We start from the raw sequence: 115,343 nt of genomic DNA on the forward strand, positions 1-115,343 counted from the left end.
GGCGGTGCTCGTAGCTCTGGCCGGTATGGCTGTCGATGCCGCACAAAAAGGAGCGGCGCACGCAGCGGGAAACCACATGATAGTAAGGCGTATCCTCGACGGCGATAAGGGCTTTGCGGGGTCTGGGCATATCGCACCTGCATAGCTGTTTAAATATACAGTGGTAAGGTTAGTTATTGATTACCCGGCTGTCAAGGTTTTGAAGATTGTCATTAAGGTGTGTTGTTGTGCCTGTCCATCGCTTTTTGCATTCGTTATCACCTGATAGGTGGCGCCGAGGTGGCTGCGCATATTTAGTAAACGTTTTAATTGGTTCATTTTGCACCAAATTGGAGCAGCTGTCTTTTTGTCATGCTGTTGTAACTTAAACTCCGCATTTTAGCGTTAATATCTTTCTGTTAGCGGCACTGCTGTGCAAAATCACCTACTTAAGTCTAATTTTGCCAGTTGCAACTCACTTTTCTGGTGCTTTATTTGCTAATGCTGCTATCGTGGTATCAGCTTTGCAGTACATTTTTATTATTACAAAGTAACTACAGGGAGTCTTTATGTCAGGTGTGTTAACCATGGTGCTTGCAGGGGGGGAAGGGACTCGTTTAGCGCCCCTTACCGGGATCCGTGCTAAACCGGCTGTGCCGTTTGGCGGCAACTACCGGATTATTGATTTTGTTTTAAATAACTTTGTAAACTCAGATTTGCTGCAGATTTTTGTCATTACGCAGTTTAAATCGCATTCGTTAATGAAGCATCTTGGCCGCGCCTGGCGGGTAAGTGGTTTAACTAACCGCTTTATTGACCCGATACCAGCACAAATGCAAACCGGTAAACACTGGTATTTAGGTACCGCCGATGCGATTTATCAGAACCTGCATTTAATTGAAGGACTGGACCCAGAGCACGTTTGTGTATTTGGTGGCGACCATATTTATAAAATGGACGTACGGCAAATGCTCGATTTTCATCGGCATAATAAAGCCAAGTTAACGGTAGCGGCGATTCCGGTACCGGTAAGTCAGGCGCATGAGTTCGGCGTGATAGAAGTAGACGAGCACGGTAAAATGATTGGTTTTGAAGAGAAACCCAAAGCCAATCCGAAAACCATTCCGGGCCGGCCTGACTATGTTCTGGCATCGATGGGCAACTATATTTTTGAAGCTAAATGTCTGGTGGATGTGCTGGTAACAGATGCAAGCCAGGCCGATTCCAAACACGACTTTGGCCATAATATTATTCCGGGCCTGTATCCACAGGGCGAAGTGTATGTGTACGACTTTTCCAGCAACCGGATTAGGGGCGAGTCAGAAAGCAGTGCCGGTTACTGGCGCGATGTCGGTACTATCGATTCTTACTATGAAGCCAATATGGACTTAATCTCAATTAACCCGCCGTTTGATGTTTATAACCGTTACTGGCCATTACGCAGTTACACGCCGCCAATGCCGCCGGCTAAATTTGTGCATGACGAAACAAACCGTACCGGGCAGGCGATAAGTTCAATGGTGGCCTCGGGTTGTATTGTCAGTGGTGCTATCGTTTATCAGTCTATTCTGGGATACAACGTGCATGTCCATAGCCATAGCTATATTGAAAAGTGCGTGCTGATGGGCAACAACGACATTGGCCGTGGCTGTCGCATTCGCCGTGCTATTATCGATAAAGACGTGAAAATTGCCCCTGGCACAATTATTGGTGAAGATCCGGTGCATGATAAAGCCCGCTTTCATATTTCGCCAGGCGGCGTGGTGGTGATCCCCAAAGGTGCAAGAATTGGCTTTGAAGAAGCCTGATTAATAGCTAAGGAACTTGTGTTGCGTATTCTGTTTATTTGCAGTGAATATGAAGGGTTAATTAAAACCGGTGGCCTGGCAGATGCCTGTCGCGGCCTGGCCAGCAGCTTGCTAGCTGAGGGCCATCAGGTAAGTGTTATTTTGCCCAGATACGGCGGTCTGTATCAAATAGAAACTGAGCATGAACAATCAGTGTTTGTCGAACTGGGAGGACGTGCTTTTGGCTGTGCTATTGGCCGTACTGAAGTTGCAGGGGTAACCGTATACTTACTGGAGCACCATGACTTTTTCGCCCGGGCCAGGCCCTATGACGATGGTCAGCAAGGTTACCCTGATAACCCGCTGCGTTTTGCCTTTTTCTGTAAAGCCGTACTGCAGTGGTGCACTGTGCAGCAACCTTTTGACGTATTACATGGCCACGACTGGCAAACTGCACCGGCGGCCTATTATTTAACGGAGTATTACCGTCAGCATGCCAGCCTGGCAAAAACGCCTTTACTGTTTACTGTGCACAATGGCGCATATCAGCAACAATGTGAGCCCTTCTGGGCGGCGCAACTGGATTTACCGTTGTACCACAGCAGCGTGAATTTTTTGCAGCTGGGTTTGCAGTACGCCACAAAAGTTAACACGGTAAGCAAAGGCTATCGCGATGAGCTATTATCCGAACCTGCGGCTAACGGTTTGGCCAGCTGCTATCAGCAGCGGCAGGCTGATTTCAGTGGCATTTTAAACGGCTGTGATTATCAGTTATGGGATCCGGCGACAGATAGCGCCTTGCCTGCAAATTATCATGCCGGCGATTTAACCGGCAAAGCCCTTTGTAAAAACAAGTTACAGCAGGATTATCAGCTAGCGGTCAGCGATGTACCATTACTGGTGGCGGTAAGCCGGGTAACGGGCCAGAAAGGTTACGATATTTTGATCCCGGCGCTGAAGCAATTACTGAGCAATTACCCGGTACAAGTGCTGATCGTCGGCAGTGGCGAAGCTCACTATTGTCAGCAATTGCATCAGTTAACCGTGATGTTTCCAGATAAATTCCGGTTTATTGAAGGCTTTAATGAACCGCTGTCTCATCAGGTAGAAGCGGCAGGCGACTTTTTCCTGATGCCTAGTTTGTTTGAACCCTGCGGTTTAAACCAGTTATACAGTTTGCGCTATGGCACCTTGCCACTGGTGCGATTAACCGGGGGTTTAAAAGACACCGTAGTGCCGTGGCCGGACTCTCAGGCAACGGGTATTGGCTTTACTGAGCCAACCGCGGCGGCATTATTGGCAGCGTTACGTCAGGCGTTGGCGCTATACCAGAAGCCGGCCGCGTATCGTCAGGTGCAACAAAACGCTATGGCTCAAAGCTTTAGCTGGGTTGAAGCCAGCATCCAGTATCTGGCATTGTATCGCCAGGCACAGCTGGCGTTGTAGCGGTCTGAAAAGCGGCAAATATCGTTATTATTTGTGCAAAATGGCCAGACACTGAGCAAACAACTGGCGTGATGACATTTTATCATGTGCTAACGGGTTAATCTTTGCTAGCCTGATAACGAAGAGGTTTACTGAGGTTACATTATGGATGCGTTGACACTACTGACGACCCGCTATTCCAGCCCGCGTTTAACTGAGCCGGCACCCTCTGGCGAAGCGCTGGAGCTGATTAAGCGCGCAGCACTCAAGGTACCCGACCATGGTGGTTTAAGACCCTGGCGCTTTGTTATTGTCACCGGTAAAGACGCCCTAAACCGGTTAGGCGATGTATTTGCCGAAGCCGCTATTGAAGATGCGCCCGCTATTTCTGCAGAAATGCACGAGCGGGCCAGGCAATTACCGCTGCGGGCGCCAATGGTTATTGTTTGTATTGCCAAGGTGACTGAGCACGCTAAAGTACCGGCGCAGGAGCAAGTGCAATCGGCCTGTTGTGCGGTAATGGCAATGCAACAAGCCGCGTTTGCCCAAGGTTTTGGTGGTATATGGCGAACAGGCAGTTACGCCCAGCAGGATTTCGTCAAGCAGTCGTTGGATGTCGGGGAAGACGATGAGATTGTTGGCTTCTTGTATCTCGGCACGGCGGCAGGCAACTCACCTATGCGTAATGATCCTGATCCTGAAGCGTTCTTTTCATACTTTTAACGACATTAATAAAGCGCATTAAGCTGGAGTGGGGTGCCACAGCAGCTGGTTTTTGCCCTGCTGCTTGGCCTGGTACAGCATATCGTCTGCGCGTTTGAGAATATCGCTTAATTCCGCGTCCTGAGCAGCTGGCCAACAGATACCTCCTGCGCTTAGGGTAATGTATTCACTTACCGGTGAATAACCGTGCTCCAGCTGTAATTGTTTTATCTCTGTTAAACAGTGTTCAATCAGCTGTTTACTGCCCGCTTCATCACTATCAGGCAGCAGAATGACAAATTCTTCGCCACCATAGCGGCCAATAAAATCATTGGGCCGTCGCAATGATTGTTTCAGGCTGCTGGCAACCTGAAACAATATTTTATCGCCAGCGGCGTGGCCATAGTGATCGTTATATTCTTTAAAATGGTCAATATCGAGCATGATGATGGCTAAATTGCTGTGCTGACGAATAGCGGTACGCCAGAGTTGCTGCAATACCTGATCATACTTGCGGCGATTGGCGATACCGGTTAAGGGGTCAATATGCGCCAGTTGCTCCAGTAATTTGCGCTGCCTCGCCAGTTGTAAATGTAATCTTACCCTAGCCTGGACGATAGAAGCATGGAACGGCTTATAAATGTAGTCACAGGCACCTAAACGCAAGCCTTGTTCTTCATGATTAGTATCACTTAGGGCGGTAATGAAAATAACCGGAATTGCACTGGTTTGGGCATGATGTTTCAGGCTTTTGATTAGTTCAAAACCATCAACTTCCGGCATAATTACATCCAGCAGGATTAAATCTGGCTGCAAGGTTATCGCCTTGCGCAAACCCTGCTCAGCTGATTGCGCCAGCATAATATCAACGTCCGGGCGCAGAATATCACCTAGGATTTTTAAATTGGTTTTCTGATCATCGATGATCAAAACCTGTTGGCGGGAAGGCGGGCTTGTCGTCATAGTCTTATCACTCCTGGCCAGCGTGCTGCGCGGCCAGTTTAGTCAGTAATTCAAGCAATTGTCCGGTTGCGGTTTCAAATTCAATCTGATTGACACTCTCATATAATGCCGCTATATCTGCAGCATAATCGCTATTTGCAGTCAGTTCTGTCAGGTGTTCAAGCTGGGTTTCAGCGTCGAAATCAGACTGCTGCAACATCGGCAATAACCGCTGCAGTTCTAAGTTTAGCTGTTGCTGGTTAAACGGTAGCAGCATTGCTGGCTTGTCGCTATCGGTTTGCTGCGAAAGCTGTTCAATTAACTTTCTCAGTGAATGGATTGCCAGCTCGATCTCGGCCTTATCTGGCCTGCCACAGCGCAAGTGGGTTTCTACCTGGCCACAATGCTCAGCAAATGCAAAAGCACCAACATAAGCCGCGGCGGCTTTTAGCGAATGCATTGCCCGGCTGATCGCATCAAAATCATGACTATGCAGTTGATTTTGCAGCTTATCGGCTAAGGCCTTGTGCTCGTTCAGGAAGATATGCCGTAAACTGGGATACAATGCGGCCTGAGCGCCCAGATTTGCGCGGGCTCTGGCTTCATCCAGCTGCAGCGGATCCTGTGATACCTCAGCCGTTAATACAGGCAACGTCTTATGAGGAAACAGTTTAACCGGTATCTGCAGCTGTTGTTGCAAGGTGGCATACAATTGTTCGGCAATAATCGGTTTGGTCAGATGGGCATTCATGCCGGCCAGCCGGCTTTTTTCAATGTCTTCAGCCATGGCATGAGCTGTCATGGCGATAATGGGCAATTCGGTTAATAGTAACTGTTGCCGGATCAACCTGCTGGCGGTTAAGCCATCCATTTCTGGCATCTGAATATCCATTAACACCAGGTCGTAATGCTGTTGTTGTAGCTTGCTAAGCGCGGCGGCACCGTTTTCTGCAATATCAACGTCGGCAGACGTTTCGTGCAGAAAACCAAGTGCTACCTGGCGATTTATTGCGTGATCCTCAACTAACAAGATCCGTTTGGTGCTAAGATCGGGCACAACATCCTGTGTGGCAACTTGTGCTATGCGCGGGCTGGTGGGCCTTACGTCAAACAATAATGGTCCAATGGCGTCCAGCAACATAGTGTAACTAACCGGCTTCTCCAGAAAATGCTCAATGTGAACCTGATTCAACGCTGCTCTGGCTACGGCGGTATCATAGGCTGACACCATCAAAATATTTGGCGAACGGCTACCAAGTTGTTGCTGAATTTGCCTTGCTGTTTCAATTCCATCCATTTGCGGCATGCGCCAGTCCATCAGAATAAAGTCGTAAGGTTGTTGATCCTGTTCCGCTTGTGCGACTTTGTTAATAGCGTCCTGGCCATTATCGGTTTGTTCCGCCTGAATACCCAGTTCATCCAGCTGCTTTAGTAATACCATTCTGGTAAGTGCCATATCATCAACAACCAGCGCTTTTACACGCGGTTTTGCTGTCAGGACTTGCTTGTCGGTCGGGTGGTAATACTCAGGAAGCTGCAGGCCAAGCGTAAAATAAAATGTTGAGCCATAGCCCGCTTCGCTTTCCAGCCAGATCTCGCCAGACATCAGTTCGCATAGTTGTTTACAAATGATCAGGCCTAAACCAGAGCCGCCATACTTGCGGGTAATAGAATCATCTGCCTGCTGAAATGACCTAAACAAACGTTTTTGTTGCTGTTCGCTCATACCAATGCCGGTATCGGTAACTGATCCATGCAGCTGATACTGCCGCCCGGTCGTTTTGTTGCCATGCAGCATTATACAAACAGACCCTTTTTCGGTGAATTTAACCGCATTATTTACCAGGTTTATCAGTAGCTGCTGGATCCGTAGCGGGTCGCCGACTAGTTGTTGTGGAATATCGGCCGACACATCAGCCACTAACTCCAAACCCTTGCTGTGTGCTTTTAAGGCCGTCATATTGATGGCCTGCTGCACCACTTGGTTAATGGCAAAGCTGGTTTGTTCCAGAGTCAGTTGACCCGCCTCGACTTTCGAGAAATCGAGAATATCGTTCACCAGACTTAACAGCATCTCCCCTGAACCCTTAATTTTACTGAGTAAATCTACCTGCTCGTGATCCGCGGCCCGTTTACTGGCTAGCTGGCTTAAACCGATAACAGCATTAATCGGGGTACGAATTTCATGACTCATTCTGGCCAGAAACGCAGACTTGGCTTCCGTTGCGGCTTCAGCTTTTAATTTGGCCTGCGCTAATTCTCTGGTGCGTGCCGTGATTTTCTGCTCAAGGTTTTTATTGGCTTCTGCCAGTTGCTGTGACAAGCGGGTATTTTCAAATAAAATGGCCGTTTGGTTGGCCAACAGCTGTAACACCTGGACCCGTTCCTGTGTAAAAGCGCCGGTCATATCGTTATGTTGTAAATGCAACACACCTCGGAATACGCCATTAATAGCAATAGGGATAGATAGCATCGACGCGGGCATTGAACCAGCGGCATAAGCACTGCTGAGCATCGGCTCCTGACGGGTATCGTTATAAAGTCTTGCTTTGCCGCTGCGTCGAACCAGATTTAACAGGGCGGCGGGCGGGGCCGCTAACGCCGCACTGGTGGTGGCCTGCAGTACTAAATCTTCTTGTTCAATCGAGAATAACAGGCAACCATGCTGCGCCCCGGCATTTTCTACCATGATGTGCAGCATGGTATTAAGAAAGGCTGTCAGATCAACCTTACCACTGAGTGTCTCAGACGCTTTAAAAATGGACACCAAATCAAGCTGGCGGTCTGCGGTAACCGTTGCAGAAGGCTGCACCAACAGTTGCAACTCCGGATATTTTGCTTGTAACTGTTCAACTTTAGTGTTGGCTTGCCATTGTTGATAATAGTGCATAGCGCTACGTCTATGTTCTGCGGCAAAAGCAGCATGGTCCATTTGTTGCCAGTAATCTGCCGCACGCTCATGGGCTATAGCAACATGATGACTAAAGCCCTGTTGCTCGGCATGGCTGATTGCGCGCTGATAGTATTGCCAGGCATCAGTCTGTTGCGCCAGCGCTGCCTGTTCTGCTCGCAGCAGCTCGACTTTATGCAGATGATTGGCGTGGCCTGAGGTTGCCCAAGCTTCAAACATCTGCAGGATTCTACTGAGTTGTTGCTGCCAGTGCTGCGCTTTGCTACTGGTTTTTTTAGTCTGGCGTTGTAGCAATCGGCTATAGGTCAGGCCTGCATAAAAAAAATATTCAGTCTGATGATACAACGCCAGAGCAACATTACTTAACGGCTCAGCTGCCTGAATATGCTGCAGTGCCAGCTCATCGTTATCCAGCAAAGAGGCCAGCATCAGTTTGATACTGTGGTAACAAAATAAAAGAGTATGGTTGTTGGTTTGCTGCAGCAAGGGCAGCTGGCGGCTTTCGGCGAATGCCTCGCCTTCCAGTAACAGGGCAGAGTCAGTTGGCCTGCAAAGGTTCAGGGTAAGTTGTTGCCAAATCTGGGTAAACTCAAGATTGTACGGAAATTGCTTTTCCGTCAGGAACTGAATAGCACGCTCACCATGTTTTGCTACCTGGGCTAATGGCTGGCCGCTGAGTACCCGGTAAAAACTGCCGAACAGCACAGAATGGGCTGCATATTCCAGGTTGCCATCACGTAATGCCTGAATAAAACTGTCATCCAGCGCCTGGATAGCATGTTGTAGTGGGCCGTTCCAGGGCAAAATAGCGGCAGCGCGCTGAAAGTGCAGTTGGCCCTGAAATTTGCCCTGATAATGCTGATTGACGCTAAGCGCAAGATCGGCAAATTGTAAGGCGGCCTGATACTGACCAAATGCCGCCACCAGATTCATGCCATGCCCCAGATAACCGAGCGCCGAAGATGCACTGTTACCGCGTTGCAAGCTAAGTTTAACCAGATGGTAGGTGACAGTCATGTAGTGCAGCGGGCTGACAATATAGGCCACGGTGAATAAGGTTCCCAATATTTCCATCGCCTGTAGTAACTGCACATCCTCAAGGGCGGGCTTGTCGACTAAGGCGGCAATATTATCTGTACTGTACATGGTCAGTATCTGCGGGTACTGACTGATGATTTGCTCACTAACACTAATGTCGATACCAATCTCTGCCAGCACGTCAGCTGCGGCTGTAAAGGCCGCGTCAAGTTGATTCTGTGCAAACAGGATCAGAATTTTCTGCTGACAGTTCTCCATTCGTTGCAGTAGGTTAAGGGGCAACTTATCCAGTTGCTGGCACCAGTACCACGCTTGCGTGGTGTCCTGGGTCAGGTAACTGCTTTGAGCCAGGCCGGCATAAACTGTCCGATAAGGCTCAGTATCAGCCGCCTGCGGCTGGTGTGTAAGCAGCAGCCGCGCCTGTTCAAAATAGCTGTGAGCGGTGTCGTAAGCATTGGTTGTCAGCGCTTTATGGGCGGCCATCAGGTTAAATTCAAGCCGTTTTTCTGGGCCGGGTTCAACTGGGTTAAGGGGGCCTGCGGCATTTAAATGGGTAATAAAACTGAAAATATGTTGCTGTTGCAATGCTGCTGTGGGTAGCTGTTCCAGATAGTAACTGGCTATGCTGGCGTGCAATTGTTGTTCGCTTTGGCTGGATGTCAGCTGAAAGGCTGCTTGTTGTAATTTATCATGACTAAAATGGACATAGCTAAGGTGTTGACCATCCGGGGTGGTAAAAGCAATTAGCAGGCCGGAATTAACAGGCCCGCTCAGTTGCTGCTCTAACTCAACTGCGCTGCACTGACAAATGCCGGCAAGAATATCAATAGTAGCTTCATCGCCAAGTAAGGCAATCAGTTTCAGCAACTGCTGCACTTGGGCGCTAAACTGCTGTAGCCGCTGTGCCACAACTTCAGCGTGATGTTCACTCATGCTTTGCCTGGCAATGTTATTGAGTTGCCAATGCCAGATGCCGTCTGCATCACTATACAGCAGTTTGTCATGATGCAGCTTAAGCAGAAATTGTTTCAGATAAAAAGGATTGCCACTGGTTTTCTGGATCAATATGTCAGCCAGGGGCTGTAATGCGTCAGCTTTGTGTTGCAAGGTGTCTGTCAGTAACTGCATTATTGCCTTATCTGACAAAGGGTTAATCGAAATATGTTGCAACGTCGCCGCACTTTGGCCGATGGCGTCCAACGTGTACTGTAAAGGATGAGAGGCGTGAATTTCATTATTGCGAAAGCTCAGCACCAGCATGATGCGCCCGCTGTTGCCCTGGGTTGCCAGCAGTTCGAGCCAGCGCAGGGTCGCCCGGTCGGCCCATTGCATATCATCCAGAAATAACACCAGTGTACGATTGTGTTCAGCAAATACCTGAAAAATACGCAGTAACAGTTGGTTAAACCGGCTCTGATTACCCGTCGCAGCAATAACAGAGCAGCTGGCAGCGGGGCAAAGGATGGGGTGCCATTCAAGCACCAGCGATGTCAGCAAATGGGCATCTTCTCCAGCGGCCAGTTGTAGTCGTTGTTGCCACTGTTTAAGCTCGGCTTCCGGTTCTTGTAAAACGGCCTCGGCCAATTGTTCCAGGGCACTTTTCAGCCCGGTGAATAATGCATTTTGTAAGTACTGATCGTGTTTTCCCTGTACAAAAAACGTATGGCCATTCAGGGTTAACGGGTGCAGTTGTTTGATAACACTGGTTTTGCCGGAACCAGAGTAGCCTTGTACAGCGACGACCTGCAGCTCACGGCCAAGATGGCTTTGCTCCAGAGTTCGTTCCAGCAACTGCAAGGTTGCCGCTCGCTCATATAGCTTATCTGCAAAAGGCAACTGGTTGACCCCGAGGTAAACCGATGGCAAGAAGGGGGTATTGTCGGTGGCAGCGGTATTGTTTATGCAATACTCAAGATCCCGCAAGGCACCTTTAATCGATTGATAGCGGTCGTTCGGGTCTTTGTTTAACAAGGTTTCAATGATTCTTGCAACCCGGGTATCGGTTGTGGCATCCAGTTCTGTCAGGGCTGTAGGCTTTTTGGCTATATGGGCATGCACTAAAGCCAGTGGTTGCTGTTCTTCAAAAGGAAAGCGGCCAGACAGCAGCGCGTAACTTAGTATCCCTAAAGCGTATAAATCGGCGCGCTGGTCCAGCGGACAGTTAACCCTGCCAGTAGCTTCTGGTGCCAGGGTGCGCAACATCGCTATATCCAGTTCATTTTTCACCTGCAGCGGATGTACTCTGCTGACATTAGACGCAAACCGGCAATCAAGTAAGCACACCTGATCACCGGTGGCTGACCAATACAGCGCTTCCGCTTTTAACTCGCCCAGAATATAGCCGGCCTGGTGAACTCGCTGCAGCAGTTGCATTAGGCTATGAAGTACAGTAAGCACACAGACCTGCTGCTGGCGAACGGCTGTTGTCATATCTGCAAAGCCGTGCGTGTAATGCTGCACAGGTATTACCCGATAATGATAACCACCTTGATCAAATACTGCACTGGCCTGCGCCAGCCAGGAAGACGTTGTGTGCTCAGGGTGACCATTGTCGTTATTGGATAGGCTGCTAAGAGGCTGCTGTTGAATATAAACTTTGCGCAGGTCCGGCGCCGTGGCGCTGAATAACCGGTGGGCAGGGCCCAGGGCAGGAAGCTCGGTTAACTCATTGAATTGCGACAACTTGAGCATCTTATCCTACCAGACTTATTAACTGCTGTGCTTAGCTTAGTAGGTTAGCTCGTAAGAATAAAGTCTTTTGAAGGCTGGTAGCTCAGCAGTTTGTACGTATATTCTGTTTGTACCGTAGCGTACTATCCGATACTATTTTGCCATTAACACGTTTATACGCCTGTACATTAGCCAAGCTGCACTGTCAGTAGCCGTATGAACAACTGTTCTGGATATCACAGCATGCAATATAGCAAAGCGCTTCCTGTTGGTTTGTACAGCATTATCATTGGCGCAAGCTTTGGTGTATTGGCGACAGCTGACGAAGAGTTAACAGTGATGCAACCGCTGGAAGTTATTGAAGTTCACGCCCAGCGCCGATTACAGGACATTTATGATGTAACTGTTGCTGTTACCATTGTTGATGGCGAGTATTTACAGCAGCGCCAGCTTAAAGACAGTGTAGAGCTGGCTGCCTTATCACCTAATTTTACCGCCAGTAACGCGGCGGCAGAAGGTACTACACCGGCATTGACAATGCGGGGTGTCGGTATGTTTGATTACAACACCTCTACCATATCACCCATTGCTATTTACAGCGACGACATAGTCAGCGGCGGAGCCAGCTTTTTAAGCAGCCAACTGTACGACCTGGCCCGGATTGAGATCCTGCGCGGGCCACAAGGTACACTATTCGGTCGTAATACCACAGGCGGGGCTGTGTTGCTGATGTCAGCTATGCCTGAAGCAGAGTTTGGTGGCTATATTCGCACCAGTGTTGCCCAGCAGCAACACTATCGGACCCAAGGGGCGATTAATACGCCGATAAACGATGATACCGCGCTGCGATTTGCCTTTAACTGGCAAGATTATCAGTACAGTATGAAGAATATAATGCCCGGTGCGCCAACTGCGGGTATGGAGCAAGCCAGTTTCCGCCTGCTGCTTAGCAGCCGCTGGCAGGATTGGGAACTGCTGTTCCGGCTATCGTCGGAGCACTGGCAGGGTGTACCTAAACCGGTATATAATGCAGGGGTGTTCAGTGATCTGGCAGCGGCTGAGTTATGCCCACCCGGCTTGGTGGGAAGCAGACAGTGTGTTGATGCGTTTGGTCTTAGCGTACCAAGCGATGACTATTGGACTACTGCCGCCAATACTTTTGACAAACGTAATCGCACCGATAGCTGGAGTGGCAGTATTCATGTCAGCCGTGAATTCAGCCCGCAATTCACAGTAAAATCTGTCAGTGCTTATAAATCTTTTAACCGAACCCACCTGTGGGATGCCGATGGCCCTGGTCAGTTTATTGAAGGGAGGCTTGGTTCCAACAGTGATTTTTTCAGTCAGGAGCTGACGTTTTACTGGGAGCAGGGCACACGATTCTGGACGGCTGGGCTGTTTTATTTGCAGGAAGAACTGATCCAGAACAATAGCCTGGATTTGTTCCGGGATTTTCGCGCAGTTCCTGAATTAGCCGCCGTGCCAGCCCAGTTTTTTTATGCCAATAGCCTGAAAAATAAATCAGTGGCCGGATACGGCCAGCTGGAGCAGCCATTAAGCTCCCGGCTTACGCTGACTGCCGGTTTGCGGCTGACCGATGAAAGCACCCGCTACCGGGCACGCAGTGATTTGGACACTGTGGCCTTTTATCTGCCACAATTATGGGATCTAAACGGGGAGGTTGCCGATACGCAATGGACAGGTAAGCTTGCCCTTAATCAGCGGCTAACCCAACAGCATATGCTCTATTACAGCTATTCGAGAGGGTATAAAAGCGGTGGTTACAATGGTGGCTTTGCCACGAGTCCTGAAGAAGCGGCAAACTCAGCCTATGGCCCGGAGTATCTGGATGCGTTTGAGGTTGGTAGTCGTTGGCGCTCTGCCAATGATCAGTTACGCTGGGATATGGCAGCCTTTTATTATGATTATCAGGATCAGCAAACCTTTGTTAATTTCAGTAGTGGTGTTGCACCTTACCATGTGCTGAAAAACGCCGGTGACGGCAAAATATTTGGTTTTGAATCGCAGTGGCGTTATCAGCCCAATCAGCAACTTGAGCTGCGCCTGGCGCTGGGCTATATACCTACTGCCAAATTAGGTGAATACCGCGAAGGTGAGATGTTTGTAGCCAACAGCCGCTTACCTTTTACACCAAAGTGGACGCTTGGCGCCGCCATGCAATATCAGCAATCATTAAGCCGGGGCCGCTTGTTGTGGCAACTGGGTGTGGATTATCAATCGTCGGTATTTTTTGATCAGTATGAATCGGACTATACCCGCCAGGCTGGTTATCGTTTATGGCATGGCCGGCTGGGTTGGCAGTTAACGGCAGATCTCGAATTAGCCATTTGGGGGAAAAACATTTTTAATCAGCAGTATACAGAACTGAAATTTGACTCTATTGCGGCGCTGGGGGCCATCACCCAATTACGGGGTGAAGCCCGTCAGCTTGGCATTGAACTTAGCTACCAGTTTTAACGATTGTCCGGCAAATTAAAAAAAGCGGCCTCAATTGAGGCCGCTTTTTATCAAACGTTTTGATCAGAAGTCGGCATTGCCTGGGGTACGAGGAAATGCGATAACATCGCGCACGTTGCCTACGCCGGTGACATAAGAAACCAGACGTTCAAAGCCCAGGCCAAAACCCGAGTGCGGCACAGTGCCATAACGGCGCAGGTCCCGATACCAGCTGTAGTCTTCTTTGTTCAGACCCATCTCGTCCAGCCGCTTGTCAAAATGCTCTAAGCGTTCTTCCCGCTGACTGCCGCCGATAATTTCACCAATACCGGGAGCCAGGACATCCATCGCGGCTACCGTTTTACCATCGTCATTTAAGCGCATATAAAAAGCTTTAATGTCTTTCGGGTAATTTTGCATAATAATAGGCGCGCCAACATGTTCTTCTGCCAGGTAGCGTTCGTGCTCAGACTGCAGATCAACACCCCATTCCACCGGGTACTGGAAAGTTTTGCCGCAGGTTTTTAAGATCTCGATAGCGTCGGTGTAGTCCATCCGAACAAAGGATGAGTCCACTAATTGTTGCAGCCGGGTGACCGCGGTCGGGTCAATCCGCTCGGCGAAAAAGGCCATATCATCGGCGCGTTCAGTCAGTACGGCCTTACACACATACTTCAGCATATCTTCTGCCAGCTGGGCAATATCTTTCAATTCAGCAAAGGCCACTTCCGGCTCTATCATCCAGAATTCTGCTAAATGACGACTGGTGTTAGAGTTTTCAGCCCGAAACGTGGGGCCAAAGGTATAAATCTTTGACATAGCACAGGCATAAGTTTCGCCATTTAACTGGCCAGAAACGGTCAGATAGGTTTCTTTGCCGAAGAAATCCTGGCTGTAATCAACCTTGCCCTGAGCGGTGCGCGGTAAGTTTTCCAAATCAAGGGTGCTGACCCGGAACATTTCACCGGCACCTTCGGTGTCAGAGCCGGTAATAATGGGCGTGCTGATCCAGTAATAACCTTGCTCGTGAAAGAAGCGGTGTACAGCTTGAGCCAAACAATGCCGAACCCGGGTAACGGCGCCCATAACGTTGGTACGGGCGCGCAAATGGGCCTGTTCGCGCAGGTATTCCATACTGTGGCGCTTCGGTGCCATCGGGTAAGTATCCGGATTTTCGACCCAGCCAACCACGGTCACGTCTTGTGCCTGAATTTCAAATGCCTGGCCTTGCCCTTCAGAGCGGGCAACGGTACCGGTAACAATAACCGAACAGGCTGTGGTTAAGCGTTTAATTTCATTTTCATAATTAGCCAGATCTGATGGTGCAACAGCCTGCACCGCATCAAAGCAGCTGCCATCGTGCACAGCTAAAAAAGAAATACCGGCTTTAGAATCGCGACGGGTGCGGATCCAGCCTTTTACAGTGATCTGTGAACCGGTGCTGTATTTACCGGCCAACACATCTTTAACTACGGCATGCGTCATGCAACAAACTCCAGATGGTGTTATAACTAGGCTATATTTATGAAAGCTGTAATCATACTTTGCCAGAAGCTGAACACAAGTAAAAAGTGGAAGGAAGCCAAAAATGACGGCACATCGCCAGGGAGGACCCGATTTTGAGCGCAGAGAAGGCCCTGATTTACTTTGTCGGGCATTTAAATACCTGGCAATTACCGCCTGGCTGCTTTTTTTTGTGGCGCTGGTGGTGAGCCATTATGCCCGGCCAGAAATGGACTCGGGCTTAGTTCGTTATCTGGGGCTGGATATTCGCGATTACTGGCGGCCCCGCTTAACTTTCTGGCTGGTTTATTTGCTATGGGGCTGCGTGTTAGTTAGTGTTGCCAGTTTGCTGTTAAACCGGCTGCGTTTAAAGCGCCGTGGCGATCACTTACATTTTAATATTATTTTGTTGCTGCTTAGTGCCAGTGGCATGCTGTTTTATATCGTACGTTAAGTTGTGCCAACAGCTTTTGCTACTTTAACCATAGCGGAGCTGAGTTTAGACAACTGTGTCTGGTTAATAATGAAGGGCGGCATAATATAAATAAGATTGTTAAATGGCCTGATCCAGACGCCCAGTTCAACAAACTGCTGCTGTAATTTTGCAACATTTACTTTTTGCTGCATTTCCAGCACGCCAATCGCACCCAGTACCCGGACGTCTTTTACTGCAGCTATTGTTTTGCATGGTGCCAGTTCCCGCTGCAATTGTTGTTCAATTGCACAGACCTGAGCCGGCCAGTTGTTTTGGCGGATAAGGTTGACACTGGCATTGGCCACCGCGCAGGCCAGTGGATTCGCCATAAAAGTCGGGCCATGCATTAAGCCTCCGGCCGCGCTCTGACTTATACCCCGGGCCACTTCATCGGTGCACAATGTTGCTGCCAGGGTAATATAGCCACCGCTGAGTGCTTTACCCAGACACATAATATCGGGGGTAATCCCGGCATGTTCACAAGCAAACAGTTTGCCGGTACGGCCAAAGCCGGTGGCTATTTCATCGGCAATCAGTAACACCTGGTACTGATCACACAAGGCGCGGGCCTGACGCAAATATTCCGGATGATAAAAGCGCATGCCACCATAGCCCTGCACAACCGGCTCCAGAATAAGGGCGGCAATCTGCTGATGCTGTTGCTCCAGCAGTGCGGCTAAAGGCGCCATATCAGCCAGGTTAAACTCGTCGTGAAAAGCACTTTGCGGGGCGGGCAAAAAGTAATGCTGCTGTAGCGTTGCCGCAAACATGTCGTGCATGCCGTCAACCGGATCGCATACCGCCATTGCCGCGAAGGTGTCGCCATGATAGCCCTTGCGCAAGCTTACCAGTTTGGCTTTTGCCGGTGTGTCGCTGGCCAGCCAGTATTGCAGCGCCATTTTAATAGCCACTTCTACTGCAACAGAGCCGCTGTCGGCCAGAAATACCTTAGTTAACGCTGCTGGCGTTATAGCAACTAATTGCTGGCATAAACTAACCGCTGGCTGGTGGGTAATACCACCAAACATCACATGAGCCATCTGCTGCAACTGCTCCGTTACTGCGGCATTTAATACCGGGTGATTATAGCCGTGTGCCGCGGCCCACCAGGACGAGGTGCCATCAATCAGCTGCTGGCCATTCTCCAGAATTAGCTCACAGCCTTCGGCCCGCACTACCGGATAAACCGGCAATGGATTTAGCATTGAGGTATAGGGATGCCAGATGTGGTCGCGATCAAACTGTAAATTTATGCTCATATAATAACCAGTAGTAAAGTTTATGGCGTGGTCAGCGTTGACAAGTGGCAACCGGCGGTTAGACTAGCCGAAAAACCGCATAACAACAATGGATACACCCTATGCAAGCTGCTGCTACCCAGGACGTTCGTCATAACTGGACCCTCGCTGAAGTTAACGCACTTTATGCGTTACCTTTTAACGATTTATTGTTCCAGGCGCAAAGTATTCATCGCCAGTTCTTCACGCCGAATGAAGTGCAAATCAGCACCTTGCTGTCGATTAAAACCGGCGCTTGTGCAGAAGACTGTAAATACTGCCCGCAAAGTGGCCATTATAATACAGGCCTGGAGCGGGAGCGGCTGCTGGAAGTAGAAAAAGTATTAACTCAGGCTGCGGCAGCTAAGGCGCAGGGCGCCAGCCGCTTTTGTATGGGCGCCGCCTGGAGCAACCCAAAACAGCGCGATATGCCATACATTATCGAAATGGTAAAAGGCGTAAAAGAGCTCGGGCTGGAAACCTGTATGACGCTTGGCATGCTCGATAACACTCAGGCGCAAATGCTGGCTGGAGCCGGGCTGGATTACTACAACCATAACCTGGATACCTCACCGGAATTTTATGGTGAAATTATTACCACCCGCAGCTATCAGGACCGGTTAGATACTCTTAGCCATGTGCGTGATGCCGGCATGAAGGTATGCTGCGGCGGTATTGTTGGCATGGGTGAAAGTGCCAATGACCGCTCGGCATTGTTAATGCAACTGGCTAATTTGCCGGAGCACCCGCAAAGTGTGCCAATTAATATGCTGGTGAAAGTAAAAGGTACGCCGCTGGAAAACGTGGATGATTTAGATGGCTTCGAGTTTATCCGTACCATAGCGGTCGCGCGGATCATGTTGCCACAAAGCCATGTTCGGCTATCCGCTGGCCGATCGCGGATGAATGAGCAAATGCAGGCCTTGTGTTTTTTTGCCGGTGCCAATTCAATTTTTTATGGCGATAAATTGCTGACCACTGATAACCCGGAGGCGAACGCTGATATGCAGCTGTTTGCCAAGCTGGGTATTAAACCTGAGCAACGTGCCGATGTGTCAGACGAAGCACATGAGCTGGCGTTAGCCGATGCCATAAACGAGCAGGTTAATCCTCCGCTGTATCATGCGGCGCAGTAACAATGGCGCAGGCTAAACTGACGCAGTTACAGCAAGCTCTTAACGAGCGTGCTACGCAGCAATTATTGCGCCATCCGGTTACATTAGATAGCTACAATGGCCGTGATATAACCGTTAACGGCCGGCACTACCTTAATTTTTCAGGTAACGATTATTTAGGGCTGGCGACTGCACCCGAAGTGCTGCAGGCTTTTGCTGACGGCGCAGCAAAATATGGTGCCGGTAGCAGTGGTTCACCGCTGCTGACTGGCCAGCATAAAGTGCATCAGCAATTATCCGATACCCTGTGTGACTGGTTGGAGGTAGAGCGCACCTTGCTATTTTCGTCCGGCTTTGCTGCCAATCAGGCGATGTTGTTAACCCTGGCAGATCAGCAGGATGTGCTGTTACTGGACAAGTTAAGCCATGCCTCGTTAATTGATGCTGCCCGGCACAGCAACGCCCATTTCAAACGCTTTGCCCATAACGATTTAAGCGCACTCAACAGTTTGCTGGCGCAACAAAGGGCGCTGGCTCAGCAGCCGCTGGTGGTCACCGAGGGCGTGTTTAGTATGGATGGTGACAGCCCGGATTTACCGGCGATGCTGGCTCTATGCCAGCAATACGATGCGCCCTTACTGCTGGACGACGCCCATGGCCTCGGAGTATCAGGGCCTGAGGGCCAGGGTAGCGCCGCAGCGCAAGGTATGGCGACAAGCGAGTTATTTTGCCTGATGGCTAATTTTGGCAAAGCGCTGGGGGTTGGTGGCGCCTTTATTGCCGGCAGTAAAACGGTGCTGGATTACCTGGAGCAATTTGGCCGTCATTATATTTACAGTACGGCCTTATCGCCGGCACTTTGCGCAGCGGTGTTGAAAAGTATTGAGTTATGTCGCAGCCAAAATTGGCGGCGTGAGCAACTGCAGCAAAATATCGGCTTATTCCGCAAGTTAGCGGCTGATCTGCCGCTGCTAAGCTCCCATACTGCTATACAGGGCATGCTGCTGGGTAGCAACGAGCGGGCAATTGCTGCCAGTGATCAGCTAAAACAGGCCGGAATCTGGCTCAGCGCTATCCGGCCACCGACAGTGCCGGCAGGCAGTGCCCGCTTAAGAATCACCCTCAGCAGCCAGCATACCGCGCATGATATTACGCTGTTAGTGCAGCAGCTAAGGCAGTTAGTATGATGGCCGCTGCCGAAATTGGCCAGGATATAACTACAGATGAAGGGCTGTGCGAAACCGATTTTTTAAAGCAGGTGGCGGCAAGTTTTGGTAAAGCCTGTGACAGCTACCAAGCTGCAGCGCGCTTACAGCAGCAGGTGGCACAGACTATCCTGGCCATGTTAGCCGCTGATCAACAAGGCCAACTGCTGGATCTGGGGTGTGGCCCGGGCTGGATCCACCCGCAATTCAGCCAATACTGTAACGCTTTTAGCGCAGTAGATTTAAGCGCCGGCATGTTAGCCAAGGCCAGTAGTCAGCAATTAGCCACGGCCTATATTCAGGCCGATGCGGCAGCTTTACCGTTAGCTGCCGGGCAGTTTGCTAAAGTGTTCTCCAGTTTAATGCTGCAGTGGTGCCCCAAACCTGCCGCTGTGTTAGCCGAGGCTGCCAGAGTGCTGGCCCCCAGGGGCCAGCTGGTGTTAAGCACTCTGGTGCAGGGCACCTTGCACGAATTGCAGGGGGCGTTTGCGACCTTGGATCAGCACTCGCATATCCACTCCTTTTTAGCTGAAGCCGAGCTTATTGGCGCAACGAAAAACCTGCCTGACATTAGCTGGCAATTTGAACGACGCTGCTATTCGCTGTATTACCCGGATGTGCAAAGCTTGGCCAGAGAGTTAAAAGCGCTGGGGGCGAATCAGCTGGCCAGACGCAGCCAAACCGGTTTAACCGGTAAAGGTTACTGGCAAAAGCTGGCTGCGGCTTATGAAAGGCACCGCAGCAGTGAGGGCTTGCCCGCAACTTATCAGGTACTGATTATTCGTGGAGAAAAACATGGCCGCTAACTCGCTGTTTATTACGGCCACTGATACCGATGCCGGTAAAACCTTTGTCAGCTGTTTGCTGCTGCAGGGCTATACACAGCTTGGCGTTGCGGCAGCGGGGGTAAAGCCAATAGCTGCGGGGGCTGACGAGCATGGGCAAAATAGTGACGCGTTACTTCTGCAGCGCCATTCCGGTATCGCGTTACCCTACGCGGTGGTGAATCCAATCTGTTATCAGGCCGCGGTGGCACCACATCTGGCCGCGCTAAGCGAACAGCGCCCGGTAGACGAGACCATGCTGAACAGGGCGCTGGCCAACTGGCAACAATTGCCGCTGCAACAGCTGTTAATTGAAGGCGCAGGTGGCTGGTTATTACCCATTGGCAAACAACGTTATCTGGCTGACTGGGTTGGTGCTCAGCAACTACCGGTACTGCTGGTTGTGGGGATGAAACTGGGCTGTTTAAACCATGCAATGTTAACGGTGCGGGAGATTGCACGCAGTGGCTGCACCCTGGTCGGTTGGGTAGCCAATTGTGTTGACCCGGCCATGGCATTGTTAGAACAGAATATTGCTGATTTACAACAACGGATCCCGGCACCGTGTTTGGGTGTAGTACCTTACAACCCAGCGCATCCACAGCAACTTGCCGCCACACTTGTCAAGGAGCTATTGAAGACTTCAGGTTGCAACACAGGCTAAGCTCGCCACAGCAACTCGCTACCGCTGGCGCGTCCGCTCAGACACTCTGTGGCGACTGAGCCTGTATTCCAACCTTCGTTTTATCAGCTACGATGTATATTCGCCGTATTAAACCAATAAATGCGATAAATCACTGTTTGCGGCAATTGCCGTTTTATCGCCGCCTTTAAACAGATAACCACCAGCATTGCCAAGCAACGTCAGAGTATCGCCTGAGCGCAACAGTGCAGTGCCTTCTGGCAGGGCAATAATTGGCGTGCTGGGGTTTAGCGCCATAAACTCGGCTAAGCGCATATCACGGGTTTCACCGTGAAAACCTTCTGGTTTAAAGTCGCTGTAATGCGGATTTAATTGCAGCGTTAACAGGTTCAACGCGGCAAATGAGGCCGGTTCTACTATGGGCATATCGTTGGTAGTGCGAATAGTGCTGCCTGCAATATTCGAGCCGGCGCTCCAGCCAATATAGGGCACCCCTGCGGTTACGCGTTCCTTAATCAACTGCACTATATCTTGTTGATATAGTTGATGAAGTAACTGAAAGGTATTGCCACCACCTACAGCAATGGCCTGGGCTGTAGTTATCGCCTTTTTCGGATCGGCGAACTGGTGCAAACTGCTCACTTTAATGGCCAGGGGCGCTAAGGCTGCAGCCACTTGCTGCAAGTAGTCGTCATAAGCAACAGTGACACCGGCATAGGGAATAAATAACAGCTCATCTATTCCTTGCAACTGGGTTTCCAGCCACGGCATATATGGCGCCAGATAAGCACTGTTGTGCGCCCGGGAACTACTTAATAACAAAAGCTGCATGTAAAACTCCTTGCTTGCGCTTATTTACAGCGCGATATAACAGGGCGCTAGTGTAATCAATTGAGCCATAACTGACATCTTTTCTTACAACTTTTGTCGCAACCTTTGATTGAATTCGGGGTCTTTGCCCATATATCAAGTGCAGACATTTTTTAGGGGTAAAGCAGTATGAAAAGAATAGTATTATTTTTAGCCACCAACCTGGCGGTGATTCTGGTACTAAGCATAGTGCTGAACATCGTGTTCAGCGTGTTGGGTATAGACCACGGCAGTATTGGCGGCTTGCTGGTATTTGCAGCTATTTTTGGTTTTGGTGGCTCATTTATCTCTTTAGCGTTGTCAAAATGGATGGCGAAACGCTCTACCGGGGCAGTGGTGATTACCCAGCCGCGCAACGCTACTGAGCAATGGCTGATGCGTACTGTAGAGCGCCAGGCAAAGCAGGCTGGTATTGGCATGCCTGAGGTAGCGGTATACGACTCTCCGGAAATGAATGCTTTTGCCACTGGCATGAACCGGAATAATGCCTTAGTAGCGGTGAGCACCGGTTTACTGCGTAATATGAAAGAAGACGAAGTAGAGGCCGTTTTGGCGCATGAAGTATCACATGTGGCTAATGGCGATATGGTAACTCTGACGCTAATTCAGGGGGTAGTAAATACCTTCGTTATTTTCTTCGCCCGCTTAATTGCCGGCATGATCCGTAACAACAACCAGCAAATGGGTACCATTGCCTACTTTGGCATCGTCATTGTGCTGGAGATAGTGTTTGGCTTCCTGGCCAGCATGATCGTAATGTGGTTCTCGCGTCAGCGTGAGTATCGGGCAGATGCCGGTGCGGCGCGATTAGCTGGCCCCAATAAAATGATTGCGGCGCTGGAGCGGCTAAAGAACAACCATGAAAGCCGGCTGGAAGGCAGCATGATGGCCTTTGGTATTGCCAGTAAAAAAGCCAAATCAGAGCTGTTGTTAACGCATCCGCCGTTGGAAAAACGGATAGAAGCACTGCGCAGCAGCCGGGAGTTTTAAAAAGCAGCACGGGTCAGTAAGACTAAAAAAAAGCCCCAAAGCGGGGCTTTTTTTATTAACGCGATATATTATTCCTGCACTTTTTTGACAAATTCTGACTTTAAACTCATGGCGCCAAAGCCGTCTATTTTACAGTCGATATCGTGATCCCCCTCAACCAACCTGATATTTTTGACTTTGGTGCCAATTTTAACCACTGATGAGCTGCCTTTAACTTTCAGATCTTTGATCACAGTGACAGTATCACCGTCTTGCAAAATATTACCGGCGCTATCGCGAATGTTTGCATTCTCTGTTGGGGTATTGTCATTGACTGTCCATTCATGGCCACATTCCGGGCAGATTAGCAGGGCACCATCTTGGTAAGTATAAGCAGAATGGCATTTAGGGCAGGCGGGTAAGGTTGTCATAGTGCGCTCCAACAGGGTATGTCGTGCCAAAAATGGCCATTATACTGCAAAGTTGTTACAAACAGGCACTATTAATCCTTTGAATAACGGCAATAGCCGAACAACACTGGCATCAAACGACAGTTTTGCTAAGGTATGCGTTAACGACGTTATTCGATTGGAGTGATCATGCTACAAGCGCCGCAATTTACCAGTTTTAATCCACCGCGCCGCATTCTGATGGGGCCTGGACCGTCAGATGTGTATCCACAGGTGCTGGCGGCGCAGGCCCGGCCAACAGTAGGGCATTTAGATCCGCTGTTTATCGGCATGATGGATGAACTAAAGCAATTATTGCAATATGCTTTTCAAACCACCAACCCGATGACTATAGCGGTGTCAGCCCCCGGTTCTGCTGGCATGGAAACCTGCTTTGTTAACCTGGTGGAACCCGGCGAGAAAGTCATTGTGTGTCGTAATGGTGTCTTTGGCGAGCGGATGCGCCAGAACGTTGAGCGCTGCGGTGGGGTGGCGGTTTGTGTCGATAACGCCTGGGGTGAGCCAGTTTGCCCAGAGCGGGTGGCAGAGGCGCTTCAACAGCACCCTGACGCCCGTTTTCTGGCTTTTGTGCATGCTGAAACCTCAACCGGAGCGTTAAGTGACGCCAAAACCCTCTGTGCACTGGCTAAACAGCATGATTGTATCTCGATTGTCGATGCGGTGACCTCGTTAGGCGGAGTAGAGCTGCGGGTTGACGACTGGGGTATTGATGCCATTTATGCCGGTAGCCAGAAGTGTCTGTCCTGCGTGCCAGGGTTATCACCTGTATCTTTTTCAGCAACGGCGGTGGCAAAAATTCAGCAGCGTAAGAGCCCGGTGCAAAGCTGGTTTTTAGATCAGAGCCTGGTCATGGCGTACTGGAGCGGCCAGGGTAAACGCAGCTATCACCATACGGCTCCGGTGAACAGTTTATATGCGCTGCACGAATCGCTGTGCCTACTGGCTGCGGAAGGGCTGGAGCATGCCTGGCAACGCCACCGCACTATGCACCAGCTACTGGCTGACGGGTTTAGCAAGCTGGGGCTGGAGTTTGTGGTGGCCGCACCTTACCGCTTGCCGCAATTAAACAGTGTTTATATTCCTGCCGGAGTAGATGACACTATGCTGCGCAGTACCTTACTGCATGAATATAATCTGGAAATTGGTGCCGGCCTTGGCGAGTTAGCAGGCAAAGCCTGGCGTATTGGTTTAATGGGCTACGGTGCAAGACGCGAAAACGTGGCACTTTGTATTCAGGCACTTAGCGAACAACTTAGCGCCGGCCGCTGATAGCCGGTTAACAGGCGCTGCTATCAGGCTGCTGGTCGTATCATTGCTGGCAGCCAGGCTCAGCTTCTGCTAGTTTCATCAGTCTTACGCAATACTGATAATAAGATAATGAGGCTTTGATGAACCCAGTTGCGCTTTGTACTATGCCAATCAAACGTCTGTCGCTGGCGACGCTGTTACTCACTACTTTGTTTAGTGGCAGCGTTTTGGCCAGTCAGGGCTACTACCGGTATCCTGCTCTGCATAATAACAGTGTGCTGTTTAGTGCCGAAGGCGACATCTGGCAACATACTAAGGGTGAGCGGCAGGCGCGGCGGCTAACCAGCCATCCGGATCTGGAAACCCAGCCGCTGTTATCTGCTGATGGCAGCCAGCTGGCTTTTGTTGCCAATTACGATGGTGCCGATGAAATTTACCTGATGCCAGTAACTGGCGGCCAGCCAAAACGCGTCAGCTTTGAAAACAGCCGGGTACGTGTTCAGCAGTGGCTGGCCGATGGCCGGATTTTATATGCCACCGACAGCGGGGTTGGGCCGGCAAACTATTGGCTGCTAAAGTTGCTCGACCCTATTACGCTTTCTACCGAGGTATTGCCACTGGCCGATGCGGCCAGTGGCGTAATCGATCCTGCCAGCAACAGTGTGTATTTTGTCCGTTTTGGTTTACAGCTGACCGGAGACAACAGCAAGGTTTATCGTGGTGGCGCCATGGGGCAGCTATGGCATTGGCAATTAGGCTCAAAGAGTGAAGCCAGGTTGTTAAGTGCGCAGCATCAGGGCTCGATTAGCCAGCCGATGTTCTGGCAGGGCAGAGTGTATTTTGTCAGTGATGCGGATGGTAATAGCAACATCTGGTCAATGGCCGCAGATGGCAGTGATCCAAAACAACATAGCCGGCACAGTGACTGGCGGATTGGTCAGGCCAGGCTGGATCAGGGGCGGATAATTTATCAGCTGGCTGCAGATTTATATCAGCTTGATTTAGGCAGCAATCAAAGCGAGCAACTGGATATCGCCTTAAGTTCTGACTTTGTGCAGCAACGTGAACGTTTTATCAACAAACCGCTGGAATATCTTACCAGCGCCAGTTTTAACGAAACCCAGCAGCAAGTAGTGTTAACAGCCCGCAGCCAGGTAGCCGTGGCCAGCACCGGAGCTAGGCGTTTAAGCCAGATCCATACGGCACAAGGCAGTCGCTCGCGTAATGCTATCAGCAGCCCGGATGGTAAATGGGTCTATGCGATAAACGATAGCAGTGGTGAAAATGAGATCTGGCGTTTTGCCAGTGACGGCGCTGCCAATGCCAAACAATTAACCCGGGATGGCACAGTATTTCGCTGGGGCTTGCATTTATCACCAGATGGCCGTTACCTGGTGCATGACGATAAAAATGGTGATCTCTGGTTATTTGACCTGGATAAAAATACCAATAAACGTATATACCAGCTGGGCCATGGTCACTCGCCCTATCAGGAGGTGGTTTGGTCTGCCGATAGCCAACTGCTGGCATTTACCCTGAATCATCAGCAAAGGCCGCGCAGCCAGGTGGTGCTGTATAGTCTGGCTGACGATAAATCTGCAGTGCTGACCAGTGACAAATACCCGTCTTATTCGCCGGCATTTAGTGCCGATAGCTTATGGCTGTATTTTCTATCTGACCGGCAGTTTACGGCCACGCCATCCAGCCCGTGGGGCGACCGCAACCTGGGTCCGATGTTTGATAAACGCGGTGAAATTTATGCCCTAAGCCTGCAGCCACAAGCCTGCTTTGCTTTTGCGCCACCGCAGGAGCTGAGTATTTGTGATGACAGCGCCGCCAAAGCAGCACGCAATGCTAAGCATGCCAAACCGGTAGACTGGTCTGGCTTAAGCAGCCGGTTGTGGCAAGTACCATTACCAGCAGACAACTACAGCAAACTTAGCCTGAACAAAGAGCGTTTATATGTGCTGAGCAGAGCCGCAGGCGGTCGCAGCGCTGAGCTTAAACAGGCTAAATTAAGTGCCGAGGGGGCTAAGCTGACAACCTTTAGCACTGATGTGGCTGATTATCAGTTAGGTACTGCGGGTGATAAGTTGTTTATCCGCAAACAGGGTGAGAATAATAGCGGCGATATGTTAATTGTCGCCGCTGGCGAAAAGATGCCAACCGATCTTAGCCTGGCTAAAATCAGTAGCACGGCCTGGCAGCTACAGGTGCAACCGCAACAGGAGTGGGCGCAGATGTTTCGCGATGCCTGGTTAATGCATCGTGATTTTTTGTTTGATAAAGGCATGCGCGGTTTAGACTGGCCTGCCAGCCGGGATAAATATCAACCGTTACTGGCCAGGGTAACCGATCGTTATGAACTGGACGATGTATTGGCACAAATGATGGGAGAATTAAACGCCCTGCATTCGCAGGTACGGGGTGGGGAATATCGCACCGCAGCGGCCAAACCGAATGCCGCCAGTTTGGGAGCCCGTTTTGCCAGTACCGGCCAGGGCGTAAAAATCACCCATATTTACCAGTCAGATAAAGAGTTACCCGCGCAGGCGTCGCCTTTGGCTAAGCCCGGCGTAAAGGTGGCGGTCAACGATTTGATCGTGGCAATAAATGGCAAAGCAATTACTAATGTTGCCGATTTGACGCACCACTTGCGTAATCAGGCCGGCAAGCAGGTGTTATTAACCCTGAGTCGCGGCAAGCAACAATGGCAAACAGTGGTGCAGCCGGTTGCGTTGCAGCAGGAAGCGATGCTGCGTTATCAAGACTGGGTGCAGCAGAATCAGCAACAGGTTAGCACGGCAAGTGATGGCCGTTTAGGCTATTTGCACTTGTATGCGATGGGCGGTAATGACATCGCCAGCTTTGCCCGTGAGTTCTATGCTCAGTATCAAAAAGAGGGCTTAATCATTGATGTCAGACGCAACCGCGGCGGTAATATCGACAGCTGGATCATCGAAAAACTGCTGCGCCGTGCCTGGTCATTCTGGCAACCCACTCATGGTGCAGCCTATACCAATATGCAGCAGGCCTTTCGTGGCCATTTAGTGGTACTGATTGATCCGTTAACCTACTCAGATGGTGAAACCTTTGCCGCCGGGGTTAAAGCTTTAGGTCTGGGGCCCGTTATCGGCAATCGAACCACTGGCGCCGGTGTATGGCTGTCAGGTCGCAATCAACTGGCAGACAAAGGACTGGCAAGAGTGGCCGAGACTCCTCAGTTTGCGATGGATGGTCGCTACATTATTGAGGGCTATGGCGTCACGCCGGATATTGAAGTGAGCAATTTGCCTTATGCCAGTTTCAATGGCAGTGACAACCAATTAACGGCAGGGGTTGAATATTTGCTGAAACAGTTAACGGAGCAACCGCTAAGACCAATTGACGCTATGTCGTTAAGCCCGGCGCTGGCGGAAGATATTTTGCCGGTTAATCGTTAATTTTCTGCAAAAAAGGCTGCCAATATTGCAGGATAACGGCTATCTTGAAGCTGCTAATAACAGAGGATGTATGCTATGCCGGTAACAGCTGAGCTTAACGCTGAGATAAAAATTTTAAATTTATACAATCTCGATTCACAGATGGAAGGTTTAAAAGTACATAAAGACGCAGACAGCGAAACCAGGGCTGCCATTGCCCGCTTGCATCAAAAAGGCCTGCTGACCCAAACTGACGGTGGCTATCTGACAGACTTGGGTGTGCATTGCGCAGAGCATATTCAAACCGCAATGCGCATTTTAGCTGCTCGCTAGGGCAGGATGTGCCAGACTGGCCTGTTTAGTCAGGCCAGTTTAACTTCGCCAGTGTTTTGCTATTTCGCTTTAACAACAACGTTAATTGCGCCAGTGCCTGTTGGTTGTCTGCAAACAGCGCACGTTGATACAAACCATCAAGTTCGTCCAGCAAGCTGGCCTGCGCCGGGTTGTGCCCCTTTAACACGGTAATAAACTGACTGAGATGTTGACCAGCGGGTTTATAGCTTATTACCCCGGCCAGATGGCGCTGCATTAATTGCACTGGTACAGCGTATTTTGCAGGTTGCCGCTGATACCGTTGCCAGTACCACAGTATTATCACAATGAGCAGCAGTGCGCCGAGCATAGCCAGTATTTTACTGGCTGCTTTAAGCTGCTGCCACAGGTTATATTGCTGGCTGTCGTCAAAGCCCAGCACCCAAACTGACCAGTAATAATCGAGATGCAGTAATTGTTGCCCAAGGTAGTTAAAGGCTGAGAATCGACGCCAGTTTGCTTGCAACTGATTTTGCTCGTCTGCCGATAATACGGCGTCCAGCCCTGCTATTACGCGTTCTGGCGCTATTACGGCAGTGGGGTCAAAATATTGCCAGCGGCCATCAGCAAAGTACTCTATCCAGGCATGTGCTTCTCGTTGCCGCACTTCCAGGTATTGTTGTTCCTCGTGCCAGACGCCGCCCTGATATCCGCCTACCACCCGGGCGGGTATGCCGGCTTCTCTTAACAATACCGCAGTGGCAGAGGCGTAGTGGCTACAAAAACCGGTGCGGGTGTCAAACAAAAAGGCATCTATACTGTTATTGCCGAGCCGGGGAGGATTTAAGCTGTAATAATATGGCTGCTGGCGAAACAGGGTACTGATTTGCTCAATTAATGCAGTGGCAGAATCTGCTGATGCTGCTAACTGCCTGGCCAGTGCTGCCGTTTTGGGGTTGGCACTGGCCGTACGTAAGTTAAGTCGTTGTTCTGTAGCATTATCTTCCGGGATTGCCGTTAGTACACTGGTTAGCTGGTAACTTAAACGCTGGCTTACCGGCCGCCTGGCTTCAACCAGGTAAGCCGCCGCGGGGCGCACGGTGTTGGCAAATTGTAACGGCTCGCCCAGCGAAAATAAGCTACGTTGATTGCTGACTTCAGCAATGATCTGATAACGAATAAGGGGATCTGTTTCGCTGTTGCCCGTTACCGGGCCTCGAGCCTGATTGCGCTCAAATCGCTGATTAACCGTCCAGCTACGGCCATCAAAATCTTCATACACTTTAGCGCGCCAGTATAGCTGTTGCCGTGAAGGCAATGGGCCGTTAAAAATAGCCCGAAACGCCAGGGTGTCACTTTGCACCAGCTTTTCAATACTGCCCGGGTCTAAGGTATCTGCCAGACCGGTAATGGCAGATTCTGCTGTTGGGATCCGCCACAAAGGTTGCAGACGGGGGAATAATAAGAATAATGCAAGCCATATAGGCAGGGTTAGCAATAACGCTTTGCCAAGCTGCAGCAACTGAACCCGGTGTTGCTTGCTGGCATAAAGCTGATAATGGTTGTACAAGGTGAACAGCAGTAACGCCAGAATAAACAAACTTATCACGATGCTTTGATAAAAAATAAAACAACAGGCCAGCAGGAAATACAGTACCCACAGCAATTGATGACTGTCATGGCGCTGGCGGATCAGTACCAGCCGGCTGACTGCCGAAAGCAGTAGTATTTGCAGCATAAAATGGAAAATACCGCTCTGCTTGAGGCTGATAAGTAGCAGCAACAGGATCAGGGCGGCAACAATATTAATACGTTTAAGTTTGTTTACTTTTGGGCTGCTTTGCTGCAATGGCCAGCGATATAACAACAGTAGCAGTAAGATGGCGCTGTACCATAGCGGTAAAGCCTGTTGCAGCAAGCCGATTATTGCCACAAGAATAAAGCAAAAAGATAGAATCACCTGGCGGCTTAACAGCACTAACATAATGCCAACTCGCGTAAGCAACGCTCAAGATGTTGCTGGCCACAGGATGGGTTAATATTTTTGCTATGTAATCGCAGGCCATAGGGTTTACTACGTTGCTCAAGCTGCAACATCAAGTAGCAGGCTTTTGACAGCGCGACCTCAAGCGCAGCACCCGAAACAGCCGGAATGACGATCCAGTCGGGTTCAGGTTGCGGGCTGCTTGGTGCATGTTTCACAACCGGGTTGGCAGGGTCGCGGGCGAGCCGTTTCCACAACATTAGTTTCAGACTGTCGCCGGCCTGATAACTGCGAATCGTATCGTAATCTTCCGCAGTTTTATTTTTAGTACCACTGTCGTCACCATTAATGTGCAGCGCATCGGTAACCAGAGGTTTCGGGAAAACCCAGTAATGGTAATCCAGGTTCAGCAAACTTTGGCAGTTAAACAAGCCAAATGGATAGTAGCTATGTAAGGTTAGGCGTGGCAACGGATAATAACCCCGTTGCCGGGTTGTTAGCGGTACCATTGCTTGCTGGCTATCATCGGCTAACAACGTCGGCTTATCACCTTTCAAAAAAAAGCATAGCAGCTGCTGACGCGGCGGTGCAGCTTGCATTGATACCGGCACCATTAAGTCTTCTTCAGCGTAAGCGCTCAGCACAGGGGCACAACTGACTGTAATACCGTATAAATTACGCCAGGCCATGGTCAGTGCCAGCAACAGTACCGATACCAGAATGTAACTCATTAACAAGATTAAATTGTTTTGATAGTTGGTACCCAGTAAATACAACAGCACCAGCAATAAAATGTACCAGAGACCGAACCGGCTTGGCAGAATGTAAATAATTTTCTGGCTCAAGGTAACCTGGCGGGCTTTTGGCTGACGATGATCCAACCAGCTATCAAACTTTTGCCTTAACTGACGCCTGACATTGTTCATAATGGACAAAGGGTTTGTTCGAGTATGATCTGACTAAGACTGTGGCTGGCTGCACTGGAGCGGGGATCCAGCCGGTGCTCGGCAACGGAGGGGAAAACCTGCTGCACGTCATCAGCAATTACAAAATCCCGGCCAGCTATTAAAGCGTGCGCTTTACTGGCGCGCAGTAGTGCTTTGGAAGCCCGCGGTGATAATGGCAGCATATCATTACGGCTGCGACTGGCATCAACCAGGCTGAGCAAATAATCAATGACGGCATCACTTACTTTGATGGCACTGACCTGCTGTTGTAAATTCTGCAACGTGTCGCTGTCCAACTGTTGGCTTAAAAACTGTAACCGTGAACCTTTACTGTCATCGAGCAGCAATTGATGCTCAGCAGCGCGGGCAGGGAAGCCCAATGATAAGCGCATTAAAAAGCGGTCCAGTTGTGATTCCGGCAACGCTGAAGTACCGGCGTGAAACAAGGGGTTTTGCGTAGCGATAACAAAAAAGGGGCTGGGAAGTGGCCTGGTTTCACCATCGGTACTAACCTGGCGTTCTTCCATTGCTTCGAGCAACGCGCTTTGAGTTTTTGGACTGGCCCGATTAATCTCATCTGCCAGTAGTACTTGCGAGAAGACCGGACCCGGTTGGAAATGAAATTGTTGCGACCGGGCATCGTAAATACTAATACCGGTTAAATCCGCCGGCAGCAAGTCACTGGTAAATTGCACCCGGCGATAGGTTAAACCCAGGCTGTTCGCTAGTGCGTGGGCCAAGGTGGTTTTGCCTAAGCCCGGCAGATCTTCCAGCAACAGATGCCCTTCGGCTAAAAGACAGCAAAGTGCCAACCTGATTTGCTGTGGCTTACCAAGAATAACCTGATTAAGGCTCTGTTCGATTTGATGTAATTGGGCTAACACGCCATTTCCTTACCGCTGTCTGATGCTCTCTATACTAGCGGCTCTGGCGAGGGGATCAATAAAAGAATAAGGCAGCCGAAGCTGCCTTATTACAGGGGGTCACAGATCGCTTAGAAATTAACAACCAATTCTGCTGAACATACGTTGGTGCCGGTTAAGCACAAGGTGTATGTTGCCGATGCCGCCGTGGTATTAAAGCGGTCACGGTGCTTGCCAGTATTGGCGATTGTTTCAATAAATTCGCCATCGCGATATAAATCCAGACTATCGGTCGCGCCAGTCCAGCGTAAATCAACAATGGTAGAGCCGGTGCGGGCCTGTATGGCACGCAGCAGGCTGATACTGATGTCGCTTTCAACCAGGGTGACAGACTTACTCGTGGTGTCTGACAAGCCTGTGCTATCGGTAACCGTCAGGCTGACAGTATAGCTGCCAGCTGCAGCATAACTATGGCTCGGGTTCTGCTGCGCAGATACTGCGCCATCACCAAAATCCCAGCTCCAGCTGCTGATATCGTTATCATCATCCGTTGAGTTATCACTGAAATTAACATTCAGGCCCGACGCAACAAAGCTGAAATCAGCCACTGGTGCTACCGGATCCGGGTCAACAATCTCGCCACCCAGCGCGGTAATAGTTAAGTTCCAGCTGTTGAGTATGCCAACATCTAAACCGGCATTATCTGAAACATTCAGCGTCCAGTCGCCTTGCATTGCTTCACCATTAAAGGTGGCGACGGTCCAGCTTTCGATTAAATCATCGGCGCTGCCACCCGTCCGGTTATGTAAGGTGTGTTCAGTACCTTCTGGTGAACGCAGTTTAACGATTAAATCACCGCGCCAGGTATGGGTAATATTTACGCCGACCTCAGTGCTGAATACCGTGCCTGCGTTTGGTACGTTGATGACGCTGTTAATACCTGGCGGGGTGTTATCAGGAATGGCAATTGGTGTGGTGTTTTCATAACTGAAATCCGCCAGGCCTTGTGGTAACACGTTTAAGTTGGCCGACACACTTTTAATCACCTCAGCATCGGCCATATCTACTCCAACCACCGACACCACATAGTTACCCCAGTCAGTCTGGGCATTTGTCGGCACTGTAACAGTTAAGGTATCACCCGGTTGAGCTGTATCGGCAGATAAACTGACACCTTCAATGCTTGGGTTAATGCTGACGCTTAAGGCAACATCGCCCATCCAATCGGCAATATTGCCGACTTGTAAGCTGTACTGAGCATTGTCACCAGCAACAATTTGTTGATTACCTGGTGATAACGACAAGCGGAAACTTGGCGTCGGATCGGCCTCAGCCAGCGCTCCAACCAGATTTAACCGCTTGCCTGATACTGTTTTGCCGGCCAGCGCTGGCAATTCGTCGCCGCTATTCATCAGAATAGCTTTCATTTCAAGCGGTGTAATTTCCGGGTTTATTGACCATAACAAGGCCGCTGCACCGGCAACCTGAGGGGAGGCCATTGAAGTGCCAGAGTAGGCTGCGTAACTGTTGCCTGGAATAGTAGATAATATTGCAGAGCCTGGCGCACCCAAATCAACTGACGTTGCACCATAGTTCGAGGCACCTGAAGTAAATACTGACAAGTTGTCGTTGCGATCAGTTGATGCCACAGAAACGATAACATCTAAATCGTAGGCGGCTGGATACATAGGGCTGATATCGGCATCGGCACCATTATTCCCTGCTGCGGCAATAAACAATATACCGGCATCACCGCTTGACTGGATGGCAGCTCTCAAGGTTTCAGAGAAACCACCGCCACCCCAGGAGTTATTAGTTGCTTTGATATTGACACCATAGTTGGTTTTTAAATTGGTATAGTAATCAATACATTCAATAGCGCCAGCGGTGCTGCCACCTGTTGGGCCGAGGAATTGACAAGGTAATAGGGTAACGTTCCAGCTCACACCGGTAATGCCGATACCATTATCACCACTGGCGCCTATGGTGCCGGCGACGTGGGTACCATGACTATCGCTATCCATCGGGTCATTATTCGCATTTAACGTTGAATAACCAAATTGGTGACCGGGGTAGCTGCCATCGTTTTCCCAACGGTTCGGTATTAAATCGGGATGGTTGTAATCCATACCGGAATCAATAACGCCAATGATTACATCCCGGCTGCCAGTAGTGGTATTCCAGGCTTCTATAGCGTTAATATCGGCGCCGACAGTACCGCCGTTCTGACCAGTATTATTCAATGCCCACATTTCGGTAAAGCGTGGATCATTTGGAACAGCAAGTGCTTTAACCAGATAGTTTGGCTCAGCAATTTCTACAGCAGGACTCATCATCAGTTGTTTAATTAAATTATCGCGATTTATCCCTTTTGGCACCCGAATTTTAGCAATCCTGCCGTCAGCGACATGACGCATTTTAATATCGCGGCCTTGATCATCCAACTGCCGCAAGTTGGCTCCTGTGCGTTGCACTGCTGAAACTCGCTCTTGCTTTGACGCACCAGGTTTAAACATCACCAGAATCGAATCGTCTGCTTCTGCTCCATGCTGTGTGGCAAAAACTGAACCGGAAGATAGCGCAGCAGCAATCGCGAGCACCAAAATTTTTTGCTTGGACATATTAGTTCCCATTTTAATTATTTGTTAAAATTATGCTTAATTTCAGCACCTATTAGCATTAGCATGCAAATTAACATTTTGCTCATAACTTGGCAAAAATAGTACTAATGGGCTAGGAGCTTAGGACTGGCGCTTGTTAAATAAATGCATGCAAATAGCTGTTTTTATAGGTGTTACTTTTTATATGTTAATGTAAAGGTAAAATAAAAATAAAACATTTGTCCTATTGTGGCTTTTGAATATGTCTTTAGTCTGAGACTTGTAATAAGAAATGAAGGAATATTTGTGCGCAATGTAAATGTAAAGATAGCCAGTATGATGCTTATGCTGGTATCTGGTGGTCAAGCGTTTGCGGATGTATCGGTGCAATTATCCTCGTTATTAGAACGTCATGCTCTGGCCAACGGGGTTGATATTACGCAACTGGGAGATTTAAACGTTGCTAACGTAACGCAAAATGGTGAAGCAAACTATGCGGTGCTAATTCAGCAAGGCGTATTAAATCACATTTTCCTGCAACAATATGGCAGTGGCAACCAGGCCAGTATTCGTCAGTTTGGCAACAATAATAGTGCTGATATTTTACAGCAAGGAGAGAGCAACCTAATTCAGTTGGAGCAATGGGGAAATCGTAGTTTCTCCATTGAACAAATTGGTAACGGTGCGGAAATCTCAATAATTCAATACTAATAAGAGAATCAGGGAGAAATACATGAAGCTTATTAAACCACGTAAACATATTTTAGGAATGGCTATAGCGCTTTGTTTTGCTGGCAATGTTATGGCTGAGAATGAAGCGATTATCATTCAGAGCTCTGCTATTGGTGCCATGGAAGGTAATACCGCAGAAGTGACACAAACTAACACAGGTGGTACCGCAAACCTTGCCCTGGTAAACCAGGATGGTCAACTCAATTACAGTAGTATCACCCAGAATGGCTTATGGCTGGAAGGATACAGCTTTAACACCGGTAACGATAACTCAGTGCGTCTGGAACAATTCGCTGACTGGCATATTGCCTATAGCGACATTGTTGGTGATGAAAATATTGTAAGTATTACCCAGGACGGCTTTTACAATGTGGCCGAAGTGACTATTAATGGTAATGTCAATGATGCTGTTGTGTTCCAGTCCGGTGACGTGAATGAAGCGTTTATTACTCTGAACGGTGATATGAACATTGCCGAAATTGAGCAAACAGGTAATGGCAACTGGGCCAATGCGGGTTTTACCGGCAACGACAACTACCTGTTCAGTATCCAGCAAGGCAATGACAACCAGGCGGGCATGTTTAACTTGTTTGGCAACAACAATGAATTTAATTCGGAACAATATGGTGACTCAAACGTTGGTGGCGTAATAGGCTTGTCTGGTAACAACAACGCTATTTATGTTCAGCAAGACGGTGTATTAAATGCCTTTATTGCGACTGATGTTAATGGTGATTTTAACCTGATAGATGTGAAACAAGACGGCTTTGACAATGTATTTTTGGTGCAACCTGTTACAGGAGACAACAACTGGATCCTGATAGATCAAACAGGCACCAGCAATCTGGTGGAAGCGCCTCTTGGCCTGGTAGGTGACAATAATCTGATAGATGTTCGACAGGACGGTACAGAAAACTATGCATTGGTTGCCACAGACGGTGACAATCATGATTTAACCATTTATCAGGATGGTGATATGAACACCGCTGAGATGGTATTGGGGCTGGACGGCAACAGTGCCGATATCTATAGTCGTGGCGACGCTAATTATGCAGGTGTAGCTCTGTTTGGTTTTGACAACAGCGCCGACATTATGCAACGTGGTGATGATAACTTTGCCCTGATTGACATTATTGGTATAGATAACGATATCAGTGTTGGACAAAACGGTAATATGAATGAAGTGCTGATTACCAGTGATGTTGTGGTGGTGGCAAATGACATTAGCGTGCAACAGAATGGCGATCTGAACTTAGTGGATATGCTGATTGCAGGCAGCGGCAATGTTGCTGATATTTTGCAGCAGGGTAATGGTAACTGGGTAGCGGGTAACAGTGGCTATTTTGCTCTTGCTGGCGAAAGTGGTACTGTAGCCATTACGCAAATCGGTAGTGACAATATGGTATTAGGTGAACAGTTTGGTAATGGTAATATTATGAATATTACCCAACTAGGCGATTTTAATACCGCGATAGTTACTCAAAACTAACTTAAGGGCGGTCGTAAGGCCGCCATTGATGTATGAAAACATTTCTTCTGTTAATGTTATTACTGCTGCCGTTAAAGGCGGCAGCTAATGATATCGAATTAAGCGGCTTAGTTATTGACCGCACCATCTCACGCTTTGGCAAAGACTTTATGTTTTATTATTCAGGCTACTGGCGCGATATGCCGGCAACTGAAGGCGTGTCTGTGGTAATTTATGAGCAAGTTTACCCGCAGGCGGGTACCTTCTTATGGGTAGAGTTAAACCAACAAAGGGTATATCAAACCTATTTTGGCCGGCGCCACAACAATGTAAAAGATATGGCGGAACAGGCGATTTTGCGCAGCATTAATGAATTGGCTAATATTCAGGCCAGTATGATGCTGGGTGAACAGGAACAAGACCTATTTTAAAAGGGAATAATAATGAAAAAATCTGCAGTACTGCTATTCCTGCTGACAATCGCCTCAGTTAATGCGACGGAACTAGTCTATACCCCGATTAACCCCAGCTTTGGTGGTAACCCGTTAAATGGTAATTTTTTGCTGCAAAAAGCGCAGAGCCAAAATGGCTATACTGCAGAACGGCCTACCTTATCTTTTATTGATAAATTTCAAGAAGCGCTTGAACGAAATATTATTAACTCACTTACGCGGCGTATTGCTGATGGTGATGTGGTAGATGGGGTTTATAACACCGGTGAGTATTTAGTTGAGATAACCACTGGCACTGATGGCAGTGTGGTTGTAAATATTACCAACCTTGATACGGGTGAGGTGACCATTATCACTATTCCTGTGATTGGAGGGCGTTAGTAATGAGAGTTGTTATTATCTCTGCCATATTACTGACTTTAGCGGCTTGTTCAGTGGTTCCAAAGCCTGAGCTAAATATTACTCCAGCCAGCGTTGATAGCGTTAGCAGCACTATGCGAGCCCTGCAGCAACAAGCTAAACCACGTCAGCAAATTCCTGTTTCGGTGTATGCGTTTCGTGATCAAACAGGTCAGTACAAACCTCAGGGCAACGTATCCAGTTTTTCTACAGCCGTCACGCAAGGTGCAACCTCAATTTTGACGCAGATCTTGCTGGACAGTGGCTGGTTTTCGCCGTTAGAGCGTGAAGGTTTACAAAATTTGCTAACCGAGCGAAAGATTCATGGCTCCAACAAAAAACTTAATGAATTGCCGCCCCTTAAAGAAGCCCGGCTGGTATTTGAAGGTGGCATTATAGGGTATGAAACCAATTTGACGACTGGTGGTATTGGTGCAGAGTATTTTGGTCTGGGATTATCTGAGTTGTATCGTGAAGACCAGGTAACGGTATATTTGCGGGCAATAGATGTGCATACCGGCCAGGTGTTGTTATCTGTGTCTACGACTAAAAAAGTATTTTCCCAGGAATTACGGGCAGGCTTGTTTCGCTATGTTGCATTAAACCGACTGGTAGAAATGGAAGGTGGTTACTCAACCAATGAGCCTGTGCAGTATTGCGTAAAACAAGCAATGGAAAGCGCTGTGGTTGAGCTGATTAATGTCGGTCTGGAACGTGGCTTTTGGCGTGTCGACGATCAGGCAAGCCTGGCAACGGCGGGTTGATAGTCGGTTACCAAACTGGATTGTTGCAGCCAACGCAGCAATTCAACCCGGTTTCGTGCCTGAGTCTTTCTGAAAATGGCTGATAAATGCGCCTTGACGGTATGGGCGCTGATATTTAACGTTTCAGCTATTTCCTTATTACGGGCACCCTCAGCTACCAGACCAATAATTCGTTTTTCTTGTTTGGTCAGCTGGGCGCTGGGCATAGCAGAAATATCAGAATTAAGCTTTTTAGGTTTATTTATCAGCATGTCTACTACGTCTGACATGACGGTTCTGGAGTAATACAGCTGACCTGACATTAACGATTTCAGCGCCGTTAACACCCGATCCAGTTGCTCATCACGATAAACCAAGCCTCTGATCCCAGATTGCAACGCTAAGACGGGGTCAATCAATGCGCGCTCAGCCTGAAATATAAATAATGGGCTGCGCTGCATTAACTGAGACAACTCGCTTGAGATGCCTTTTTTTGTCAAATCCTGACTGTTAAACTGACAACCAACCAGAACGCCCGGTTTTACTGGTTGTTGCATAAAATCGCTACGACTGCATTGCTGAACTTTTAAACCAACAGACTGAGCCAACATCGCAGTATTGTGCAATTGCTGGCGTTCTGTAAGAATAATCAACTTGGAAAACCGTTCCATTGTTTTCACCTCAAAACGACTTTAGTCTGAATCTTAGACTAAAACAACATTGGATATATTGTACCGCACTGCTTTCAATTGCAACTATTGTTAGTCGGTAAGTTAAAATTAAGCTGCGACACTGCTACTAAGTATAGAGTTTTAGAACAAGGATGAGGAATGCAGCCTATAAAAATTTTATTGGTTTGTTTGGGAAATATCTGTCGGTCGCCATCGGCACAAGCCGTACTTCAGCATAAAGCGACGTTGCTACAGCTGAAGTTAGACATTGACTCTGCTGGCACCAGTGCCTCGCATAAAGGAGAGCGGCCCGATAGCCGCAGTATCAGGGCCGGATTAAATAGAGGATACCATTTTGATGGCCTGCATTCACGGCCGGTGTTTGAACGGGATTTTATTGATTTTGATTTAATCCTGGCTATGGATAACGATAATCTGGCTGAGTTAGTCCGACGTTGTCCACCAGAATACCGCCATAAAATTCGATTGTTTCTGGAATACCATCCTGACTATCCACAGGTGACTGAGGTCCCTGATCCCTATTACAGTGGCAGTAAGGGCTTTGAATTGGTATTGGATTTAATAGAGCAGGCGAGTGAGCAGCTATTACAGCAACTTAAAAACTAGATAACGTTGGTATTTAGCGCTGCTTATAGCAATATCAGTTAAGGTAGAGTGAAAAACTCTGATTTTGGCATTGAATTTACGTCCAGAAGTCTATAACTTTGCTACAGCTTGAATATTTCATTTATATAGGAAAACCATTGTGACGACCTGGACGCCAGATAGCTGGCGAGCTCTGCCCATTCAACAACAACCGTCTTATCAGGACCAGGCTTTACTGAAGCAGGTTGAGCAACAATTGCATCGCTATCCACCCTTGGTGTTTGCGCAGGAAACCCGTGATCTGCATAGTCAGTTAGGCCAGGTTGCAAATGGTCAGGGTTTTTTATTACAGGGGGGCGACTGTGCTGAAAGTTTTAACGACTTTAATGCACCCAAAATTCGTGACACCTTTAAAGTGTTGCTACAAATGGCCGTGGTATTGACTTATGCCGGTGGTTTACCTGTGGTGAAAGTTGCCCGGATGGCTGGCCAATACGCGAAACCACGTTCCAGCGATCTGGAAACCATCAACGGTGTATCACTGCCCAGTTATCGTGGTGATATTGTTAATAGTTTTGAGTTTACTGAAGCTGCTCGCCAACCTGATCCTAACCGGCTGGTGACCGCTTATCATCATTCAGCGGCAACCCTTAATTTGTTACGGGCTTTTGCCCAGGGCGGTTTAGCTGATTTGCATCAGGTCAGTAAATGGAACATGGGCTTTGTTGAGTCTAATCCGCTTAAAGATCGTTATCAAAATGTCGCGCAGCGTATTCAGGAAGCATTACGATTTATGGAGATTTGTGGCATTACCGCCCAAAATTCGCCATCAATTCGCGAAACGCAACTTTATACGTCACATGAGGCGTTGTTGCTGAATTACGAGGAAGCACTGACCCGTCGCGATTCGCTTACCGGCGACTGGTATGATTGCTCAGCACATATGGTGTGGATTGGTGAGCGCACCCGCCAGTTAGATCATGCTCATCTGGAATTCTTCCGCGGCATCCACAACCCGGTCGGAGTAAAAATAGGGCCTGGTATGCAGCCTGATGATCTTATCAGACTGATTGATGCCCTTAACCCTGATAACACGGCGGGCCGGTTAACGCTGATCACCCGGATGGGCGCTGATAAACTGGCAGATAAATTACCCGCCTTAGTGCGCAGGGTAAAAGCGGAAGGGCGAACAGTGGTATGGAGTTCAGACCCGATGCACGGTAATACGGTTAAAGCCAGTAACGACTATAAAACCCGGGATTTTGAAGCTATCTTACGTGAAATCCGCAACTTTTTTGCGGTACATAAAGCAGAAGGTACGCATGCGGGTGGTATTCATCTGGAAATGACCGGTGAGCATGTCACTGAATGTACCGGCGGGGCTTATGGCTTAAGCGAACATGATTTAGGTAAACGCTACTTCACCCAGTGTGATCCCCGCTTAAATGCAGACCAGGTGTTGGAACTGGCATTTTTAATTGCCGATACCCTGAGTGCCAGTCGTAAATAGTTATTACATCACAAAGTAAAGGCCCGCCAGGGCCTTTACTTTAGTACTTATGCCGTTTTAAGCCCGTTTTGGCGATAATTTTGGCTGAAATTTCTTCAATCGATAAGTGGGTAGAATTTAAAAAGGGTATATGTTGCTGCTGGTACAACCGTTCTACTTCATTAAGTTCAGCACTGCATTGGCGGATTGAGGCATAGCGGCTGTCTGGCCGGCGTTGCTGGCGTATCTGACTCAGCCGTTCAGCGGTAATAGTTAAACCGAACAGCTTATCTTTGTTTCGTAGTAATTCAGGCGGCAGGCGTAATCGGTCCATATCTTCTTCTACAAAAGGGTAATTGGCGGCTTTAATGCCATATTGCAGTGCCAGATACAGGCTGGTGGGTGTTTTACCGGAGCGGCTAACGCCTACCAGAATAATATCAGCCTGATCAAAGTTTTTCATATTAGCGCCATCATCATTGGCTAGCGCATAGTTCACCGCGTCAATCCTGAAATCATAGGTTTTTTCATGCATGCTATGAGTACGATGGGTTTTCGGAACAGGTGCAATGCCCAGCTCACGTTGAATCGGTTCAACAAACGTATTCAGAAAGTCGTAACACACCCCGTTACTACTGTTAATAATGTTACGCAGGCTGTCATCAACAAAGGTTTGAAAAATCAGCGGCCGTACGCCCGTTGTTTTATACCGATCATTGATCCGCTGTTTGACCTGTAACGCCATGTCATCTGTTTCGACGAAAGGAATGGTAATATGCTCAAATTGTGCTGGGAAAAGAGTCAGTAAGGCATGTCCAAACACCTCTGCTGTTATCGCCGTACCATCAGATATATAGAAAGCTGTGCGCACCGTAAACCCCGATTTGTTGTTATTAAATTACATGAAAATTAAGGTTTTAATTAACCTCAGCCAGAGTGTAAAATCGCTGTGCTATGTAATACTTGCTGTAAGCTTACACGCCCTACAACAAAAAATGGAGACGAACTGTGCAAGAATTTGTGATTTGGTATGAAAAGCTGGGAATGCACGATGTGGATCGGGTAGGGGGCAAAAATGCGTCCTTAGGTGAGATGATCAGTAACCTGGCTAGTGCCGGGGTGCAGGTACCAGGCGGTTTTGCCACCACAGCTGATGCCTTTAATCAGTTTCTTGAACAAAGCGGGGTCAACGAGCGCATTTATCAGCTGCTCGACGGTCTCGATGTTGATGATATCACTGCTCTTAGCAAAGCTGGGGCACAAATCCGCCAGTGGGTTATTGATACGCCATTTCAACCAGAATTAGAACAGGCGATCCGCCAGGGTTACCAGCAATTGCATGCGGAACCAACGCACGATGTCTCTTTTGCCGTTCGCTCGTCCGCTACCGCTGAAGATATGCCAGATGCTTCGTTCGCAGGCCAGCAGGAAACCTTCTTAAATGTTCGTGGTTATGATGCCGTCATTATTGCCATAAAACATGTGTTTGCGTCGTTATTTAATGACCGGGCTATCTCTTATCGGGTGCATCAGGGATATGACCACCGCGGTGTTGCGCTATCAGCTGGTGTGCAGAAAATGGTTCGCTCTGATTTAGCGTCGTCTGGTGTCATGTTCAGTATTGATACTGAGTCGGGTTTTGAAGAGGTGGTCTTTATTACCTCTTCTTACGGCCTGGGCGAGATGGTTGTGCAGGGGGCAGTTAACCCTGATGAATTTTACGTCCATAAGCCAACCCTGGCGGCAGGTCGGCCGGCGGTGGTAAAGCGTAATTTAGGCAGTAAAAAAGTTGAAATGGTGTACTCCTCTGAACAAGGCCATGGTAAACAGGTAAAAATAGTAGATATTGCCATTGAGCGCAGTCAGCAGTTCTCTTTAACCGATGCCGAGGTTGAAGAGCTGGCGAAACAAGCGGTGATTATTGCTGAGCACTATGGCCGGGCAATGGATATCGAATGGGCAAAAGACGGTAATGACGGCAAGTTATACATCGTGCAGGCACGGCCCGAAACAGTAAAAAGCCGTGAAGATAGTAACAGCATGGAGCGTTTCCAGTTGCAAGGCAGCGCACCGGTGCTGGTGGAAGGCCGGGCAATTGGTCAGCGGATTGGTGCCGGCACTGTCAAAGTGCTGAAAGGTATCGAGCAGATGGACCAGATTGAGCCAGGTGATGTGCTGGTAACGGATATGACCGATCCGGACTGGGAACCGATAATGAAGCGGGCTTCTGCGATAGTAACGAATCGCGGCGGCCGCACCTGTCATGCTGCCATTATTGCCAGAGAGCTGGGTATTCCGGCAGTGGTCGGCTGTGGCGATGCAACCAGTAAGCTGAAAACCGGCCAGCAGGTTACCGTATCCTGCGCAGAAGGTGACACCGGTTTTATTTATGAAGGCAAACTGGAGTATAAAGTGGTGAGTAGCCGGGTTGACCAGATGCCGGCGCTGAACTTAAAAATCATGATGAATGTCGGTAATCCGGAACGGGCGTTTTCCTTTGCTAAATTGCCGCATGCCGGTATTGGCCTGGCCCGCCTGGAATTTATTATTAACAGGATGATAGGTGTTCATCCTAAAGCCTTACTTAATTTTGATGCGCAGACACCTGAGCTTAAAACCACGATCAACGAAATGATTGCCGGTTATGCCAATCCGGTGGAGTTTTATATCGCCAAACTGACGGAAGGTATTGCTACCTTAGCTTGTGCTTTCGCGCCGCAAAAAGTCATTGTCAGAATGTCTGATTTTAAATCAAACGAATATGCCAATCTGGTTGGCGGCCGTCAGTACGAGCCACATGAAGAAAACCCGATGATCGGCTTTCGTGGTGCCTCGCGTTATATATCCAAGGACTTCCGCGATTGCTTTGCCCTGGAAGTAGAAGCGTTGAAGCGGGTGCGCAACGTAATGGGCTTTACCAATGTTGAGGTAATGATCCCGTTTGTACGAACCCTGGAAGAAGCCGCAGCAGTGATTGAGCTGTTAGCCGAGCATGGTTTAAAACGCGGTGAAAATGGCCTGAGGGTTATTATGATGTGTGAACTGCCATCTAATGCGTTGCTCGCTGAAGAGTTTCTGGAATATTTCGATGGTTTTTCGATAGGTTCGAATGATTTAACCCAGTTAACCCTTGGTCTGGATCGGGACAGTGGTTTAATTGCCCACCTGTTTGATGAGCGTAACCCGGCTATTTATAAATTACTGGAAATGGCCATTAAAACCTGTAAAGCCAAAGGCAAGTACATTGGTATTTGCGGGCAGGGTCCCTCTGATCATGAAGACTTTGCCGGCTGGTTAATGCAGCAAGGTATCGATAGCGTTTCTTTAAACCCGGATACGGTGTTGGAAACCTGGCTATATCTGGCAGAGAAATACGGTAACACTTGATTAAATTTACCGGCCGTGGCCGTTAATTAAGCGCTAAGCCCCATTGTCTGGGGCTTTTTTATAGCTATTCTCAGGCGCTTATGGCAAATTATTGGCAAATAACAGCAATAACATAATGACTATAGGGGATCCACATGGAAGCTTTTGTTAATGCGCTTAATGGCATTATCTGGAGCCCGGCACTGATTTTTTTATGCCTTGGCGCCGGTTTGTTTTATTCAATTTTAACCCGTTTTGCTCAGGTTCGGCATTTTAAAGAAATGTGTAAGCTGCTGTTTAGCAGTAATGAATCAGAAAAAGGCATCTCGTCATTTCAAGCCTTAGCAGTATCACTATCAGGCCGGGTTGGGGTAGGTAATATTGCCGGTGTGGCAGCCGCCATTGGTTTTGGTGGCCCGGGTGCCATTTTCTGGATGTGGGTAGTGGCGTTTTTAGGCGCCAGTACCGCTTATGCAGAGTCGACACTGGGACAAATTTATAAAGTTGAAGAAGATGGTCAGTATCGTGGTGGCCCAGCCTATTATTTTGAGCGTTGTCTGGGCCAGAAATGGCTGGCCATTATGTTTGCTATTTCGGCAATTATTGCCTGTGGTGTGTTTTTACCCGGCGTGCAGGCCAATGCGGTGGGTAACGCTTTCACCCAGGTATTTGGCGACGGCAATATGGTAATTACCAGTTTTGGTGAAGTTGGTACTCATAAACTGGTGGCGCTGGCGATTATTTTAATTGTGCTGGCCTTTATTATCTTTGGTGGTATTAAACGTATCGCGCATTTCACCCAAATTGTGGTGCCGTTTATGGCTCTGGGTTATATCGTGATGGCATTAATTATTGTCTTTTTAAATCTGGATAAAGTGCCAGGGGTGTTCAGCCTGATCTTATCTGATGCCTTTACTGCTCAGGCAGGTTTTGGTGCGGCTATTGGCTGGGGCGTAAAGCGCGGTATTTATTCTAATGAAGCAGGACAGGGCACAGGCCCGCATGCTGCGGCTGCGGCTGAAGTCGACCACCCGGCTCAGCAGGGGTTAGTGCAGGCATTTTCTGTTTATGTTGATACGCTGTTTGTCTGTACCGCTACCGCCTTAATGATTTTAATTACCCAGCAGTATAACGTGGTAGGTGAGCTGACCGATGGCAGCTTTATCGTCCAGAACGTCGATGCCGCAACTGAAATTGGCTCGGCGGCCTTTACTCAGATGGCGTTGTTAAGTGTGTTTGGTGATTTTGGTCAGTGGTTTGTAGGCCTGGCACTGTTTTTCTTTGCCTTCACCACGATCCTGGCTTACTACTATATTGCAGAAACCAATGTTGCTTATTTAAACCGTTATTTTAAAGGTAATATTCCACTGGTACTGGTGAAAATTGTCATTATGGCAATGGTCGCTTACGGTATGGTCAATGCTGCCGGTTATGTCTGGGACATCGGTGATATTGGCGTGGGCTTAATGGCCTGGATTAATATCGTCGGTATTCTGGCGATTTTCTTTGTCGCCAAACCTGCCATGCTGTGTTTACGTGATTATGAACAGCAAAAGAAAGCGGGTGGCCCGATTAGTTTTGACCCGGTAAAGCTTGGCATTAAGAACGCCACCTTCTGGGAAAAACGGCTGGCAAAGCAACAAGCTGAACAAACTAAACAGCCGTAATAAAGCGGTCAGATAAAAAACCCGGTGCTTGCGCCGGGTTTTTTATTGGGCGAATGCTACAACAAGCAGGCTGGAAAGTTACTCCACGCCAATAAAACCACCGGTTTGATGCGCCCACAGCTGAGCATAAATGCCGCCACTGGCGATAAGCTCGCTGTGCGTGCCTTGTTCAACTATAGTGCCCTGGTCCAGCACAATCAGTCGGTCCATTTGCGCAATGGTCGACAAGCGGTGGGCGATAGCGATAACGGTTTTACCGTCCATCAGCTTATTTAAGCTGGCCTGAATGGCGGCTTCTACTTCTGAGTCGAGCGCTGAGGTGGCTTCATCCAGAATAAGAATAGGGGCGTTTTTCAGCAGCACCCGGGCAATCGCAATGCGCTGACGCTGACCTCCAGACAGTTTAACCCCACGTTCGCCCACCTGCGCATCAAAACCGCTGTTACCTTTAGGATCGGTTAAATCAGCAATAAAATCGCTTGCTTCAGCCTGCTCTGCTGCTAACGCCAGTTCTGCTTCAGTGGCATCAGGTTTGCCATAGACAATGTTCTCGCGTACTGAACGATGTAGTAACGATGTATCCTGAGTGACCATCGCAATATGCTGACGCAGGCTTTCCTGAGAAACCGTACTGATATCCTGGCCATCAATCAGAATTTTACCGCTTTCAATATCATAAAATCGCAGTAACAGGTTAACCAGGGTGGATTTGCCGGCGCCAGAGCGGCCGACTAAGCCTACTTTTTCACCCGGTTTTATCAGCAGGTTCAGCTGCTGCAGCACGGCCGCTTTGCCCCCTTCAACCGTAGTTTTACCGTAGTTAAAGCTGACCTGCTGAAACTCGATTTTGCCTTGTGGCACGGTCAATTTAGTGGCATTGGCATTATCTTTTACCTCAATGGGCCGGGACAGCGTAGCGATGCCATCTGCCACCGTGCCGATGTTTTCAAATAAGCTGCTCACCTCCCACATGATCCACTGCGCCATGCCATTTAAACGCAATGCCAGGCTGATAGCGATAGCAATAGCACCAACGGTAATGGCGCTACCTGCCCATAAATACAGCGATAACGCCGCTACGCTGAATACTAAAACATAATTAAGTGTTTGCACCGACACGCTCAGGCCGGTAGCCAGGCGCATTTGCTGATAAACCGGTTGCAGGAATACATCCATACTGTCTTTGGCGTAGCCTTCTTCGCGATTGGTATGCGAAAAAAGCTTAATGGTTGTAATGTTGGTATAGCTGTCGACGATGCGTCCGGTCATTTCCGAGCGGGCGTCGGCCTGGGCGGTAGACACCCGTTTTAGCCGGGGCACAAAATAAAACTGTAAGGCTATATACAGTACCAGCCAGACTAGCATCGGTACTATTAAGCGGACATCAGCATCGGCGACGAAAAACAACATGGCGCTGAAGTACACCAATACATACACCATCACATCCAGCAGCTTCATTACGGTTTCCCGCACTGACAAGGCCGTTTGCATTACCTTGGTGGCGATACGCCCGGCAAAGTCGTTCTGATAAAAGCTGACGCTCTGGCGTAGCAGATAACGGTGAGCCTGCCAGCGAATAGACATCGGATAATTACCGAGCAGGGTCTGATGGACAATAGCCGAGTGAATAAAGGTCATTAATGGTAATAGCACTAAGGTAACTAGTGCCATCCATATCAGCGTGCTCCGCTCATCGCTGAAGAAATTGTCAGGATCGTTGGCCACCAGCCAGTCAACTAATTGCCCCATAAAGCTGAAAAGTGACACTTCCAGAATAGCCAGAATAGCTGATGACAATGACATAAATAGTAACGAGCCTTCCATGCCTTTGGTGTAATGCCGGCAAAACGCCAGTAAGCCGCGTGGTGGCTGGCCGGGTTCTGCTGCCGGAAAAGGTTTGGTCAGTCGCTCAAAAAAACGCAGCATAAGATATCCTGAATGCATGAAGAGAGTTAAAAGGCGCAATATTGTACCTGAGTTTACCCGGTTGGATCAGGCAAATCTGAATATTGCTGCCAACCAGCGCAGCGTTGCATTAATTTAAGGTAGATTTTGTGATAGTATCACAAAATATTGCCGTGCCGGGGGTGAGCCAGGCTGTTATAATGCCCGTATGTTACGTGCTTGATTTTAGCTGGCTCTGGCCCAACTAATAGCCGGCAAAGTTCGCTTTTTTATGCTGAGAAGTATCAATGACTATTAAACTTGTCACCTCAACGGTGTTACCCACACCCTTTGCCGAATTTCGGCTACATGGTTTTGTCGCCGCTAATGGCAAAGAGCATGTTGCCCTGACACTGGGTGATATTACTACCGACGAGCCCGTGCTAGCCAGAGTGCATTCAGAGTGTCTGACCGGCGATGCGCTGTTTAGTCTGCGTTGTGACTGCGGCCCGCAATTAGAAGCGGCCATGCGTAAGATTGCTGATTTGGGGCGGGGTTGTATTTTGTATTTGCGCCAGGAAGGCCGTGGCATTGGCCTTATCAATAAAATTCGCGCCTATGCAGAGCAAGATAAGGGCTTGGATACGGTAGAAGCCAATGAGATTCTCGGTTTTTTACCCGATATGCGCGAATACGATATTGCCGCGAAAATGTTTGAACAGCTGGGTGTGCGGCAAATCCGCTTACTGACCAATAATCCGCGAAAGTTAAAAGCATTGACGGAAGCAGGAGTAAATATTCTGGAGCGGGTGCAGCATAGGGTAAAAACCACGGCTCATAGCCATCGTTATCTGGCAACCAAAGCGGCCAAGATGGGCCATATGGAGTGAAATACGGCTTATGATCCCAAAGCTTAACCCTGAATTGGCACTGGATGCCAGTATCGTTGCTTTTAGTAAAGCCCTGCTTGCCGCTGGCTTTAGCGGTGACATTGAAACCAGCTATGGCAGCCGCTTAGCAGTAGCAACGGACAACAGTGTATATCAGGCATTACCGCAGGCCGTGTTACTGCCTAAAACAACCGATGATTTGGTTATACTGACGTCGCTGGCGCAAACCTCCAGTTTTTCTCATATTAAATTCAGCCCGCGGGGCGGGGGTACCGGCACCAATGGTCAGGCATTAACTGAACACGTTGTGGTCGACTTGTCCCGGCATATGCGCAATATTTTAGAGATTAATGTCGAGCAGCGCTGGGTCAGGGTGCAGGCGGGGGTGATTAAAGATCAGCTTAATGCCTTTTTAAAACCTTATGGTTTTTTCTTCGCACCGGATTTATCTACCTCTAACCGCGCCACCATAGGTGGTATGATTAATACCGATGCATCGGGGCAGGGCTCATTGGTGTATGGTAAAACCAGCGATCATGTGCAGGCATTAAAAACCGTTTTGATCGATGGCAATGTGTTAAAAACGCATAAAATGGCTACTTTTGAAGCAGAACACCGCGCTGAAATGCCCAGTAGCATTGGCCGGATTTATCGCCAGGTGCTGGATAGCTGCCGCCAGTTCAGGCCACAAATTCTGCAAACCTTTCCGCGCTTAAACCGGTTTTTAACCGGTTATGATTTAGAGCATGTATTTAATGATGACTTAACCGAGTTTGATTTATCCCGCATTATAACCGGCTCTGAAGGCTCACTGGGTTTTGTTACTGAAGCAAAGTTAAATATTACCCCTATTGCCAAGTATAAATGTCTGCTTAACGTTAAGTATGACAGTTTTGAAAGCGCATTACGCAATGCGCCATTTCTGGTTGCGGCAGAGGCAACGTCGGTAGAAACCGTAGATAGTAAGGTACTGAATTTAGCCCGTAACGATATTATCTGGCATCAGGTTAAAGCATTGATTACTGATGTGCCCGGCATTGAGATGCAAGGCCTGAATATGGTCGAATACAATAGCGAAGACCAGCTGGACATAGAACAAAAAATTGCAACGTTAACGGCCAGATTAGATACTGCTATCGCTGATCAAACCGATGGCATTATTGGTTACCAGTTAACCTATGATACTGGCGCAATCAGTAATATTTACGCTATGCGCAAAAAGGCGGTCGGCCTGCTGGGTAATACTCAGGGTTCGCAAAAACCGATAGCCTTTGCTGAGGATACTGCCGTCCCGCCTGAGAACCTGGCCGACTTTATTATGGAGTTTCGGGCATTGCTTGACAGCTATGGCTTGCAATATGGCATGTTTGGCCATGTTGATGCCGGCGTATTGCATGTTCGTCCCGCGCTTGATTTATGCGACCCTGAGCAGGAAAAACTGCTGCGAACCATTTCTGATCAGGTGGTAGCACTTACCGCTAAATATGGCGGTTTAATGTGGGGCGAGCATGGTAAAGGTTACCGCAGTGAATATGGCCCGGCATTTTTTGGTGATGAGCTGTTTAACGAGCTGCGTAAAATTAAAGCCGCTTTCGACCCCCGCAACAGAGTAAACCCGGGGAAAATTTGTACGCCTTACCATAGTGCTGAACAACTGGTGTCTGTTGACGGCCAGAAGCGAGCCTGGTTTGACAGGCAAATCCCTGTTGCCGTAAAGGCCAGCTTTGACAGCAGCTTAAACTGCAATGGTAATGGCCTGTGTTTCAATTATGAAGAAAGCTCGCCAATGTGTCCGTCCAGTAAAGTGACTAAAGACCGACGCCATAGTCCGAAAGGCCGGGCCGGTTTAATGCGGGAATGGTTACGCTTAACCGAGCTGCAAGGTACAGATGTGCTGGCACAAGAGCAGCAGCTGCTTGAAAATTCTGAAGGTATCAAAGGTTTGTGGCAAAAAATCAGAAACTCGGTAGCGAAACGGCAGGGTGAGCAGGACTTTTCTCATGAAGTGATGGCCGCAATGGAAGGCTGCCTGGCTTGCAAAGCCTGCGCCAGTCAGTGTCCGGTAAAAGTAGATGTGCCCTCGTTCCGATCACGCTTTCTGCAGCTATATCACAGCCGTTATTTACGCCCGGCCAAAGATTATATTGTTGGTAATATTGAAAGGACGGCACCGTTACTGGCCAAGGCGCCGAAGTTGGTTAATTTTGTACTACGGCGAAAACTAACCGCCGCCATGCTTAAAAGTACCGTGGGTTATATTGATACGCCGCTATTATCTGTGCCGACTCTGGCGCAGCAATTAGGCGGCAAGTACCGGTTTGATCTGGCGGCGTTGCAACAACTGGCGCCGGGCGATAAAGCAAAAACCGTGTTGTTAGTGCAGGACCCTTTTACCAGTTTTTATGAAGCTGAACTGGCGGCGGATGCTTTGCGCTTAATTGAGAAACTGGGTTTTAACCCGGTGCTGTTACCCTTTTTACCCAATGGTAAGCCACAACATGTTAAAGGCTTCTTACGAGAGTTTGCCAAAACTGCGGCCAGTGCAGCCCAGTTTTTAAACCAATTACAACGGCTTGAATTACCCATGCTGGGATTGGACGCATCATTAGTACTAGTGTATCGCGATGAATATAATAAAGCGCTGGGCGATGAGCGTGGCAACTTTAAGGTGCAGCTGTTACATGAGTGGTTGGTACAGCAACCCTTGCCAAAAGCTAACGGCGTGGCCGAGTTTGCGCTACTTGCTCATTGCACAGAAAAAACTGCCTTACCGGCTACAGAAGCGGCCTGGCAGCAAATTTTTCAACGGGCCGGGCTTAATTTAACGCCGGTGTCCGTCGGCTGTTGTGGCATGGCCGGTACTTATGGCCATGAAGCGCAGAACTTTGATAACAGCAAAGCCTTGTTTGATATGAGCTGGCGCGCGCCAATCGAGCGCTTTGGGGTAACACAAATTCTGGTTACCGGTTTTTCCTGCCGCAGCCAGGTAAAGCGGCTGGTTGGAGATAAACCACGCCATCCGCTGCAGGCCTTGTTGCCATTATTTTAGCTATAAAAAAAGCCCGGGTTACCGGGCTTTTGCATTATGTTGTTTTAGCGTTAGAAACGATAAACGCCTTTTACGTAATAGTAGCCGCCATTAATCCCCATAGGCGAGGTTTCATAGTACTTAGCACCAAAAGCACCATTTGGTAAGCCAACTGCGCTCATATTAATGCGCTCAGGCTTGGTATCAAATAGATTTTGGGCACCAATGGCCACTGAGAAACTATCATTAATAAAATAGCTTAATTCAGCGTCAAAAGTGACTTTTGCTTTGGCATTAACCTCAGTGCCTGGATCGCCGGGCACACCCACCCAGTCAACATGCACGCCCTGATACTCACCATAGTAATTTGATCTTAAGAAGAACGACCAATCATCATAGCTCTGGCTCCAGGTTAAGGTAGCGCGGTGGTTTGGTAAGTCATTCTCAAGCCGGGAAACTTTATCCAGGCCAGTAATGGCTGTTGCGCTTTTAACCTTGGTATCGGTCCAGTTATAAGCAAAGTTAAAGCTGCTGCGGCCATCTAACAAGAAGGTTGAGTAACTGGCGACAAAGTCGACACCCTGAGTTTTGGTATCAAAATCATTGGTAAAGAAGCTGACTTGTTGAATAGAATCAACGTTCTTGACACCTGCGGCTCTTAACGCTTCGCGGTTGGCATCAGTAAGATTAATTTTACTGGATTGACTGATCCTGTCATCAACATCGATACGGAAGTAGTCAAGTGTCATAAAGACAGCTGCGCCTGAATAAACCACACCTAAAGCATAACTGGTGGATTCTTCAGGTTGCAGCTCTGAACCGCCCAGCTCTAACGATACCGGGTTGGTAGGTGGTAATAACGCTGAATCAACCAGTAAGCCTGACTCAAGGTTTGTCTGCACGTTACTGACGTTGGCCTGACCAACAGTGGGTGCCCGGAAACCCGTGCTGTGAGATGCCCGCACTGCCCAATCATCGGTTAACCGGAATTGTCCGGTAAGTTTGTAATTCAAGGTTGAACCAAAGGTATCATAATCTTCAAAACGTAACGCAAAGCCCAATAGCAATGCTTCCGTTACTTCAGCTTCTACGTCAGTATAAAGAGCGTAGTTTCTGCGCGATGACACGCCGGCATCTTCAGGTTTAAATCCAGGAAAACCATTGGAGCCAATACTGAAGCCCTGATCGACAAAGTCACCTACCTGAAACGAGGCAAAATCACCTGCAACTACCTCAAACGACTCTTCGGTCCACTGAGCACCAAAAGCCACGGTTAAGTCTTCATATATACCAACGGGCACGAACTTAACAAAGTCAGCCGTGAAGTTTTTTTCCAGTTGGATGTATTTGCCGGGGTTAAATTCAGTTGGAGAATCCAGCCCCAGCGAGGCATTGATGGTGTTGGTCATCATGTAACTTGACTCGTTCCGACCCACAGAGCCGCTAAAGTCATACATAATGCCTTCAAAATAGCCACTCTTAAACTCGCCTTTAGTCCCTGCAGTCAGTGATGTATCTGTTACGTTACCACCAAAGGTTGGGGTAAAACCGCCTGGAAACATGGAGAAGAATGAAAAGCAATTGGCGGGTAAGGCATTCACTGCCGAGTTAACCGCATTAAATGGCAAGTTATTGCCATTACCATCAGTCAGGCCAATAGTCGGGCAATTACCGGCTGAGAAGTCAGTGTTACCAATAAGCAGGGTTTCACCGCCATCGTTTGAGAACACACCACCTCGGTTGTACGGGTTACGGTAGTAAAAGCCCCCGGTCACATCACGTTCTGAGTAGTTACCAAAGAGATAAGCTTCTCGGTCATTGCCCAAATCTAAACCAGCATTGATGAAAATAGTGATGTCATCTTTTATTTTGGGCGATCCCCACACCTGGGTAATAGGGGCGATATGAGGGTTACCACCGTCGGCAAAAGCTTGCGCATCCGGGCGCTGCACACTGCGACTGGTCGGATCAACATTTTTGTACTGAAAACTGGCATTGACAAAACCGTTATCAGTTAAGGGCATACCTATGTTACCGGCAAATTCTGTACTGGTGCCGTCACCAGCATAATATTCGCCGTGTTTAACTTCAAAGCTGCCGCCACTGTCGGCATCTTTCAGCACGAAGTTAATTACTCCGGCAATTGCATCAGAGCCATACTGTGCAGCAGCACCGTCTCGTAAAATTTCTACTTGCTTAAGTGCAATGCCGGGAATAACCGATACGTCGGCACCTTGAGCACCGTCATTAATACCACCACCTAAAAAAGCAATAACCGACGATTTGTGTCGACGTTTGCCGTTGGTTAAGATCAAAGTGCTATCGGCTGACAGGCCACGTAAATTCATTGGCCTGACTAAGGTAGCGGCATCACTTATTGGATTAGAATGAACATTAAGTGAGGGGACTGTGGTTGTCATCAGGTTAAGCATATCAGTGCTGCCGTTTTTCATCAGCTCATCAGCACCTATGATATCGATTGGTACCGGTGAATCACCAATTGAGCGGGGGGCTGAACGACTACCCACCACCGCAATTTTTTCTACCGCTTGTTCTTTTGCCGCAGTCTCAGTGGCTTCCTGTGCGACAGCTGCGCCACTTGCTATACCTAACGCAAAAGTGGTTGCTATGGCATACTTAACCGCATGCGCAACCGGATGGTATTTATTGTTGTGTTTCATAGTGTTTTCCTGGATTATTTTTATAGATAACGCTGATTGTTCAAAAGCGCCAAATTAACCATATTTTAAAATTACGCTGTTGTCCATCGCAGTTTTATAGCCATTGGTCGAACAGTTGGTGTTGAATTGACGCAGCCATCCGCTGCAAGCCAGCTTTTACGGGGTTTTATGAAATCGATTGCAGAAATGTCAGCTAACTTTTTTCCACAAGTGATTAAATTAGCGAATCAGGTTCACGGTGATAATTACCTTAATCTTGCCCAGCTTACGGCGTTACACCAACGCGGCATTAAGGATGGTATTGATGCCAGTTATGTCGCTTTACTAGAGTCGAAAGTAGTGGGATACCGACTAAGTTTTGCCGCAGGCCAATGGCCGCTGGATCAGTGGTGTTCTGTAAATCTATGGCCTGTGCTTCCAGACAAGATGGCTTATTTTAAGTCGGTCGCCGTTGCTCCCGAATTGCAAGGACAGGGCCTGGGCTCAACCCTGCTAAAAGCGTCAATAGCGGCATTGACCCAGCAGGGTGCAACTGCCGGCTTAGCACATATCTGGCGGGAAAGCCCGGGCAATGGCGCTGAGCGTTACTTTAGTAAAGCCGGTGCAACACTGCTCAAGGTACATCCGGATCGCTGGTTGCACTTAAGTGAAACGGCGGGCTATATTTGCCCGATTTGTGGTAACCGCTGTCACTGTTCAGCAGCGGAAATGGCGTTGTTATTTCCTGGGAAGAACTGATGTACGATCCTTATATTGACAGTGAGCTAAACAGCAAGCAAACAGATGTCGCCAGCTACTGGCAGGCAGTAACCCCTGGCCAGATTCATTATCCGTCGTTGCAACAGGATCTCAGTTGCGACACTCTGGTTATCGGTGCCGGCTATACCGGTTTAAATTGCGGCCTTGAGCTCGCTGCAGCCGCACAGCGCGATGTGGTGGTGGTTGATGCATTGCAGCCGGGTTGGGGCTGCAGTGGCCGCAATGGTGGCTTTGTACTCAGAGGTACGGGCCGGCTGGGGCTGGCGCAACTGAAAAGTAAGTTTGGCCTGGATACCGCCAGACTATTTCATCAGGAATATGGTGAGGCAGTGGCCAGGGTTAATCAGCTAATTACAGCAGGTAATATTGACTGTCAGCCACAAGCGGCAGGTTATTACAAATTAGCGCATAAAGCGGCGATGGCAAAGGATCTGGCTGAGCAGGCTGAATTTTTGCAGCAACACTTTGGTTATCAGGCGAAATTCCTCACTAAATCACAAATACAGCAGAGCGTGGTTAAGCATCAGCAAGCTGATGCGGCAGTGCATTTCCCTGACTGTTATGGCCTGAACCCACTGGCCTTGGCGCGTGGCTATGCGCAACTGGCGGTTAAGGCCGGTGCCAAACTTTTCGGCCAAACCGCGGTGCGCAGTATTTTACGCCAGGGTGCGGGTTTTAAAGTGATCACTGCGCAAGCAGTGATCAACGCCAGCAATGTCGTGTTAGCAACCAACGCCTATACCGCAAAAGGTTTCTACCCGCAACTTAACAACAGCTGCCTGCCAGTGCTTAGCAGCGTTATTGTTACAGAGCCGCTTACTGACAACCAGTTGCAGCAGCTGAACTGGCAACAAAATAGCATTATGATGGATACCCGAACCCTGAAATATTACTATCGGCTGCTACCCGATAAGCGGATTTTATTTGGTGGTCGTGGTGCCATTACTGGCAAAGCTGCAGCCGACCCCATATATGCCAGTCGTTTGCTGGTGGCGTTAAAACGCTGCTTTGCTGGCCTGGAGCAACTGAACTATCAATATCAGTGGAGTGGTTGGGTAGGGGTATCCTTTGATGATCTACCACGAATTTACTCACCGGAGCCCGGGCTGTTTTATGCCGCGGGCTATTGTGGCAGTGGTTTATCTTTTAGTAGCTTAGCGGGTAAGCGTTTGGCGCAATTGGTCTGTGGGCAACGCCTGCCGGCTTTGCCCATTTACCAAAGTCAGCTGCCAACATTTCCGTTTAGCGCGTTTCGCCGCCAGGGCCAGCAATTATATTATCAGTGGGGACGCTTTAAAGATCATTTTTTATAATCGCTGGCTACTGTCACAGTGATTAAAGCGGTACCATGCTGATTGCATAGCATTTTATCTGTTGGGGAGTGTGGTAATGGCATTTTGGCCGGAGTTTTTACTGATTGCATCTGTGCATCTGCTGGCTGTCGCCAGCCCTGGGCCGGATTTTGCCATAGTACTGCGTTATGCCGTGCGCTATGGCCGCAGGGCCGCAATCTTTGCCAGTTTGGGGATAGGCGTCGCCATTCTGCTGCATGTAACGTATTCTCTGGTGGGTATAGGTGTATTAATTAAAACCACTCCCTGGTTATTTCAATTGCTGTCGGTGCTGGCGGCCTGTTACCTGCTTTATCTGGCGCAGGGAGCGTTACGCTCGAGGCCACCCGTTGGCCAGGAGGCGATAGCTATGGAGCACACCGCTACACCGGCCAGCACCAAAGCTTTTAGTGCAGGCTTTATTACCAATGGCCTGAACCCGAAAGCCACCTTGTTTTTTCTGTCACTGTTTGCCGTGGTGATATCGGCGCAAACACCGCTCAGCTATAAATTGATTTATGGGCTCTACATGGCTGTGGCAACGGCGACCTGGTTTATCTTTTTATCGCTGGTTTTAACCAATACCCGGGTTCGTGGATTTTTACTGTTAAAAGGCTATTGGTTTGACCGCCTGATGGGCTTGCTGTTGCTGGCGTTGGCCGTGCACTTGCTGTTCAGTAGTTTTCAAAGCCTCTGACTTGCCCCTGTTTTATATAAGGGTATAATGCGGGCCGTGATTAATTTGCTCTGGATTTACGATCCAGTATTGCAAGAGGAAACCCTATGTACGTTGTTGCTGCTTTATACCAATTTGTTCATCTGCCTGATTATGTAACTCTGCGCGATACCCTATACAACCTGCTGGTTGACAATAAAGTTAAAGGCACCTTATTGCTGGCTGAAGAAGGTATTAACGGCACTATTTGTGGCGAGCGAGCCGGGATAGATGCGGTTAAAGCCTGGCTTGACAACGAAGGCCGTTTTGATGGCTTAAGTTACAAAGAGTCGTTTGCCGATGAGTTGGCATTCTATCGCACCAAGGTCAAACTGAAGAATGAAATTGTCACCATGGGGGTACCCGGTATCGACCCTAAACATATCGTTGGTACCTATGTTAAAGGCGATGCCTGGAATCAGTTGATTAGCGATCCTGATACTCTGGTGATTGATACTCGTAATGATTATGAAGTTGCCATTGGCACCTTTGCACATGCGATTAATCCTAATACCACTAACTTTCGTGAGTTTCCAACGTGGGCCGCCGATAACCTGGATAAAGCCAAACATAAAAAAGTGGCAATGTTTTGTACCGGCGGTATTCGCTGTGAGAAATCCACTGCCTACTTGAAAGAGCAAGGCTTTGATGAGGTATATCACCTTGATGGCGGCATTTTAAAATATTTAGAGGAGGTGCCTGCTGAACAGAGTTTATGGCAAGGTGAGTGCTTTGTATTTGACCAGCGGGTCGCGGTGAAACACGGTCTGGAGCAGGGCAGCTATGACCAGTGCTATGCCTGCCGGATGCCATTGTCTGTGGCAGAAATGGCCTCTGAGCACTATGTGAAGGGGTTAAGTTGCCCGCATTGCTACAATAAAACCACCGATGAGCAAAAAGCGGCGTTTGCTGAACGGCAAAAACAGGTGCAACTGGCTAACGCCCGTGGTGAAAAGCATATTCGCGACGGTAAATTTGAATAGGCGTTAACCATTTACCGCTTCAGATATGGCCTGAGCTGAATAATCTCAGGCCAAAATCTTTCTAATTAATAGAATGTTAAGCGCGTTTTATTGTAATTTTCTTTCCATTAGTCTGCTGTATGCTGTTGGTATTCATATTTCGTTTAACCATATTGGCAAACTAACCGGAGTCTCAACCATGAAAAAACTTATCTTAGCCAGTGCCCTGGCTGCAGCAGTTGCCCTGCCAGCGCAGGCCGCTGATTATGTAATAGATACTGACGGCGCTCATGCTTTTATTCAATTTAAAATCAGTCATCTTGGTTACAGTTGGCTGTATGGCCGCTTCAATACTTTTAGTGGTGAGTTCAGTTATGATGCGAAAAAACTGACTGACTCAAATATTAATCTGGTGATAGACACTGCCAGCATAGATTCAAACCACACAGAACGCGATCAACATTTACGCAGCCCGGATTTTCTCAATGTGGCCGCCCATCCGCAAGCGACTTTTAGCAGCACCAAGCTGATAGCTAAAGCAGACAATAAGTTTGATTTACATGGTAAATTCACTTTGAATGGTATTAGCCGTGACATCGTAATTGCTGCAGAAAAGCTTGGTGAAGGCACGGATCCCTGGGGTGGCTATCGTGCCGGTTTTGCGGGGGCAACGTCATTTGAATTAAAGGATTTTGGTATTAACTATGATTTAGGTCCCGCCTCATCAACGGTTTATCTTGAACTGACGGTAGAGGGCATTCGGCAGTAACACTGTCAGTCCCGCCTCCTTGCAGTTAGTTACCGCCTTTTACTCTGGCGTGGCTAACTGCAGTTTAACCTGATCTTTTAAATTCATAAACTGCTCATCAGCACTGGTAGTATTGGCAATCTCTGCAAACAACAATTCTGCTCTGACGTTACTGCCTGCCAGCATAAATAACTGTACCAATCTGAGTTTTGCCCAGTTAAGCCGACTTTGCTCGCTATCGGCGTAATAGCCAATATATTCAGACAAGGCAGTGATCCCTTCAAGCACATTATTATTCGTCAGCACGGCCAAGCGGCCTATCTGATACAAGGCACTATAGCGTTGGGCTGGATCCGTGCTGTACTCGGCTGTTTTGCTGTACAACTGCAGCGCGACGATATGTGCATTTTGCCTGGCAAGAATGCTGGCTTTAATGGCCAGTAAGTCAGCTTGGTTCTGTTGCTGCTGCAAATGTTTATCTAACAGCGCAACGGCTTCACTTAACCGTTCTTCCAGAATTAACAGTTGTGCCTGAGCCAGCACGCCTTGTAGTGGATTCAGCTCTGCCAGCAACCTGGCGCGTTCAGCGGCTAACTCTTTGCTGCCGCCTGCCGCAGCGGGAGCTGATTGATAAAAGCTGATTAATGCTTGTTGCGCAGGATAATTGTGTGGATTAACGCTAATAGCCTGTAACAGTAATTGCAAACCATCGCTGGTGCGTTGGCGGGCATTTATCAGAGCGCCATCGGCGGCCAGTACTATTTTGTTAATGCCAGCCAGATAAAGTAATTCGCTATGCTCTGGAAACTCAATAATTAACTGATTTAATAATGTATTGGCTTGTTCTCGCTGCCGCAAATTAAACATTGCCTTGATATACAAAGCAATAAGATCAGGGTTGTGCTTAAACTCAGGTTGCTGGTCAAGCTCGGTGATAATTTTCCGATACTGAGCACGCTCAAACCAATTGCTGGCTTGGTCTAATTCGATTGCCAAAGTAGAAAAACTAAATAACAAACCTAACAAAGCAATCTTCATTAAAACCGGCCTCTGAACAAGATGAACACTGGCTAAGTGTGCGATATAACGCAAATAATTACCAGAGGGCTCAGGGTATTTCAATGTGAATATCAGTAAGCGGAACGCTACAGCAAGGCAAAAATTCGCCCTGACGGACAAATGCCAGCGGTTCATGTAAATACTGAATGCTGCCACTGAGCAGTTTACATCGACAAGCACCGCAATATCCCTCACGGCACTGGTAGCTGATATCTGGTAATTGCTGTTCAAGGCTATGCAGGATGCTGGGTTGGCTACCATCAAAGCTGATGGCAGCTTGTCCTGCTACTGTAATTTCAGGCATCTAAGGTGGAATTAAAGATCAAAATCGCCGAATTCATCACCATCAACCTCATTGTCGATCTGGCCAACCAGATAAGAGCTGATTTCAGATTCCTGCGGTGCGACCTGGACATTATCTGACACCAGCCAGGCGTTAATCCACGGAATAGGGTTTTGCGTGGTGCTAAAACGGGCTTTTAAACCAACGGCTTGCATTCTGCTGTTGGTAATATATTCAACATACTGACACAAAATATCTTTGTTCAGGCCAATCATCGAACCATCTTTAAACAAATACTGGGCCCAATCTTTCTCTTGCTCAGCGGCCTTTAGAAAAATGGCATAGGCTTGTTCTTCACATTCTTTGGCAATTTCTGCCATTTGCGGATCATCGTCACCTGCGGCCATAATGTTCAGTATATGCTGGGTACCAGTCAGATGCAGCGCCTCGTCGCGAGCGATCAACTTAATAATTTTGGCGTTACCTTCCATCAGTTCACGCTCAGCAAAGGCAAAACTACAGGCGAAGCTGACATAGAACCGGATAGCTTCCAGCACATTGACCGACAACATGCACAGATATAAACGTTTTTTCAGCTCGCGTAAGGTAATGCTAACTGTCTGACCATTGATCTGATGATCACCTTCACCGCAGCGCTGATACAGGTTGATACCTTCGATCAGGCTGTCATAGTAGCGGGTGACATCGACTGCACGCTCCAGAATCTTCTCATTGAGCATAATATCATCAAAGACTTTGTGCGGCTCTGCGGTGATATTACGTACAATATGGGTATAGCTACGGCTATGAATAGTTTCACTAAAGGCCCAGGTTTCAATCCAGGTTTCCAGCTCTGGTATCGAGACAATAGGTAAAAAGGCCACATTCGGTGAACGGCCCTGTACTGAATCCAGTAACGTCTGATACTTCAGGTTACTTAAAAAAATGTGTTTTTCGTGATCTGGCAGGTTCTGAAAATCAATCCGGTCTTTACTAACGTCAATTTCTTCCGGCCGCCAGAAAAAACTCAATTGTTTTTCAATCAGCTTTTCAAAGATAGGGTACTTTTGCTGATCATAACGTGACACGTTGACCGCATTACCGAAGAACATCGGCTCTTTCAGTTGATCATTCATTACGCGATTAAAAGTGGTATACGCCATTGCTGTAAATATCCTGATTAAAAACCTGTCGTTATTACGCTCCGGCTTAGCAGAGCGATGACTTTTCCGTGTTAAATTTTGCAGGCCCCGCCGGCACAGCCGTCGTCTTCCTGCTCAGGTTTAATATCTTCCTGCATATCAGCTGCACCGTCACGGGTATTGTGGTAATACATGGTTTTTACCCCCAGCTTGTATGCGGTAAGCAGGTCTTTTAACAACAACTTCATCGGTACCCGGCCACCGTCAAATTTATTCGGGTCATAATTGGTGTTGGCCGAAATGGTCTGGTCGACAAACTTCTGCATGATGGCTACCAGGCTCAGATAGCCATCGTTGGATGGAATATCCCATAGCAGTTCATACTGATCCTTTAAACGCTCATACTCCGGCACCACTTGTTTTAAAATGCCATCTTTACTGGCTTTAACACTGATATGGCCACGTGGTGGTTCGATGCCATTGGTCGCGTTAGAAATTTGCGAAGAGGTTTCTGACGGCATCAGGGCTGACAAGGTCGAGTTACGCAGACCAAATTGCAGAATATCTTTGCGTAGCTGCTCCCAGTTCAGTAGCAACGGCTCAGCACATACTTTGTCCAAATCTTTTTTGTAGCTGTCGATAGGCAGTATACCTTCGGCATAAGTGGTTTCATTAAATTTAGGGCAGGGGCCCTGCTCTTGCGCCAGCTTATTTGATGCTTTTAACAGGTAGTACTGAATAGCCTCAAAAGTACGGTGGGTGAGCCCATTGGCCGAACCATCTGAGTATTTCACGCCGTTCTTCGCCAGATAATATGCGTAGTTAATTACGCCAACACCCAAGGTACGGCGATTAATAGAGGCATGGTAAGCGGCCGGAATAGGGTAGTCCTGATAATCCAGTAAGCTATCGAGCGAGCGTACGGCTAACTCTGCCAGTTCGTCCAGCTCGCTCAGTTCTGTTATCGCGCCAAGGTTAAATGCCGACAAAGTACATAGTGCAATTTCACCGTTAGGATCATTCACATGTTCCAATGGCTTGGTTGGCAGGGCAATTTCCAGGCATAAGTTGCTTTGCCGTACCGGGGCCAGTTTCGGGTTAAACGGGCTGTGTGTATTACAGTGATCCACGTTCTGCAGATAAATGCGGCCGGTACTGGCCCGCTCCTGCATAAACAAGGTAAATAACTCTAACGCCTTGATCCGCTTTTTACGGATACTGCTATCGGCTTCATACTTAACATACAGCTTGTCAAATTGCTCCTGATCCTGGAAAAACGCATCGTATAAGCCCGGCACATCTGACGGGCTGAACAGGGTAATGTAGTCATCTTTAATTAAGCGGGTATACATCAGCCGGTTAAACTGCACACCGTAATCTAAATGGCGCACTCGGTTTTCTTCCACCCCGCGGTTGTTTTTCAATACCAGCAGCGATTCGACTTCTAAATGCCATAATGGGAAAAACAAGGTCGCCGCACCACCACGCACACCACCTTGTGAGCAACTCTTAACGGCGGTCTGGAAATGCTTGTAAAACGGTATACAACCGGTGTGGAAAGCTTCGCCGTTGCGAATAGGGCTGCCTAATGCCCGAATGCGGCCAGCGTTAATGCCAATGCCGGCGCGCTGCGACACGTACTTAACAATGGCGCTGGAAGTGGCGTTAATCGAATCCAGACTGTCACCGCACTCAATTAATACGCAAGAGCTGAACTGACGGGTTGGCGTACGCACACCTGACATAATCGGCGTAGGCAGCGATAACTTAAATAACGACGTAGCATCATAAAAGCGGCGAACAAAATCTAAACGGGTACTTTTAGGGTAATTAGCAAACAAACAGGCGGCCACCAGAATATATAAAAACTGGGCACTTTCATAAATTTCACCGCTAACCCGGTTTTGTACCAGATATTTACCTTCCAGCTGTTTAACGGCCGCATAACTAAAATTTAAGTCGCGACCATGATCAATAAAGCTATTGATCGTTTCCAGCTCTTCCCGGCTGTAGTCTGCCAGAATATGCTGATCATAACGCTTGGCTTCTACCATCTTAACTAAATGGTCGTACAGGTGTGGCGGTTCAAACTGACCATAAGCTTTTTTACGCAAATGGAACACCGCCAATCTGGCTGCCAGATACTGATAATCAGGGCTGTCTTTTGAAATCAGATCGGCCGCAGCTTTAATAATGGTTTCATGAATATCAGCCGACTTAATACCATCATAAAACTGAATATGAGATTTTAACTCAACCTGTGATACCGAGACGTTGTGCAGGCCTTCGGCAGCCCAGGTAATGACCCGGTGAATTTTATCTAAATCGAGAGGTTCACGGCGTCCGTCACGTTTGGTGACAAAGAGTTTTTGCGTCATCGCTGAAGAGTTCCGTTTCAATGTTATTATTAACTGACAGCCCGTTAGCGCACGGCCCATTACACGCACCTGATTGCTGGCGTTTTGCACAACATATAGGTGTAAATTAAAAACTGATCACAAGATAGTGTGGATTGAGGGTTTTTGCAAGGGCGCAAATTGCTGAAAAAAAAGTCGCTACTGCAGCCGGTTAGTAGCTACTAACCTGTAAGCGCTTATCGGAGAAATGGCATAAATGAAGCAAGCTTTTTCTTCGCCATAAAATTATTTGTTCTAAGCAGCAGCTTTTAAGTGTAACTGGCTATTTGATGGCCGTTAGTCTGAGCTCTAACGCCATCAGACAACTGATTCAGCTATTAGCCGGCTTACGAGCCACCACAAAATAGTTTACATCCAGGCCAGGCCCGATTTTAAAGCTGTTATTGAACGGATTAAAATGCAGGCCGGTGGCATCGACCAGTTCCAGACCCGCCTGTTCGATATCACGCATCAGTTGCGATGGCCGGATAAACTTACTGAACTGATGGGTACCTTTGGGCACCAGTTGCAGAATATATTCTGCACCAACGATCGCCATAGCATAGGCTTTTAGCGTTTTGTTAATAGTGGAAAAAAACAGTAAACCACCCGGTTTGGCTAAATCAGCGCAGGCCTGTACCACTGACGCTGGCGCCGGCACATGTTCCAGCATCTCCATACAGGTAACAATATCAAAGGCAGCTGGCTGGCTGGCTGCAAAAGCCTCAGCCGTACTTTGCTGATAACTGAGGTTAACACCGGTTTCCAGTGCATGCAGTCGCGCCACTGCCAGCGCATCGTCGGCCATATCAATGCCGGTAACTTCAGCACCGCTGCGGGCGAGGCTTTCTGCTAAAATACCACCGCCACAACCAACATCAACAATGCTTTTACCAAAAACACCGCCCGCGATGTCGCTGATATAGCCCAGTCGGGTAGGGTTTAACAGATGCAGTGGTTTAAATTCACCTTCCAGATCCCACCAACGGGCGGCAATATCATTAAATTTTGCAATTTCAGCTGGATCAACATTTGTATTTTGTGTCATGGTTCAGACCTTAAAATTTTTGCCATTATAAAGCCTTGATCTGTTTCAGCAAATAGCAGACGGGCTTTGGCATGTATAACAGGCATGGCAACTGCCATTTTATGTGGTAGAATCCTGCGTTGTCTCGCGCTTTAAAACATCGAAAAAAGCGAGTTATCTATCTGATTTAAGGGAAATTAGCGTTATATGACAGATCTGGCCAAAGAAATAGTTCCGATTAATATCGAAGAGGAATTAAAAAACTCCTACCTCGATTACGCCATGAGTGTAATTGTTGGCCGGGCTTTACCTGATGTACGGGACGGTTTAAAGCCTGTTCACCGTCGCGTGCTGTTTGCCATGAAAGAATTAGGCAACGACTGGAACAAAGCCTATAAAAAGTCTGCCCGGGTAGTGGGTGACGTTATCGGTAAATATCACCCGCATGGTGACAGCGCTGTATACGACACCATAGTACGGATGGCTCAGCCATTCTCGCTACGTTATATGCTGGTAGATGGTCAGGGCAACTTCGGTTCTATCGATGGCGACTCCGCGGCAGCAATGCGTTATACCGAAGTCAGAATGGCCCGGATTGCTCATGAACTATTGGCCGATTTAGATAAAGAAACGGTTGATTTTGTGCCTAACTATGATGGCACAGAGCAAATCCCGGCAGTATTGCCAACTAAAATCCCTAACTTATTAATTAATGGCTCCTCCGGTATTGCGGTAGGTATGGCCACCAATATTCCACCGCATAACTTAAATGAAGTTATCGATGGTTGTCTGGCATTAATCGCTAACCCGGATATTGAACTACATGAATTAATGCAGTTTATTCCAGGGCCAGATTTCCCGACGGCCGCTATTATCAATGGCCGTAAAGGCATTGAAGAAGCCTACCGTACCGGCCGTGGCAAGGTGTACATTCGCAGTAAAACCTTTATTGAGACCGATGAGAAAACCGGCCGTGAAACGATTATTGTTCACGAACTGCCGTACCAGGTTAATAAAGCCCGCTTAATTGAAAAAATAGCTGAGCTGGTAAAAGAAAAACGGATTGAGGGCATTTCAGCACTACGTGATGAGTCTGACAAAGACGGCATGCGGATTGTTATTGAGCTGAAACGCGGCGAATCGTCCGATGTAATGCTGAACCAGCTGTATTCCAATACTCAGATGCAAACGGTGTTTGGCATTAACATGGTGGCACTGGACGATGGCCAGCCCAAGCTGCTTAGTTTAAAGCAAATGCTGGAATGCTTTGTGCTGCACCGGCGTGAAGTAGTAACACGCCGCACTGTGTACGACTTACGTAAAGCGCGCGACCGGGCACATATTCTGGAAGGTCTGGCGATTGCCCTGGCCAACATTGACGAAATTATCGAGTTGATTAAAACCTCTGCCAACTCGGCTGAAGCCAAAGCAGGCTTAATTGCCCGAGGCTGGCAGTTGGGTGATGTCAGCGCGATGTTAGAGCGGGCCGGTGAAAATGCTGCTCGCCCAGAATGGCTGGAAGAGCACTTTGGTATTCGCGATAACCTGTATTTCCTGACTGAACAACAAGCTCAGGCTATTCTGGATTTACGTTTGCATAAGCTGACCGGCTTAGAGCATGAAAAAATTCTGGATGAATATAAGCAGCTGTTAGAGCTGATTGCTGAATTACTGCATATTCTGGCCAGCCCAGAACGGTTAATGGAAGTTATTTGCGAAGAACTGGAAGCCGCCAAAGCGCAGTATGGCGATGCCCGTCGCACCGATATTCAGGATAATATGCTGGATATCAATATGGAAGATTTGATTACCGAAGAAGATGTGGTAGTAACCCTGTCGCATCTGGGCTATGCCAAGTATCAGCCATTGTCTGATTACGAAGCGCAGCGCCGCGGCGGTAAAGGTAAAGCCGCGACCACGGTAAAAGACGAAGATTTTGTCGATAAGCTGCTGGTTGCCAGTACCCACGACACCATTTTATGCTTCTCGAACCGCGGCCGTCTGTATTGGATGAAGGTTTATCAGTTACCGCTGGCCAGCCGCACAGCACGGGGTAAACCGATTGTTAACTTACTGCCGCTGGAGCAGGGGGAGCGGATCAACGCTATTTTACCGGTACGCGAGTATGAAGAAGGCAAATACGTGTTTATGGCGACCGCCAACGGTACGGTGAAGAAAACCGCCCTTACTGATTACTCACGGCCACGCTCAAACGGTATTATTGCCGTTAACCTGAATGAAGGCGATCACCTGATTGGCGTGGATATTACCGATGGCAGCAATGAAATTATGCTGTTCTCAGATGATGGCAAGGTAGTGCGCTTCACTGAAGATCAGGTTCGCGGCATGGGCCGAACTGCAACTGGCGTAAGGGGTATCCGCTTACGCGAGGGTGGCTCGGTAGTCTCACTGATCATTCCAAAAGGTGATGGAGCGGTACTCACGGTAACTGAAAACGGTTATGGTAAGCGTACTTCATTAACCGAATACCCAGCGAAGAGTCGGGCAACCCAGGGCGTGGTATCGATTAAAGTATCAGAGCGTAATGGTCTGGTCGTCGGTGCCGTACAGGTATGTGAAACAGATGAAATTATGATGATTTCAAACCGTGGCACCCTGGTACGGACCCGGGTCAAAGAAGTGTCTGAAGTGGGCCGAAATACCCAGGGCGTAATTCTGATCCGTACTCAGGATCAGGAGAAAGTGGTTGGAGTGGCGAAGGTTGATGAAATTCAGGAGCAAGACTTGCCACATGACGCTGAGGATGGTGCCGAGCTGACAACGGCCAGTGCTGACGTAGCAGGTCCGGATCTGCAGGACAGCCAGTTAGCACAAGACAACGATACTGAGCAGTCGTAACACATCCAAAAACGGGCGCAGTAGCGCTCGTTTTTTTTAGCTGCAGCAGACAAACATTACATATTTCAATCATGACGAATTTTAATAATTGCGAGTAGTTATAAATGACCACCTTTAATTTTTGTGCCGGCCCGGCCATGTTACCAACGGCTGTGATGCAACAGGCACAGCAGGAATTTATTAACTGGCAGCAACAAGGCTGCTCAGTGATGGAAATAAGCCATCGCAGCAAACCTTTTATTAAGGTTGCGGCGGAGGCTGAGCAGGACTTACGGGATTTACTACAGATCCCAGACAACTATAAAGTGTTGTTTATGCATGGTGGTGGCCGTGGTCAGTTCTCAGCTGTGCCGCTTAACCTGTTTCAAGCAGCAGCTAACGCCACTAAAAGCAGTGCCGATTATATTGTTTCCGGCGCCTGGTCAAAGGCAGCAGTGGAAGAGGGTCATAAATACGGCAAGCTGAATGTGCAGGATATCCGTCACACCACTGACGCCGGGCTCAGAACCATAACGGATCCGAGCCAATGGCAACTTAACAGCAATGCTGCCTTCGTGCATTGTTGTCCGAATGAAACCGTAGATGGCGTCGAGTTTACCGGTTTACCGCAAACCGATGTGCCGATAGTGGCCGATTTATCTTCCACTATCTTATCGCGGCCGATAGATGTCAGCCGCTACGGGGTAATTTATGCCGGTGCACAGAAAAATATCGGCCCCTCTGGTTTAACCCTGGCCATTGTGCGGGAAGATTTACTACCTGCGGCAAATGCCGCTATTCCGGCAGTACTGGATTATCGGTTAGCGGCAGACAATGACAGCATGTTTAATACTCCGCCAACCTTTGCCTGGTATTTAGCTGGACTGGTATTTAAGTGGCTGAAACAGCAGGGTGGCATAACTGAAATGGCAACGCGTAACCAGGAAAAGGCCAGCTTACTGTATGATTATATAGATAAAAGTGATTTTTATAGTAATGATGTTGTGAAAGCCTACCGCTCCTGGATGAATGTACCGTTTTTCCTTGGCGACGAGCGCTTAAATGATATGTTTGTTGAGCAGGCGCAGCAGCATGGCCTGCTGGCATTAAAAGGCCACCGGATGGTGGGCGGCATGCGCGCCAGTATTTACAATGCCATGCCACTTGAGGGTGTGCAAACGCTGGTCAGTTTTATGCAGGAATTTGAGCGGGTAAACGGATGAAGACACTAACTTTACAGCCTATTGCCAACGTCGCCGGTGAAGTGCATCTGCCTGGTTCGAAAAGTATTTCTAACCGGGTGCTGCTGCTGGCGGCACTGGCAGAAGGGACGACTCATATCACTAATCTGCTGGACAGCGATGATGTGCGGCATATGCTCACGGCCTTAACGGCACTGGGTATCAGTTATAAGTTATCTGAGTGTCGCACGCAGTGCGAGGTGCGTGGTATAGGCAGTTTATTTAACCATCCGCAGCCGCTCACCCTGTTTCTTGGTAATGCCGGCACCGCCATGCGGCCATTAACAGCGGCGTTGGCGGCATCTAAGGTTGATATTACCCTGACCGGTGAGCCGCGTATGTACGAGCGGCCTATTGGCCATTTGGTTGACGCACTTAGTCAATTAAAGGCTGATATCCATTACCTGGAAAACGACGGCTATCCGCCTTTACATATAAAAGGCAAAGCACTCTTGGGTGGCCAAATACAAATAGACGGCAGCATTTCCAGCCAGTTTTTAACCGCGGTATTAATGGTTGCACCATTACTGGATGGCGACAGCGATATTGAAATTATCGGCGAACTGGTGTCAAAGCCCTATATCGATATCACCCTGGCGCTGATGCAACGCTTTGGGGTTGAGGTACGCAATGTTGACTATCAGCGTTTTATTATCCGCGGCAATCAGCAATATCGTTCGCCTGGTAACTGGCTGGTAGAGGGCGATGCGTCTTCGGCATCTTATTTTCTGGCGGCGGCAGCGATCAAAGGCGGCAGTATTAGAGTGACCGGCATTGGTAAACATGCGGTGCAGGGCGATATTCACTTTGCTGATGCGTTAGAGGCAATGGGGGCCACAGTTGAGTGGGGGGATGACTACATCCAGGTAACGCGTAACAAGCTTAACGGTATTGATCGTGACTATAATGCCATTCCTGATGCCGCCATGACCATTGCTACCACGGCGCTGTTTGCCAAAGGGCCAACCGTTATTCGTAATGTGTACAACTGGCGGGTGAAAGAAACCGACCGGCTGGCAGCGATGGCCGCAGAACTGCGAAAGGTAGGGGCAGAGGTGGAAGAGGGCCATGACTACCTGAAAATTACTCCGCCAGTGCAATTAAAGCACGCCAGCATTGCCACCTATAACGACCATCGAATGGCGATGTGTTTTTCGCTTGTTGCGCTAAGTGATACCGCTGTGACCATAGAAGATCCGGATTGCACAGCTAAAACTTTCCCCGGCTACTTTCAGCTGTTTCAAAGCCTGCAAAGTTAAGCACATAGCGTGTCATTAATTAGCAGCCCGGGCCAGTAACGGGCTGCTGCTTCATCTCTTTATCGCAACTAAACACAGCTTTTGTCGCAAAAACCTGTATAATATGGCGGTTTTAAAATTTGAATTCGCAGATCATTGCTTTGAAGGAGGTAGGATGCCGCAACATGCACCAGTAATTACCATTGATGGACCCGGAGGCTCAGGCAAAGGCACGCTAAGCCGCTTGTTGGCTCAGAAGTTAGGATGGCAATTACTAGACAGTGGCGCTATCTACCGGGTTCTGGCACTTGCTGCCATGCATCATCAAATAGCAGCTGATGACGAAGATGCGCTGCAACCGTTAGCAGCCCATCTTGATGTACAGTTTAGTGCTGATGAGCAGGGCAATACAAAAGTGACTCTGGAGGGTGAGAATGTCTCACATACTATCCGCACTCAGGAAGTAGCTGACGAAGCGTCAAAAATTGCTTCTTTACCCAGGGTACGCGAAGCCTTATTACGCCGGCAACGGGCGTTTGCCGAAGCCCCAGGCCTGATTGCAGATGGCAGGGATATGGGTACAGTCGTATTCCCACAGGCAGAAGTTAAAATATTTTTAACGGCTGACGCTGCAGAACGCGCCAACCGCAGATATTTAGAGTTGAAACAAAAGGGGCTGGATGTTAATATCGGCGACCTTTTGCACGAAATCCAGGCGCGTGATGAGCGCGATATGAATCGGGCGACAGCGCCGTTAAAACCGGCAACCGATGCTTACATGCTGGATTCGACCAATAAACCTATTGAACAAGTGTTGGAAGAGGTACTTAATTACATTCGCAGCAATACGCTGTTGAAAGTAAGTTAAACACCACAACCACATTTTGGACAGCCCGTAACAAGGAATGTTGCAGGTAAACTTAGCAACCCCATAACGCATGATGCGAAGTGGAGCACTTAACTGAAAAAGTGACTATGACTGAAAATTTTGCACTATTATTTGAGGAAAGCCTCAAGACCATCGAAACCCGCCCGGGTGCCATTGTTAAAGGTACCGTTGTTGCTATTCTGAAAGACGTTGTTATGGTTGACGCCGGTCTTAAATCAGAAGCTGCGATCCCTGTTGAGCAGTTCAAATCGCTGAGCGGTGAAATCGAAGTTAGCGTTGGCGACATCATTGACGTAGCGTTAGATGCTATTGAAGATGGTTTCGGTGAGACCTTATTATCTCGTGAAAAAGCTAAGCGCCATGAGGCCTGGGTTCGCCTGGAAAAAGCTTGCGAAGATAAAGAAACTGTTATCGGTGTTATCACTGGTAAAGTTAAAGGTGGTTTTACGGTTGAAGTCGACGGTATTCGTGCCTTCCTGCCAGGTTCATTAGTAGATGTGCGTCCGGTACGCGACACTTTACACCTGGAAAATAAAGAACTTGAATTCAAAGTTATCAAACTGGATCAAAAGCGTAACAACGTGGTGGTTTCACGTCGTGCCGTGATCGAATCAGAAAGCAGCCAGGAACGTGATCAGCTGTTAGAAACCTTAGAAGAAGGTATGGAAGTTAAAGGTATCGTTAAGAACCTGACTGACTACGGTGCTTTCGTAGACTTAGGTGGCGTTGACGGCTTACTGCATATCACTGATATGGCATGGAAGCGCGTGAAGCACCCAAGCGAAATTGTTAACGTTGGCGATGAAATTCCAGTTAAAGTACTGAAATTCGACCGCGAGAAGCAACGTGTATCGTTAGGCCTGAAGCAAATGGGTGAAGATCCATGGGCCGCTATTGCCTCACGTTACCCAGAAGGTGCCCGCATCTCTGGTCGCGTAACCAACTTAACTGACTATGGCTGCTTCGTAGAAATCGAAGAAGGCGTAGAAGGTTTAGTTCACGTTTCAGAAATGGACTGGACTAACAAGAACATTCACCCATCTAAAGTGGTTAACTTAGGTGACTCTGTTGAAGTAATGGTACTGGAAATTGACGAAGAACGTCGTCGTATTTCTTTAGGCCTGAAACAGTGTAAAGCCAACCCATGGGAAGAGTTCGCAAAAGGCTTTAACAAGAATGATCGCGTTAGCGGTAAGATCAAGTCAATCACTGACTTCGGTATCTTTATCGGCTTAGACGGCGGCATCGATGGCCTGGTTCACTTATCTGACATCAGCTGGAATGCCACTGGTGAAGAAGCTGTTCGTGAATTCAAGAAAGGCGACGAAGTACACGCAGTGGTGTTACAAGTTGACCCAGAGCGCGAGCGTATTTCTTTAGGTATCAAACAACTGGATGAAGACCCGTTCAATGGTTACCTTGCTGACAACAAAAAAGGTGCTATCGTTAAAGGTGAAGTAACTGCCGTTGACGCTAAAGGCGCTACTGTGATGTTAGAAGGTGCAGTTGAAGGTTATGTTCGGGTTTCAGATATTGCGCGTGAGCGGATTGAAGATGCCTCAACTGTTCTGAAAGTAGGCGAAGAAGTTGAAGCTCGTTTAATGGGTGTTGATCGCAAAAACCGCGTTATCAGCCTGTCAATCAAAGCGAAATTCGAAGCTGAAGAAAAAGAAGCTATGGATACCGTTAATACCAAGCAGCAAGAAGCTGACTTCGGTGGTAACGCTATGGCCGAAGCATTTAAAGCTGCTCAGAAGCAGGATTAATTGCTAGCAAAGCAGGGGGCAGTTGCCCCTTGCTTTACCATTTGGGTTTTGCAGGAGGGTCTATGACCAAGTCTGAATTGATTGAAAAATTAGCAACCGATTTCCCGCATATTCAAGTCAAGGATGTCGAAGCATCTGTTAAAGAAATTCTGGAACAGATGGCCCAGTCGCTGTCATCGAATGAACGGATTGAAATTCGCGGTTTTGGTAGTTTCTCGTTGCATTATCGTGCACCCCGTATCGGTCGCAATCCTAAAACCGGCGATAAAGTCGAATTAGACGGTAAATACGTCCCGCACTTTAAGCCAGGTAAAGAGTTACGCGATCGGGTAAAAGATAATACCTGATTTCTAATCAGGGCTATTGCCGTACACGGAGTGTGTTTTGAGCAGATTACTGTATCTGATACTGATTATTGCTTTTCTGGTAGTTGGCTTTATCTTTGGTTCGATAAACCAACAACTCACTGATATCCATTTTCTTATTATTAAACTGCAATTACGCGTAGTTGATATCGCTATTATTTTTTTAGTGGCTGGCGTGATATTGGGTTTGGCCATTGCTGCCTGGTTAAGTGTGGCCCGGCGTACAAAACGCTGGTTTAAACATACTACCGAGAAAACCTGACCTTTATGCTGGAATGGCTATTTTTATTATTGCCTGTTGCCGCCGCTTACGGCTGGTTTATGGGCAAAAATAGCGTTAAGCATACTGAACTGAAAGAACGTGCCAGCGTTACCCGCAACCTTTCTTCCGGCCTGAATTTTCTACTGACTGATCAGGAAGATAAAGCTATCGAGCAGCTGCTTGAACTACTGGATATTGAAGCAGCTACCATAGAAACCTATTTAGCGCTGGCTAATTTATTCCGGCGCAAAGGTGACTGGGACAAGGCTATTCGTATACATGAAAAACTGCATCAGCTAAAACTAGCCAAGCCACAAGCCCAGCAAATTCAATATGAGCTGGCAAAAGACTATTTTTCCGCTGGCTTGTACGACAGAGCCGAGAGCCTGGCGACACCGCTGGTAAAAACCACGCGCTGGCGCGAACCGGCATTAAAGCAACTGTTCAGTATTTTTACCGCCAGTCACGACTGGCATAAAGCGCTGGCGCTACAAACTGAAGTTAGGCAGAGTGAATCGCGTTCTTTAAAAATTGCGCTGGCGAATATGGCCGTGGAAGCGATGCAGAACCAGCCCGATGCCATAGCTTTACAACAGCTTACTGACGCTAACCCCTTAGCTATCCGCCCCCGGTTTGCGCTGGCTAAATTTTATCTGGCAGCAGAGCAGGGCGATCAGGCAAAAGCGCCGTTACTCAGTATTATTAAACAGAAACCGCAATGGAGTGCTGATATTCTGCCTTTATTGCAGCAATGTCATTTTGGCGACGACGAGTGGTATCAATTACTTAGCCAGTTGGCAAATAAGCAACACAATGTTACCGCCTGTGCTTTATTGGCTGATTGGCTGGCTGAGCATGGTTCAGCTACCGCTGCCGAGCAATTCTTACTGGACAAACTGCAACAACAGCCCAGCATTCGGTTATTTCAAAAGCTACTGCAAGTGCGCCAGCATCAATCTAGCGCAGCAGCCGATGCGTTGTTTTCCGTAGAAGAACTGGTACAGGCTTATTTGGCTAAAAAAGTTTTATACAGTTGCCGCAATTGCGGTTTTAAAACCCGTCAGCAATACTGGTTATGCCCCTCTTGCCAACAATGGGAGACCGTAGAGCCCATTACCGGTATTGATGGCCGTTAATACTATACCTGCGTAAAAGGAAAATTGATGTCTTGTCATACCCCTGTTGTGGTTGCGCTTGATTATGCCAGCCAGAGTGATGCCTTTAATTTAGTGGCGCAGCTTGACCCTGCTTTGTGCCGCCTGAAAGTCGGCAAAGAAATGTTTACTCATTTCGGTCCAGGCTTGGTTACAGCGCTGCAACAGCGTAACTTCGACGTTTTTCTGGATTTGAAATTTCATGATATTCCGAACACCGTCGCTAAAGCAGTGCAAGCGGCGGCAGATCTTGGCGTTTGGATGGTCAATGTGCATGCCAGTGGTGGCAGTAGAATGATGACTGCTGCCCATGAAGCATTGCAACAGTTTGGCGCCAGCAAACCTAAACTGATTGCAGTAACCGTACTAACCAGTATGGAGCAAAGCGATTTAACTGAGTTAGGCATTTTGTTAACACCGGCAGAGCAGGTAGAAAAGCTGGCAGCTTTAGCTTTCGCCAGTGGCTTGGATGGTGTGGTATGCTCGGCGCAGGAAGCCATTGCATTAAAACAGAAATTTGGTAATAATTTTCAACTGGTTACACCTGGCATTCGCCCAGCTAGCAGCAATACTGATGATCAGAAGCGAATTATGACGCCAGCTGCAGCGATAGCTGCCGGGGTAGATTATCTGGTGATTGGCCGGCCGATAACTCAGGCCAGTTCGCCATTGGCTGCACTACAGGCTATTGTAAACGAGATAAATATCGCAAAAACGTCATAACATTGCGCTATAGGAGGTTTTTTTGGATGCTATAAACCTCACCATTCTCGTTGGCGGTTTATTATTTTTCGTCAGTATTATTGCAACTTTAATATCGGCGCGCCTTGGTGCGCCTATGCTATTGATATTTCTTGTTATTGGTATGATTGCCGGTGAAGATGGTCTTGCTGGCATTCAGTTTGATAACCCCCAAACGGCTTTTCTGATTGGCTCTATCGCTCTGGTGATTATTCTATTTGACGGCGGTATGCGTACCCACCCGGAGCGTTTTCGCGTAGCGCTGGCACCAGCATCAATGCTGGCAACCTTAGGGGTCGTGATTACCTGCGGTGTAGTAGGGCTGTCAGCTGCATACTTACTTAATTTATCAATTGTTGAAGGCTTACTGCTTGGGGCCATTTTAAGCTCTACCGATGCCGCGGCAGTATTTTCAATTTTTCAGTCGCAGCGGCTGCAGATTAAACAGCGAGTAGCATCAACGCTGGAAATTGAGTCAGGCAGCAACGATCCGATGGCCGTTATGCTAACCCTGACTTTGGTTAGCGTACTAGCGCAAGATGCCAAGCTCGACTGGTTAGTGTTGTTATCATTTTTGCAGCAAGCCGTGGTTGGCGGCGCTATGGGCTATGGCGCCGGCCGGGTGTTTGTATTTTTATGCCGCAAGCTACCGCTCAGTTTTGCGTTCTTTCCATTGTTAGCGGTTGCCAGTAGTATTTTTATTTATGCTATTACCAACAGTTTTGGTGGTAGTGGCTTTCTAGCGGTATACCTGATGGGTTATCTGGTTGGTAATGCCAGGCTACCGCAGATTATTCATATTCTCAGAATGCATGACGGTTTAGCCTGGATTAGCCAAATTACCATGTTCCTGATGTTGGGTTTGTTAGTAGTGCCCAGTAACTTAAAAGAGCACCTGGTCGATGCCTTAATACTGGCTGGTATTCTCATTTTTATTGCCAGACCATTAGCGGTAATGATCAGTTTAATTCCATTTCGTTTTCCGCTTAAAGACCTGGTCTTTATCAGCTGGGTGGGTTTACGCGGTGCGGTCCCCATTATCCTTGCCTTGTTTCCCTGGCTGGCGGGAGTGCCAAATGAGCATCTGTATTTTGATGTAGCTTTTGTGGTGGTTATTGTTTCCTTGCTATTGCAAGGCTGGAGCCTGGTACCGGTTGCCCGCTGGTTAAAGCTGGAAGTGCCCGGCGAACTGGAACCTGATCAAGCCATGCCACTAGACGCTATTCCCAGCAAAGATGTGATGGAGGTACTGGCGTTTAATGTTGAAGATCAATCGCCAATAAGAGGTGTGTGCTGGCAGGATTTAAAATTTAGTGTGCCCGTACAATTCCTGGGTATTATCCGGGATGGTGAATGGCAACTACCAGATGCTGAGCCAGTATTTAACAGCCGTGACACGGTAATGGTATTAGCCAAACTAAAGGACGTAAAAAAAATCAGTGAAGTATTGGCCAGTGAAGCTGAAACCTCGGGTTTAAGTAATAGCAATTTTTTCGGCGATTTTGTCTTAAATGGCGAGGTCAGCCTGGCAGATTTAGACGCATTTTACACCATTAATATGGATAATCAGAATAAGCTGCAAAGCTTAGCATCCTATATTAGTGAACGCTTTCATCGCCGGGTGGTTATTGGCGACCAGGTAAGGCTGGATCAATTAATACTCACAGTGCGCGAACTGGACGAGCAGGGCACTATTACTCAGGTTGGTATAAAAGCGGTAGATACCTGAAGCCAGTCTGCTTAACGCTGTCAGTACCAGTGTTAAATGGCTTGAGTTGTCGATAAACCTAAAGAGTACAAAATGATGCTAAATGGCCCGTTTTTTTCATCGGCCAACATAACGCTAAGCTGGGTAACATCCGCAAAGTTAAGTTTCGGTAACTGAGTAACCTCACGGCCTCGATATCGTCCACTGAAGGCATCTGGCTGAAAATAATAGTGTTGTTGCCCAATATCACTTTTAAAGTTTGCAACATAGGCTACACCTCTGGGCAGATAAGGCGTTTTAAGCCGTAACTGGTATGTCCGGCCATCAGCTGCAACATGCAATTTAATGCTGCTAAAATGCTGTGCTGGCAAGGCATTAGTCAGCCTAAACTCAGCAGAAGCAAAGCCACCATTATTAGCCAGTGATAAGTTACCAAAAAAACGCAGTCCGGCGGGTTCCGTTACCATGTTAACAGCACCATCTGAACGGCCACCCATAACGGTATCATGTACTAATTGCACATGGCTAAAGTGGTTTTTGTTATAGAACTCAAGTACAACTGTGCCAGGCATAATGTCGAGTGCTCGTGTAGGTGAATTAGTGGTGTCAGCATTAAGGTTGCCAACCTTTAAACACGCCATCATTACAGGTAGTAAATAGTAGCGCATCGTTACCTCCGGATATAAGGTCATATCAGTATTCAGATTTGATATACGTTTTATTAATCGTTTCAGATTGCTAAAATCGTGTTTAAAAGAGGATCACAATTACGCCATCAGGATAAGTTAGCTATTGCTCCAAGATTTAGTTATCTCACAATCAAAGAACTTGTTACATGAAACAGATGGCGCTATATTGTTTCATGTAACAATATAGGAGGCCAAAATGCCTAACACAGCAGAAAGAGTTCAACAACACAGAGACCGCCTGAGAAAAGCTGGATTGCGCCCAATACAAATTTGGGTGCCTGATACCCGGGGAGCAGGTTTCGCAGCAGAATGCCGCAAACAGAGCCTTGCAGTAGCTGAAAGTGACAGAGAGGACGCTCAGCTTACAGAATTGATGGAAAGTTCGTTAGAAAGCATTGAGGGCTGGGAATGAAGCGTGGCGATATAATAACAGTAGCAGTGCAAGGCGATTACGGTAAACCACGCCCTGCATTGGTTATACAGTCTAACAACTTCGATAAGCACCCGAGCATAACAATTTTACCAGTGACATCAAAAATCGTTGATGCTCCTTTAATCAGATTAATGCTGGAACCCAGCAAAAAAAACGGCCTGGTTAAACAGTCTCAGGTCATGATAGACAAAGCTACAACCATTCCACGCGAAAAAGCGGGTAAGCATATTGGCAGCCTCGAAATGTCGGCAATGCTTGAAATTGAACGCTGCTTAGCGGTGTTTTTAGGTATAGCAAAATAAGTGTTTGAAGATTTCCATTTGACGTTAAAGATGAAGGGCTGATTCAAATAAACTATAGCCGCTAATGTATATTATGTTAAATAGCATTTGTTAGTTACGTCTAAAAAGATCTATTAGCGGTAGCTATAAATTAGGTATGCTTGACCGCTTTGGTATTGTTATGAGAAACGTCTGTGTTTATAACCCTGCGCTGGATAATACTTACTGTGATCTGCTGGCCGCTGTTATTGTGGCAAGGTAAGCGTGCAAGAAAACTGGCACTGCGCTTACCTGAAGCCGCTGGGCCACGCAGTGGTGTCTTAGGAAATGGCGAGCCGCTGCGCTTACTGATATGCGGTGATTCAGTGGCTGCTGGTGTGGGTATTGCACAGCAACAACAAGCCTTTTCTGGCCAACTAGTAGAGTTGCTGGCAAAACGGCACCAGGTAAATTGGCAACTTGCCGCAAAAACCGGCCTTGATAGCACTGGCTTAAATAACTTATTGCAACAGCTGTACTCACATAGTAACGCCATATACCAGCTGGATCTGGTGGTGGTATCAATTGGCGTCAATGACGTTACCGCGCTGCACAGTAAGCCAGAGTTTCAACAGCAGATAAAAACCTTATTAACCAGACTGGCCAGCGATTTTACTAACCCACAAGTGTTGTTTAGTGCCATACCGCCGATGCAGCACTTTACTGCCTTGCCCTCGCCCCTTAATTTTTGGTTAGGTTTAAAAGCCGGCATGCTGAATCAGGCTTTAGCTTCGGAGTTAAAAAATTGGCCAAAAGCACAACTGGTTTATAGCAACTTAGCGTTAACGGCCGATATGCTGGCAGCTGATGGCTTTCATCCGTCAGCTAAAGGTAGCCGCATCTGGGCACAGATTTTAGCAGAAGCTATCGTTAGCCCTAAAACCAAAACATAACTACGGCCCTGCTAAAGACGTTGCTATACTGAGCAAGATTAAAGGGCATCAAGCCCTATTGCCGTAAACAGGATTGCACTATGTCTAAACCAGATGCTAAAGAGCAGCAGCCTTTAGTAACCGACAAGCCAACTGGCTTAAGTGATAAAGATACTTTGAAAGACTTAACGCCAGGTTCGATAGCACAGGCTACAGTAAAAGATCGGGTGAACTCCGGCTATCAATCATTAGAAGTGGTGTTAGCAGACATTTTAACGCGCAGTGTTGAAGATGTTAGTGCCAGCCATATTGCAGCCTTTAGTGCCCAGTTTAAGGCTATTTTAGAAGAAGCATCTGACGATGACATTGCCTTATTGGGTAAATCTATGTTGCGCCAATTGCGTAAACAGGGCCCATCTGCGAACCCCGATGTTGAACGGTTAGCAGATAACAGCGACAGCCCCTACCCTTATAAAAACCGTTTGCAGCGTAAAAGTTATGAAAAACAAAAGTATGATTTACAGGTTGAGTTATTAAAACTGCAACACTGGCTCAAAGATACCGGCAACCGAGTGGTTATTCTGTTTGAAGGCCGCGATGCAGCCGGCAAAGGCGGCACCATTAAACGCTTTATGGAACACCTTAACCCGCGGGGCTCACGAGTAGTGGCATTGGAAAAACCTAACCAAATTGAACAGGGACAATGGTATTTCCAACGCTATGTACAGCATCTGCCTACTGCCGGTGAGATAGTGTTGTTCGACCGCTCCTGGTATAACCGCGCCGGGGTGGAACGGGTGATGAATTTTTGCACTGAGTCACAATATGTAGAATTTATGCAGCAGGTGCCTAGCTTTGAACACAGCCTGGTTGAATCGGGTATTCACTTGTTCAAGTTCTGGTTTTCAGTAACGCGTACCGAACAAAAGCGCCGTTTTACCGAGCGTGAGTCACATCCGTTAAAGCAATGGAAATTAAGTCCTATCGACCGCGCCTCACTGAATAGATGGGATGAGTATACCAGGGCAAAAGAAGCGATGTTTGCAGCAACCCATAGTCAGCATGCTCCCTGGATTGTCATTAAATCAGATTGTAAAAAGCGCGCCAGGTTAAATGCCATGCGTTTTGTTCTTAAGCAATTTAACTATGCCAACAAAGATCTTAAACGGCTCGGTGAACTGGACCCGCTGATTATCGGGCCGGCGGGTTAGCCCTCTCCTTATACATTATCAGCTGATAAACGCACTTTTAGTAATGAAGCTGTTACACTGCGCAGTATTATACCTTTTAATATAACACTCTGTTTTTTAAATAACATTGGAGGATTTATGAAATTATTTTTAAGTGGTCTGCTAAGCACTACCCTGCTTTTTACTGGCTTTTCTGCTAATGCTGCCAGGCCGGATATCAGCTGGAACTACCTCAGTGCCGGTTATGCCAAAGCTAATATTAAAATCGCCGATGACTTCACCATAAAACCTGATGGCTATCAGCTCAACGCCAGTTACTTGTTGTCAGAAACGCTGTATGTAAGGGCCTCATACTTTAATGTTTCAGAATCTTACCGGTTTTCCGACATTGCCGGCCTGGATCTTGATGCATCTGAATTTACCCTGAGTTTGGGCTTAAGACAGGCAGCTAGCGCCAATATCGATGCCTTTTTCGAAGCAGGCTATGGCCGTTCAATTGCTGGTATCAGTGAATTTGGAAAAGAAAATGACAATGGGGTGCAGGCAGGTGCAGGTTTTCGCTATCGTGCCACCCCTCAGCTGGAACTTGCGGCCGCACTGCGCTATAGCAATTTAGGCGATAGCAGCACTTTTGGTGATATCTCCGCCCGAGTCAGGCTAAGCAGCATGTTCGACCTTTATGCCCACTATCTGTTTGATAGCGATGTGTCGGTATTGGCGGCCGGTGTTGTGGTTAACTTCTGAGATGGCCGCGTCAGATCTGCCCTATTCCCAGGCATGTGAAAACAACAAAGCAGCTATTTTGACACTGTTGCAAAGAGCATTTGCCAGCTGCCGCTTAGTATTAGAGATAGGTAGTGGTACTGGCCAGCATGCGGTACATTTTGCCGAAAATTTGCCCCATTTATGCTGGCAGGCATCTGATCAACCGATTTATCTGGCGGCACTGGCTGAACGTATTCGCCGGGCTGCCATCCCCAATTTACCAATGCCGCTGGCGCTCGATATCTGCACCGATGCTGCGCCGGCAACACCGGCTGACGGATTATTTACCGCCAACACGTTGCATATCATGCCCTGGCCTGTCGTTAAGCAATTTTTCAGCCGCCTGAACGAGCTGACCCAACGCGGCGCAACCTTTTGTATCTATGGGCCTTTTAACTATAACGGTCAGTTCACCAGCGCCAGCAATCAAGCCTTTGATGCCAGCCTGCGAAGCCGCGACCCGGCCATGGGCATACGAGATATTGAACAGGTGCAGGCACTGTTGCAACAGCAAGGGTTTAGCCTGCAGCAAGACAACGCCATGCCAGCCAATAACCGGCTGTTATACTTTGTTAAACAGAGCTGATGTTAACTACGTCACTTTCTGTTTGATAGCATATTCCGGTTTCAGATATTCGTTACTGGACACAATGTTAGCCAGTATTGCAACGGCAGTTCCAACATCAACGTATCGGGTATATAGCGGTGTAAAGCCCAGCCGCAGGATATTGGGTGAGCGAAAATCAGCAATAACCCCCTGCTTTATCAGTGCCTGACATAAGGCATAAGCGTTTGGGTGCTGATAAGCCAGTTGACTGCCCCGCTCTGCCGGTTCCAGTGGCGTTAGCAACTGCAAGGCGTGCAGGCTGCCCTGTTGCTGTACCAGCTGATGAAAGATACTGCTAAGCGCCAGTGATTTCTCCCTAACCGTTGCCATATCGACATCAGCAAACACTTCTAGCGCTGCATCTAATACACTCATTGACAAAATAGCGGGGGTGCCGGTAAGAAACTGCGTAATGCCCGGCGCTTTCTGGTAAGTATTGTCAAAGTTAAAAGGTGCCTGATGCCCCATCCAGCCGCTTAATGGTTGGGTTAAACGGGCATGATGTCGCTTGGCTGCATACAAAAACGCTGGCGCACCTGGCCCACCATTGAGGTATTTGTAGCCACAGCCAACCGCAAAATCAACCTGGCAGATATCCAATTCAATAGGCAACGCACCGGCACTATGGGCTAAATCCCAGATCACCAGCACGCCTTTGGCGTGGGCCAGTTGGGTTAAGCGCTGCATGTCGAGTAACCTACCGCTGCGAAAATCTACCTGGGTAAGCAATAATACCGCCACCTCTTCAGTAATGGCCTGCTCTAGCGCCTGATTATCAATGCTGTCGTTGGCTAACACCAACTGACAGTGTTGCTCACCCAATAAGCTGGCTAAGCCCTGCACCATATATAGATCAGTGGGAAAATTACCGGCTTGCGATAATACCTTAACCCGGCCCGTTTGCATTAACATGGCGCAGCTGAGCACTTTAAACAAGTTAACCGAAGTCGAATCACAGCAAATTACCTGGCCGGGAGCCGCCCCCAGTAAAGGGGCGATTTTCTCGCCAACGGTTTGTGGTAAGTCAATCCACTGATGAGTGTTCCAGCTTTTGATTAAATCCTGAGCCCACTGTGCTGCCAGCACTTGTTGTGCTCTGACTGCTGCGGCTTTAGGCATTGCCCCTAATGAATTACCATCCAGATAAAGAGTATTAGCGGGCAGCACAAAAGCATCACGCTTGGCAGCAAGGGGGTCTTGTTGATCATGTAACACTAAAGCTGCCGCAGTTACATCGGCTAACATATCGCTTGGGCTTGTCACTGGGCTAATAGCTCCTGCAAGGTGAATAGAAAATGTTTATACGCCTCAGTCTGGGGATGGATCCAATCAAAGTGACCGGCATTATCCAGCAATTGAAATGGCATACCGCTGTTGGTCGCCTGCGTCAGTGGCACTATGCTGTCGTCACTGCCTTGTAACAGCATGGTCAGTGGATGCATGGGCTGTTGCTGCGGGCTGGCTTGCTGATACCCGTCAGCCAGCTGCGGGTAATTGCCGCCTAAAAACTGGCGGGTAGCGCGCTGACAACTACTCTCATCACTTTGGTAGCTGAGTAAATCGGTAATCGCCGCTAAGCCTATTACGCCCTTTACCGGCGCTAATAACGGCTGCTTATTTGCAGCCTGGTGATGGTAACTATGGCCAGCCGCCAATAAGGCCAATTGGCCACCGGCGGAGTGGCCGGCTAACACCACCTGGGTTAAATCAATCGGGTAAGCACTAAGCGAAGTTTGCGCATGGGCGATACCGGCCAAGACATCATCATAGCTGCCAGGCCACCCGCCACCAGTATCGCCTACCCGCCGGTATTCCAATGACCACACCGCAATACCGGTCGTAGCTACGGCCTGACTAAACGCATTGCTGTGCGCAATATCATAAGCATTTAGCCAGCAACCACCATGAATAAAAACCAGCAACGGCACAGGCTGTTGCGCGCTTATCTGTGGTAAATACAAGTGGCCAAATTGCAGCGGATTATCGCCGTACGCCAGCTTGATACCGGCAGCCGCAGCAGGCAGATTCAGTAAACTGCTGTAACTCACCTGACTAAGCAGCATTTCAGGTGCCGGGCTCTCTGCTAGGGTTTGGCTATTACGGTTAGCACAACCTGTGATAAACAGGCAGCATGCCAGCAACAAGATGGGAGTAAATTGGCTCATACAGTGGTTTTATCTTCAACACGATTGTGACAGGGTTGCATTAAAGCTAAACCAAACCAATATCATATCCAAGTACTTTGCGCTGTAAAGCCAATTTAGCACTGCCAACATTAACAGGAGTTTACATGAATACGCCTTACACCCCACCAAAAGTATGGCATTGGGAGGCTGGCAATGGTGGCCAATTTGCCAGTATAAACCGCCCGATAGCAGGCGCAACGCATAACAAGCCATTACCTCAGGGTAAACAGCCGCTGCAGTTGTATTCTCTGGCTACCCCTAATGGCGTAAAAGTAACCATGCTGCTCGAAGAGCTGCTCGAACAAGGTTTTAATGACGCCGAATATGATGCCTGGTTAATTAGCATTAAAGATGGCGATCAGTTTAGTAGCGGCTTTGTGGCGCTTAACCCCAATTCGAAAATACCGGCCTTACTGGATACCACTAATGATGTCAGGGTGTTTGAGTCGGGTTCCATTTTGTTATATCTGGCCGAGAAATTTGGCAGCTTCCTGCCGACAGCGCCGGCCAAGCGCACTGAGGTAATGAATTGGTTATTCTGGCAAATGGGCAGCGCACCATTTTTAGGGGGTGGTTTTGGTCATTTTTATGCCTATGCCCCGGAAAAATATGAATACCCGATCAACCGTTATGCCATGGAAACCAAACGCCAGCTTGATGTGTTGGATAAACAATTGGCTGATAATGAATTTGTCGCCGGTAACGAGTACAGTATCGCTGATATGGCTATCTGGCCCTGGTATGGTGTGCTGGCACTGGGCCGTTTATACGAGGCTGCAGAGTTTTTACAGGTACAGGAATACCGCCACCTGCAACGCTGGGCGCAACAACTGGACGCGCGCCCGGCGGTAAAACGCGGCGTAATGGTTAACCGCAACTGGGGGGATGGCCCGCAGCTGCCAGAACGGCATAGCAGTTTGGATTTCAATGGCTTAGCAGGCTAAGCCTAACCTCTACCAGCCACTAACTGTCTGGGTCGATCTGGCCCAGATATACGTGACACCAAAGCCCACCGACCAACCGCCATTTTGCACCACTAACGGGCTGTTTCGGTTTTTTGCACTGCTTACCCGCTCGTAGCGGGCAAAGCCAAAGCCGCGCCATTTTGATGAAAACTTTTTACTAATGGCACCCGAGGCGCGAAGCGCAATCAGGCCGGGGGCTGCATCAAACTCCGGTCTGTCGGCTGTCACATACTGCGCAGTAACCTGATAAAAACGATCAGTTAGCTTGTCGCTGCCAAACAACGCACTGATGCCAAAGGTATAGGCCAGCTCATTGGCGGTAATGACGTCAGCAAACAAAGCCGGTTCAAAACTGACACCGCTGTAACGCAGGCCATCGTCAAGATCAAACACCGCCCTTAGCGGCATATCCAGCCGTAAGCGGCTGCCCCAGATATTGTCACTTAACGTCCAGCGCAAACGTGGGCCTGCCTCTATCAGGGTGCCCAGCTCAGGCATGCCTGCGCGCTCAGCAATCTCACTCTCAGAAGAGCCCAGCGCAGCGGCAAAGCCAACATCAAGCTCCAAGGTATCGGTTTTATAAGCACGCAAGCCGACATTATCCCGATCGGACCGTAAAAAATCACCGCGATAAATCAAGTAAGGCAATAAAAAGTTACGTTGTACCCGGGCACCCGCGCCGGGGTAGGCTAATTGTTCAATACTCAGGCCAATCAGGCCGGCTTCCCATAATGGTAATGGCGCAGCGGGCTCTGCTTTTACAGGCGCCAGCAGCGCCACACTACTTAACACAGTGGCTACCCATACGGCGTATATCGATTTAAACATGACACTCCTGTTGCAAAGCGCGCTGAGTTAAGTGCGGCGTAATAAGTTGCCTGATATTTACCCGGGCATTCAATCTGGCCGCCAACAAATACAAACCGGCTATTTTACGGTGTAAAAACAAGGCATCGGCCGGTGGGCTGTGCCAATAATTTTGTTGCATACTAAGTGCAGTGCCGGCCAGGCGCAAGCGCTGGGCTAAATCGCTTTGACCAAAATCATAGGCTGTGAGCTGGCGCAGTGGTTCACAAGCCAGCTCAACTACGTTAAGCACGGCTTCTTTTTGCTCTGGCAAAATACTCTGGCTGAAAAAACCAATATCAGTAAGTGCCTTCGCCATTGCTGAACGATCCTGGCAACAGGCGGCGCTGAATAAATCTTTATAACCGTTACTTATTAGCCTGGGATAATCCCGGCATGCGCCAAAGTCCAGCAATACCAGTTGCTTGCTTTGCAGATTGTATAAATAGTTGGCAAAATTAGGGTCGGTTTGTACCAATTTAAACTCAAATAACTCCCGGAATAACAGTTTAAAGAGCAGGCTAACTACCCTATCCCGCTCCTCCTGCCCGGCACTTTGCAGGCTTTCAATGGGGTGGCCTTCCACAAACGACATCACTAAAATACTGCTGCTACTGAGCTCGGGATACACCTGCGGCAAAGTATAGGCATGATCAGCCGCTAAATGCTGGCGGTAACGTTGTAAATAGCGGGCTTCTTGCAAATAATCGGCTTCCGTTTGCAACTGCGCTTTTGCTTCTTGCAATAACTGCTGGTAGTCCACCTCTGCCGGGATCAGGCCACTGATCTTCAGTAACGATGCCACATTATCAACATCGCTATCAATGCTGCCCTGAATACCCGGATACTGAATTTTTACTGCCAGTTTAGTACCGTTATCATGATAGGCCTGATGAACCTGGCCAATAGACGCAGCCGCCATCGGTTTAAAAGTAAAGTCAGCAAAGTGTTGCTGCCATTGCTCACCAAGTTGTTGGCGCAAAACCTGTGATAACTGACTGCTGGGCATTGGATTGGCATTGGCCCGCAGCCGGGTTAATAAGTCTGACAGTTCTGGCGGCAGTAAATCGCCCGCATCCATTGACAACAGCTGGCCCATTTTCATCGCCGCGCCGCGCATGTGGGCCAATTGGTCGGCCACCCGTTTTATGTTGGCCGGGGTAAGCAACATCACCTTACTGCTGGGCTTGTTTCCTTTCGCCAGTTGCCTGGCGCCTTCAGCCAGCATGCCGCCGGCTACCCTGCCAGCTAGCGAGGCTAAGCTACCAAAGCGGGAAAGCCGGTTAACCGGCACTTTTGAACGATTGTCTGTCATGGCACCACAAGTCAATTGAGAACGTCAGGCTTTTTATACGGAAGCAAAGGCTATTAAGCCCAACCTTTTTAACTAAGGTTGCAATGTCTGTTGTTGATAATCCAGTAACGCCGCTTGCTCGCGCTGACAGTAGTCGCTAATCGCATCAACAAGCGGGCCGGGGCTAAAGTGATAAAAACCATGGCGAATAACCGGCACAAAGCCGCGCTTCAGTTTGTGCTCACCCTGAGCGCCGGCATCAAATCGTGCCAGTTTATTGGCAATACAATAGTCAATGCCAGCGTAATAGCAGCACTCGAAATGCAGTTTATCAAATTCAGCAACACAGCCCCAATAACGGCCATATAAGCAATCAGCTGATTTAAAGCATAACGAAGCTGCCACCAGCTTACCCTGAGCATAGGCGGCAAACACGACGATGCTATCGGCCATATACTGCCCCCACAGGGCAAAGGTTGCCGGGGTTAAATAACCATTATGGCCTGATCTTTTTTGATAGGTGGCCTGATAAAAGCCAACAAATTGCGGCCAAAAATCTGTCGGCAGGTTATTGCCATCGAACGTTATAACCTCGATACCTTGTTGTTGTACCTGCCGGCGTTCTTTACTTATTTGTTTGCGTTTACGCGAGGGCAACCGCGCTAAAAATCCGGCAAAGTCAGTATAATGTTGATTATGCCACTGAAACTGCACATCGAAGCGCTCCAGCAAACCGTGCTGGCGCATGATCTGCTGTAACGCTATATCCGGATATAAACACTGAAAGTTACTGCAGGCCAACTGCTGCTGCCGTTGCAAGATAGCCTGGTGTATAAGCTTATACAGCTGCTCTGAGTTTTCGCCTGGCGCTAAACCCAGCCGGGGGCCTTGTGCCGGCGTAAACGGAATAGCACAAAGTAACTTAGGGTAATAACTTAACTGCTGGCGCTGATAGGCCTCGGCAATGGTCCAGTCAAACAGATATTCGCCATAAGAATGCAGCTTTAAGTACATGGGCATAGCAGCAACTAAATTGTTAGCGCGATACACCAGTAAATGTTGCGGCAGCCAGCCGGTGCCCTCGCCGACGCTGCCGCCCTGCTCCAATGCTGCCAGAAAAGCATGGCGACAAAACGGGTTGTCAGCCCAAAACAAGCTGTCCCACGCGGCAGGTTCTATCGTTGTTAAATCGTCACAACAATGCACATCTAACAACTTATCTTCCTGTTTGTCGGCAGCTTTTCGCGGATTATAACAAAATTCTGTTTGCTCATCGACAGTACAGCTTGAGGCTGATAGCATCATTTTATCTGGTTTTATCCTTAATACAGGCCGAATAATGGCAGAACTTAGCCACAGTGCATACTCCAAGCAGGTTCGCTGGTTGCTGTTCAGCCTTATTGTGCTGAGTGTCGTCTTATCCTGGAGTGGGATTATTGACCACTATACCACCGCCTATATTGACGATGCCTTAGTGAGGGTTAGCCGGGATTCGGGAAATTTCTCATATAATGATGACTAAGAATATGTTTTTTATGAAATTCATTATTTCGCCATTTACTCACTTTCAAACCGATGCTCCGAGTACAGTCTGCTTCATCTGGGAGCAAACATGATCACTGCCATGCCTGCGAGCATTAGCCCCACGCCAGCCAGATCCCAGCGGTGTGGTTGAATGCCATCTACTCCCCACAACCAGACTATTGCTATTGTTACGTATACTCCGCCATAAGCCGCGTAAACACGTCCAGCAGCCGTTGGGTGAAGCGTTGAGGCTGTAGAAAAACCTCTTTTCATGCGATCAAGTTTGTGATCAAATAGCGTTGTCTGATTAAAAAGTGGACAACGCCTAATGCCTAAATATATCCCTTACGATTACAATCAAAATGCCATGGTGGTGATTAATTACCTTGATCAACTCCAGCCTGGCACCTTTGAGCATGCCATTCATTACCTGATTGATAACAAACTGGACTTGTCGATATTTCACTGCAAATACCAGAATGAAGATAACGGCCGTCCGGCGTATGATCCAGCTGTGTTATTAAAAATTATTCTATTTGCCTACTCCAAGGGTATTACTTCGAGCCGTGAAATCCAGTGGTGCTGCGAAACTAACATTATCTTTAAAGCCTTGTCGTGCGATACCGTGCCGCACTTTACGACTATTGCGGCCTTTGTCAGTGGCTCGTCGGTACAAATTGCCCAGCTGTTTGAGCAGGTATTGTTGGTTTGTCATCAACAAGGGTTGTTGGGTAATGAACTGTTCGCCATTGATGGCTGCAAAATGCCCTCTAACGCTGCCAAGGAATGGTCAGGCACCTTTAAAGAGCTGAGCGCTAAACGGGATAAACTCAAGCGGCAAATTCGCTACCATCTGGAACAGCATAAAAAGTTGGATGCACAGGCTAATGCCGATGACGAGCGCAAAGCGCGGCACCAGCAAAGCATTGAAACATTGAATAAAGCGCATGACAAAATCGAACACTTTTTAAAGACCGCCAGTCCACGGATGGGCCAGGGTAAACGATGCAAGGAAGTAAAAAGTAATATCACCGACAACGAATCGGCCAAGATGACCACCAGCAAAGGCACTATTCAGGGATACAACGGTGTGGCGGCGGTGGATAAGAAGCATCAGATAATCGTGGATGCACAAGCGTTCGGTGAAGGACAAGAGCACCATACCTTAGTGCCGGTGTTAGAAAAGATAAAGCAGCGCTATAAACGGATGGGGATTAGCGAGGATATCTTTGCCGGTAATACCATCGTGACGGCCGATACGGGCTTTGCCAATGAAGCAAACAATAGTTATTTATACCAACAGAAGATAAATGGTTATGTCCCGGATAATCAGTTTAGAAAGCGTGACCCGAAATTCAGCGAACAAAAACAAAAATATGGCAAACGACATATTCCTACCGCCAAAGGCCAAAAATCGATTATCCCATCCAGTGCATTTACGTTTGACCCAATAGCCATGACCTGTATTTGCCCTGCAGGTGAGTTGTTGCCCTTTAGAGGTTTTAGGTTGGAATCAGACGGGCTACAACGAGCGCAATTTAATGGCAGATTATTACAGTGTCGACACTGTAATTTAAAAGAGCAATGCATGATAAACCCTGAGTCGGCGAGTCATAGAAAAGGGAATGGCCGACAGGTATCGTTTTTAATGAAAGCCAATGCGCCCCCGAATTACACCGACTGGATGAAACAGCGGGTAGATAGCGAGGCGGGTAAACAAATCTATAGCCACCGCATGTCGGTAGTAGAACCGGTGTTTGGCAATATTGGGACGAACAAAGGGCTAAAACGGTTTAGCCTGCGCGGCAAAACTAAGGTGCAAGGCCAATGGCAGTTGTTCTGTATGGTGCATAACTTAGAGAAAGTAAGCCGTTATGGCAAGGTGGGGTAAAGCGAGGTGAAGAGTGGCCTAAACTCCGCTAATAGCGAGGCTATAAAACCAAATTAACATCAGAATAAATCTTGTCTTGAAATTATCACCAGAAACCTGCAAAGTTGATAACAAATAATAAACAGAATAGCCGAAGTGAAAATGCTGTGTTCTGAACAGGTTTTTCTACAGGCTCGTTAACAACCAGGCAAATAATGCCAGACTGATTGCAGTAGGTAACAGCACCCAGGCTGAAGCTCCTTTTTTCAGCCACAAGTAAGGCAAATAGCAACCGACAATTTCTGCTATTGCAGTAATGATAAATAAACCTAACGTTGTAATGACGGGCACTTCACTGCACCATATCCGGGAATTCATCCCGACAATCTTCTTGTGTTAACTCCAGTTCTATCGTGGTATGTGCTAAATCAAACTGCTCCAATGCGTTAGCAATACGCAGCTTAATATCGGCATAATGGTTTGCAGTAAATGCCTTGCTGGCATTGGTTACCACATGTGCGGTGAGTACATGATGTTCACCATCAAGCGACCAGAGATGCAGGTGATGAATGCTGTCTAACTCATCAATTTTCAGCAAAGTATCTTGGATTTCATTTTGCAATTTGCTATCTGGCGCGGCTTGCAGAAATAAACGCGCAGTTGTGCTGAGGTTTCGTAAAACATTAACCAAAATAAATAAGGTGAAACCAATAGAAAGCAAAGGGTCAAGGATAGGCCAATCCACAAATTGCAACACAATAGCCACAACCAAAACTGCAACCCACCCAAGAACGTCTTCAAGCAAATGCCAATTCAGCACTTTTTCATTCAGTGTATTTCCTTTACTCAAGCGGTAAGCGGCAAAGCCATTGACTGCAACACCCAGCACAGCTAAAGCCAGCATTCCCTCTGTCACTGGCATTACCGGGTTAGCCAGCCGCGGTATTGCCTCAGTCAGTACCCAAACCGATCCGGCAATCAATACCAAGCCGTTAATTAAGGCGCCAAACAATGACAATCTGCGGTAGCCGTAAGTAAATTGTCGGTTTGCAGACTTTCGGCCAAGCCGGTTCAACAGCCATGCACTGCCAATAGATAAGCTATCACCCAGGTCATGCACTGCATCTGCCATAATTGCTGTGCTGTTGGTTAACCAACCGCCGATAAACTCAATTAGGGTGAAACCCACATTAAGAAAAAAAGCCATAGCGATCCGGTTGTCGCTGTCGTCTTTGATATGTGAATGGTTGTGCTGGTGCATTAAGACTCACCTATTTATTGCTGATAACAACTTAGTTGGTTTGACTAACGGCTTCATTCAGTTGTTTTAAAATACCACAGTGCTCTACCGTGCGCTTCGAGTTGCAGCTAAGACGTAAAGCCTTTAGTTGTTTATTAAGCTGCGTTAAATCCGCTATGCGACGTTCTACCTGTTCGATATGCTGTTCAATCATCTGATTGACATCATCACACTGCGACATTGGCGAGTCATTCAAACTCAGTAACTGACGAATTTCTGCCAAACTCAGATCTAAACTCCGGCAGTGTTTAATAAATAGCAGTCGCTCGATGTCGGCCTGATCATAGAGACGAAAATTGCCATCACTACGTATTTTCGCCGAAAGAAGCTGCTCCTTGTCATAGTGACGGATAGTTTGAACAGAACAGCCGGAGATTTTTGCCAGCTCACCAATTTTTATTATCATGCTGCGGCCTATTGACTCTATAGTTACTATAGACTTTAAACTATGTTCCATAACAACCCAAGGTTTATCGGTTATGAATCCAAAATGCTGTTCCAATGATAAGTGTAGCGAAACGGGCAACAGTGAAAATAGCGCCGTTGATGCACCTGATAAGCATGCAAAATATGCCTACCTTAGTGAATTTAGGGTGCCTAAAATGGACTGCCCTGCCGAAGAGCGTTTGATCCGTATGGCGCTGGAAACAGTTGAGCCTGGTGTTCTGTTACAGTTTGATATCCCACAACGGCAGGTTCGCGTTTTTCACACGGTGAATGCCAATGAAATTACACCAAAAATGCACAGCTTAGGGCTGGGCGCATCGCTGACAAAGACCGGGCCGGTGAAACCCGAAGAGGTAACGCAGGCCAGACAATCCACAGCATCAGGTTCGCTGCGTGAGGAGTTAATTTTAAAATGGTTGCTGGGCATTAACGCGGTGATGTTTGCAGTAGAGTTTGTGACCGGTTGGCTGGCTCAATCAACCGGGTTAATAGCCGACTCTTTGGATATGTTTGCCGATGCAGCGGTATACGGGGTTGCGCTATACGCAGTCGGGCGTAGTAGCAAGGTTCAATTAAACGCCGCACAGCTTGCCGGCTGGCTGCAATTAATTTTAGCTTTTGGGGTGATCAGTGAGGTGATACGGCGCTACCTGTTTGGTAACGAGCCAGTGTCGACGTTGATGTTAATTATGGGCGCTATTGCTTTGGTTGCTAATGTGATCTGTCTTTCGTTAATTCATCAACAAAAAGAAAGCGGCGCGCATATGAAAGCCAGTTGGATTTTTTCTGCAAATGACGTTATCGCAAATGCAGGGGTGATTTTGGCCGGATTATTAGTCACCTGGACCGGGTCACGCTATCCGGATCTGGTAATAGGGTTCATCATTGGATTAGTTGTACTCAATGGTGCGCGCAGGATTTTACAGCTAAAAGCGTAGCTTGTTGTTAAGTCGCAATAGCGCTACCATAGCGCTAACTTACTGAGGGATTTATGTTAGGTCGTACATCAGGCTTATTATTACTGTTGCTGACTATGCTGAATCATGCCGTGATGGCCTGTGATGCGTTAGTTATGCATTTGCCTGATCATGCCCATACCTACACTGACCTGCAACATGAACACTGCCACTCAGATACCCTTTTCGACGTAAGCAGTGAGCAAGTCACTGCACATAACGTTGAACATAACTCTGAGCATGATACCGACGAACACAGTAATCATGCTCATGTCACCTGCTATATCGCTTTTTTTCAGGGCATGGAGGTGCTTAACTTCCGTGACAGCGTTATAGCCGCTACCCAACCAGGGTTAAACCTCATTAGCTATCGCCCACCGGTGCCGCCGCCAAATATCTGATCCTGCTTGTTTATCTTTTTTTATTAACGATTAACTTTCAGGAGCATACCCATGCGTATGACACTAATGCTGCCAGCAATACTGGCGGCGGTATTTTGCGCGCTTCCGCTACGTGCAGAGCCGCAAGCACTGACATTACAACAGGCAATAGATAAAACGCTGCAACACAACCCTCAGCTGCATCAGTATAAATTTACGCAACAGCGTCTGTTTGCAGAGCGTGATTTGCAAAGCCTTAAACCCGGTTATCAACTCGGTGTAGAGCTTGAGAATGTTGCGGGCACCGGAGAGGCCAGAGGGCTGGCCGGTGCTGAGCTGACAGTCGCCTTATCTTCCGTGATAGAGCTGGATAATAAAGCTCAGTGGCGCGCTGCGGTAGTAGACGCCAGGCTCAATACTCTTGAATGGCAGCAACAGGCGCAAACCCTGGATGTGCTGGCAGAGCTTACCCGCAATTATATTAATCTGCTGGCCAGCCAGCAGGAATTGACACTGACAGAAGAGGCCGTAGCGCTCTCAGAAGCCCTGCTGCAAAGCGCTGAAAAACGTGCCGCCAGCGGTGCCTTGTCAGATGCTGAAATCATGCGGGCAAAGGCGCAACTGGCTCAGGTTCAGATCGGGCGGGACGCCCTGTTGCAGCGCATTGAGCGGCAAAAAATAGCCATAGCACGTTTTTGGGGTGATACCAGCGCCAACTTTAACGTTGTGGCAGGTAACTTGTTTGCTTTTGGCCAAAGCCGCCCTTTTGCTGAGCTGTATCAGCGGCTGCAACAATCGCCGGCGTTAACCATTTTTGCCTCTGAACGTCGGTTAAAAGACGCTGAAGTGCGACTGGCACAAAGCCAGAATCGCGCCGATCTGAGTTGGCAGGTAGGGGTAAGACGCTATCAGGCCAGTGATGATACAGGCCTTACCTTTGGTATCTCAGTGCCGTTATTTGCTGAACGTCGCAATAGTGCAGCCATCGAAGCTGCGCTGGCAGAGCGAAACAATGTCGAGTATCGACAGCAGGATAGCTTACTGATCCTGCATGAACGCTTGTTTGATGCGTACTCGCAACGACAGCAATTTATTACCAGTCACCAACAGTTGGCGCAGTACGTGATCCCCAACCTGGAACAAGCGCTGGATCTTACGCGTGATGCATACCAGCGCGGGCGCTCAAATTATCAGGATTGGCTTAATGCCCAGCAAGAATTGTTGCAGGCAAAAAGACACTTACTGGAAACCGCCACTGCGGTGCTATTGAGCCAGGTGACGATTGAACAGCTTACCGCCGAGCCGGTAACGCAGTAACTGACAAGATTATTGCCCCGCTGCCGCACTTCATTAACTGTGCGACGTGGCAAACAGAACATACAGGAAGATAGCATTATGAAACCACATGTAACACTGGCAATGTTTATTGCAGCCTGGCTGATGCCGATGCATGTAATGGCCGCCAATGAGCAAGAACAAGCTCACGTCCATGCCAAAGAACAAGCGGTAAAGCCGCAATCTGACACTAAGAAAAATGAAGAGCACGAAGAACATGAAGAACACAATGAGCATGAAGGGCACGACGAAAACGACGAGCATGAACACAACGAAACCCTAAGCAGCCGCATTAGTGATGATATGGCTACGGCGGTTAATATTGTCACAGACCGTGCTGACAGCCAGCGATTACGCCAACATCAGGTGGTTTATGGCAAGCTTAGCGCTGATCCAAACCGCATCAGCCATGTTAATGCCCGTTTTCCCGGTATTCTTACCTCGGTGAAATTCTCACTGGGTGACAGCGTAAAAGCAGGCGATGTACTGGCCGTTGTCGAGTCAAATGAGAGCTTAAATACCTATGCCATTAAAGCACCAATTGACGGCGTTGTTATTCAGCGCAGCGCCAATGTTGGTGAAGTCGCACAGCAGCAGACGCTGTTCAGCATTGCTGATTTTGGCAGCCTGTGGGCCGATTTTCGCGTGTACCCGTCACAACAAGATGCTGTCGCAACAGGACAAAAAGTGGTCATTATGGCCGCTGACACTGAGATTAACGGCGTAATTGCGCATATCATCCCATCATTAACCCAGCCCTATCAACTGGCCAGAGTTAAGCTGGATAACCGTGACGGTAAACTGTCGTCCGGGCAATTGATCGAAGGTGCTGTGATAAGCGGTGAATTCAACGTTGAGCTTGCCGTTAAAAAGTCGGCCATTCAAATACTGGACAATAAAAGCGGAGTCTTCGTAAAAAACAATAGCGAATATGCCTTTACCCCATTACAGCTTGGCCGTAGCGACATGGATTATGTCGAAGTGATTGCCGGTTTAAAGCCCGGCCAGTTGTATGTCACTACAAATAGCTATCTGTTAAAAGCGGATATTGAGAAATCTGAAGCCGAGCACGCGCATTAAGGGGGCACTATGATTGAATCCATGTTGCGCCTGGCTATTGCGAGGCGGTATCTATTTTTAATGCTGACACTGTTGATTATTGCCATTGGTAGCTGGAGCTACCAACAGTTACCGATTGATGCAGTGCCGGATATTACTAACGTTCAGGTACAAATAAACACGGCGGCACCGGGTTATTCGCCACTTGAAGCAGAGCAGCGTATTACCTATCCGGTAGAAACTGCCCTGTATGGCTTACCCAATTTAAGTTATACCCGCTCATTGTCACGCTATGGCTTGTCACAGGTAACGGTGGTGTTTGAAGAAGGCACGGACATCTACTTTGCCCGCAATTTAATCAACACCCGGTTAGGCGCTATCAAGGATATGTTGCCTGAGGGCATAGAGCCTGAAATGGGCCCTATTTCAACCGGTCTTGGTGAAATCTTTATGTATACGGTGCAGGCCAAGCCGGGCGCGCTGCAACAAAATGGTTCACCTTACGATGCCATGGCACTGCGGGAAATCCAGGACTGGATAATAAAACCTCAGCTGGCACAGGTTAAAGGTGTGGTGGAGGTAAACAGTATTGGTGGCTACAACAAGCAATACCATGTGTTACCCGACCCACTGAAACTGCTTAATTATGGCCTGAGTATTAAGGATGTTGTACTGGCCCTGCAAGCCAACAATGACAACCGGGGTGCCGGTTATATTGAACGTGAGGGCATGCAACTGCTGGTACGCTCGCCCGGTCAGTTAACCTCTCTGGATGACATTGCTAATGTCATTATTACGCAATACGACACAATACCGGTAAAGCTGAGTGACGTTGCCGATGTTGCCATTGGCAAAGAGCTGCGAACCGGTGCGGCAACTCAGGATGGTAAAGAAGCTGTGCTGGGTACAGCCATGATGTTAATTGATGAAAACTCACGCACAGTGGCACGGGATGTGGCGCAAAAGCTGGAGCAGATCAAAAGCTCTCTGCCAGAGGGTGTTATTGCTGAAGCAGTATATGATCGCACCACCTTAGTGGATAAAGCCATTGCAACCGTCAGTAAAAACCTGCTGGAAGGCGCATTACTGGTGATCGTAGTGTTGTTTATCCTGCTGGGCAACCTGCGGGCGGCGTTAATCACTGCGGCGGTGATCCCGCTATCAATGCTGATGACCATTACCGGCATGGTACAAGCCGGCGTTTCTGCCAACCTGATGAGCCTGGGTGCGCTGGATTTTGGCTTAATTGTTGATGGTACGGTGATTATTGTCGAGAATGCGGTTCGCCGCCTGGCGCAGGCACAGCACAACGGCCGTATCCAACCGCTAAAAGAGCGCTTAAATACGGTGTATCTGGCAACTGCAGAGGTTATCCGGCCCAGTTTGTTCGGTGTGGCCATTATTACTATCGTGTATATTCCTATTTTTTCGCTGACCGGTGTCGAAGGTAAAATGTTTCATCCTATGGCAGCGACTGTGGTGATGGCCCTGTTATCCGCTATGGTGTTGTCGGTGACCATTGTGCCTGCCGCTGTGGCGGTGTTCTTAAATGGTAAAATCAGTGAAAAAGAAAGTGCGGTCATAAGAGGCGCTAAAACCCTGTACGCACCGCTATTAGCGCTGGCACTCAAATTTCGCTGGCTGGTGATTGGTTTGGCCAGTGCTCTGGTTGGTGTGTGTCTGTGGCTGGCCACCACCCTGGGATCGGAGTTTGTGCCTCAGCTTGATGAGGGCGATATCGCTTTACATGCCATGCGTATTCCGGGCACCGGCTTAGAACAAGCCGTTGCAATGCAGGAAATTCTGGAGCAGAAGATCAAAACCTTTGCTGAGGTTGATAAAGTGTTTGCCAGAATTGGTACCGCAGAAGTGGCGACCGATCCGATGCCACCCAATGTGGCTGACAACTTTGTGATATTAAAACCGCGCAGTGAATGGCCCAATCCGGATAAAACCAAAGCCCAATTGGTCGCTGAAATGGAGGCTGCTTTGGCGACATTGCCGGGCAATAACTATGAATTTACCCAACCTATTCAGATGCGTTTTAATGAACTGATTTCCGGTGTACGAGCTGATCTGGCTATTAAGGTATTTGGCGATGATTTAGATCAGCTGGTTACAAGCGCTAATCAAATTCTGCAAGCCGTCAACAAGGTGCAAGGTGCTGCGGATACTAAAGTCGAACAAGTCACTGGTTTGCCAACCTTGTCGGTGATCCCCAACCGAACTGCGCTTGCCCGTTACGGCTTAAATGTGGTTGAACTACAGGACTGGGTATCAGCGGCAATTGGAGGTACGTCGGCCGGTATTCTGTATGAAGGTGACAGACGCTTTGAGCTGATTGTGCGCTTGCCGGAAACCCTGCGTCGCGATCTGGACAAACTGGCGGTGTTGCCGGTGCCATTACCAAATGGGGACTTTGTACCGTTACAGGAAGTGGCTACCTTAGATGTGTCGCCTGCGCCGGCGCAAATTAGTCGTGAAAATGGCAAACGCCGGGTAGTGGTAACCGCGAATGTGCGCGGGCGAGACCTTGGTAGTTTTGTAGAAGAGGTAAAGGCCCAAATCAACCGCGACGTTGCATTACCAGCCGGTTACTGGCTGGATTATGGCGGTACTTTTGAGCAGCTGGAGTCCGCCAGTCAGCGCCTTAGCATCGTGGTGCCTGTTACGTTGCTGCTGATTTTAGGTATTCTGGTGATGGCTTTTGCGTCATTAAAAGATGCGCTTATTATCTTCAGCGGTGTGCCGTTGGCGCTTACCGGTGGCGTGCTGGCGTTGTATTTGCGCGGTATGCCTTTATCAATCTCTGCCGGCATTGGCTTTATCGCATTATCAGGTGTGGCGGTGCTGAACGGCCTGGTCATGCTGAGCTTTATTCGCGATCTCTGGCGTGAAAAAGGTGACTTGCTGCTTGCGATAACGGAAGGCGCGCTTACCAGGTTGCGCCCTGTGCTAATGACCGCTTTGGTCGCGAGCCTTGGTTTTGTGCCGATGGCGATTAATATTGGCACCGGTGCAGAAGTGCAGCGTCCGCTGGCGACAGTGGTGATTGGCGGTATTATTTCGTCAACCTTACTGACCTTGCTGGTATTGCCGGTGTTATATCATTGGGTACACAAAAACGATAACCGCAAACAGCAAACGGAATAATCATTAACCTGCTTCGCTGCAGCATTGGGCTGCAGCGAAGAACGTTTTGGCAATAGTATGGGTGTTTATGCTAATACGATTAAAACGATAACCGCGTAAATAGTCAGGCGTATTAAGACGTCCCGCCAAATGGGGCTGTCAGCTAGCAAGGGTTGCAAGTCAGCTGGCAAGGGCACTGGCTTTAAAGCAGAGATATTCGCGCCTCCAGGATTTCCCCTTGGAACCCAACCAAATATAAAACCCGGAACCGTTGCTATCAAACGGACGATCTGACCAATAACCTCGCGATTATCATTGCGTTTAAGCCCAATTCGTAACATCTGCCAGTGCGTCGCTATGTGGCCTAGTGACCACATAGCTTCGAAAACGGACAACTTTTGATAAACCGTTTACCAGAGCGCTGCCGGCACTCTCGAAATTGAACACGTAACTGGTTAACTCTCTGTCATTGCTTGCTGCTGTGCCTTGCAAATATATGGCCAGACGAGATCCTTAATTTTTTTCACAGAAAGTATATTATCCAGCTTATTTATATAGGTAGTTACTGCTAACCCAATCCAAAATCAGACTTTAAGATACAAGCCGCACTTACCCGAAGATTGTTTCAAAAGGATTTTGGAACGCGTTTAATCGGTTATTCTTGATATAATATCTTCCAACTGGAGAAGATATGACCTTAAAAAAGCTGGGCAATTTAGTTTAAATAATTGTGGTTTATGAGCAATAAAAATTGTCCACATTCTTATCCCACTTCCAAACCTACTACCACCGTTGCCCAGGCCGTGATACCCAGTACCAACATGCCGGTAAATATTTCAATACCAATAACCGCTCTGAGGCGTTTTACTGCGTTCGGCTTGGCCAATTGCGGTACCAGTAATAGTTTATTCGAGGCACCGAGCCCAAGCAGCAACGTAACCAGGGTTAACTTTATTAGCAACGTTTGACCGTAGGCTGTTTGCCACAACAGACGTAAATCTCCCAGCAACATTTGCAGCATAACAACACCCATAACCAATAATACACCAACAAAAACCATCGCCAGCTTACCAAAATTATCCATAACGCTTGCTAGCGTTTTGGTTTCAGCTATTCGGGTTAGCTGCCACAGGGGCAACAATGAACCCATCCACAGCGATATCGTCAACAGATGTAACAACAGTGCCAGCTTGCCATACCAGGGGGTGCTAACCATATGCCCGGTAAAGGTAAATGACACCAAAATAGCAGCAACACTAAGTAGCAGTAACGGAGTACAAAATTGGCTCCGCCAGTAAATTATGACTGCAAATAGACAACTGCCAAAACCGCCTAACGCTATACCCCAACTTAAACCCGGTTTACCCGACAGCAGCATGGCGTAGAGTTCCCAGTCGTAAAAACTAGCAAAGCCTTGACCACTAAACATCAATAACTGGCTTGAGAATGTAAGCAAGACGGCAGCAATACCTAACGCGGCGCAAACCGTAATATAACGCCGCAACCAGTGCGACCCGGTTTCATAAAGCCGCGTTAATCGCCAAATGAACAAGCCCCCCATCACACCAGCAGTGGCAACGTAAGTTAACACTCTGGCTAGCCAGCTTATAAGATTAGTGATCTCCACACTCTACCCTTAAGGAGGGCTTTACCCTCCTGTGTTCAATAACTTAATTCGACCAATGAATATGAGTGATCCGCCAGCTACCGTTACGATGCTGCAAGGTAATAGTTTCCATGCCGGTATGAGCTATAGTCTTTCCTTTAAACTGGCCGCTGACTTTTGATCGTGCCAGCGACAAGGCGCTGTCACCCTGCACCTGCACATGATGCTCCAGCGGTTCAATTGACATTTCTTTTAAAAACGCCATATCTGCCGCCATATGATGGCTCTGATATTCGGCTCTTGAGCGCTCAACGCCACCCCCTTCAAAAATGACCACATCACTGGCCAGTAACCGTGCTACCGCGTCGGTATCACCGGCTTTTAGTGCAGCATGGAAATCCTGTACCACTTTAGCCGCGGGGTGCTCCAACCCGCTAAACTGAACGACCGCTGGTTCATCGGGTTGAGTTGTTGCCCCGGAAGCGGAATTGGGGTCGACAACAAAACTAAAGTCTTCCTCTATTTTATGACCGTCATCTCCCATGCCCATCCATGTGACCTTATAAGTTGACGCTGCCAACGTAGCTTTAAGGGGTATTACAAAACGGGGTTGAGCCGTAACTGAACGTTTAAACTCCAGTGCAATATTTTTACCTGCAGCGTCAGTTAACGAAACACTCATCAAGCGCAGTGGTGCACCAAACTCCAGGCTGAGCTGGCTTAGGTCAGCAACTGTCTGTCCATTCGCCGGAGCAGATGATTTCAGGCTGGTATGTGCCCAGCCTGTTGTGGGCATAACTAAAGCCAATAGTGCAGCAAAAAATATCATGCTGCTGTTGGCGAAACTAATATTTCTCATTATTTAATATCCTTAGTGTCCGCTGTGCTGCATTTTTTCAATAGTAGTTATAACCAACGCAGTACCTTTTTTCTCCACTTTAAAGCGCACGCTGTCGCCTTCAGCCAAGCCTTCCAACATTGTTTTATCTTCAATCTGAAAAACCATGGTCATAGGGGGCATGCCGAGGTTTTTAATGGTCTGATGTTTTAGAGTGATTTTGCCGTATTCAATATCCAGTTTACGAATAGTGGCTGTCGTCATCTCATCAGATGCAGCTTCTTCGCTTTTATGCTGATGAGAATGAGTTTCCTGCGCCGCCGCAGATTGCATTGCTAATGCTGCTAATACTATTACCATACTAATTTTTGTTAATTTCATAATTCACCTGTCGTTGCTATTTATGCCCGTTATGGGTTTGAGGTTTACGCACTTTTACTTCCAGCTCTTTCGCCTGGGGTTGCTCCAGCGGCATTAGCTGGCCACCATGCTCTTTAGAGCGCTTGGGCTTAGCAATATCGCCGGTCCATTCCCGGGCAACAGTCCCCTCGGGATGTTTAAACCAACCCGGGTCTGAATAATCGTTTGGCGCCTGATCTTCCCGCACTTTAAGTACACTGAACATACCGCCCATTTCTACCGAGCCAAAAGGGCCGTCACCGGTCATCATCGGTAAAGTGTTGTCAGGTAACGGCATGGTCATTTCCGCCATGTCGGCCATGCCGCGTTCGCCCATTACCATATAGTCAGGCACTAAAGTCTGGATTTTTTTGGTTATACCGCGATGGTCAACGCCTATCATGGTTGGTACATCGTGGCCCATCGCGTTCATCGTATGATGTGACTTATGACAGTGAAACGCCCAATCACCCACTTCATCAGCAATAAATTCAATTTGACGCATTTGGCCAACCGCAATATCGGTGGTAACTTCCGGCCAACGGCTACCCGGTGGCGTTGGCCCGCCATCAGTACCAGTTACCGTAAACTCATGGCCATGTAGGTGAATAGGATGGTTAGTCATGGTCAGGTTACCCACGCGAATGCGCACTTTGTCGTTTTTACGCACCACCAATGGGTCAATACCCGGAAAGGCGCGGCTGTTAAAGGTCCACAGGTTAAAATCCAACATAGTCATGATTTTTGGCGTATAGGCGCCGGGTTCTATATCGTAAGCATTGAGCAGAAACACAAAGTCACGGTCCACTTCTTCAATATGTGGATGCGCATCTTTTGGATGAGTTACCCAGAATCCCATCATACCCATGGCCATCTGTACCATTTCATCAGCATGAGGGTGATACATAAAGGTGCCGGGGCGCCGGGCAATAAACTCATAAACATAGGTTTTACCCACCGGAATAGCGGGTTGATTTAATCCCGCCACGCCGTCCATGCCATTCGGTAAACGCTGGCCATGCCAATGAATGGAGGTATGCTCAGGCAGCTTATTGGTGACAAAAATCCTCACTCTATCACCTTCAACCACTTCAATGGTCGGCCCTGGTGATTGACCGTTGTAACCCCATAAATGCGCTTTCATCCCAGGCGCAATTTCCCTGACTACAGGTTCAGCCACCAGATGAAACTCTTTAACACCATTGTTCATCCGCCAGGGCAATGTCCAGCCATTAAGCGTAACTACAGGGTTATAAGGCCGGCCAGACGCCGGTAACAAGGGCGCCATCGTATCGGGAGAGTGTTGGCTGACCACTTCAGGGATCCCGGCCAATGCAGCTCGACTGACAGCAGCGACACCCACGCCTGCCGTAAGAGCTCCGATGCTTTTTAATAATTCACGACGAGAAAACATAATTACTCCTTAATGGCCGGCATCTGCCGCAGTGCTAACAGGTTGCTGTTCGGTACTCTCTTGCTTGGTGACAGGTACACCAATCATGACCATATCTAATTGCGACTTTGTCAACCAATAATCCCGGGTGGCATTGACATAACCAGTAACCGCGTTAATTTGATTGCGCGCATCAGCAATTAGCTCAAACACGCCTATAAACATACCGTTATAGCGCAGCTGATTTTCTTCCGCGATTTGCTGCTGAATGGGCAACATGGCGTTTTTGTAATGCTGTGCCAACTCATGGCTTGAGGCGTAGTTGTGATAGCTTGTTGTTAATTCTGAACGTGCCGACACGCCAGTAGCAAAAGCTTCGTTAAAGGCTTGTTTATATTGATACTCTGCTTTTTTCACCCGATAGGTTCCCCAATCGAACAGAGGCAACTCCAGCACGGCTTTATAGCTTCTTTCAGAGCTATCCTGCAAATTGCCACCTACCTCTAATTCAAACGCATTGATAAACCGGGTTGCTTTGGTCAGGCCCGCACTTTGCGCAACAAGCTCCAGCTTTAATTTTGCGAGTCTGATATCCAACCGTTGGTCTAATCCTCCCTGGATTACACTGCGCCATTCGGTCAGCTCTGCTGGAATTTCAGGTAAACGATCGGGTAGGATCAAACGCTCTGACTCCTGCCACAATCCTAACTGTTGTTGTAGCGTTGCCTTGCTGTTGTAAGCTAACTGTCGTGCTTTGACTAAATTCAAGGTCGCTTCAGTCAGTAAACCTTGTTCACGCAAGTAATCTAATTTACTGAAATTGCCAGCTTGCAGCATCCGTTTTGCCAGTTCAGCCCCGGCTTCCGTAGTGGTATACACCTGCTCGAGATAACGCAGTACCTCTTGTGCGGCCACGGCATTCCAATAGGCGTGGCGGGTATCCGCAATTATACCGGCAATACGCTGCGCGCTTAGTAAACGTGCCTGTTCAAATCGGTTCGTTTCTAACTGGCGCACTTTAGGTAGTGTTAGCAGCGACAGGATATTAAAACCAAACTCTAATTCGGTTGAATAATTTCCATCAGACACATTGCGGGTAAGCATAATGGCAGGGTTGGGTAGTTGTGACGCTTGTTGCAGTTGTGAAGCCGATACCCCCAGGGCAAATAATTCCGCCTGCAACGATTTGTTATTAAGTACGGCGATTTCCACCGCAGTATCTAATGTTAAAGGGTGCAGTAGTAACCCTTGTACCCGCTGTTGTATTTGTTGCTGTTGCTCGTCATTTTCAATGCGTTGCAACGGCGTTGGGTTAATAGCAGCAATTTCAGCCTGCACCGTATTTATCGGGTCGCCTGGATTAACCGCACACGCTGTTAAACTGGCTAATATGGCTGTCACGACAGCCAGCTTCACTAAGGATGTATTAGCGAGCTTTCTTGAAGGCATTGACATAATCAGTGGCCCTCGTGATGGTTAGTTTTTGGCTCAGGCTGCTCAGGCTGCTCAGGCTGCTTATGATGCTCGTGGTCCATCGCCCCCTCAGAGGCATAAAACATCCAGCCACCAATTTCGTGGACACGTTGATTAACTTCTGCCCAATTACTGACAACCGGGACCTTCATTTGCTGCGGTGCAACCGGCATATAAGGTGATACTGTCTGCATGTCATCATTTTGCAGTGGCGCCGGTATTGTTGGCTCGTTTGCTATCACATTATTCGTAGCAAAAATGCTGAATAGCCAAAGCCCAGCGACCGCCAACCCTTTGGTGGCAATGCTCTTATACATATAAATATCCTCAATAAATTTAACTACATGATGCATAGGTGAAAAATGTCAGCGAACCAACATGGTTGCCAAGCATTACATCGGTAATTCCAGGTCGAACTAAGAGGGTTACACGGTCTTTGGTGGGCGTTCTTGTGGTAAAACAATACCGGTAGTATGAAAATAGGTGTTTTGCAGTACTTTGTCATGGCAAGGTACTTCAGCTGCTGCGGATACCCCTGGTAACGACACGCAATGGATTGAGCAGCAATGGTCACAGGCTTCGCAAAGCTCGGCACTGGTTACATATATATTACCGACGGTGTTATCTACGGACATGTTTGGCGATGTGTTGTTAGCATCTGGTGAAGAGTGGTGATGATTGGCAAATGACTCCTGAACAGTCATTGCATCTGACGTTATTGCGCTTTGGTGATGTTGCTGGCTTTGGCAATGAACCATAGCATACAGGCCAGTTCCCTTAAGGAGAAACAGCAAGCAAAGTACTATGATAAATAAATTACCTGAGCGCATACGTAATCCAGAATTGTAGTTAACATATGATAAGTCAGTTTGCATAAAAGTTCAAACACCGGATTAAGTCAAGTGGATCAACAGTCAACCATCAGAAGTAAATTAACATTACAGATCCATAGCTTGTTGTCTATTTAGTGCTATCGAACATCTGTCTCAGTAAGAGTGGAAGAGAAATAATTAGGGCAGCGTCGACAAGTGCTTAACGCCAAGGTGAAAACTGCAATACATTTAAGCAGGTCAATCATTAACCAGCTTGGCCGCGCGACTAGCTCATTGGCACATTAGCTTTTTTGCCATGAATTTAATTGGCACGGCGGCAGAGCAAGCGGGATGGTTAAGCTTCTAAGTTATAACAATCAAGCTCCGCCGACTAATCAGCAACTGTTACATCGCGGCAAGGTTAATTCACCAGAGCGAACTCCGGATAACCTTAAAAAATAGGTTATCCGGTACTCTTACTTCAAGCTGAAAACCGCAGTGTATCTTTTATGCTGGGACAAAACTTGCGGGAACCTCTCAGACTGTGAAGCCTTTTCTTTATAACAGATACGTTTTAGATACATCACTATAGCCACGACATGGTAAGGCTAGTCAACAGCTTACGCGGCCATTGTTCGGCAAGCCTCTGCGCAATCACGACAAGCTTGAGCGCACTCCTGGCAGTGGTTTGCTTCGTGTTTACCGCATTCCTCGCCACAGGCATCACAAAGCTCCGCACATAATCTACAAATATCGCTGGCGTATTCGCTGCCTCGAGCCATTGCGGCTGCGGCAAACCGACATAACGCGGCACAATCAATATCCAGACGTATGCAGCGCTCCATTTGTGCTACGTTACTCTCTTTGAGACAAGCTGTCGAACAGTGGTCACAGGCGTCAGCGCAACGGTTGCAGGCTTCGATACAACTACGGTATTTTTCATGAGACATGAGTTTTCTCCTTAAAATAGTCAAAACATAACTTTTCATCAATTCACGGGGATTCTCAGTAGCTCCTTAATAACGCTTTGCGTAAATATATCGGCACCCAATGCCCGTGAATTCCTACAACAAACTCTCGTTTTCTTGTAGAACGAAATTTAAGCAAGTAGCATACCGCTCTGCCTTTACCCGTATAAAGCGACGGTTAAAAAGAGCGAGCTCGCCGAAAGATCAGTTTTATACTCCAGAGAACGGTTTTAATGCTGGCAGAAATTACCTGCATATGTAAGATTTTCATTGTGGATCTTATAAGTTCATACGTAAACGTGGAACCGATTAGACTGAAAGTCATCGGTTATTACATCGCCCATCACCAATCGTCCATTAATTGAAAATTTGCCAGCCGGCAGCACTGGAAAGTGCCTATTATCCATGATCTGCCGAAATAAGTGAAATATACGTAAAGAATAAATTTACAAATGATTGATATGGCAGCCGTCTAAAATTAGAATACCGATAATCGTTGAAATATATGAGGGAGTGAACTTCAGGATGAAACCGACCACCACACACTATTTCCGGGCTTTGCCTATGCCGCAGCGCCCTTTGAACCCAAGCCCCCTTGAAATGGTTATTTATAATTATGAGCTTAAGGCTCGGGCATTTCACATTGAACGAAATAAAGTCACTCCCGCTAATGAATGTGAAAAGGCAAAGAAAGCCCGGATTGCCAAATGTGAAAGAGACCAGCAGCACCTGCGTATAGAACGCAGAAAAATTGGCGCTCAGGTCAAACTGCATGAACATTTACAGGCATATAGAGACGCATGTGCAACGATGTCTCAGGAAGAATTGGCCAGAGAAAAGCATCACCCCACAAAGACATTGAGAAAAAACCTGTTTGCTGCCGGTGAGCCCAAACCCAGCCCGATCCATGAAGCCCACCATATCATTCCAGGCAAAGGACGATACTTGCAGTATCAAATGATGATTTGTCGTCTCAATCTGCACTCGTATGGCATTGGCATTCATGATCCGCTAAACGGTATGTGGTTGAGAAATTATGAAAAAAACAAACCTGATGATTGGGCTACGCCTGAAGCCTCTGGCCACAGATCACTGCATTGCACTGAGTATGAGCGCTGGATATCACGGAAATTTATGAATGATAACGTACCTGATCATGTTTTTGTCGGCTGGCTAAAAGACGTAAAACGGCAATTAAGGTATGGTGTTTTTTCGGTGGATGAGACGACGCCCGGAGGTGATTCATGATATTCCGAATTGAAGCGCCTAAAAACACGCACGAGGTTATCGATTATGATGTGCTGAGCATGGCTGAAATGCTTGGCGATAAAGACTTCAAGTTGGTGAGACGGCTTTCAAACGCCAACGTGAGCATTGCGGACAGATGGGTGAAGCCCAGTTGTGGCTTCAATAAAAAATACAAGAGTAAAAATGAACCCAGCGATGTTTCGCTTTGGGGGAGTTTCTTGCTGTTGAGTCCCTTGGCTTATGAGTCGTTATCCTCAGAGTTATCGTCGCACGGTGAGTTTTTACCTATTGACTTGAATGGTAAAGATTGGTGGTTATTTAACTGTTTAGCGCTTGGCGCAGAGTCTTTGGCTGAGTGTATTTCTCATGAAACTGAGTTAGAGAAATTGGTTTTTGATGAGAGTAAGCTGGCTGACAAGTTCATTTTTAAATCTGCACTGGAAGGATGTAAAACGCTTTTTTGTGATGACCGTCTGAAGATAGCGATGACTCAGCTGCCTGTGTGTGGGGTAAATTTTAATACCAATTTGGTTGAACAGTTTTTAGTGTTGTGATGCATTATTTACAGCTGGCCATTATCGGCCAGTTGCAATGATAATGTCAGATTATGCCAGTCTCAGGATCCGGTCTGGTAAAGTATAAGTTTCGCCGTCAAAACTCACTGAGTATTTCACAGAGCCGTCCCTCTTTTTTACGCAACGCTCAACCTGGCCAATGCGGTCATATAAGGCATGTTCAGCATCGATCACAATGACGTCTTCACCCTTGGCATATCGGGGCGGCGTCGAAATGGCGTTGACGGTGGAGAATGTCTGCCAGAGTTGCTGCTGGGTAATGAGCGAAGCGGATAAGGCTGCTTTTTCCTGCAGCCAGGTTTGCTCTTTTTCTTGCAAACTGGCAACTTTAGCCGCCGCTTCCGCATACTGTTGCTGCAAGTCTTCGTGTTGCTTTTGCAATCTGTTTAGCTCGGTATCTTTACGATAGAGTTTTTGCTCCGTTTGTTGTTGGCTGTTCTGGATCCCCAATAATTGTTGCTCAATCTTACTGACAGACTGTGTGGCGTGTTGCAACTCCGCCGACTGTTGCTGTGTTTGAGCTTTTAAGGTTGTACATTCCTGTTGTTTAACGCTCAACGCTTGGTGGCTTAATCGTAACTCAGCCTGTAGTTGTTGTACCTGATGATCATGCCGGTGCTGCTCTTGTTCCCGTTGCGTTTTCACAGACTCACGATAATGCTCAAGCGCCTGACGGGCATGAGTATGCTTCTCTTCCAGCGACTGAATATGCTTGTCTTTATCCTGGATTGTGCCGCTTAGATGGCGATTTTCCGCAGTAATAGAAGATAACTGCAACGCATCCTGATGACGGGCATGTTTCAGTTCTTCTATCTGCGCTAAGGCTTCGCGGTGTTGGTGTTCCAATTTATCCCGATGTTCACTGATGGCCATCAATTCCTGTCGTAGCACGTCAAGTTGTCGTTGGCGCTCTGCGACGACGAGGTTATGCCGCTCTTCCGTAGTCTGAATGCGCTGCATGGCCTCTTCCTGGAGGCGCTGTGCTAAATGCCCCACGAACTGGCCTAATTCGTCACTTAGCGCTGAAAGGTTGTCAAGACGTCCTTTCTCATCGACTTCAAGCTCTCGCAAGTACTTCAAAATCGTGGTATTCGACCCGGTGCCTAACTCCGACCGGACCAGTTCGACAGATGGGTGGCGTCCTTGCGCAATGAGCTCGTTCCGAACCTGCTGAACCTGATGCTTGGTGATCCCGTCTCTGGCCATGGTTTACCCTTAATCGTAATATTACGTAATGTGTAATTACATAATATTACGATATCCGCAAATTGCAAATAACCAGCTTAATCTAACTCCTGATAATAGGGCATTATCAGGGGTAATGGCAGATCAGAGCTCCAAATAGCCTTTCGGCCATACATAATGGCGTGCGGTACCGGGCAAAACACAGCCGGCATTATCACGCTTTTTCTTGCGGCAATGTGCCGTACAGGTCTATACTGTGCAGGTCTTTTTTTGTACAGAGGGGATATCATGGCAACAGTACTTCGAGAGCGGATCGAAATGCGGGTGGATGCAGAAACCAAGCAATTGGCAGAACGCGCGGCAGCTGCTTCAGGCTGCGCATCCCTGACGGAGTTTATGGTTCGTCTTATTCGTGACAATGCCCCACAGATCCTGCAGGCTCAGGCAGCCATTGAATTGACGTCAGCCCAGTTTGATCAGTTTATGCAGGTATGTGAAGCGCCACCCACGCCGCATGCTCGCTTAAAGGCGGCGGCAGCCCGACTTGACCATGAGGGGTTTTAATTGGCCTTGGCAGCGGAATTTGTGCTGCTGGATGCAGCCCTGCATGATTTAAAAGGGTTTGATTGTGGCAAAGCAAGTCTTAATGACTACCTGAGCCGGTACGCAGTGCGCAATAGCGGTTTGGGTTTGAGCCGGACCTGGGTACTGACCGAACAGGCCGAACACGGTAAACTACCGATCGCTGCCTATTATACTCTGGCCAGTAGTACGGTGGCACGGGAAGAGCTGCCTGCGCAGAATAAATCACTGCCGGCGTATCCGGTACCGGTCGTGCTGCTGGCTCGACTGGGCGTGTCTGTTCACTATCAGGGGCAGCAACTAGGAGCTAAAACACTGGTGCAGGCACTGAGGACAGCTCTTGAACTGGCCGATCGGGGCTTACCGGCCCTGGGCGTAGTCTTGGATGTGTTGGATGATGCGGCCCTACGATTTTATCAGCACATGGGCATGTTTATGCCGCTGACCGACCAACCGCAACGATTGTTTGTGCCGATGGGCACTATTCGACAACTGTCTTAGTACGGAGGTGGCCTGGTGAGTAAAGTTGATCGTTATTTACAGGCTGCCACACGCGAACATACCCGGCGTAGTTATCAATCGGTGGTCGAACATTTTGAAGTTGCCTGGGGGGGCGTGTTGCCGACCACCGCCACGGAGTTGGCCCGCTACCTAGCGCATTACGCCGATACACTGGCTATCACGACCTTAAAGCAGCGGCTGGCCGCGCTATCCAGTTGGCATCAGGCCCAAGGCTTTGCCGACCCCACCAAAGCTCCGTTGGTTCGTCAGGTCTTAAAAGGGATCCGAGAACTGCATCCGGATAAAGCGAAACAAGCTAAACCGTTACAACTCAATGTGCTTGAGCAGATAATTGGCTATCTGGATCAGCAAGCACTGCAGGCCCAGCAGACAGAAAACTATGCCAAGCACCTGAGAGCCGTTCGTGATAAAGCCTTGGTGCTGATGGGATTCTGGCGTGCCTTTCGCAGTGACGAGCTCAGTCGTCTTCACATCGAACATCTGGAGTTCGTGCCAGGTGAAGGGATGATCGCCTATCTGCCGCGAAGTAAGACTGACCGGACCAATCAAGGCCAGGCTTTTCGATTACCTGAGTTGCAGCGGCTATGCCCGGTCGACGCCTGCCGGCAGTATTTGGTGTTACTGCAACAAGCGGCCGGCCCTTTGTTTCGCGCAGTCAATCGCTGGGGCATGGTCTCTGAGTCGTCCCTACGCGCCGATAGCATCATTCCGTTACTTCGACACCTTTTGCAACAAGCTCAGGTGGACGACGCGGCACTGTATAGCAGCCATTCGCTGCGCCGGGGCTTTGCAAACTGGGCTAACCAACAAGGGTGGTCCCTGAAGCAACTCATGGAACACGTCGGATGGCGCGATGTAAAGTCTGCGATGCGCTATCTGGAATCAAACGATCCTTTCTCTCAACAGGCAATTGACCAAGCTTTGGCGCTACCCGCACCGAGCCAAGTGCAAAATCAGTTAAAGACACATGTCCTGGAATTACGGCTTCACCTTCAGCCTTACCATCAACGTGGACGAAGCTCGGCCGCTCGACAGCATATAGAACGGTACTGTCTGAAACCTTACGCCATGAGTAAAGGAAGCCAGCAAGAGAGTTATTTGTTGACGATGCAGGCGCGGGATCACGAGGAACTGGATGGCATAGTGGATGACCTGTTACTACAGCTCCATGATGCCGCCAGAGCGCATCAATGCATGGTCGAAATTACACTGAAAGAGCAAGCTACTGGGCAGCAATGGGATTAAGAGGTGAATATGGATTGGATGGACGTTGGTAAGGTTGGTCTTTCGAGCGCGGCTTTTGGCATATCCTGCTTAGCGCTCTGGATATCTCATCGAAATTGGCTGCGCAGTAATTGCCCAATAGTGGTCGCATGCATAGAAACAGCGACAGCTCAAGATGAAGCGTTCATTGCCTATAATCTGATTGTGGTGAACACCGGCAACCGGCCAGCGGTGAATGTGCGGCTTTACTGCGAGGACTCCGATCTTGAACAATGCATTCAGCCTGGGCCCCATGCAGGGAAAAAGCCGGGGTCCACATGGACTCATGTCAAAAAATGTTTTCAGGAGGACGCCGAGATCCCGGTGTTGCTGAACGGCAAGTCTGTGTCGAATTCATTTGGGTTTACTGGAGTGAATCAACAATCGTTTTGGAAATACAATTCCCGATTGAAAATCACACTGCGATATGCTGATTTGGATGGAACGAACTATCGCAAAGAGCTGATTTTACTGATTAAGGATTCTGTGGCTTTTGCTGGTGGAATGTGGTCCATGCCGGAAGAAACCAAGAAGTAAGCATGGTGCCAAGGACGATCCATTTTCAGAGGGTAATCGTTTCATAAGACTGAGGTAAAATATGACTGATCCTGATACAACGCAGAAATCACAGGTACTCTGTAAGCATTGCTGTCACCCAATCCCTCATGGCGCACGAATTTGCTCGATATGCAGCTCTTACCAAAACTGCTTCAGTTTTATCCCATTTTCTAGCACGATACTTGCGCTTCTCACTGCACTTATCTCTGTTATTGGGATTGTGATCCCATCACTGTATGGCATTTTTCATACCCCTCAGTCTGAGGCTTCACTCACTATGCCTTCTATTGATGGGACGACCCTTCGTGTGACTGCTGTAAACACGGGAGACGCGCCTGCATCACTGATCCGAGCATGGGTCAGCAGTGATTTATTAGCAGGTGCCACTAAAGTGAAACTGAGAAATGACGACGATGCCTTGCTGGTACCTGGGCATAAATTACTCGTCTTTGATATTATTCCGCTCTTAGATGAGCAAGGCTCTTATCAGCACTCGCTTGAAATGATGTCGTATATCACTCAAAACAAACCGGGGCCATCTACGAAGGTTCGTTTTCATGTGCTCCAGTCTGACGGTCGTTTTGCCATTCAAGAGTTTGCTCTAAGTGCAGACGACCTTTTCAAATTGTTCAGAGCCAATGCAGACAGATGTTCAGCAATAGACAAAGTTAACTTCGAAAACGGCTGTATTGGAGCAGGAGTATCAGCAGATGAACCATAATCCAACGTAGCCATCCATTTAAGTTTCATCTATTTAATTTCATTTAATGTACTGAAATAAACAAAGAAATCGCTATTGAAATTAATACGCTGGTATGTTGTTCTGGACACCAAAAGAGATGCACGATGTGAAGGATGATCAATGGCGACAGTTGCTCAAACCGCATACCCGACCTTACCGGCGAATTTTTCTCTCAAGCTCTTAAACAAACAGTATCAACCAACCAACTACGAACTGGAATGGCTCAGTACTATCAGAAAACCCATCCAACGACTGGGGTTTCTGGTGCAACTGAAAACGCTGCAACGGCTCGGGTATGTAGTGTCCCCCCTTGACTGCCCAGACACCTTAATCAAATACCTTGCAAAATTAACAGGCATCACTACGCTGCCTTCTGCGAAGGACTGGGCAGCCTATATTAAATCGACAGCCAGAACCAAACATCTTGCGCAGATACGCGAATTTGTCGGTGTCAAATTGCTGCAGGAAGCTGATTGGGCATGGTTGAAAACGGTGGCAAGGCGTGCCGCACTGGTTAAAGACGCCGTTAATGACATCCTCAACGTCTCGCTGGAGGAGCTGATCCACCACCGGTTTGAGCTGCCGGGGTTTACTCGTCTACTGCGCTTAGCCAGAACTGCCAGAAATGAGGTGAACACTGAATACTACCGGGCCATTTACGATGAGTTGCGACCGGAATCCAGAGCTGAGTTGGACCAACTCCTGATCAAAGATGTCAATGAAAGTTACAGCGCCTGGCAGCGGTTAAAGCGAGAACCCAAAAAGCCGAGCGCCAGAGAGATCCGTTCCTACATTCAGCATGTGACCTGGCTAAAATCGCTCAGTGAGCAAATGCCACAAATACGCCTCCCCGCGACCAAACTGAGTCAGTTCATGCTGGAGGCCCGTGCATTGGACGCCAAAGATATGCGGGAACTCAAGCCCCTAAAGCGTTATGCGTTAGCGGTGCTCCTTATCCGGGGTCAGCATGGGAAAGCACTGGATGATGTAGCAGACATCATGATCCGTATTCTGCGGGGACTGGAGAGTGTCGCAAAAAAGAATTACGACCAGCATATTTTGAACCGGCAAAAGGAAAGCGAAGCGCTCGTTAGTGGTTACTTTGACGCCATGGCGGCGTTTGGTAGCGAAGGCACCGCGGAAGAGCGAATTGACGCTATTCAGAAAACATTTTCACCGGACTTGACCACCCAAATGGCGAAGTGTCAGGAATATCTGGCGGCAGTAGCCCATGGTTTTTTACCATTTATGCTGCAGCCTTATCATCAGAAACGGTCCTTGCTGTTTTTGTGTCTGGAAGCCATGGAGCTTCGCAGTACCTCAACCGATCAGAGCACCATTTCACTCATTGCCAACCTACAGTCACTGCGGAACAGTCACAAAGAAATGCTGCCAGTATCGCAACTGCAATCGGATGAACTCGATCTGCTTACACTTCTGTCTCCGCAATGGCAAAACATTATCAGACGTGACGTGGCAGGAAATGCACTGTATCACCGCAAACTATATGAACTGGCGTGCTTTTCTATGATCCGGCGAGAACTTCAATCAGGGGATTTGCATGTGGTACACGCCAGGGAATATGACGATTACCGAGAGGATTTGGTCAGTTGGGAGGAGTACCAACAGGAAATTGATCGCTATGCCCAGGAAGTTGAACAGCCCGTTAAT

General features: G+C 48.1%; 100 protein-coding genes and 1 pseudogene (1 of these 101 running past the window's edge). 61 read left to right on the top strand and 40 right to left on the bottom strand.

Translation table 11 applies throughout. The features are described 5' to 3' along the window. Positions 1–130, bottom strand: a pseudogene (locus tag WG68_RS19780) (Type I secretion system protein TolC); the annotation flags it as partial. 418 nt (positions 131–548) lie between these two features. Here WG68_RS19780 and glgC point away from each other — a divergent pair. The 3 genes from glgC (at position 549) to WG68_RS03745 (ending at position 3,914) form a co-directional block, all read left to right on the top strand. Continuing rightward, positions 549–1,787: a glucose-1-phosphate adenylyltransferase gene (gene glgC / locus WG68_RS03735; RefSeq protein WP_046556336.1), complete on the top strand. Its 1,239-nt coding sequence runs from the start codon at positions 549–551 to the stop codon at positions 1,785–1,787. A 21-nt stretch (positions 1,788–1,808) separates the two neighbouring features. Then, positions 1,809–3,212 carry a glycogen synthase gene (locus tag WG68_RS03740; RefSeq protein ID WP_046556337.1) on the top strand — a complete coding sequence of 468 codons (1,404 nt, stop codon included), beginning with the start codon at positions 1,809–1,811 and terminating at the stop codon, positions 3,210–3,212. 144 nt (positions 3,213–3,356) lie between these two features. Then, on the top strand, positions 3,357–3,914 hold the full coding sequence (locus WG68_RS03745) for an NAD(P)H nitroreductase (RefSeq protein WP_046556338.1): 558 nt from the start codon (positions 3,357–3,359) through the stop codon (positions 3,912–3,914). Positions 3,915–3,932: 18 nt separating this feature from the next. Here WG68_RS03745 and WG68_RS03750 read toward each other — a convergent pair whose 3' ends face one another. Then, positions 3,933–4,856 (bottom strand): GGDEF domain-containing protein, encoded by a 924-nt coding sequence (locus WG68_RS03750; RefSeq protein WP_046556339.1) that lies wholly within the window; start codon positions 4,854–4,856, stop codon positions 3,933–3,935. 7 nt (positions 4,857–4,863) lie between these two features. Continuing rightward, positions 4,864–11,466 carry an ATP-binding hybrid sensor histidine kinase/response regulator gene (locus WG68_RS03755; protein WP_161796348.1) on the bottom strand — a complete coding sequence of 2,201 codons (6,603 nt, stop codon included), beginning with the start codon at positions 11,464–11,466 and terminating at the stop codon, positions 4,864–4,866. A 231-nt stretch (positions 11,467–11,697) separates the two neighbouring features. Here WG68_RS03755 and WG68_RS03760 point away from each other — a divergent pair, with 231 nt between their 5' ends. After that, entirely contained in the window at positions 11,698–13,932 is a 2,235-nt protein-coding gene (locus tag WG68_RS03760) for a TonB-dependent receptor (protein ID WP_052748948.1), read from the top strand. 63 nt (positions 13,933–13,995) lie between these two features. Here the strand turns inward: WG68_RS03760 and asnS are convergent, their stop codons facing one another. Continuing rightward, positions 13,996–15,396: an asparagine--tRNA ligase gene (asnS, locus tag WG68_RS03765; RefSeq protein WP_046556342.1), complete on the bottom strand. Its 1,401-nt coding sequence runs from the start codon at positions 15,394–15,396 to the stop codon at positions 13,996–13,998. 103 nt (positions 15,397–15,499) lie between these two features. On the opposite strand from asnS, the gene WG68_RS03770 reads away from it, so the two are divergent. Then, entirely contained in the window at positions 15,500–15,868 is a 369-nt protein-coding gene (locus tag WG68_RS03770; protein WP_046556343.1) for a hypothetical protein, read from the top strand. Here WG68_RS03770 and bioA read toward each other — a convergent pair. Continuing rightward, on the bottom strand, positions 15,865–17,148 hold the full coding sequence (gene bioA / locus WG68_RS03775; RefSeq protein ID WP_046556344.1) for an adenosylmethionine--8-amino-7-oxononanoate transaminase: 1,284 nt from the start codon (positions 17,146–17,148) through the stop codon (positions 15,865–15,867). The two genes, WG68_RS03770 and bioA, sit on opposite strands and share 4 nt — an antisense overlap. 101 nt (positions 17,149–17,249) lie before the next feature. Between bioA and bioB the strand changes: the two genes are divergently transcribed. From bioB to bioD, 4 genes are read left to right on the top strand one after another with little or no spacing between them, the layout of a single operon-like run. Then, entirely contained in the window at positions 17,250–18,302 is a 1,053-nt protein-coding gene (gene bioB / locus WG68_RS03780) for a biotin synthase BioB (protein ID WP_046556345.1), read from the top strand. Positions 18,303–18,304: 2 nt separating this feature from the next. Further along, a complete protein-coding gene (gene bioF / locus WG68_RS03785; protein WP_046556346.1) occupies positions 18,305–19,468 on the top strand; it encodes an 8-amino-7-oxononanoate synthase in 1,164 nt (387 codons plus the stop codon). Continuing rightward, positions 19,465–20,292, top strand: a complete 828-nt coding sequence (gene bioC / locus WG68_RS03790) for a malonyl-ACP O-methyltransferase BioC (RefSeq protein ID WP_235357664.1) — start codon at positions 19,465–19,467, stop codon at positions 20,290–20,292. The genes bioF and bioC overlap by 4 nt, the downstream gene beginning before the upstream one ends. Continuing rightward, positions 20,282–20,974 carry a dethiobiotin synthase gene (gene bioD, locus WG68_RS03795; protein ID WP_046556347.1) on the top strand — a complete coding sequence of 231 codons (693 nt, stop codon included), beginning with the start codon at positions 20,282–20,284 and terminating at the stop codon, positions 20,972–20,974. The genes bioC and bioD overlap by 11 nt, the downstream gene beginning before the upstream one ends. A 108-nt stretch (positions 20,975–21,082) precedes the next feature. Here the strand turns inward: bioD and pepE are convergent, their stop codons facing one another. Next, positions 21,083–21,784 carry a dipeptidase PepE gene (gene pepE, locus WG68_RS03800; RefSeq protein WP_046556348.1) on the bottom strand — a complete coding sequence of 234 codons (702 nt, stop codon included), beginning with the start codon at positions 21,782–21,784 and terminating at the stop codon, positions 21,083–21,085. A gap of 168 nt (positions 21,785–21,952) precedes the next feature. Here pepE and htpX point away from each other — a divergent pair, with 168 nt between their 5' ends. Continuing rightward, complete coding sequence (htpX, locus tag WG68_RS03805; RefSeq protein WP_046556349.1) at positions 21,953–22,813, top strand: protease HtpX; 861 nt, start codon at positions 21,953–21,955, stop codon at positions 22,811–22,813. 68 nt (positions 22,814–22,881) lie between these two features. On the opposite strand, the gene WG68_RS03810 is transcribed toward htpX, so the two are convergent. Then, a complete protein-coding gene (locus WG68_RS03810; RefSeq protein ID WP_046556350.1) occupies positions 22,882–23,223 on the bottom strand; it encodes a zinc ribbon domain-containing protein YjdM in 342 nt (113 codons plus the stop codon). Positions 23,224–23,391: 168 nt separating this feature from the next. Between WG68_RS03810 and WG68_RS03815 the strand changes: the two genes are divergently transcribed. The 3 genes from WG68_RS03815 to WG68_RS03825 all read left to right on the top strand — a co-directional run bounded on the left by WG68_RS03815 (position 23,392) and on the right by WG68_RS03825 (position 28,265). Next, positions 23,392–24,531, top strand: coding sequence for a pyridoxal-phosphate-dependent aminotransferase family protein (locus WG68_RS03815; protein ID WP_046556351.1), 1,140 nt, complete (start codon positions 23,392–23,394; stop codon positions 24,529–24,531). A gap of 143 nt (positions 24,532–24,674) precedes the next feature. Next, positions 24,675–27,953, top strand: a complete 3,279-nt coding sequence (locus tag WG68_RS03820; protein ID WP_046556352.1) for a S41 family peptidase — start codon at positions 24,675–24,677, stop codon at positions 27,951–27,953. Positions 27,954–28,028: 75 nt separating this feature from the next. Further along, complete coding sequence (locus WG68_RS03825) at positions 28,029–28,265, top strand: TIGR02647 family protein (RefSeq protein ID WP_046556600.1); 237 nt, start codon at positions 28,029–28,031, stop codon at positions 28,263–28,265. Positions 28,266–28,290: 25 nt separating this feature from the next. Here the strand turns inward: WG68_RS03825 and WG68_RS03830 are convergent, their stop codons facing one another. From WG68_RS03830 to WG68_RS03845, 4 genes are all read right to left on the bottom strand, one after another. Next, positions 28,291–30,228: a transglutaminase family protein gene (locus WG68_RS03830; RefSeq protein ID WP_052748949.1), complete on the bottom strand. Its 1,938-nt coding sequence runs from the start codon at positions 30,226–30,228 to the stop codon at positions 28,291–28,293. Continuing rightward, the gene (locus tag WG68_RS03835; protein ID WP_046556602.1) at positions 30,222–31,154 is read right to left on the bottom strand and encodes a DUF58 domain-containing protein; all 933 of its coding nucleotides are present in this window, start codon (positions 31,152–31,154) and stop codon (positions 30,222–30,224) included. Before WG68_RS03835 ends, WG68_RS03830 begins: the two co-directional genes overlap by 7 nt. Further along, positions 31,151–32,059, bottom strand: a complete 909-nt coding sequence (locus WG68_RS03840) for an AAA family ATPase (RefSeq protein ID WP_046556353.1) — start codon at positions 32,057–32,059, stop codon at positions 31,151–31,153. Before WG68_RS03840 ends, WG68_RS03835 begins: the two co-directional genes overlap by 4 nt. A 110-nt stretch (positions 32,060–32,169) precedes the next feature. Next, positions 32,170–34,659: a S8 family serine peptidase gene (locus tag WG68_RS03845; protein ID WP_046556354.1), complete on the bottom strand. Its 2,490-nt coding sequence runs from the start codon at positions 34,657–34,659 to the stop codon at positions 32,170–32,172. Between the two features lie 285 nt (positions 34,660–34,944). Between WG68_RS03845 and WG68_RS03850 the strand changes: the two genes are divergently transcribed. Genes WG68_RS03850 through WG68_RS03870 form a run of 5 tightly spaced genes read left to right on the top strand, consistent with a single transcriptional unit; the run spans position 34,945 to position 38,453 of the window. Next, a complete protein-coding gene (locus tag WG68_RS03850) occupies positions 34,945–35,349 on the top strand; it encodes a curlin subunit CsgB (RefSeq protein ID WP_083981788.1) in 405 nt (134 codons plus the stop codon). 22 nt (positions 35,350–35,371) lie between these two features. Continuing rightward, complete coding sequence (locus tag WG68_RS03855) at positions 35,372–36,859, top strand: hypothetical protein (protein ID WP_046556355.1); 1,488 nt, start codon at positions 35,372–35,374, stop codon at positions 36,857–36,859. 32 nt (positions 36,860–36,891) lie between these two features. After that, positions 36,892–37,269 (top strand): curli production assembly/transport protein CsgE, encoded by a 378-nt coding sequence (locus WG68_RS03860; protein WP_046556356.1) that lies wholly within the window; start codon positions 36,892–36,894, stop codon positions 37,267–37,269. Positions 37,270–37,281: 12 nt separating this feature from the next. Beyond that, positions 37,282–37,671, top strand: a complete 390-nt coding sequence (locus tag WG68_RS03865) for a curli assembly protein CsgF (RefSeq protein WP_046556357.1) — start codon at positions 37,282–37,284, stop codon at positions 37,669–37,671. Positions 37,672–37,673: 2 nt separating this feature from the next. Then, positions 37,674–38,453: a CsgG/HfaB family protein gene (locus tag WG68_RS03870; protein WP_046556358.1), complete on the top strand. Its 780-nt coding sequence runs from the start codon at positions 37,674–37,676 to the stop codon at positions 38,451–38,453. Here WG68_RS03870 and WG68_RS03875 read toward each other — a convergent pair. Continuing rightward, positions 38,426–39,103 (bottom strand): response regulator transcription factor, encoded by a 678-nt coding sequence (locus tag WG68_RS03875; protein WP_046556359.1) that lies wholly within the window; start codon positions 39,101–39,103, stop codon positions 38,426–38,428. The two genes, WG68_RS03870 and WG68_RS03875, sit on opposite strands and share 28 nt — an antisense overlap. Positions 39,104–39,262: 159 nt before the next feature. On the opposite strand from WG68_RS03875, the gene WG68_RS03880 reads away from it, so the two are divergent. Further along, complete coding sequence (locus WG68_RS03880) at positions 39,263–39,730, top strand: low molecular weight protein-tyrosine-phosphatase (protein WP_046556360.1); 468 nt, start codon at positions 39,263–39,265, stop codon at positions 39,728–39,730. 139 nt (positions 39,731–39,869) lie between these two features. Next, on the top strand, positions 39,870–41,219 hold the full coding sequence (locus WG68_RS03885) for a class II 3-deoxy-7-phosphoheptulonate synthase (RefSeq protein ID WP_046556361.1): 1,350 nt from the start codon (positions 39,870–39,872) through the stop codon (positions 41,217–41,219). A 40-nt stretch (positions 41,220–41,259) separates the two neighbouring features. Here WG68_RS03885 and ppsR read toward each other — a convergent pair whose 3' ends face one another. After that, positions 41,260–42,069: a posphoenolpyruvate synthetase regulatory kinase/phosphorylase PpsR gene (gene ppsR, locus WG68_RS03890; protein ID WP_046556362.1), complete on the bottom strand. Its 810-nt coding sequence runs from the start codon at positions 42,067–42,069 to the stop codon at positions 41,260–41,262. 137 nt (positions 42,070–42,206) lie between these two features. Here ppsR and ppsA point away from each other — a divergent pair, with 137 nt between their 5' ends. Then, positions 42,207–44,585 carry a phosphoenolpyruvate synthase gene (ppsA, locus tag WG68_RS03895; protein WP_046556363.1) on the top strand — a complete coding sequence of 793 codons (2,379 nt, stop codon included), beginning with the start codon at positions 42,207–42,209 and terminating at the stop codon, positions 44,583–44,585. Between the two features lie 134 nt (positions 44,586–44,719). Next, the gene (locus WG68_RS03900) at positions 44,720–46,231 is read left to right on the top strand and encodes an alanine/glycine:cation symporter family protein (protein WP_046556364.1); all 1,512 of its coding nucleotides are present in this window, start codon (positions 44,720–44,722) and stop codon (positions 46,229–46,231) included. Positions 46,232–46,309: 78 nt separating this feature from the next. On the opposite strand, the gene WG68_RS03905 is transcribed toward WG68_RS03900, so the two are convergent. Beyond that, complete coding sequence (locus WG68_RS03905; RefSeq protein ID WP_046556365.1) at positions 46,310–48,157, bottom strand: ABC transporter ATP-binding protein; 1,848 nt, start codon at positions 48,155–48,157, stop codon at positions 46,310–46,312. A 266-nt stretch (positions 48,158–48,423) separates the two neighbouring features. Between WG68_RS03905 and ribA the strand changes: the two genes are divergently transcribed. Next, positions 48,424–49,005, top strand: a complete 582-nt coding sequence (gene ribA, locus WG68_RS03910) for a GTP cyclohydrolase II (protein ID WP_046556366.1) — start codon at positions 48,424–48,426, stop codon at positions 49,003–49,005. A 10-nt stretch (positions 49,006–49,015) separates the two neighbouring features. Then, positions 49,016–52,054 (top strand): D-2-hydroxyglutarate dehydrogenase YdiJ, encoded by a 3,039-nt coding sequence (ydiJ, locus tag WG68_RS03915; protein ID WP_046556367.1) that lies wholly within the window; start codon positions 49,016–49,018, stop codon positions 52,052–52,054. Positions 52,055–52,104: 50 nt separating this feature from the next. Here ydiJ and WG68_RS03920 read toward each other — a convergent pair whose 3' ends face one another. Then, on the bottom strand, positions 52,105–54,714 hold the full coding sequence (locus WG68_RS03920; protein ID WP_046556368.1) for a TonB-dependent receptor plug domain-containing protein: 2,610 nt from the start codon (positions 54,712–54,714) through the stop codon (positions 52,105–52,107). A 168-nt stretch (positions 54,715–54,882) separates the two neighbouring features. Here WG68_RS03920 and WG68_RS03925 point away from each other — a divergent pair, with 168 nt between their 5' ends. The 5 genes from WG68_RS03925 to WG68_RS03945 all read left to right on the top strand — a co-directional run bounded on the left by WG68_RS03925 (position 54,883) and on the right by WG68_RS03945 (position 59,250). Then, on the top strand, positions 54,883–55,452 hold the full coding sequence (locus tag WG68_RS03925; protein ID WP_046556369.1) for a GNAT family N-acetyltransferase: 570 nt from the start codon (positions 54,883–54,885) through the stop codon (positions 55,450–55,452). Continuing rightward, the gene (locus WG68_RS03930; protein WP_046556370.1) at positions 55,452–56,786 is read left to right on the top strand and encodes an NAD(P)/FAD-dependent oxidoreductase; all 1,335 of its coding nucleotides are present in this window, start codon (positions 55,452–55,454) and stop codon (positions 56,784–56,786) included. Before WG68_RS03925 ends, WG68_RS03930 begins: the two co-directional genes overlap by 1 nt. Positions 56,787–56,862: 76 nt before the next feature. Next, positions 56,863–57,501: a LysE family translocator gene (locus WG68_RS03935; RefSeq protein WP_046556371.1), complete on the top strand. Its 639-nt coding sequence runs from the start codon at positions 56,863–56,865 to the stop codon at positions 57,499–57,501. 86 nt (positions 57,502–57,587) lie between these two features. Continuing rightward, on the top strand, positions 57,588–58,502 hold the full coding sequence (gene trhO, locus WG68_RS03940; protein WP_046556372.1) for an oxygen-dependent tRNA uridine(34) hydroxylase TrhO: 915 nt from the start codon (positions 57,588–57,590) through the stop codon (positions 58,500–58,502). Positions 58,503–58,680: 178 nt separating this feature from the next. Next, positions 58,681–59,250 carry a YceI family protein gene (locus WG68_RS03945; RefSeq protein WP_046556604.1) on the top strand — a complete coding sequence of 190 codons (570 nt, stop codon included), beginning with the start codon at positions 58,681–58,683 and terminating at the stop codon, positions 59,248–59,250. Between the two features lie 39 nt (positions 59,251–59,289). Here the strand turns inward: WG68_RS03945 and WG68_RS03950 are convergent, their stop codons facing one another. The 5 genes from WG68_RS03950 to ubiG all read right to left on the bottom strand — a co-directional run bounded on the left by WG68_RS03950 (position 59,290) and on the right by ubiG (position 65,157). Further along, positions 59,290–60,267 (bottom strand): tetratricopeptide repeat protein, encoded by a 978-nt coding sequence (locus WG68_RS03950; protein ID WP_052748951.1) that lies wholly within the window; start codon positions 60,265–60,267, stop codon positions 59,290–59,292. 70 nt (positions 60,268–60,337) lie between these two features. Continuing rightward, positions 60,338–60,592: a class I ribonucleotide reductase maintenance protein YfaE gene (yfaE, locus tag WG68_RS03955; protein ID WP_046556373.1), complete on the bottom strand. Its 255-nt coding sequence runs from the start codon at positions 60,590–60,592 to the stop codon at positions 60,338–60,340. Positions 60,593–60,603: 11 nt separating this feature from the next. Next, entirely contained in the window at positions 60,604–61,734 is a 1,131-nt protein-coding gene (gene nrdB / locus WG68_RS03960; protein WP_046556374.1) for a class Ia ribonucleoside-diphosphate reductase subunit beta, read from the bottom strand. A 71-nt stretch (positions 61,735–61,805) separates the two neighbouring features. Beyond that, positions 61,806–64,091, bottom strand: coding sequence for a class 1a ribonucleoside-diphosphate reductase subunit alpha (gene nrdA, locus WG68_RS03965; RefSeq protein WP_046556606.1), 2,286 nt, complete (start codon positions 64,089–64,091; stop codon positions 61,806–61,808). Positions 64,092–64,440: 349 nt separating this feature from the next. Then, the gene (gene ubiG / locus WG68_RS03970; protein ID WP_046556375.1) at positions 64,441–65,157 is read right to left on the bottom strand and encodes a bifunctional 2-polyprenyl-6-hydroxyphenol methylase/3-demethylubiquinol 3-O-methyltransferase UbiG; all 717 of its coding nucleotides are present in this window, start codon (positions 65,155–65,157) and stop codon (positions 64,441–64,443) included. A 186-nt stretch (positions 65,158–65,343) separates the two neighbouring features. Here ubiG and gyrA point away from each other — a divergent pair, with 186 nt between their 5' ends. The 10 genes from gyrA (at position 65,344) to WG68_RS04020 (ending at position 77,359) form a co-directional block, all read left to right on the top strand. Then, entirely contained in the window at positions 65,344–67,995 is a 2,652-nt protein-coding gene (gene gyrA / locus WG68_RS03975) for a DNA topoisomerase (ATP-hydrolyzing) subunit A (protein ID WP_046556376.1), read from the top strand. A gap of 104 nt (positions 67,996–68,099) precedes the next feature. After that, positions 68,100–69,197 carry a 3-phosphoserine/phosphohydroxythreonine transaminase gene (gene serC / locus WG68_RS03980; RefSeq protein ID WP_046556377.1) on the top strand — a complete coding sequence of 366 codons (1,098 nt, stop codon included), beginning with the start codon at positions 68,100–68,102 and terminating at the stop codon, positions 69,195–69,197. Next, positions 69,194–70,474: a 3-phosphoshikimate 1-carboxyvinyltransferase gene (gene aroA, locus WG68_RS03985; RefSeq protein ID WP_046556378.1), complete on the top strand. Its 1,281-nt coding sequence runs from the start codon at positions 69,194–69,196 to the stop codon at positions 70,472–70,474. Before serC ends, aroA begins: the two co-directional genes overlap by 4 nt. A gap of 154 nt (positions 70,475–70,628) precedes the next feature. After that, positions 70,629–71,321 carry a (d)CMP kinase gene (gene cmk, locus WG68_RS03990; protein WP_046556379.1) on the top strand — a complete coding sequence of 231 codons (693 nt, stop codon included), beginning with the start codon at positions 70,629–70,631 and terminating at the stop codon, positions 71,319–71,321. Positions 71,322–71,428: 107 nt separating this feature from the next. Continuing rightward, positions 71,429–73,108 carry a 30S ribosomal protein S1 gene (rpsA, locus tag WG68_RS03995; protein ID WP_161796349.1) on the top strand — a complete coding sequence of 560 codons (1,680 nt, stop codon included), beginning with the start codon at positions 71,429–71,431 and terminating at the stop codon, positions 73,106–73,108. A gap of 41 nt (positions 73,109–73,149) precedes the next feature. Then, positions 73,150–73,455: an integration host factor subunit beta gene (ihfB, locus tag WG68_RS04000; protein ID WP_268753150.1), complete on the top strand. Its 306-nt coding sequence runs from the start codon at positions 73,150–73,152 to the stop codon at positions 73,453–73,455. Between the two features lie 37 nt (positions 73,456–73,492). Continuing rightward, positions 73,493–73,735 carry a LapA family protein gene (locus WG68_RS04005; RefSeq protein ID WP_046556381.1) on the top strand — a complete coding sequence of 81 codons (243 nt, stop codon included), beginning with the start codon at positions 73,493–73,495 and terminating at the stop codon, positions 73,733–73,735. Between the two features lie 5 nt (positions 73,736–73,740). After that, a complete protein-coding gene (locus WG68_RS04010; RefSeq protein WP_046556382.1) occupies positions 73,741–74,871 on the top strand; it encodes a tetratricopeptide repeat protein in 1,131 nt (376 codons plus the stop codon). Between the two features lie 27 nt (positions 74,872–74,898). Beyond that, positions 74,899–75,612 carry an orotidine-5'-phosphate decarboxylase gene (gene pyrF / locus WG68_RS04015; protein WP_046556383.1) on the top strand — a complete coding sequence of 238 codons (714 nt, stop codon included), beginning with the start codon at positions 74,899–74,901 and terminating at the stop codon, positions 75,610–75,612. Positions 75,613–75,634: 22 nt separating this feature from the next. Then, positions 75,635–77,359, top strand: a complete 1,725-nt coding sequence (locus WG68_RS04020; protein WP_046556384.1) for a potassium/proton antiporter — start codon at positions 75,635–75,637, stop codon at positions 77,357–77,359. A gap of 32 nt (positions 77,360–77,391) precedes the next feature. Here the strand turns inward: WG68_RS04020 and WG68_RS04025 are convergent, their stop codons facing one another. Next, on the bottom strand, positions 77,392–78,006 hold the full coding sequence (locus tag WG68_RS04025) for a CIA30 family protein (RefSeq protein WP_052748952.1): 615 nt from the start codon (positions 78,004–78,006) through the stop codon (positions 77,392–77,394). Positions 78,007–78,223: 217 nt separating this feature from the next. Here WG68_RS04025 and WG68_RS04030 point away from each other — a divergent pair, with 217 nt between their 5' ends. From WG68_RS04030 to WG68_RS04055, 6 genes are all read left to right on the top strand, one after another. After that, a complete protein-coding gene (locus tag WG68_RS04030; RefSeq protein WP_046556385.1) occupies positions 78,224–78,439 on the top strand; it encodes an antitoxin MazE family protein in 216 nt (71 codons plus the stop codon). Further along, entirely contained in the window at positions 78,436–78,762 is a 327-nt protein-coding gene (locus WG68_RS04035; RefSeq protein WP_046556386.1) for a type II toxin-antitoxin system PemK/MazF family toxin, read from the top strand. The genes WG68_RS04030 and WG68_RS04035 overlap by 4 nt, the downstream gene beginning before the upstream one ends. 173 nt (positions 78,763–78,935) lie before the next feature. Further along, a complete protein-coding gene (locus tag WG68_RS04040) occupies positions 78,936–79,673 on the top strand; it encodes an SGNH/GDSL hydrolase family protein (RefSeq protein ID WP_235357665.1) in 738 nt (245 codons plus the stop codon). An 80-nt stretch (positions 79,674–79,753) separates the two neighbouring features. Beyond that, on the top strand, positions 79,754–80,863 hold the full coding sequence (gene ppk2, locus WG68_RS04045; protein WP_046556387.1) for a polyphosphate kinase 2: 1,110 nt from the start codon (positions 79,754–79,756) through the stop codon (positions 80,861–80,863). Between the two features lie 117 nt (positions 80,864–80,980). Further along, positions 80,981–81,586: an outer membrane beta-barrel protein gene (locus WG68_RS04050; RefSeq protein ID WP_046556388.1), complete on the top strand. Its 606-nt coding sequence runs from the start codon at positions 80,981–80,983 to the stop codon at positions 81,584–81,586. A 1-nt stretch (position 81,587) separates the two neighbouring features. Continuing rightward, the gene (locus WG68_RS04055) at positions 81,588–82,193 is read left to right on the top strand and encodes a DUF938 domain-containing protein (protein ID WP_046556389.1); all 606 of its coding nucleotides are present in this window, start codon (positions 81,588–81,590) and stop codon (positions 82,191–82,193) included. Positions 82,194–82,199: 6 nt separating this feature from the next. Here the strand turns inward: WG68_RS04055 and kynU are convergent, their stop codons facing one another. After that, positions 82,200–83,477 carry a kynureninase gene (kynU, locus tag WG68_RS04060; protein ID WP_235357667.1) on the bottom strand — a complete coding sequence of 426 codons (1,278 nt, stop codon included), beginning with the start codon at positions 83,475–83,477 and terminating at the stop codon, positions 82,200–82,202. Next, positions 83,474–84,379 (bottom strand): alpha/beta hydrolase family protein, encoded by a 906-nt coding sequence (locus WG68_RS04065; RefSeq protein WP_052748953.1) that lies wholly within the window; start codon positions 84,377–84,379, stop codon positions 83,474–83,476. The genes kynU and WG68_RS04065 overlap by 4 nt, the downstream gene beginning before the upstream one ends. A 125-nt stretch (positions 84,380–84,504) precedes the next feature. Between WG68_RS04065 and yghU the strand changes: the two genes are divergently transcribed. Further along, a complete protein-coding gene (gene yghU / locus WG68_RS04070) occupies positions 84,505–85,344 on the top strand; it encodes a glutathione-dependent disulfide-bond oxidoreductase (RefSeq protein ID WP_046556392.1) in 840 nt (279 codons plus the stop codon). A gap of 9 nt (positions 85,345–85,353) precedes the next feature. Here the strand turns inward: yghU and WG68_RS04075 are convergent, their stop codons facing one another. The 3 genes from WG68_RS04075 to WG68_RS04085 form a co-directional block, all read right to left on the bottom strand. Then, positions 85,354–86,193 carry a MipA/OmpV family protein gene (locus WG68_RS04075; protein WP_046556393.1) on the bottom strand — a complete coding sequence of 280 codons (840 nt, stop codon included), beginning with the start codon at positions 86,191–86,193 and terminating at the stop codon, positions 85,354–85,356. Next, on the bottom strand, positions 86,186–87,526 hold the full coding sequence (locus WG68_RS04080) for an ABC1 kinase family protein (RefSeq protein ID WP_046556394.1): 1,341 nt from the start codon (positions 87,524–87,526) through the stop codon (positions 86,186–86,188). Before WG68_RS04080 ends, WG68_RS04075 begins: the two co-directional genes overlap by 8 nt. A gap of 72 nt (positions 87,527–87,598) precedes the next feature. Beyond that, the gene (locus WG68_RS04085) at positions 87,599–88,810 is read right to left on the bottom strand and encodes a GNAT family N-acetyltransferase (RefSeq protein ID WP_235357668.1); all 1,212 of its coding nucleotides are present in this window, start codon (positions 88,808–88,810) and stop codon (positions 87,599–87,601) included. Between the two features lie 34 nt (positions 88,811–88,844). Here WG68_RS04085 and WG68_RS19515 point away from each other — a divergent pair, with 34 nt between their 5' ends. Continuing rightward, entirely contained in the window at positions 88,845–89,027 is a 183-nt protein-coding gene (locus tag WG68_RS19515; protein ID WP_152663022.1) for a hypothetical protein, read from the top strand. A gap of 74 nt (positions 89,028–89,101) precedes the next feature. Here the strand turns inward: WG68_RS19515 and WG68_RS19300 are convergent, their stop codons facing one another. Next, positions 89,102–89,302, bottom strand: a complete 201-nt coding sequence (locus WG68_RS19300) for a YnfA family protein (protein WP_268753147.1) — start codon at positions 89,300–89,302, stop codon at positions 89,102–89,104. A gap of 55 nt (positions 89,303–89,357) precedes the next feature. Here WG68_RS19300 and WG68_RS04090 point away from each other — a divergent pair, with 55 nt between their 5' ends. Next, the gene (locus WG68_RS04090; RefSeq protein WP_046556395.1) at positions 89,358–90,920 is read left to right on the top strand and encodes a transposase; all 1,563 of its coding nucleotides are present in this window, start codon (positions 89,358–89,360) and stop codon (positions 90,918–90,920) included. A gap of 165 nt (positions 90,921–91,085) precedes the next feature. Here the strand turns inward: WG68_RS04090 and WG68_RS19305 are convergent, their stop codons facing one another. Genes WG68_RS19305 through cadR form a run of 3 tightly spaced genes read right to left on the bottom strand, consistent with a single transcriptional unit; the run spans position 91,086 to position 92,605 of the window. Beyond that, complete coding sequence (locus WG68_RS19305; RefSeq protein ID WP_456059086.1) at positions 91,086–91,277, bottom strand: hypothetical protein; 192 nt, start codon at positions 91,275–91,277, stop codon at positions 91,086–91,088. Then, complete coding sequence (locus WG68_RS04100; protein ID WP_011918390.1) at positions 91,252–92,160, bottom strand: cation diffusion facilitator family transporter; 909 nt, start codon at positions 92,158–92,160, stop codon at positions 91,252–91,254. The genes WG68_RS19305 and WG68_RS04100 overlap by 26 nt, the downstream gene beginning before the upstream one ends. Positions 92,161–92,191: 31 nt before the next feature. Beyond that, positions 92,192–92,605 carry a Cd(II)/Pb(II)-responsive transcriptional regulator gene (gene cadR, locus WG68_RS04105; protein WP_008224336.1) on the bottom strand — a complete coding sequence of 138 codons (414 nt, stop codon included), beginning with the start codon at positions 92,603–92,605 and terminating at the stop codon, positions 92,192–92,194. 73 nt (positions 92,606–92,678) lie between these two features. Here cadR and WG68_RS04110 point away from each other — a divergent pair, with 73 nt between their 5' ends. From WG68_RS04110 to WG68_RS04130, 5 genes are all read left to right on the top strand, one after another. Then, positions 92,679–93,584: a cation transporter gene (locus WG68_RS04110; protein WP_046556397.1), complete on the top strand. Its 906-nt coding sequence runs from the start codon at positions 92,679–92,681 to the stop codon at positions 93,582–93,584. 53 nt (positions 93,585–93,637) lie between these two features. Then, positions 93,638–94,003: a hypothetical protein gene (locus WG68_RS04115; RefSeq protein ID WP_008224341.1), complete on the top strand. Its 366-nt coding sequence runs from the start codon at positions 93,638–93,640 to the stop codon at positions 94,001–94,003. Positions 94,004–94,054: 51 nt separating this feature from the next. Then, the gene (locus tag WG68_RS04120) at positions 94,055–95,299 is read left to right on the top strand and encodes a TolC family protein (RefSeq protein ID WP_046556398.1); all 1,245 of its coding nucleotides are present in this window, start codon (positions 94,055–94,057) and stop codon (positions 95,297–95,299) included. Positions 95,300–95,377: 78 nt separating this feature from the next. Continuing rightward, positions 95,378–96,397 carry an efflux RND transporter periplasmic adaptor subunit gene (locus tag WG68_RS04125; protein WP_046556399.1) on the top strand — a complete coding sequence of 340 codons (1,020 nt, stop codon included), beginning with the start codon at positions 95,378–95,380 and terminating at the stop codon, positions 96,395–96,397. Positions 96,398–96,406: 9 nt separating this feature from the next. Beyond that, positions 96,407–99,529: an efflux RND transporter permease subunit gene (locus WG68_RS04130; protein ID WP_046556400.1), complete on the top strand. Its 3,123-nt coding sequence runs from the start codon at positions 96,407–96,409 to the stop codon at positions 99,527–99,529. Between the two features lie 65 nt (positions 99,530–99,594). On the opposite strand, the gene WG68_RS19785 is transcribed toward WG68_RS04130, so the two are convergent. From WG68_RS19785 to WG68_RS19960, 9 genes are all read right to left on the bottom strand, one after another. Continuing rightward, positions 99,595–99,885 carry a DUF3703 domain-containing protein gene (locus WG68_RS19785; RefSeq protein WP_324292075.1) on the bottom strand — a complete coding sequence of 97 codons (291 nt, stop codon included), beginning with the start codon at positions 99,883–99,885 and terminating at the stop codon, positions 99,595–99,597. A 386-nt stretch (positions 99,886–100,271) separates the two neighbouring features. Continuing rightward, positions 100,272–100,937, bottom strand: coding sequence for a CopD family protein (locus WG68_RS04140; protein ID WP_161796350.1), 666 nt, complete (start codon positions 100,935–100,937; stop codon positions 100,272–100,274). 241 nt (positions 100,938–101,178) lie between these two features. Next, the gene (locus WG68_RS19015) at positions 101,179–101,973 is read right to left on the bottom strand and encodes a copper resistance protein CopC (protein WP_052748954.1); all 795 of its coding nucleotides are present in this window, start codon (positions 101,971–101,973) and stop codon (positions 101,179–101,181) included. Between the two features lie 12 nt (positions 101,974–101,985). Continuing rightward, entirely contained in the window at positions 101,986–102,333 is a 348-nt protein-coding gene (locus tag WG68_RS04150; RefSeq protein WP_046556402.1) for a copper-binding protein, read from the bottom strand. A 16-nt stretch (positions 102,334–102,349) separates the two neighbouring features. Further along, positions 102,350–103,765, bottom strand: a complete 1,416-nt coding sequence (locus WG68_RS04155) for a multicopper oxidase family protein (RefSeq protein WP_046556403.1) — start codon at positions 103,763–103,765, stop codon at positions 102,350–102,352. Positions 103,766–103,774: 9 nt separating this feature from the next. Next, on the bottom strand, positions 103,775–105,145 hold the full coding sequence (locus tag WG68_RS04160) for a TolC family protein (protein WP_052748955.1): 1,371 nt from the start codon (positions 105,143–105,145) through the stop codon (positions 103,775–103,777). 56 nt (positions 105,146–105,201) lie between these two features. Further along, on the bottom strand, positions 105,202–105,534 hold the full coding sequence (locus WG68_RS04165) for a hypothetical protein (protein ID WP_152663024.1): 333 nt from the start codon (positions 105,532–105,534) through the stop codon (positions 105,202–105,204). Positions 105,535–105,642: 108 nt separating this feature from the next. After that, on the bottom strand, positions 105,643–106,092 hold the full coding sequence (locus WG68_RS19520) for a hypothetical protein (RefSeq protein ID WP_152663025.1): 450 nt from the start codon (positions 106,090–106,092) through the stop codon (positions 105,643–105,645). Between the two features lie 557 nt (positions 106,093–106,649). Beyond that, positions 106,650–107,018 (bottom strand): four-helix bundle copper-binding protein, encoded by a 369-nt coding sequence (locus WG68_RS19960; protein WP_324292073.1) that lies wholly within the window; start codon positions 107,016–107,018, stop codon positions 106,650–106,652. A 504-nt stretch (positions 107,019–107,522) separates the two neighbouring features. Between WG68_RS19960 and WG68_RS04175 the strand changes: the two genes are divergently transcribed. Together WG68_RS04175 and WG68_RS19020 are read left to right on the top strand one after the other, a co-directional pair. Continuing rightward, a complete protein-coding gene (locus tag WG68_RS04175; protein ID WP_046556406.1) occupies positions 107,523–108,245 on the top strand; it encodes an AHH domain-containing protein in 723 nt (240 codons plus the stop codon). Beyond that, on the top strand, positions 108,242–108,799 hold the full coding sequence (locus tag WG68_RS19020) for a hypothetical protein (RefSeq protein WP_052748956.1): 558 nt from the start codon (positions 108,242–108,244) through the stop codon (positions 108,797–108,799). Before WG68_RS04175 ends, WG68_RS19020 begins: the two co-directional genes overlap by 4 nt. Before the next feature lie 51 nt (positions 108,800–108,850). On the opposite strand, the gene WG68_RS04185 is transcribed toward WG68_RS19020, so the two are convergent. Continuing rightward, positions 108,851–110,026, bottom strand: a complete 1,176-nt coding sequence (locus WG68_RS04185; RefSeq protein ID WP_046556407.1) for a DNA-binding protein — start codon at positions 110,024–110,026, stop codon at positions 108,851–108,853. Positions 110,027–110,293: 267 nt separating this feature from the next. Here WG68_RS04185 and WG68_RS04190 point away from each other — a divergent pair, with 267 nt between their 5' ends. The 6 genes from WG68_RS04190 to WG68_RS04215 form a co-directional block, all read left to right on the top strand. After that, on the top strand, positions 110,294–110,569 hold the full coding sequence (locus WG68_RS04190; RefSeq protein WP_046556408.1) for a type II toxin-antitoxin system TacA family antitoxin: 276 nt from the start codon (positions 110,294–110,296) through the stop codon (positions 110,567–110,569). Further along, positions 110,570–111,088, top strand: a complete 519-nt coding sequence (locus WG68_RS04195; RefSeq protein ID WP_046556409.1) for a GNAT family protein — start codon at positions 110,570–110,572, stop codon at positions 111,086–111,088. Positions 111,089–111,103: 15 nt separating this feature from the next. Continuing rightward, positions 111,104–112,354 carry a site-specific integrase gene (locus WG68_RS04200; protein ID WP_046556410.1) on the top strand — a complete coding sequence of 417 codons (1,251 nt, stop codon included), beginning with the start codon at positions 111,104–111,106 and terminating at the stop codon, positions 112,352–112,354. Positions 112,355–112,363: 9 nt separating this feature from the next. Continuing rightward, entirely contained in the window at positions 112,364–112,909 is a 546-nt protein-coding gene (locus WG68_RS04205) for a hypothetical protein (RefSeq protein ID WP_046556411.1), read from the top strand. A 61-nt stretch (positions 112,910–112,970) separates the two neighbouring features. Next, the gene (locus WG68_RS04210) at positions 112,971–113,651 is read left to right on the top strand and encodes a hypothetical protein (RefSeq protein WP_046556412.1); all 681 of its coding nucleotides are present in this window, start codon (positions 112,971–112,973) and stop codon (positions 113,649–113,651) included. Between the two features lie 141 nt (positions 113,652–113,792). Then, positions 113,793–115,343, top strand: partial view of a Tn3 family transposase gene (locus WG68_RS04215; RefSeq protein ID WP_046556413.1) — the 5' portion only. Its footprint extends 1,425 nt past the window's final position; only the first 1,551 of its 2,976 coding nucleotides appear in the window; its start codon is at positions 113,793–113,795; the stop codon falls past the right edge of the window.

Source organism: Arsukibacterium ikkense (genome assembly GCF_000987775.1).
Taxonomy (GTDB): domain Bacteria; phylum Pseudomonadota; class Gammaproteobacteria; order Enterobacterales; family Alteromonadaceae; genus Alishewanella; species Alishewanella ikkense.

Bases quoted from the DNA above. Each gene is read 5' to 3' on its own strand.
- glgC (WP_046556336.1), top strand. From the start codon at position 549: ATGTCAGGTGTGTTAACCATGGTGCTTGCAGGGGGGGAAGGGACTCGT.
- WG68_RS03745 (WP_046556338.1), top strand. From the start codon at position 3,357: ATGGATGCGTTGACACTACTGACGACCCGCTATTCCAGCCCGCGTTTA.
- WG68_RS03750 (WP_046556339.1), bottom strand. From the start codon at position 4,856: ATGACGACAAGCCCGCCTTCCCGCCAACAGGTTTTGATCATCGATGAT.
- WG68_RS03760 (WP_052748948.1), top strand. From the start codon at position 11,698: ATGCAATATAGCAAAGCGCTTCCTGTTGGTTTGTACAGCATTATCATT.
- asnS (WP_046556342.1), bottom strand. From the start codon at position 15,396: ATGACGCATGCCGTAGTTAAAGATGTGTTGGCCGGTAAATACAGCACC.
- WG68_RS03770 (WP_046556343.1), top strand. From the start codon at position 15,500: ATGACGGCACATCGCCAGGGAGGACCCGATTTTGAGCGCAGAGAAGGC.
- bioA (WP_046556344.1), bottom strand. From the start codon at position 17,148: ATGAGCATAAATTTACAGTTTGATCGCGACCACATCTGGCATCCCTAT.
- bioB (WP_046556345.1), top strand. From the start codon at position 17,250: ATGCAAGCTGCTGCTACCCAGGACGTTCGTCATAACTGGACCCTCGCT.
- bioF (WP_046556346.1), top strand. From the start codon at position 18,305: ATGGCGCAGGCTAAACTGACGCAGTTACAGCAAGCTCTTAACGAGCGT.
- bioC (WP_235357664.1), top strand. From the start codon at position 19,465: ATGATGGCCGCTGCCGAAATTGGCCAGGATATAACTACAGATGAAGGG.
- bioD (WP_046556347.1), top strand. From the start codon at position 20,282: ATGGCCGCTAACTCGCTGTTTATTACGGCCACTGATACCGATGCCGGT.
- pepE (WP_046556348.1), bottom strand. From the start codon at position 21,784: ATGCAGCTTTTGTTATTAAGTAGTTCCCGGGCGCACAACAGTGCTTAT.
- htpX (WP_046556349.1), top strand. From the start codon at position 21,953: ATGAAAAGAATAGTATTATTTTTAGCCACCAACCTGGCGGTGATTCTG.
- WG68_RS03810 (WP_046556350.1), bottom strand. From the start codon at position 23,223: ATGACAACCTTACCCGCCTGCCCTAAATGCCATTCTGCTTATACTTAC.
- WG68_RS03815 (WP_046556351.1), top strand. From the start codon at position 23,392: ATGCTACAAGCGCCGCAATTTACCAGTTTTAATCCACCGCGCCGCATT.
- WG68_RS03820 (WP_046556352.1), top strand. From the start codon at position 24,675: ATGCCAATCAAACGTCTGTCGCTGGCGACGCTGTTACTCACTACTTTG.
- WG68_RS03825 (WP_046556600.1), top strand. From the start codon at position 28,029: ATGCCGGTAACAGCTGAGCTTAACGCTGAGATAAAAATTTTAAATTTA.
- WG68_RS03830 (WP_052748949.1), bottom strand. From the start codon at position 30,228: ATGTTAGTGCTGTTAAGCCGCCAGGTGATTCTATCTTTTTGCTTTATT.
- WG68_RS03835 (WP_046556602.1), bottom strand. From the start codon at position 31,154: ATGAACAATGTCAGGCGTCAGTTAAGGCAAAAGTTTGATAGCTGGTTG.
- WG68_RS03845 (WP_046556354.1), bottom strand. From the start codon at position 34,659: ATGTCCAAGCAAAAAATTTTGGTGCTCGCGATTGCTGCTGCGCTATCT.
- WG68_RS03855 (WP_046556355.1), top strand. From the start codon at position 35,372: ATGAAGCTTATTAAACCACGTAAACATATTTTAGGAATGGCTATAGCG.
- WG68_RS03860 (WP_046556356.1), top strand. From the start codon at position 36,892: ATGAAAACATTTCTTCTGTTAATGTTATTACTGCTGCCGTTAAAGGCG.
- WG68_RS03865 (WP_046556357.1), top strand. From the start codon at position 37,282: ATGAAAAAATCTGCAGTACTGCTATTCCTGCTGACAATCGCCTCAGTT.
- WG68_RS03870 (WP_046556358.1), top strand. From the start codon at position 37,674: ATGAGAGTTGTTATTATCTCTGCCATATTACTGACTTTAGCGGCTTGT.
- WG68_RS03875 (WP_046556359.1), bottom strand. From the start codon at position 39,103: ATGGAACGGTTTTCCAAGTTGATTATTCTTACAGAACGCCAGCAATTG.
- WG68_RS03880 (WP_046556360.1), top strand. From the start codon at position 39,263: ATGCAGCCTATAAAAATTTTATTGGTTTGTTTGGGAAATATCTGTCGG.
- WG68_RS03900 (WP_046556364.1), top strand. From the start codon at position 44,720: ATGGAAGCTTTTGTTAATGCGCTTAATGGCATTATCTGGAGCCCGGCA.
- WG68_RS03905 (WP_046556365.1), bottom strand. From the start codon at position 48,157: ATGCTGCGTTTTTTTGAGCGACTGACCAAACCTTTTCCGGCAGCAGAA.
- ribA (WP_046556366.1), top strand. From the start codon at position 48,424: ATGACTATTAAACTTGTCACCTCAACGGTGTTACCCACACCCTTTGCC.
- ydiJ (WP_046556367.1), top strand. From the start codon at position 49,016: ATGATCCCAAAGCTTAACCCTGAATTGGCACTGGATGCCAGTATCGTT.
- WG68_RS03920 (WP_046556368.1), bottom strand. From the start codon at position 54,714: ATGAAACACAACAATAAATACCATCCGGTTGCGCATGCGGTTAAGTAT.
- WG68_RS03925 (WP_046556369.1), top strand. From the start codon at position 54,883: ATGAAATCGATTGCAGAAATGTCAGCTAACTTTTTTCCACAAGTGATT.
- WG68_RS03930 (WP_046556370.1), top strand. From the start codon at position 55,452: ATGTACGATCCTTATATTGACAGTGAGCTAAACAGCAAGCAAACAGAT.
- WG68_RS03935 (WP_046556371.1), top strand. From the start codon at position 56,863: ATGGCATTTTGGCCGGAGTTTTTACTGATTGCATCTGTGCATCTGCTG.
- trhO (WP_046556372.1), top strand. From the start codon at position 57,588: ATGTACGTTGTTGCTGCTTTATACCAATTTGTTCATCTGCCTGATTAT.
- WG68_RS03945 (WP_046556604.1), top strand. From the start codon at position 58,681: ATGAAAAAACTTATCTTAGCCAGTGCCCTGGCTGCAGCAGTTGCCCTG.
- WG68_RS03950 (WP_052748951.1), bottom strand. From the start codon at position 60,267: ATGAAGATTGCTTTGTTAGGTTTGTTATTTAGTTTTTCTACTTTGGCA.
- yfaE (WP_046556373.1), bottom strand. From the start codon at position 60,592: ATGCCTGAAATTACAGTAGCAGGACAAGCTGCCATCAGCTTTGATGGT.
- nrdB (WP_046556374.1), bottom strand. From the start codon at position 61,734: ATGGCGTATACCACTTTTAATCGCGTAATGAATGATCAACTGAAAGAG.
- nrdA (WP_046556606.1), bottom strand. From the start codon at position 64,091: ATGACGCAAAAACTCTTTGTCACCAAACGTGACGGACGCCGTGAACCT.
- ubiG (WP_046556375.1), bottom strand. From the start codon at position 65,157: ATGACACAAAATACAAATGTTGATCCAGCTGAAATTGCAAAATTTAAT.
- gyrA (WP_046556376.1), top strand. From the start codon at position 65,344: ATGACAGATCTGGCCAAAGAAATAGTTCCGATTAATATCGAAGAGGAA.
- serC (WP_046556377.1), top strand. From the start codon at position 68,100: ATGACCACCTTTAATTTTTGTGCCGGCCCGGCCATGTTACCAACGGCT.
- aroA (WP_046556378.1), top strand. From the start codon at position 69,194: ATGAAGACACTAACTTTACAGCCTATTGCCAACGTCGCCGGTGAAGTG.
- cmk (WP_046556379.1), top strand. From the start codon at position 70,629: ATGCCGCAACATGCACCAGTAATTACCATTGATGGACCCGGAGGCTCA.
- rpsA (WP_161796349.1), top strand. From the start codon at position 71,429: ATGACTGAAAATTTTGCACTATTATTTGAGGAAAGCCTCAAGACCATC.
- WG68_RS04010 (WP_046556382.1), top strand. From the start codon at position 73,741: ATGCTGGAATGGCTATTTTTATTATTGCCTGTTGCCGCCGCTTACGGC.
- pyrF (WP_046556383.1), top strand. From the start codon at position 74,899: ATGTCTTGTCATACCCCTGTTGTGGTTGCGCTTGATTATGCCAGCCAG.
- WG68_RS04025 (WP_052748952.1), bottom strand. From the start codon at position 78,006: ATGCGCTACTATTTACTACCTGTAATGATGGCGTGTTTAAAGGTTGGC.
- WG68_RS04030 (WP_046556385.1), top strand. From the start codon at position 78,224: ATGCCTAACACAGCAGAAAGAGTTCAACAACACAGAGACCGCCTGAGA.
- WG68_RS04035 (WP_046556386.1), top strand. From the start codon at position 78,436: ATGAAGCGTGGCGATATAATAACAGTAGCAGTGCAAGGCGATTACGGT.
- ppk2 (WP_046556387.1), top strand. From the start codon at position 79,754: ATGTCTAAACCAGATGCTAAAGAGCAGCAGCCTTTAGTAACCGACAAG.
- WG68_RS04050 (WP_046556388.1), top strand. From the start codon at position 80,981: ATGAAATTATTTTTAAGTGGTCTGCTAAGCACTACCCTGCTTTTTACT.
- WG68_RS04055 (WP_046556389.1), top strand. From the start codon at position 81,588: ATGGCCGCGTCAGATCTGCCCTATTCCCAGGCATGTGAAAACAACAAA.
- WG68_RS04065 (WP_052748953.1), bottom strand. From the start codon at position 84,379: ATGAGCCAATTTACTCCCATCTTGTTGCTGGCATGCTGCCTGTTTATC.
- yghU (WP_046556392.1), top strand. From the start codon at position 84,505: ATGAATACGCCTTACACCCCACCAAAAGTATGGCATTGGGAGGCTGGC.
- WG68_RS04075 (WP_046556393.1), bottom strand. From the start codon at position 86,193: ATGTTTAAATCGATATACGCCGTATGGGTAGCCACTGTGTTAAGTAGT.
- WG68_RS04080 (WP_046556394.1), bottom strand. From the start codon at position 87,526: ATGACAGACAATCGTTCAAAAGTGCCGGTTAACCGGCTTTCCCGCTTT.
- WG68_RS04085 (WP_235357668.1), bottom strand. From the start codon at position 88,810: ATGATGCTATCAGCCTCAAGCTGTACTGTCGATGAGCAAACAGAATTT.
- WG68_RS19515 (WP_152663022.1), top strand. From the start codon at position 88,845: ATGGCAGAACTTAGCCACAGTGCATACTCCAAGCAGGTTCGCTGGTTG.
- WG68_RS19300 (WP_268753147.1), bottom strand. From the start codon at position 89,302: ATGAAAAGAGGTTTTTCTACAGCCTCAACGCTTCACCCAACGGCTGCT.
- WG68_RS04090 (WP_046556395.1), top strand. From the start codon at position 89,358: ATGCCTAAATATATCCCTTACGATTACAATCAAAATGCCATGGTGGTG.
- WG68_RS19305 (WP_456059086.1), bottom strand. From the start codon at position 91,277: ATGAATTCCCGGATATGGTGCAGTGAAGTGCCCGTCATTACAACGTTA.
- WG68_RS04100 (WP_011918390.1), bottom strand. From the start codon at position 92,160: ATGCACCAGCACAACCATTCACATATCAAAGACGACAGCGACAACCGG.
- cadR (WP_008224336.1), bottom strand. From the start codon at position 92,605: ATGATAATAAAAATTGGTGAGCTGGCAAAAATCTCCGGCTGTTCTGTT.
- WG68_RS04110 (WP_046556397.1), top strand. From the start codon at position 92,679: ATGAATCCAAAATGCTGTTCCAATGATAAGTGTAGCGAAACGGGCAAC.
- WG68_RS04115 (WP_008224341.1), top strand. From the start codon at position 93,638: ATGTTAGGTCGTACATCAGGCTTATTATTACTGTTGCTGACTATGCTG.
- WG68_RS04120 (WP_046556398.1), top strand. From the start codon at position 94,055: ATGCGTATGACACTAATGCTGCCAGCAATACTGGCGGCGGTATTTTGC.
- WG68_RS04125 (WP_046556399.1), top strand. From the start codon at position 95,378: ATGAAACCACATGTAACACTGGCAATGTTTATTGCAGCCTGGCTGATG.
- WG68_RS04130 (WP_046556400.1), top strand. From the start codon at position 96,407: ATGATTGAATCCATGTTGCGCCTGGCTATTGCGAGGCGGTATCTATTT.
- WG68_RS19785 (WP_324292075.1), bottom strand. From the start codon at position 99,885: ATGTGGTCACTAGGCCACATAGCGACGCACTGGCAGATGTTACGAATT.
- WG68_RS04140 (WP_161796350.1), bottom strand. From the start codon at position 100,937: ATGTTTAGTGGTCAAGGCTTTGCTAGTTTTTACGACTGGGAACTCTAC.
- WG68_RS19015 (WP_052748954.1), bottom strand. From the start codon at position 101,973: ATGAGAAATATTAGTTTCGCCAACAGCAGCATGATATTTTTTGCTGCA.
- WG68_RS04150 (WP_046556402.1), bottom strand. From the start codon at position 102,333: ATGAAATTAACAAAAATTAGTATGGTAATAGTATTAGCAGCATTAGCA.
- WG68_RS04155 (WP_046556403.1), bottom strand. From the start codon at position 103,765: ATGTTTTCTCGTCGTGAATTATTAAAAAGCATCGGAGCTCTTACGGCA.
- WG68_RS04165 (WP_152663024.1), bottom strand. From the start codon at position 105,534: ATGTATAAGAGCATTGCCACCAAAGGGTTGGCGGTCGCTGGGCTTTGG.
- WG68_RS19520 (WP_152663025.1), bottom strand. From the start codon at position 106,092: ATGCAAACTGACTTATCATATGTTAACTACAATTCTGGATTACGTATG.
- WG68_RS19960 (WP_324292073.1), bottom strand. From the start codon at position 107,018: ATGAAAAGTTATGTTTTGACTATTTTAAGGAGAAAACTCATGTCTCAT.
- WG68_RS04175 (WP_046556406.1), top strand. From the start codon at position 107,523: ATGAAACCGACCACCACACACTATTTCCGGGCTTTGCCTATGCCGCAG.
- WG68_RS19020 (WP_052748956.1), top strand. From the start codon at position 108,242: ATGATATTCCGAATTGAAGCGCCTAAAAACACGCACGAGGTTATCGAT.
- WG68_RS04185 (WP_046556407.1), bottom strand. From the start codon at position 110,026: ATGGCCAGAGACGGGATCACCAAGCATCAGGTTCAGCAGGTTCGGAAC.
- WG68_RS04190 (WP_046556408.1), top strand. From the start codon at position 110,294: ATGGCAACAGTACTTCGAGAGCGGATCGAAATGCGGGTGGATGCAGAA.
- WG68_RS04205 (WP_046556411.1), top strand. From the start codon at position 112,364: ATGGATTGGATGGACGTTGGTAAGGTTGGTCTTTCGAGCGCGGCTTTT.
- WG68_RS04210 (WP_046556412.1), top strand. From the start codon at position 112,971: ATGACTGATCCTGATACAACGCAGAAATCACAGGTACTCTGTAAGCAT.